This window comes from Acinetobacter zhairuonensis (assembly GCF_022601715.1).
GTDB lineage: Bacteria > Pseudomonadota > Gammaproteobacteria > Pseudomonadales > Moraxellaceae > Acinetobacter.
The window spans coordinates 1-115,343 of sequence record NZ_JAKVIM010000009.1 but is presented as its reverse complement, the minus strand read 5'-3'; the positions used below and the strand labels follow the sequence as shown (position 1 = coordinate 115,343).

The 115,343-nt window shown below is 41.6% G+C and carries 119 protein-coding genes and 1 pseudogene (1 of these 120 running past the window's edge); 56 read left to right on the top strand and 64 right to left on the bottom strand.

Translation table 11 applies throughout. From position 1 onward, the window contains the following. Together MKI85_RS09165 and MKI85_RS09160 are read left to right on the top strand one after the other, a co-directional pair. On the top strand, positions 1-8 hold the end of the coding sequence (locus MKI85_RS09165; protein ID WP_241627065.1) for an ExbD/TolR family protein. It extends 418 nt beyond the left edge of the window; only the last 8 of its 426 coding nucleotides appear in the window; the start codon falls outside the window, past its left edge; it ends in the stop codon at positions 6-8. Between the two features lie 21 nt (positions 9-29). Then, a complete protein-coding gene (locus tag MKI85_RS09160; protein ID WP_241627063.1) occupies positions 30-452 on the top strand; it encodes an ExbD/TolR family protein in 423 nt (140 codons plus the stop codon). Positions 453-519: 67 nt separating this feature from the next. Here MKI85_RS09160 and bioD read toward each other — a convergent pair whose 3' ends face one another. From bioD to MKI85_RS09135, 5 genes are all read right to left on the bottom strand, one after another. Continuing rightward, positions 520-1,161 (bottom strand): dethiobiotin synthase, encoded by a 642-nt coding sequence (gene bioD / locus MKI85_RS09155; protein WP_241627061.1) that lies wholly within the window; start codon positions 1,159-1,161, stop codon positions 520-522. Beyond that, entirely contained in the window at positions 1,158-1,937 is a 780-nt protein-coding gene (gene bioC, locus MKI85_RS09150; protein ID WP_241627059.1) for a malonyl-ACP O-methyltransferase BioC, read from the bottom strand. Before bioC ends, bioD begins: the two co-directional genes overlap by 4 nt. A gap of 9 nt (positions 1,938-1,946) precedes the next feature. Next, positions 1,947-3,104 carry an 8-amino-7-oxononanoate synthase gene (locus tag MKI85_RS09145; RefSeq protein WP_241627057.1) on the bottom strand — a complete coding sequence of 386 codons (1,158 nt, stop codon included), beginning with the start codon at positions 3,102-3,104 and terminating at the stop codon, positions 1,947-1,949. Continuing rightward, positions 3,101-4,384 carry an adenosylmethionine--8-amino-7-oxononanoate transaminase gene (gene bioA / locus MKI85_RS09140; protein ID WP_241627055.1) on the bottom strand — a complete coding sequence of 428 codons (1,284 nt, stop codon included), beginning with the start codon at positions 4,382-4,384 and terminating at the stop codon, positions 3,101-3,103. The genes MKI85_RS09145 and bioA overlap by 4 nt, the downstream gene beginning before the upstream one ends. Before the next feature lie 87 nt (positions 4,385-4,471). Beyond that, positions 4,472-5,203, bottom strand: coding sequence for an alpha/beta hydrolase family protein (locus MKI85_RS09135; protein WP_241627052.1), 732 nt, complete (start codon positions 5,201-5,203; stop codon positions 4,472-4,474). Positions 5,204-5,451: 248 nt separating this feature from the next. Between MKI85_RS09135 and MKI85_RS09130 the strand changes: the two genes are divergently transcribed. Beyond that, complete coding sequence (locus tag MKI85_RS09130; protein WP_241627050.1) at positions 5,452-6,024, top strand: peroxiredoxin; 573 nt, start codon at positions 5,452-5,454, stop codon at positions 6,022-6,024. A gap of 68 nt (positions 6,025-6,092) precedes the next feature. Here MKI85_RS09130 and ftn read toward each other — a convergent pair whose 3' ends face one another. Next, entirely contained in the window at positions 6,093-6,557 is a 465-nt protein-coding gene (gene ftn, locus MKI85_RS09125) for a heteropolymeric bacterioferritin subunit Ftn (RefSeq protein ID WP_151505293.1), read from the bottom strand. 573 nt (positions 6,558-7,130) lie between these two features. Here ftn and MKI85_RS09120 point away from each other — a divergent pair. Beyond that, on the top strand, positions 7,131-8,198 hold the full coding sequence (locus MKI85_RS09120; protein WP_241627048.1) for an SDR family oxidoreductase: 1,068 nt from the start codon (positions 7,131-7,133) through the stop codon (positions 8,196-8,198). Positions 8,199-8,259: 61 nt separating this feature from the next. On the opposite strand, the gene ligA is transcribed toward MKI85_RS09120, so the two are convergent. From ligA to MKI85_RS09095, 5 genes are all read right to left on the bottom strand, one after another. Then, positions 8,260-10,299, bottom strand: coding sequence for an NAD-dependent DNA ligase LigA (gene ligA / locus MKI85_RS09115; protein WP_241627046.1), 2,040 nt, complete (start codon positions 10,297-10,299; stop codon positions 8,260-8,262). A 90-nt stretch (positions 10,300-10,389) separates the two neighbouring features. Next, positions 10,390-11,349, bottom strand: coding sequence for a cell division protein ZipA C-terminal FtsZ-binding domain-containing protein (locus MKI85_RS09110; RefSeq protein ID WP_241627045.1), 960 nt, complete (start codon positions 11,347-11,349; stop codon positions 10,390-10,392). A 1-nt stretch (position 11,350) separates the two neighbouring features. After that, positions 11,351-14,803 (bottom strand): chromosome segregation protein SMC, encoded by a 3,453-nt coding sequence (gene smc / locus MKI85_RS09105; protein ID WP_241627043.1) that lies wholly within the window; start codon positions 14,801-14,803, stop codon positions 11,351-11,353. A gap of 10 nt (positions 14,804-14,813) precedes the next feature. Beyond that, complete coding sequence (locus MKI85_RS09100) at positions 14,814-15,509, bottom strand: GntR family transcriptional regulator (protein WP_241627041.1); 696 nt, start codon at positions 15,507-15,509, stop codon at positions 14,814-14,816. A gap of 155 nt (positions 15,510-15,664) precedes the next feature. Continuing rightward, positions 15,665-16,474, bottom strand: coding sequence for a sulfite exporter TauE/SafE family protein (locus MKI85_RS09095; RefSeq protein ID WP_241627039.1), 810 nt, complete (start codon positions 16,472-16,474; stop codon positions 15,665-15,667). 28 nt (positions 16,475-16,502) lie between these two features. Here MKI85_RS09095 and MKI85_RS09090 point away from each other — a divergent pair, with 28 nt between their 5' ends. Both MKI85_RS09090 and MKI85_RS09085 read left to right on the top strand, forming a co-directional pair. Beyond that, entirely contained in the window at positions 16,503-17,261 is a 759-nt protein-coding gene (locus MKI85_RS09090; protein ID WP_241627114.1) for a biotin--[acetyl-CoA-carboxylase] ligase, read from the top strand. Between the two features lie 9 nt (positions 17,262-17,270). Then, positions 17,271-18,017: a pantothenate kinase gene (locus MKI85_RS09085; protein ID WP_241627037.1), complete on the top strand. Its 747-nt coding sequence runs from the start codon at positions 17,271-17,273 to the stop codon at positions 18,015-18,017. A gap of 64 nt (positions 18,018-18,081) precedes the next feature. On the opposite strand, the gene ffh is transcribed toward MKI85_RS09085, so the two are convergent. Then, a complete protein-coding gene (ffh, locus tag MKI85_RS09080; protein WP_241627035.1) occupies positions 18,082-19,491 on the bottom strand; it encodes a signal recognition particle protein in 1,410 nt (469 codons plus the stop codon). A 138-nt stretch (positions 19,492-19,629) separates the two neighbouring features. Here ffh and MKI85_RS09075 point away from each other — a divergent pair, with 138 nt between their 5' ends. Further along, a complete protein-coding gene (locus MKI85_RS09075; protein ID WP_241627033.1) occupies positions 19,630-20,439 on the top strand; it encodes a cytochrome C assembly family protein in 810 nt (269 codons plus the stop codon). Between the two features lie 191 nt (positions 20,440-20,630). Here MKI85_RS09075 and MKI85_RS09070 read toward each other — a convergent pair whose 3' ends face one another. The 3 genes from MKI85_RS09070 to MKI85_RS09060 form a co-directional block, all read right to left on the bottom strand. After that, entirely contained in the window at positions 20,631-21,332 is a 702-nt protein-coding gene (locus MKI85_RS09070; RefSeq protein ID WP_241627031.1) for a GAD-like domain-containing protein, read from the bottom strand. Then, positions 21,332-21,811, bottom strand: a complete 480-nt coding sequence (locus tag MKI85_RS09065) for a polymorphic toxin type 15 domain-containing protein (protein WP_281070031.1) — start codon at positions 21,809-21,811, stop codon at positions 21,332-21,334. The genes MKI85_RS09070 and MKI85_RS09065 overlap by 1 nt, the downstream gene beginning before the upstream one ends. 210 nt (positions 21,812-22,021) lie before the next feature. Beyond that, positions 22,022-22,225 carry a hypothetical protein gene (locus MKI85_RS09060; RefSeq protein ID WP_241627027.1) on the bottom strand — a complete coding sequence of 68 codons (204 nt, stop codon included), beginning with the start codon at positions 22,223-22,225 and terminating at the stop codon, positions 22,022-22,024. A 463-nt stretch (positions 22,226-22,688) separates the two neighbouring features. On the opposite strand from MKI85_RS09060, the gene MKI85_RS09055 reads away from it, so the two are divergent. Both MKI85_RS09055 and MKI85_RS09050 read left to right on the top strand, forming a co-directional pair. Next, complete coding sequence (locus tag MKI85_RS09055; RefSeq protein ID WP_241627024.1) at positions 22,689-24,275, top strand: ATP-binding cassette domain-containing protein; 1,587 nt, start codon at positions 22,689-22,691, stop codon at positions 24,273-24,275. A gap of 64 nt (positions 24,276-24,339) precedes the next feature. Then, positions 24,340-25,275: a tRNA dihydrouridine synthase gene (locus MKI85_RS09050; protein ID WP_241627022.1), complete on the top strand. Its 936-nt coding sequence runs from the start codon at positions 24,340-24,342 to the stop codon at positions 25,273-25,275. A gap of 58 nt (positions 25,276-25,333) precedes the next feature. On the opposite strand, the gene MKI85_RS09045 is transcribed toward MKI85_RS09050, so the two are convergent. The 13 genes from MKI85_RS09045 to MKI85_RS08985 all read right to left on the bottom strand — a co-directional run bounded on the left by MKI85_RS09045 (position 25,334) and on the right by MKI85_RS08985 (position 33,279). After that, positions 25,334-25,780, bottom strand: coding sequence for a YybH family protein (locus tag MKI85_RS09045; RefSeq protein ID WP_241627020.1), 447 nt, complete (start codon positions 25,778-25,780; stop codon positions 25,334-25,336). 335 nt (positions 25,781-26,115) lie between these two features. Then, entirely contained in the window at positions 26,116-26,451 is a 336-nt protein-coding gene (locus tag MKI85_RS09040) for a YegP family protein (RefSeq protein ID WP_241627019.1), read from the bottom strand. 202 nt (positions 26,452-26,653) lie between these two features. Then, positions 26,654-27,028, bottom strand: a complete 375-nt coding sequence (locus MKI85_RS09035; RefSeq protein ID WP_241627017.1) for a 5-carboxymethyl-2-hydroxymuconate Delta-isomerase — start codon at positions 27,026-27,028, stop codon at positions 26,654-26,656. A 115-nt stretch (positions 27,029-27,143) separates the two neighbouring features. After that, the gene (locus MKI85_RS09030; protein WP_241627015.1) at positions 27,144-27,488 is read right to left on the bottom strand and encodes a zinc ribbon domain-containing protein YjdM; all 345 of its coding nucleotides are present in this window, start codon (positions 27,486-27,488) and stop codon (positions 27,144-27,146) included. A 114-nt stretch (positions 27,489-27,602) separates the two neighbouring features. Then, positions 27,603-27,953, bottom strand: a complete 351-nt coding sequence (locus MKI85_RS09025) for a DUF488 domain-containing protein (protein WP_241627013.1) — start codon at positions 27,951-27,953, stop codon at positions 27,603-27,605. A gap of 35 nt (positions 27,954-27,988) precedes the next feature. Next, positions 27,989-28,333 (bottom strand): DUF2004 domain-containing protein, encoded by a 345-nt coding sequence (locus MKI85_RS09020; RefSeq protein ID WP_241627011.1) that lies wholly within the window; start codon positions 28,331-28,333, stop codon positions 27,989-27,991. A 9-nt stretch (positions 28,334-28,342) separates the two neighbouring features. After that, the gene (locus tag MKI85_RS09015; RefSeq protein ID WP_241627008.1) at positions 28,343-28,792 is read right to left on the bottom strand and encodes an SRPBCC family protein; all 450 of its coding nucleotides are present in this window, start codon (positions 28,790-28,792) and stop codon (positions 28,343-28,345) included. 109 nt (positions 28,793-28,901) lie between these two features. Further along, a complete protein-coding gene (locus tag MKI85_RS09010; RefSeq protein ID WP_100242196.1) occupies positions 28,902-29,270 on the bottom strand; it encodes a ribonuclease E inhibitor RraB in 369 nt (122 codons plus the stop codon). 82 nt (positions 29,271-29,352) lie between these two features. Beyond that, a complete protein-coding gene (locus MKI85_RS09005) occupies positions 29,353-30,018 on the bottom strand; it encodes an RluA family pseudouridine synthase (RefSeq protein ID WP_241627006.1) in 666 nt (221 codons plus the stop codon). A 137-nt stretch (positions 30,019-30,155) separates the two neighbouring features. Further along, positions 30,156-30,857 carry a DUF1003 domain-containing protein gene (locus tag MKI85_RS09000; protein WP_241627113.1) on the bottom strand — a complete coding sequence of 234 codons (702 nt, stop codon included), beginning with the start codon at positions 30,855-30,857 and terminating at the stop codon, positions 30,156-30,158. A gap of 99 nt (positions 30,858-30,956) precedes the next feature. Beyond that, a complete protein-coding gene (locus MKI85_RS08995; RefSeq protein WP_241627005.1) occupies positions 30,957-31,196 on the bottom strand; it encodes a DUF6868 family protein in 240 nt (79 codons plus the stop codon). A 44-nt stretch (positions 31,197-31,240) separates the two neighbouring features. Next, positions 31,241-31,798 (bottom strand): DUF4256 domain-containing protein, encoded by a 558-nt coding sequence (locus MKI85_RS08990; RefSeq protein WP_241627003.1) that lies wholly within the window; start codon positions 31,796-31,798, stop codon positions 31,241-31,243. Positions 31,799-32,391: 593 nt separating this feature from the next. Beyond that, on the bottom strand, positions 32,392-33,279 hold the full coding sequence (locus MKI85_RS08985) for a DMT family transporter (RefSeq protein ID WP_241627001.1): 888 nt from the start codon (positions 33,277-33,279) through the stop codon (positions 32,392-32,394). Positions 33,280-34,138: 859 nt separating this feature from the next. Here MKI85_RS08985 and ygfZ point away from each other — a divergent pair. The 3 genes from ygfZ to MKI85_RS08970 all read left to right on the top strand — a co-directional run bounded on the left by ygfZ (position 34,139) and on the right by MKI85_RS08970 (position 38,297). Continuing rightward, the gene (ygfZ, locus tag MKI85_RS08980; protein ID WP_241626999.1) at positions 34,139-34,864 is read left to right on the top strand and encodes a CAF17-like 4Fe-4S cluster assembly/insertion protein YgfZ; all 726 of its coding nucleotides are present in this window, start codon (positions 34,139-34,141) and stop codon (positions 34,862-34,864) included. Positions 34,865-35,314: 450 nt separating this feature from the next. Then, the gene (locus MKI85_RS08975; RefSeq protein ID WP_241626997.1) at positions 35,315-36,742 is read left to right on the top strand and encodes an outer membrane protein transport protein; all 1,428 of its coding nucleotides are present in this window, start codon (positions 35,315-35,317) and stop codon (positions 36,740-36,742) included. A gap of 337 nt (positions 36,743-37,079) precedes the next feature. Then, on the top strand, positions 37,080-38,297 hold the full coding sequence (locus tag MKI85_RS08970) for an OmpP1/FadL family transporter (RefSeq protein WP_241626995.1): 1,218 nt from the start codon (positions 37,080-37,082) through the stop codon (positions 38,295-38,297). A gap of 66 nt (positions 38,298-38,363) precedes the next feature. Here the strand turns inward: MKI85_RS08970 and thrH are convergent, their stop codons facing one another. Continuing rightward, a complete protein-coding gene (gene thrH, locus MKI85_RS08965; protein WP_241626993.1) occupies positions 38,364-38,981 on the bottom strand; it encodes a bifunctional phosphoserine phosphatase/homoserine phosphotransferase ThrH in 618 nt (205 codons plus the stop codon). A 201-nt stretch (positions 38,982-39,182) separates the two neighbouring features. Here thrH and MKI85_RS08960 point away from each other — a divergent pair, with 201 nt between their 5' ends. Then, entirely contained in the window at positions 39,183-39,914 is a 732-nt protein-coding gene (locus MKI85_RS08960; RefSeq protein ID WP_241626991.1) for a phosphoadenylyl-sulfate reductase, read from the top strand. A 176-nt stretch (positions 39,915-40,090) separates the two neighbouring features. Continuing rightward, positions 40,091-41,470 (top strand): WS/DGAT/MGAT family O-acyltransferase, encoded by a 1,380-nt coding sequence (locus MKI85_RS08955; RefSeq protein WP_241626989.1) that lies wholly within the window; start codon positions 40,091-40,093, stop codon positions 41,468-41,470. A 59-nt stretch (positions 41,471-41,529) separates the two neighbouring features. On the opposite strand, the gene MKI85_RS08950 is transcribed toward MKI85_RS08955, so the two are convergent. From MKI85_RS08950 to MKI85_RS08925, 6 genes are all read right to left on the bottom strand, one after another. Continuing rightward, on the bottom strand, positions 41,530-41,703 hold the full coding sequence (locus tag MKI85_RS08950; RefSeq protein WP_348637237.1) for a PA1571 family protein: 174 nt from the start codon (positions 41,701-41,703) through the stop codon (positions 41,530-41,532). Between the two features lie 140 nt (positions 41,704-41,843). After that, entirely contained in the window at positions 41,844-43,298 is a 1,455-nt protein-coding gene (rng, locus tag MKI85_RS08945) for a ribonuclease G (protein WP_241626987.1), read from the bottom strand. 39 nt (positions 43,299-43,337) lie between these two features. After that, positions 43,338-43,904, bottom strand: a complete 567-nt coding sequence (locus MKI85_RS08940; protein ID WP_241626985.1) for a Maf family nucleotide pyrophosphatase — start codon at positions 43,902-43,904, stop codon at positions 43,338-43,340. Further along, complete coding sequence (mreD, locus tag MKI85_RS08935) at positions 43,892-44,383, bottom strand: rod shape-determining protein MreD (protein WP_241626983.1); 492 nt, start codon at positions 44,381-44,383, stop codon at positions 43,892-43,894. Before mreD ends, MKI85_RS08940 begins: the two co-directional genes overlap by 13 nt. Then, positions 44,370-45,227, bottom strand: coding sequence for a rod shape-determining protein MreC (mreC, locus tag MKI85_RS08930; protein WP_241626982.1), 858 nt, complete (start codon positions 45,225-45,227; stop codon positions 44,370-44,372). The genes mreD and mreC overlap by 14 nt, the downstream gene beginning before the upstream one ends. A gap of 14 nt (positions 45,228-45,241) precedes the next feature. Then, the gene (locus MKI85_RS08925) at positions 45,242-46,288 is read right to left on the bottom strand and encodes a rod shape-determining protein (protein WP_016165348.1); all 1,047 of its coding nucleotides are present in this window, start codon (positions 46,286-46,288) and stop codon (positions 45,242-45,244) included. Between the two features lie 133 nt (positions 46,289-46,421). On the opposite strand from MKI85_RS08925, the gene gatC reads away from it, so the two are divergent. The 3 genes from gatC to gatB are packed head-to-tail and all read left to right on the top strand — an operon-like array spanning position 46,422 to position 49,733. After that, complete coding sequence (gene gatC, locus MKI85_RS08920) at positions 46,422-46,736, top strand: Asp-tRNA(Asn)/Glu-tRNA(Gln) amidotransferase subunit GatC (protein ID WP_241626980.1); 315 nt, start codon at positions 46,422-46,424, stop codon at positions 46,734-46,736. A 52-nt stretch (positions 46,737-46,788) separates the two neighbouring features. Further along, entirely contained in the window at positions 46,789-48,267 is a 1,479-nt protein-coding gene (gene gatA, locus MKI85_RS08915) for an Asp-tRNA(Asn)/Glu-tRNA(Gln) amidotransferase subunit GatA (RefSeq protein WP_241626978.1), read from the top strand. Continuing rightward, positions 48,267-49,733, top strand: a complete 1,467-nt coding sequence (gene gatB, locus MKI85_RS08910; RefSeq protein ID WP_241626975.1) for an Asp-tRNA(Asn)/Glu-tRNA(Gln) amidotransferase subunit GatB — start codon at positions 48,267-48,269, stop codon at positions 49,731-49,733. Before gatA ends, gatB begins: the two co-directional genes overlap by 1 nt. A gap of 46 nt (positions 49,734-49,779) precedes the next feature. Here gatB and MKI85_RS08905 read toward each other — a convergent pair whose 3' ends face one another. Both MKI85_RS08905 and MKI85_RS08900 read right to left on the bottom strand, forming a co-directional pair. After that, on the bottom strand, positions 49,780-50,259 hold the full coding sequence (locus tag MKI85_RS08905) for a hypothetical protein (RefSeq protein ID WP_241626973.1): 480 nt from the start codon (positions 50,257-50,259) through the stop codon (positions 49,780-49,782). Beyond that, positions 50,246-50,560, bottom strand: coding sequence for a hypothetical protein (locus MKI85_RS08900; RefSeq protein ID WP_241626971.1), 315 nt, complete (start codon positions 50,558-50,560; stop codon positions 50,246-50,248). The genes MKI85_RS08905 and MKI85_RS08900 overlap by 14 nt, the downstream gene beginning before the upstream one ends. 538 nt (positions 50,561-51,098) lie before the next feature. Here MKI85_RS08900 and MKI85_RS08895 point away from each other — a divergent pair. After that, on the top strand, positions 51,099-51,704 hold the full coding sequence (locus MKI85_RS08895) for a hypothetical protein (protein WP_348637236.1): 606 nt from the start codon (positions 51,099-51,101) through the stop codon (positions 51,702-51,704). A gap of 153 nt (positions 51,705-51,857) precedes the next feature. Here MKI85_RS08895 and MKI85_RS08890 read toward each other — a convergent pair whose 3' ends face one another. Together MKI85_RS08890 and MKI85_RS08885 are read right to left on the bottom strand one after the other, a co-directional pair. Continuing rightward, positions 51,858-52,373 carry a hypothetical protein gene (locus MKI85_RS08890; protein WP_241626967.1) on the bottom strand — a complete coding sequence of 172 codons (516 nt, stop codon included), beginning with the start codon at positions 52,371-52,373 and terminating at the stop codon, positions 51,858-51,860. Between the two features lie 81 nt (positions 52,374-52,454). Beyond that, entirely contained in the window at positions 52,455-53,339 is an 885-nt protein-coding gene (locus MKI85_RS08885; protein WP_241626965.1) for a LysR family transcriptional regulator, read from the bottom strand. Between the two features lie 113 nt (positions 53,340-53,452). Between MKI85_RS08885 and MKI85_RS08880 the strand changes: the two genes are divergently transcribed. Beyond that, entirely contained in the window at positions 53,453-54,028 is a 576-nt protein-coding gene (locus MKI85_RS08880; RefSeq protein WP_241626963.1) for a chromate transporter, read from the top strand. Beyond that, a complete protein-coding gene (locus MKI85_RS08875; RefSeq protein WP_241626960.1) occupies positions 54,025-54,540 on the top strand; it encodes a chromate transporter in 516 nt (171 codons plus the stop codon). Before MKI85_RS08880 ends, MKI85_RS08875 begins: the two co-directional genes overlap by 4 nt. 109 nt (positions 54,541-54,649) lie before the next feature. Here MKI85_RS08875 and MKI85_RS08870 read toward each other — a convergent pair whose 3' ends face one another. Further along, positions 54,650-55,087: a hypothetical protein gene (locus MKI85_RS08870; RefSeq protein ID WP_241626958.1), complete on the bottom strand. Its 438-nt coding sequence runs from the start codon at positions 55,085-55,087 to the stop codon at positions 54,650-54,652. A 269-nt stretch (positions 55,088-55,356) separates the two neighbouring features. Here MKI85_RS08870 and MKI85_RS08865 point away from each other — a divergent pair, with 269 nt between their 5' ends. Next, positions 55,357-55,935, top strand: coding sequence for a DJ-1/PfpI family protein (locus tag MKI85_RS08865; RefSeq protein ID WP_241626956.1), 579 nt, complete (start codon positions 55,357-55,359; stop codon positions 55,933-55,935). A 66-nt stretch (positions 55,936-56,001) separates the two neighbouring features. On the opposite strand, the gene MKI85_RS08860 is transcribed toward MKI85_RS08865, so the two are convergent. From MKI85_RS08860 to sbmA, 4 genes are all read right to left on the bottom strand, one after another. Then, complete coding sequence (locus tag MKI85_RS08860) at positions 56,002-56,838, bottom strand: hypothetical protein (protein WP_241626952.1); 837 nt, start codon at positions 56,836-56,838, stop codon at positions 56,002-56,004. 74 nt (positions 56,839-56,912) lie between these two features. Beyond that, complete coding sequence (locus tag MKI85_RS08855; RefSeq protein WP_241626950.1) at positions 56,913-57,884, bottom strand: hypothetical protein; 972 nt, start codon at positions 57,882-57,884, stop codon at positions 56,913-56,915. A gap of 238 nt (positions 57,885-58,122) precedes the next feature. Then, the gene (locus tag MKI85_RS08850) at positions 58,123-59,196 is read right to left on the bottom strand and encodes a DUF1176 domain-containing protein (RefSeq protein WP_413351710.1); all 1,074 of its coding nucleotides are present in this window, start codon (positions 59,194-59,196) and stop codon (positions 58,123-58,125) included. Positions 59,197-59,342: 146 nt separating this feature from the next. Further along, entirely contained in the window at positions 59,343-60,536 is a 1,194-nt protein-coding gene (sbmA, locus tag MKI85_RS08845; RefSeq protein ID WP_241626946.1) for a peptide antibiotic transporter SbmA, read from the bottom strand. Positions 60,537-61,010: 474 nt separating this feature from the next. Between sbmA and MKI85_RS08840 the strand changes: the two genes are divergently transcribed. After that, a complete protein-coding gene (locus MKI85_RS08840; protein WP_241626944.1) occupies positions 61,011-61,205 on the top strand; it encodes a hypothetical protein in 195 nt (64 codons plus the stop codon). A 263-nt stretch (positions 61,206-61,468) separates the two neighbouring features. Then, positions 61,469-62,287, top strand: a complete 819-nt coding sequence (locus MKI85_RS08835) for a tetratricopeptide repeat protein (protein ID WP_241626942.1) — start codon at positions 61,469-61,471, stop codon at positions 62,285-62,287. A gap of 79 nt (positions 62,288-62,366) precedes the next feature. Here the strand turns inward: MKI85_RS08835 and MKI85_RS08830 are convergent, their stop codons facing one another. Further along, positions 62,367-63,290, bottom strand: a complete 924-nt coding sequence (locus MKI85_RS08830) for an AEC family transporter (RefSeq protein WP_241626940.1) — start codon at positions 63,288-63,290, stop codon at positions 62,367-62,369. A gap of 108 nt (positions 63,291-63,398) precedes the next feature. Next, positions 63,399-64,508, bottom strand: a complete 1,110-nt coding sequence (locus MKI85_RS08825) for an NADH:flavin oxidoreductase/NADH oxidase (RefSeq protein WP_241626937.1) — start codon at positions 64,506-64,508, stop codon at positions 63,399-63,401. 191 nt (positions 64,509-64,699) lie between these two features. Between MKI85_RS08825 and mutM the strand changes: the two genes are divergently transcribed. Together mutM and MKI85_RS08815 are read left to right on the top strand one after the other, a co-directional pair. Beyond that, on the top strand, positions 64,700-65,551 hold the full coding sequence (gene mutM, locus MKI85_RS08820; protein ID WP_241627111.1) for a bifunctional DNA-formamidopyrimidine glycosylase/DNA-(apurinic or apyrimidinic site) lyase: 852 nt from the start codon (positions 64,700-64,702) through the stop codon (positions 65,549-65,551). Then, positions 65,548-65,832: a peptidylprolyl isomerase gene (locus tag MKI85_RS08815; RefSeq protein ID WP_241626935.1), complete on the top strand. Its 285-nt coding sequence runs from the start codon at positions 65,548-65,550 to the stop codon at positions 65,830-65,832. Before mutM ends, MKI85_RS08815 begins: the two co-directional genes overlap by 4 nt. Positions 65,833-65,889: 57 nt before the next feature. On the opposite strand, the gene MKI85_RS08810 is transcribed toward MKI85_RS08815, so the two are convergent. The 3 genes from MKI85_RS08810 to typA all read right to left on the bottom strand — a co-directional run bounded on the left by MKI85_RS08810 (position 65,890) and on the right by typA (position 68,796). After that, positions 65,890-66,219: a gamma-glutamylcyclotransferase family protein gene (locus MKI85_RS08810; RefSeq protein ID WP_241626933.1), complete on the bottom strand. Its 330-nt coding sequence runs from the start codon at positions 66,217-66,219 to the stop codon at positions 65,890-65,892. Positions 66,220-66,350: 131 nt separating this feature from the next. Further along, on the bottom strand, positions 66,351-66,785 hold the full coding sequence (mscL, locus tag MKI85_RS08805) for a large conductance mechanosensitive channel protein MscL (protein WP_241626931.1): 435 nt from the start codon (positions 66,783-66,785) through the stop codon (positions 66,351-66,353). A 181-nt stretch (positions 66,786-66,966) separates the two neighbouring features. After that, positions 66,967-68,796 (bottom strand): translational GTPase TypA, encoded by a 1,830-nt coding sequence (gene typA / locus MKI85_RS08800; protein ID WP_241626929.1) that lies wholly within the window; start codon positions 68,794-68,796, stop codon positions 66,967-66,969. 171 nt (positions 68,797-68,967) lie between these two features. Between typA and MKI85_RS08795 the strand changes: the two genes are divergently transcribed. The 3 genes from MKI85_RS08795 (at position 68,968) to MKI85_RS08785 (ending at position 72,904) form a co-directional block, all read left to right on the top strand. After that, on the top strand, positions 68,968-70,338 hold the full coding sequence (locus MKI85_RS08795; protein ID WP_241626927.1) for a uracil-xanthine permease family protein: 1,371 nt from the start codon (positions 68,968-68,970) through the stop codon (positions 70,336-70,338). 67 nt (positions 70,339-70,405) lie between these two features. Further along, positions 70,406-71,431, top strand: a complete 1,026-nt coding sequence (locus MKI85_RS08790; protein WP_241626925.1) for a class I SAM-dependent methyltransferase — start codon at positions 70,406-70,408, stop codon at positions 71,429-71,431. A gap of 9 nt (positions 71,432-71,440) precedes the next feature. Continuing rightward, on the top strand, positions 71,441-72,904 hold the full coding sequence (locus MKI85_RS08785; protein WP_241626923.1) for an amino acid permease: 1,464 nt from the start codon (positions 71,441-71,443) through the stop codon (positions 72,902-72,904). Between the two features lie 379 nt (positions 72,905-73,283). Here the strand turns inward: MKI85_RS08785 and MKI85_RS08780 are convergent, their stop codons facing one another. Further along, the gene (locus MKI85_RS08780) at positions 73,284-73,970 is read right to left on the bottom strand and encodes a YggS family pyridoxal phosphate-dependent enzyme (protein WP_241626921.1); all 687 of its coding nucleotides are present in this window, start codon (positions 73,968-73,970) and stop codon (positions 73,284-73,286) included. Positions 73,971-74,093: 123 nt separating this feature from the next. Between MKI85_RS08780 and MKI85_RS08775 the strand changes: the two genes are divergently transcribed. Further along, on the top strand, positions 74,094-75,131 hold the full coding sequence (locus MKI85_RS08775; RefSeq protein WP_100242154.1) for a type IV pilus twitching motility protein PilT: 1,038 nt from the start codon (positions 74,094-74,096) through the stop codon (positions 75,129-75,131). Between the two features lie 29 nt (positions 75,132-75,160). After that, entirely contained in the window at positions 75,161-76,279 is a 1,119-nt protein-coding gene (locus MKI85_RS08770; protein WP_241626919.1) for a PilT/PilU family type 4a pilus ATPase, read from the top strand. Between the two features lie 140 nt (positions 76,280-76,419). Here MKI85_RS08770 and omp38 read toward each other — a convergent pair whose 3' ends face one another. Beyond that, positions 76,420-77,439 carry an outer membrane protein Omp38 gene (gene omp38, locus MKI85_RS08765; RefSeq protein ID WP_241626917.1) on the bottom strand — a complete coding sequence of 340 codons (1,020 nt, stop codon included), beginning with the start codon at positions 77,437-77,439 and terminating at the stop codon, positions 76,420-76,422. A gap of 376 nt (positions 77,440-77,815) precedes the next feature. Here omp38 and MKI85_RS08760 point away from each other — a divergent pair, with 376 nt between their 5' ends. From MKI85_RS08760 to MKI85_RS08750, 3 genes are all read left to right on the top strand, one after another. Continuing rightward, complete coding sequence (locus tag MKI85_RS08760; protein WP_241626916.1) at positions 77,816-78,334, top strand: GspH/FimT family pseudopilin; 519 nt, start codon at positions 77,816-77,818, stop codon at positions 78,332-78,334. A gap of 101 nt (positions 78,335-78,435) precedes the next feature. Next, entirely contained in the window at positions 78,436-79,611 is a 1,176-nt protein-coding gene (locus MKI85_RS08755; protein ID WP_241626914.1) for a thiolase family protein, read from the top strand. A gap of 146 nt (positions 79,612-79,757) precedes the next feature. Next, positions 79,758-80,204 carry a VOC family protein gene (locus MKI85_RS08750; RefSeq protein ID WP_241626912.1) on the top strand — a complete coding sequence of 149 codons (447 nt, stop codon included), beginning with the start codon at positions 79,758-79,760 and terminating at the stop codon, positions 80,202-80,204. Between the two features lie 89 nt (positions 80,205-80,293). Here the strand turns inward: MKI85_RS08750 and MKI85_RS08745 are convergent, their stop codons facing one another. From MKI85_RS08745 to MKI85_RS08725, 5 genes are all read right to left on the bottom strand, one after another. Next, positions 80,294-80,779: a DUF934 domain-containing protein gene (locus MKI85_RS08745; RefSeq protein WP_241626910.1), complete on the bottom strand. Its 486-nt coding sequence runs from the start codon at positions 80,777-80,779 to the stop codon at positions 80,294-80,296. Further along, positions 80,772-82,415 carry a nitrite/sulfite reductase gene (locus MKI85_RS08740; RefSeq protein ID WP_241626908.1) on the bottom strand — a complete coding sequence of 548 codons (1,644 nt, stop codon included), beginning with the start codon at positions 82,413-82,415 and terminating at the stop codon, positions 80,772-80,774. Before MKI85_RS08740 ends, MKI85_RS08745 begins: the two co-directional genes overlap by 8 nt. Before the next feature lie 282 nt (positions 82,416-82,697). After that, positions 82,698-85,088, bottom strand: a complete 2,391-nt coding sequence (locus MKI85_RS08735; protein WP_241626906.1) for a glucose/quinate/shikimate family membrane-bound PQQ-dependent dehydrogenase — start codon at positions 85,086-85,088, stop codon at positions 82,698-82,700. A 144-nt stretch (positions 85,089-85,232) separates the two neighbouring features. Then, the gene (locus MKI85_RS08730) at positions 85,233-86,441 is read right to left on the bottom strand and encodes a carbohydrate porin (RefSeq protein WP_241626904.1); all 1,209 of its coding nucleotides are present in this window, start codon (positions 86,439-86,441) and stop codon (positions 85,233-85,235) included. A gap of 160 nt (positions 86,442-86,601) precedes the next feature. Then, positions 86,602-87,720 carry a CaiB/BaiF CoA transferase family protein gene (locus MKI85_RS08725; protein ID WP_241626902.1) on the bottom strand — a complete coding sequence of 373 codons (1,119 nt, stop codon included), beginning with the start codon at positions 87,718-87,720 and terminating at the stop codon, positions 86,602-86,604. 210 nt (positions 87,721-87,930) lie between these two features. On the opposite strand from MKI85_RS08725, the gene MKI85_RS08720 reads away from it, so the two are divergent. The 5 genes from MKI85_RS08720 (at position 87,931) to MKI85_RS08700 (ending at position 92,997) form a co-directional block, all read left to right on the top strand. Continuing rightward, on the top strand, positions 87,931-88,941 hold the full coding sequence (locus tag MKI85_RS08720) for an AraC family transcriptional regulator (protein WP_241626900.1): 1,011 nt from the start codon (positions 87,931-87,933) through the stop codon (positions 88,939-88,941). Positions 88,942-88,991: 50 nt separating this feature from the next. Next, complete coding sequence (locus tag MKI85_RS08715) at positions 88,992-89,195, top strand: hypothetical protein (protein WP_241626898.1); 204 nt, start codon at positions 88,992-88,994, stop codon at positions 89,193-89,195. After that, entirely contained in the window at positions 89,173-90,378 is a 1,206-nt protein-coding gene (locus MKI85_RS08710; protein WP_241626896.1) for an acetyl-CoA C-acetyltransferase, read from the top strand. The genes MKI85_RS08715 and MKI85_RS08710 overlap by 23 nt, the downstream gene beginning before the upstream one ends. Positions 90,379-90,393: 15 nt before the next feature. Continuing rightward, positions 90,394-92,529, top strand: coding sequence for a 3-hydroxyacyl-CoA dehydrogenase NAD-binding domain-containing protein (locus tag MKI85_RS08705; protein WP_241626894.1), 2,136 nt, complete (start codon positions 90,394-90,396; stop codon positions 92,527-92,529). 174 nt (positions 92,530-92,703) lie between these two features. Then, complete coding sequence (locus MKI85_RS08700) at positions 92,704-92,997, top strand: hypothetical protein (RefSeq protein ID WP_241626892.1); 294 nt, start codon at positions 92,704-92,706, stop codon at positions 92,995-92,997. A 54-nt stretch (positions 92,998-93,051) separates the two neighbouring features. Here MKI85_RS08700 and MKI85_RS08695 read toward each other — a convergent pair whose 3' ends face one another. Together MKI85_RS08695 and MKI85_RS08690 are read right to left on the bottom strand one after the other, a co-directional pair. Beyond that, positions 93,052-93,483 carry a GNAT family N-acetyltransferase gene (locus tag MKI85_RS08695; RefSeq protein ID WP_241626890.1) on the bottom strand — a complete coding sequence of 144 codons (432 nt, stop codon included), beginning with the start codon at positions 93,481-93,483 and terminating at the stop codon, positions 93,052-93,054. A gap of 25 nt (positions 93,484-93,508) precedes the next feature. Beyond that, positions 93,509-94,732, bottom strand: coding sequence for a class I SAM-dependent methyltransferase (locus tag MKI85_RS08690; protein ID WP_241626888.1), 1,224 nt, complete (start codon positions 94,730-94,732; stop codon positions 93,509-93,511). A 102-nt stretch (positions 94,733-94,834) separates the two neighbouring features. On the opposite strand from MKI85_RS08690, the gene trhA reads away from it, so the two are divergent. Continuing rightward, on the top strand, positions 94,835-95,476 hold the full coding sequence (gene trhA, locus MKI85_RS08685) for a PAQR family membrane homeostasis protein TrhA (protein WP_241626886.1): 642 nt from the start codon (positions 94,835-94,837) through the stop codon (positions 95,474-95,476). Positions 95,477-95,620: 144 nt separating this feature from the next. Next, positions 95,621-96,931, top strand: coding sequence for an MFS transporter (locus tag MKI85_RS08680; RefSeq protein WP_241626884.1), 1,311 nt, complete (start codon positions 95,621-95,623; stop codon positions 96,929-96,931). A gap of 94 nt (positions 96,932-97,025) precedes the next feature. Here the strand turns inward: MKI85_RS08680 and MKI85_RS08675 are convergent, their stop codons facing one another. Next, positions 97,026-98,039, bottom strand: coding sequence for a metallophosphoesterase (locus MKI85_RS08675; RefSeq protein WP_413351301.1), 1,014 nt, complete (start codon positions 98,037-98,039; stop codon positions 97,026-97,028). 100 nt (positions 98,040-98,139) lie between these two features. Between MKI85_RS08675 and MKI85_RS08670 the strand changes: the two genes are divergently transcribed. Further along, positions 98,140-99,771 (top strand): phospholipase D family protein, encoded by a 1,632-nt coding sequence (locus tag MKI85_RS08670; protein ID WP_241626882.1) that lies wholly within the window; start codon positions 98,140-98,142, stop codon positions 99,769-99,771. Positions 99,772-99,790: 19 nt separating this feature from the next. On the opposite strand, the gene MKI85_RS08665 is transcribed toward MKI85_RS08670, so the two are convergent. Continuing rightward, entirely contained in the window at positions 99,791-100,624 is an 834-nt protein-coding gene (locus MKI85_RS08665) for a lysophospholipid acyltransferase family protein (RefSeq protein ID WP_241626880.1), read from the bottom strand. A 389-nt stretch (positions 100,625-101,013) separates the two neighbouring features. On the opposite strand from MKI85_RS08665, the gene hflX reads away from it, so the two are divergent. From hflX to MKI85_RS08635, 6 genes are all read left to right on the top strand, one after another. After that, positions 101,014-102,345 (top strand): ribosome rescue GTPase HflX, encoded by a 1,332-nt coding sequence (hflX, locus tag MKI85_RS08660; protein ID WP_241626878.1) that lies wholly within the window; start codon positions 101,014-101,016, stop codon positions 102,343-102,345. 48 nt (positions 102,346-102,393) lie between these two features. Beyond that, on the top strand, positions 102,394-102,765 hold the full coding sequence (locus MKI85_RS08655) for a hypothetical protein (RefSeq protein ID WP_241626877.1): 372 nt from the start codon (positions 102,394-102,396) through the stop codon (positions 102,763-102,765). Positions 102,766-102,776: 11 nt separating this feature from the next. Continuing rightward, positions 102,777-103,451, top strand: a complete 675-nt coding sequence (locus MKI85_RS08650; protein WP_241626874.1) for an LrgB family protein — start codon at positions 102,777-102,779, stop codon at positions 103,449-103,451. A 90-nt stretch (positions 103,452-103,541) separates the two neighbouring features. Next, the gene (locus tag MKI85_RS08645; protein WP_241626872.1) at positions 103,542-103,988 is read left to right on the top strand and encodes a DUF2147 domain-containing protein; all 447 of its coding nucleotides are present in this window, start codon (positions 103,542-103,544) and stop codon (positions 103,986-103,988) included. A 190-nt stretch (positions 103,989-104,178) separates the two neighbouring features. Next, entirely contained in the window at positions 104,179-104,631 is a 453-nt protein-coding gene (locus tag MKI85_RS08640; protein ID WP_241626870.1) for a DUF2147 domain-containing protein, read from the top strand. 210 nt (positions 104,632-104,841) lie between these two features. Beyond that, positions 104,842-105,285: a DUF2147 domain-containing protein gene (locus MKI85_RS08635; RefSeq protein WP_413351713.1), complete on the top strand. Its 444-nt coding sequence runs from the start codon at positions 104,842-104,844 to the stop codon at positions 105,283-105,285. A 32-nt stretch (positions 105,286-105,317) separates the two neighbouring features. Here the strand turns inward: MKI85_RS08635 and MKI85_RS08630 are convergent, their stop codons facing one another. The 3 genes from MKI85_RS08630 to pdxA are packed head-to-tail and all read right to left on the bottom strand — an operon-like array spanning position 105,318 to position 107,968. Beyond that, the gene (locus MKI85_RS08630) at positions 105,318-106,157 is read right to left on the bottom strand and encodes a symmetrical bis(5'-nucleosyl)-tetraphosphatase (RefSeq protein WP_241626867.1); all 840 of its coding nucleotides are present in this window, start codon (positions 106,155-106,157) and stop codon (positions 105,318-105,320) included. A 2-nt stretch (positions 106,158-106,159) separates the two neighbouring features. Then, positions 106,160-106,969, bottom strand: coding sequence for a 16S rRNA (adenine(1518)-N(6)/adenine(1519)-N(6))-dimethyltransferase RsmA (gene rsmA / locus MKI85_RS08625; RefSeq protein ID WP_241626865.1), 810 nt, complete (start codon positions 106,967-106,969; stop codon positions 106,160-106,162). Between the two features lie 33 nt (positions 106,970-107,002). Beyond that, positions 107,003-107,968: a 4-hydroxythreonine-4-phosphate dehydrogenase PdxA gene (pdxA, locus tag MKI85_RS08620; protein WP_241626863.1), complete on the bottom strand. Its 966-nt coding sequence runs from the start codon at positions 107,966-107,968 to the stop codon at positions 107,003-107,005. A 523-nt stretch (positions 107,969-108,491) separates the two neighbouring features. Here pdxA and rplM point away from each other — a divergent pair. The 9 genes from rplM to MKI85_RS08575 all read left to right on the top strand — a co-directional run bounded on the left by rplM (position 108,492) and on the right by MKI85_RS08575 (position 114,060). Continuing rightward, positions 108,492-108,920, top strand: a complete 429-nt coding sequence (gene rplM / locus MKI85_RS08615; RefSeq protein ID WP_004695096.1) for a 50S ribosomal protein L13 — start codon at positions 108,492-108,494, stop codon at positions 108,918-108,920. Between the two features lie 13 nt (positions 108,921-108,933). Continuing rightward, positions 108,934-109,320 (top strand): 30S ribosomal protein S9, encoded by a 387-nt coding sequence (gene rpsI / locus MKI85_RS08610; protein ID WP_068974925.1) that lies wholly within the window; start codon positions 108,934-108,936, stop codon positions 109,318-109,320. Between the two features lie 193 nt (positions 109,321-109,513). Then, a complete protein-coding gene (locus MKI85_RS08605) occupies positions 109,514-110,164 on the top strand; it encodes a glutathione S-transferase N-terminal domain-containing protein (RefSeq protein WP_100242123.1) in 651 nt (216 codons plus the stop codon). A gap of 14 nt (positions 110,165-110,178) precedes the next feature. After that, on the top strand, positions 110,179-110,607 hold the full coding sequence (locus tag MKI85_RS08600; protein ID WP_241626861.1) for a ClpXP protease specificity-enhancing factor: 429 nt from the start codon (positions 110,179-110,181) through the stop codon (positions 110,605-110,607). Between the two features lie 17 nt (positions 110,608-110,624). Beyond that, on the top strand, positions 110,625-111,278 hold the full coding sequence (locus MKI85_RS08595) for a hypothetical protein (protein WP_241626859.1): 654 nt from the start codon (positions 110,625-110,627) through the stop codon (positions 111,276-111,278). A 384-nt stretch (positions 111,279-111,662) separates the two neighbouring features. Next, entirely contained in the window at positions 111,663-112,022 is a 360-nt protein-coding gene (locus MKI85_RS08590) for a roadblock/LC7 domain-containing protein (protein WP_100242120.1), read from the top strand. Between the two features lie 88 nt (positions 112,023-112,110). Continuing rightward, positions 112,111-113,076 carry a hypothetical protein gene (locus MKI85_RS08585; RefSeq protein WP_241626856.1) on the top strand — a complete coding sequence of 322 codons (966 nt, stop codon included), beginning with the start codon at positions 112,111-112,113 and terminating at the stop codon, positions 113,074-113,076. Between the two features lie 9 nt (positions 113,077-113,085). Further along, positions 113,086-113,634, top strand: a complete 549-nt coding sequence (locus MKI85_RS08580; protein ID WP_241626854.1) for a GTP-binding protein — start codon at positions 113,086-113,088, stop codon at positions 113,632-113,634. A gap of 18 nt (positions 113,635-113,652) precedes the next feature. Continuing rightward, entirely contained in the window at positions 113,653-114,060 is a 408-nt protein-coding gene (locus tag MKI85_RS08575) for a roadblock/LC7 domain-containing protein (protein WP_241626852.1), read from the top strand. Positions 114,061-114,250: 190 nt separating this feature from the next. On the opposite strand, the pseudogene MKI85_RS08570 reads toward MKI85_RS08575, so the two are convergent. Further along, positions 114,251-114,394, bottom strand: a pseudogene (locus MKI85_RS08570) (ankyrin repeat domain-containing protein); the annotation flags it as partial. Positions 114,395-115,343: the final 949 nt, after the last annotated feature.

Sequence of the window (115,343 nt, the reverse complement as noted above, 5' to 3'; positions counted from 1 at the left end):
CACCATAATCGGGTCAGAAGGAGCAAGTTATGGGTATGAATGTTGGCTCAAATGATGACGATGATGTACTGCTCGATGTCAACATGACACCGTTAATTGATGTGATGTTGGTGTTGATCATTATGTTTATTATCACCATCCCTATTCCCAATAATGCCATCAACATTAATTTGCCGAATGGTGCTCCACCACCACAAAGCAATGAACACCCACCTGAGATCATCAATCTCAAATTAGATGCACAAGGTAAAATTTTCTGGAATGATCAGCCTGTAGAAAATAAGCAAGCCTTGGAAAGTTTATTACTGACGGTGGCGAAAAAGGCAGAACCAGATCAGATTAAACTGCAGCCTGACCGCATGACCGAGTACAAACAAGTCGCGATGGTTATGGCGATGGCACAGCGTCTGAATATCACAAAAATCGGGATTGAAAGTAACACTTCACTTTAATCTTATCGAAAAAAAATCCGCATTTCGTGTTATGTGAAATGCGGATTTTTTTCCCTTCTGCTGCGGATTACAGCACTGGAATATCAATCCATAACGCCTCTGGGAAATGCTTGGCCAAATATGCTTTGAGATATTCAGACGTATCTTTGGAAATTAATGGATCTTGTGATTCATCATTTAAATTATACGCCAAAGCATATAAAGATAAACCTCGCGCTTTTAGTGCTTCCAAGCTGAGTAAAGTATGGTTAATACTGCCCAAACGCCCAGAGCTCACCAAAATCACTGGAAACTTTTTCTGTTCCAGATAGTCAATCGTGAGTAATTCTGTGGTGAGCGGCACCATTAAACCACCCGCGCCTTCCAGTAACACCACTTCAAATTTTTCTGCCAACCGCTGTGTTGCAGCTTCAATCTTGGCAAAATCAATCTCACGACCATCAAGCTTGGTAGCTAAATGCGGTGATGCAGGATAGCTAAAAATTTCAGGCATGGTCAGTTTGCTTTCATCTTCTGGCAACCAACCTGTCCCCATAATTTCACGATGTTGCTGAATATCTTCAGAGACATCGACATTACCCGTTTGAATCAATTTTTGCGTGATCACCTGCTGACCTTGCTCATTCCATAACTTCGCCAAATATCCTGTGGTATAGGTCTTACCAATACCTGTATCAATCCCACTGATAAAATAGATGTCTGCTGTCATGTTGTTCTCCGTGCAATACAATAAATCGGGTGATAGCTGAGTAGGTATTGTGTTTGCCCTTGCTGATCCGTCTCCGAAAATTGCTGATAATCATGATAAAACTGTTGTAGCGAATGCTTGGTCCAACGATGTGAAGTACTGGTTGCTGTCACACCCGTGGCTTTTAAATGTTGTAATACTTGCTTGGGATGTGAAAAATGCAAGGTCTTGATCTGTTCACTCAGATGTAACACGTCAAAACCTGATTGCCTTAACACATGCTCAAGTTCTGGCAAGGTATGATATTCAAGTCCCTGCCCCGTTAAGGCTTTAATTTCTTTTAAGTTCTGCTGCCCAAAAATAGAAAAACAGAAAAAGCCATCTTGCACCAAAGCGCATGCTATTTTATTAAAAACGGCCCGTAAATCGGTCATCCACTGCAAGGCGGAACTTGATGTGACCAAGTTCAATTGTGCGGGAAGTTCAAGCTGTTCGATGTCGCCAATTCGCCAATCAATCTGTTGCAGCTGCGCAAAATGACGCTGCACATCGGCATAAATGTCATTTAGAATCAGCTGATCAATTTGCAAATTTTGCAATAACAGATGACTTAAATTGCCAGAACCACAGCCAATTTCAAAAACTCGCGCTTGATGCTGTATCGGCAGATGCTCCAGCATCAATTGCATCAGATACTGACAAATTTGCTTTTGTGCGATGGCATGTTCGGTATAGCTTTGTCCCGCTTGTGCAAAACGCAGCGCCACGCGAGACTTATCTATTTGAGATGGATTCAACGCTAAAACTCATAACAAAGCGATAAACTGATCTAGTTCATCTTGCTGAAATTGGGTATTTAAACAGATACGTAAACGCGAACTTTGCACAGGCACCGTAGGTGGACGCACAGGCATAATATAGAAACCTGCCTGCTGTAACTGTGCCGCAGTATCGACCGTTTTTTTCGACTCACCAATAATGACAGGCACAATATGGCTGGTCGACGGACAAGCATACCCTTTTGCTTGTACGGCTTGTTGTAAATAAGCGCTTAATTGTTGTAAATGCTGACGATTGGCGTGCATCGTAAGCTGTTTTTTGAGGATAAAATTGGTCCATGCCATACAGATTGGAGGCTGTGCGGTACTGAAAATCAGGGAACGCATACGATTAATCAAAAATTCACGGATAATCGGATGGCAAATTAAATAACCACCGACAGATGCCATCGCCTTGCCAAACGTCCCGACCAAGAAGTCGATCTGCTCGATCACTTGATATTGCTCGGCACAACCTAAGCCCTGTTCCCCACGTACGCCAATGGCATGTGCTTCATCGACATACAGCATGACTTTGGCAAATTGCGATTTAATCCGAACTAGCTCAGCCAAGTCTGTTTCATCACCATCCATACTAAAAATGGATTCAGTCACCACAATAATCCGATCAAAAGCATCATCTGAATGATATTTTTGTAGCAACTGCGACAGATGCTGTAAGTCATTATGGCGATAACGCACATACTTGGCAGAAGAAAGACGAATGCCGTCAATCATACTGGCATGCACCAGCTTATCCGCCAAAATCAGGGTTTTGGCATCGCTGACCGCAGGTAAAATCCCAATATTCATGTGATAGCCACTGTTAAATAACAGCGCAGCACGACCTGCAAAAGCCTGACTTAAACTGGCTTCCAACTGTTCATATTCAGGGAAATTCCCTGTCAGCAACCGCGAAGAAGATGAACTCATGACGCGATGCGCATTCGGTGTTTCATCAAAGAACTGTTCACGTAAGCTCAGATCCGATGCCAAGCCTAAATAGTCATTGGAAGCCAAATTCAACATACGGCGGTTCTGAATTTCAATCCATTTGCCCTGCTGAGTGTTTGAAGTGAATTGACGCAAATTGCCCTGCTGTTTCAATTCATCCAACTGTACAGCATAGTGATCTAACAAATTCATGCGGCTTCCTCTTGCATATGACGAACCACATCCACCAATTCAGTCAACAAGGTGTCGAGCTGAACTTCTGAAATCACATATGGTGGCATCACATAAACCAACTTACCAAATGGACGAATCCAGATACCGCGTTTTACAAATTCTTGCTGTAGCGTTTTCATATCAACATTAAAGTTCAGCTCAACCACACCTATCGCACCCAATATACGCACATCCTGCACATAATTGAGTTGTGCCAATGGTGCGAGATGTTGCTGTAGCTGGTTACGAATACGTTGGATGGTACTTTGCCAGTCTTGAGAGACCAATAACTGCGTACTGCGTAACGCCACTGCACAAGCCAGTGGATTTGCCATAAAGGTTGGACCATGCATAAACACGCCTGCTTCACCTTTAGAAATGGTTTCCGCCACATGCTTCGAAGTTAAAGTCGCAGACAGAGTCATATAGCCACCTGTTAAACCTTTACCGATACACATAATATCGGGTTCAACTTGGGCATGTTCCCAAGCAAAGAGTTTGCCTGTACGTCCAAAACCGGTCGCGATTTCATCAAAAATCAGCAGGATTTTATATTTTTCACAGAGTAATTTGGCTTGACGCAAATACTCAGGATGATAGAAGCGCATGCCTCCTGCACCTTGCACAATCGGCTCAATAATCAAACCTGCAATACTGTGGTGATGCTGTTCCAAGGTCTGCGCCAGCTCTGTAATATCCGCAGGATCCCAAGTCTGGTCGAAACCGACCTGTGGTGCAGGAACAAAAATACGATTCGGCAAACTACTGCCAAAAATCTGATGCATGCCCGTCACAGGATCACACACCGACATGGCATTCCATGTATCCCCGTGATAACCAGAACGTGGCGTAACAAAATTGGTTTTTTCGGTATTGCCTTGTGATGTCCAATATTGCACTGCCATTTTCAGCGCAACTTCAACCGCAACCGAACCTGAATCGGCATAGAAAATTTTATCTAAACTAGGCGGGGTAATCTCTAATAACAATTTACCCAGTTCAATCGCTGGATCATGGGTAAAACCCCCAAACATAATATGCGAAATATTTTGCAGTTGGTCGGTCACCGCTTGATTCAAATCAGGGTGGTTATACCCATGAATCGCACACCACCATGAAGACATACCATCAATCAGTTGACGTCCATCATCCAGTTCAATCACTGCCCCATAGGCTTTTTTAACCTTGAAGGTTGGCAGTGGATTGGTCATAGAGGTGTACGGATGCCAGATATGTTCAAGGTCAAATAAATCGGTCATCCATAACTCCTGTGGTGTCCTGTTTTTTTCAATGAGGGCTATCTTAAACCTGCAAGTTTTCAAAAAACATTGCGAGAATGGTCATTCCTAGACAGCCTGAACGGGTTGCTTTAAAAAATCTTGAATTATTTGCACAGTTTGTTCAACTTCAAAACATGGGAAGCCATGCGAAACCTGTTCAATCGCGACAATTTTTGCTTTTCCTGCAAGTAACTGCTGGGTATTTGGAATAATTTCGCAAGGAACCAGTGCATCCTGCTGCGCAAATACATGCATTTGCTGTCCCGTATAATGCGCTAAAGTTTCAGTCAAATTCAACTGCTCTAACAACACTAAACCTTGTTCTAATAGTGAAACTGATTGTGGTTTAATCAGTTTTTGCATTTGAATAAAATCTTTCTTGGCAGAATCTGTACCTTGGCACACCAAAAATCCAAAACGTTTTAAAGTTGCCACAGCATCCTGTTGAAAGGACTGCTTAAACTGAATAAAGGTTTGCTCTGGCATGGCAGTTGACCAACTCGCTTGCGCTACAAAGCAAGGATTTGATGCCAAGTTAATCAAGATTTTCTGTTCTGAAAATTGTTGTTCGAGTTGCTGCACCAAAAGCGTGGCAAGTTGTCCACCCAACGACCAGCCCATAATCACATCAAAGCGACGCGCCAGTTCCACATGTTGTTGCAAAATATCGGCATCAAAAGCATTAAAAATATTAATCAACTCAACAGCATGTCCTTGTTGTTGCAGTTGCTGCTGTAAAGGCTCTAGCAGTTGTGTACCGCCACCCCAACCCGTAATCAGTAAAATACTTGCGTTCAACGTTTTGCTCTAAGAATGAAACTTTGCACAGCAGTATAACCACTTTTATTTTTTTACTGAGCTGCATTTCCTATCATTCTGCAACTGGGAAGTCATGCTTTGGAACACGTGATTTCTATGCGAAAAACCAGCTCGATTAGAGCTGGATCTGCTGTATCGCACTCATCGCAGCATCGAATTTTCACTCACAGACCATTACGATAGTCTGCTAAGATAATGTTTCCATCGTATCGAAAAATCAGAAGAAAATGACTTTGAATACCTTGCTCCGTGTCAGTTTGCTTGGCATAACCTGTACCTTCGGCACTTATAGTCTCAGTCATGCCGAAACTTCGGTTCTTTCCTCATCGGCGTCTAGCCAGAAACAATGGGTGGGGCAACCTGCACCTAGCTTTAAGTTACAAGATCAAAATGGCAAATGGCATGAAGCCAAACAATATCGTGGTCAGTGGGTGGTTTTGTATTTTTATCCAAAGGATGACTCTCCTGGTTGTACCCAAGAAGCCAATCAATTTAAAGCCTTGTATCCAAAGTTCTTAAAATCGAATGCCGTGGTGCTGGGTGTCAGTCTGGATGATGTGAAATCACATCAAAAATTTTCCACAAAATTGGGGTTACCTTTTCCGATCTTGGCAGACCAGAAACAGCAACTTGCAGGTCAGTTTGGAATTGTAAGGAATTTTGGCATTGCACAAATTGCCAAACGTGAAACCTTCTTAATCGATCCGCAAGGCACGATTGTCTATCACTACAGCAGCGTGAACACCCAGACCCATGCCAATCAGGTCTTGGCTGATATTCAAAAGTTTTCTAAAAAATAAAAACCATTGCTCATTAAAAAAGGTTTTCAAACTTACATCTGAAAACCTTTTTTCATTGCATACAGTGCTTACATTTGCGACTGAATATAATTTTGTAAGCCAATCAATTCAATTAAGCGCATTTGCTTTTCTAACCAGTAGGTATGGTCTTCTTCGGTATCAGACATTTGCTGGCGCAACATATCGCGCGTCACATAGTCACCCTTTTCTTCTGCCAGCTTCACACCTTGCGCCAACTTTTCACGTACATGGTATTCCAGTGCCAAGTCCGCTTTCAAACAAGTCACCACATCTTGACCTACATGAATATCATCACGGTTCATGTTTGGCGTACCTTCAAGGAACAGTACACGACGAATCAGGGCATCTGCATGCGAAGCTTCTTCTTGCATTTCATGATCAATACGCTCGAAGATTTTACTTAAACCCCAATCTTCATACATACGTGAATGAATGAGATACTGATCGCGAGCTGCAAGTTCCCCACCGATCAACATATTTAAATAGTCTACTACTTCTGGATTGCCACGCATCTCGTTATACCCCATACCTTTTTGAAATATTATGGCGACATTTAGCTAGGATTGCAAAAGTTTAATTTTGTAAGTTTATGATTTTTATAAAATTAAAATGAGAAACATACGCATTTGCAGTTTAAATTCGCTCATTTTCCACATATAAAATAAGCCTTTGCAGTATTTTGCATCTCATGGCAAAGGTTATTTCATTCAAATTTTGCTTATTTTAAAATTTGTAACTATTTAAAATAGTTCTTATTTCGCCACGTTTTTAAAACATCACGAAGTTAAAATTAACACATCATCATTTTTTATTATTAAAAATAAAAAGTTACTCTCAATTTAGAGCTATTATCCCTCCACTGTTGCATAGTCACAGTTAAACACATCTCCCAATATTTCTTATTGATGACGTTGTCTATATGGGCTAAGAAAATCGTATTTACCTCGACCAATTTGCTTTTATAACGTGCATCAACATCTACGTTGAAATGACGCATAAGTAAGATACCTGTGTCTCATAAGCAAAGACTTTCATCACATTCACGCTTACACTATGCCAATACCTAAAACAACAACGGTTGATCTATGACAAACTTAGCAACACACGCACCTGTACTGGTCACAGGTGCCTCAGGTTATATTGCCAGTTGGGTAATTCAAAAATTATTAACCCAAGGCTATACCGTACATGCCACTGTCCGTGACCTGAACAAAACTCAAAGCTTCGCGCATTTATCTAAAATTGCAGAAAGCAGCACAGGAACACTAAAACTATTTAAAGCGAATTTGCTCGAACCAAATTCTTTTAAAGAAGCCATGCAGGGCTGTGAAATTGTGTTTCATATGGCGTCGCCTTTCGTTGTCACCAACTATAAGAATGCCGTTAAAGACATCATTGAACCTGCTGTTTTAGGTACAGAAAATGTTTTAAATACTGTGAATGAAACTGAGTCAGTCAAACGCGTCATTGTCACTTCGAGCATCGCATCGACCTATGGCGATGCTGTGGATATTTTAAAAACTGACCATAATACTTTTGATGAAAGTCACTGGAATACCAGCAGCTCTGAGACCCATCAACCTTATCCATATTCTAAAGTGATGGCTGAGCGTAAAGCTTGGGAAATGGCGGATGCACAAGACCGTTGGCAATTGGTTTGCATTAACCCAGCATTGGTCTTTGGTCGTTCATTAACGCCAAATACGCAGTCAGGTTCAATTGAGGTCTTACAACAATTTACCAATGGCTTAACTCTCGCGGGTGTTCCACCCATGTGGAATGGTGTGGTCGATGTTCAAGATGTCGCCGAAGCACACCTACAGGCTGCATTTAATCCCAAAGCAACAGGTCGTTACATCGTCAGTGGCGATACTTTGAGTTTGCTTGAAATTGGTCAATTACTTAAAGCACATTTTGGTTGGAAGTTTCCTTTTCCACGTAATGAGCTACCAAAAACTGCCTTTAAAGTGATTGGTCCGCTGATTGGTTTTAGCCGTGAGTTTGTTGAACTGAATATGGGTTACCCTATTTATTTTGATGCGAGCAAGAGCCAAAAAGAATTAGGTTTACAGTATCGTGATGTCAAAGAAAGCTTGGTTGAGCACTTTCAACAATTGCTCAACGACGGTGTGATCAAACAATATATTCCTTAATGATCATCATAAAAAAAGACACCTGATCGGTGTCTTTTTTTATTTCATACCAAACAAAATTTTAAGCTTCTAACTGACCATAATCTTGCATCAGTTGAATAAACTCAGCTTCGTTGATCACAGCAATACCTAGCTTCTCCGCTTTATCCAGCTTGGAACCTGCTTTTTCACCCGCAACGACACACTTGGTTTTACTCGATACACTACCACTGACACGTGCGCCCAGTGCTTGCAGGAGTTGTGTTGCTTCATCACGCCCCATGCTACTCAGTGTTCCTGTCACCACCCAACTTTCACCATTTAAAGGTTGACGTGTTGGCGCCACAGGCGCATCCCAATGAATGCCAGCAGCAAATAAACGCTCTAATACTTCCAAATTATGCGGTGCTTGGAAAAAGTCATAAATCCATTCAGCGGTGATATTGCCCACATCAGGAGTTTTCTTGAGTGCTTCAATATCTGCTTGCTGCAGCGCTTCAAAAGTCTGAAAAGTATTGGCTAACATGCGTGCCGTGGTTTCACCGACACCGCGAATCCCCAGCGCATAAATAAAAGCAGCCAGCGTGGTTTTTTTGCTGTTTTCAATTGCATCAAACAGATTCTGAACCGACTTCTCGCCCATTTTTTCAATGGTGAGTAATTTTTCACGATGTTCATGCAGATGGTAAATATCAGCCACATCTTGGAGTAAATCCAGATACAACAGCGATTCAACCCAACGTTCTCCCAGACCTTCAATGTCCATGGCTTTACGTGAAACAAAGTGACGAATCGCTTCAATACGCTGTGCTGCACAATACAAACCACCCGAACAACGCGCTAAAGCTTCACCTTCAGGCATCACCACAGGAGAGGCGCATACAGGACACTGTTCTGGTAAATGTACATCCTGAGTATCATTCGGACGGAATTCAGGCCAAACTTTCTCAACTTTTGGAATCACATCACCACTACGATACACGCTGACCGTATCGCCGATACGCACATCTAAACGGTGAATTTCACCAATATTATGCAAGGTCACATTAGAAACCGTGACCCCACCAACGGCCACTGGATTTAACCGCGCCACAGGGGTTAAAGTTCCTGTACGCCCAACCTGCCAGTCAATATTTTCTACCGTGGTCAACGCCGCAACCGCTGGGAATTTGTAGGCGGTTGCCCAGCGTGGTTCACGACTTAAAAAGCCCAATTGCTGTTGCTGTTTTAAATCGTTGACCTTAACCACCATCCCGTCAATTTCAACGCTTAGGTCAGGGCGTTCCTGATTAATTTTTTCATAAGCTTGCTGCACGGCTTGAATGCTATCGCAAATGAAATGACGCTCACCCACTGCAAAGCCAAATTCTGTTAACCATTCCAGACTTGCAGACATAGTCGGCAAGCCATGACTCGGTTGACACTGCGCAATGCCATACGCATAAAACGCCAAAGGACGTGACACTGCAATTGCAGGATCAAGCTGTCTTAAACTACCCGCAGCGGCATTACGAGGATTGGCAAAGGTCTTTTCCCCTTTGGCTTCATTTTCTGCATTGAGTTTCTCGAAACCCAATTTAGGCATCAACACTTCGCCACGTACTTCTAACAGCTCAGGTACAATGCCTGAAACATGGCTGAGTACTTTGGGTAAATTACGAATGGTTTTCACATTTTGGGTAATATCTTCACCCGTTTCACCATCGCCACGAGTCACGCCACGAACCAGCACCCCATGTTCATACCACAATGAAATGGCTAAGCCGTCAAACTTCAATTCGACATCATATTCAATCTTTTGGTTTGGTAAACGCTCTTCAATGCGTCGTGCAAAAGCAAACAGTTCTTCCTGATTAAACACATTGCCCAAAGACAACATCGGTACTACATGAGTAACCGATTCAAATTTTGCTAAAGGCTTGCCGCCAACTTTATTGGTCGGAGTATCAGGTTGAGTCCACTCAGGATATTGTTGTTCGAGTGCCTTGAGCTGGTGAAATAGCTGATCATATTCACTGTCGGCAATGGTGGGCTGATCCATTACATAATAGGCATGATTATGCTGTGCCAGAATCTGAATCAGTTGACGCATTTGTGCGACAACAGTGTTTTGCTGAGTCATAGTTTCACCATAAAAAAGGGCGGTGTGCTCCGCCCTTCAACAATCTTGTCTGCCTATTATAAAAGTCAGACTCTCATTTTCAATTTGATATTATACCGTTGCCTGTTGACCTGAACGATAGTCAATTGCCTGATGGCGCCAGAATTCACGCGATTGCGCCGTCATTTCCTGCTGGTTCTGGTCGTAAATCGTGCCATCAATTTCACGGGCAATCAGGTTGGAAATACTGACCATGGTATCAAAGGCATTTTGTACATCGTTATGCGGTAATGCCAAGAAGAAAGCCAAGCCTTTAATTTGTTCATTGGCTAGCGTTTCCAAGTCAAAGCCTGCTGGTCCTTCTTCGGTAATCTGTAAAACCGAGAAAGAAAGGTGTTCATGTTCCTCATCATAACGATGGAAGCATGCCATTTCACCATAACGTAGACCGTATTTAAGCAATACTTTCATTGTCTTATCCCCGGTCAAAATACGACGTTCAGGATAAATATTGAAAACAATGAATTCTTCTGCCGTTTGTAAAACACTTTCTTCATCTACACGTTGTTGCTCGTGTAAGTGCTCATCTAAAATGCTGCTTTCTTCGTTAAATTCAATAATTTCAGCTTTTTCGACATGCGAGTGTAAATGTAAACCTTCTTCTACTTTTGCAGCAGTGTCAGTTTCTACTACTTTGGCTGTTGCAGTTACCTCAACCCCAGCTTCCGTTTGTACTGCTTCTGTCGAAGTTTTCTCATCCTTATTTACTGCAGTTTCTGCAGCTTGTTCTTTTTCAGTGGCAACCTTAGACTCATTTTTATCTGCTGTATCCGCAATCGCTTCTGCTTCATTTAAAGTCGGCTCAACACGTGCAGTCGTTTCTTCTGCCGTTGGGGTTTGCAACTGGTCACGAACGTGACGTGGGATAATCGGAAGCTGACTGTCCGAGTTTAGCTGCAATTCACTTTCAAGTGACGGGGTTGCATCTGCTGGTTTTTTCAACAGCATGCGTAACCCTACAAAAATTATGATAACGGCAATAACAATACCGACTATTGTTGTGACTTCCATATTATGACTCCGCGACTAAACCGTATTCTTTTGCCTGTTCCAAATCTACACTAACGAGTTTTGATGTACCTGGTTCTGGCATTGTAACCCCCAATAAATCGGTGGCCATCGTCATTGCTAACTTATTATGTGTAATGTAAATGAATTGCACCTGTTCAGAAAGCTCTTTTACCAAATTACAGAAGCGACCTACATTGGCATCATCTAAAGGCGCATCCACTTCATCTAGTACGCAGAACGGCGCTGGATTTAAACGGAAAATTGCAAAAACCAGTGCCAAAGCTGTCAGTGCTTTCTCACCACCAGACAATAATGCCAGTGAACTGTTGCGCTTCCCTGGCGGGCGGGCCATGAGTTTGACCCCAGACTGCCAGTCATCTTCCAAACTTAAGCTGGCTTCACCACCTTCAAAGACTTTCGGGAACAATTCCTGCAATTCAGCATTGACCTGATCAAATGTCGTCATAAACAGCTTACGTGTTTCCTGATCAATGCTCTTCATTGCGGCTTGCAATTGCGCCACGGTCTTTTCGAGGTCTTCAATCTGATGACTGAGTTCTTCAAAACGTTTGGAAACTTCTTCATATTCTTCTGAAGCAGCCAAGTTGACTGCCCCTAATTTGGCGAACTGTTGCTGGGCTTTTTCCAACTTTGCCTGATGCGCAGGTAAGTCAATTGCAAGACCTGTAATTAAGTCACTGTCCATGGCTTTCAGCTGCTCGGAATAGTGTTGAAAATCCGATTTGGCTGCCTGCCATGCCAAACGTTTTTCTTCCAGTTGCGTGCGTAACCGCTCATCTTGCTGTTGCTGATGATGACGCTGTTCGGTGACTCGTTGCTGCTTTTCTTGCACACTGTTCAGTTCCAGCTGCCACGCATTCCACGTTTTCTGCAATTTTTCAGTTTGCTGAAATTGCTCAGCAAATTGAGATTCCAAAGTTGGCAGTTCTAGCTGTACAGGATCGACAAATTTTTTCGCCTGTTCAATCTGCTGATTAATTTGCTGGTTCTGGGCTTTTAGGAAGGACCCATCCTTTTCCAGCAAGGCAGTCTGTTGCTGTATTTGTGTGCTTTGACGGCGTAACAGTTCCAGTTCTTGCTGTGACTGTATGCTTTGCTGCTGAGCAAACTCTAATTGCTCAGTCAATTCTTCCAGTTGAAATTGCGTGGTTTTAAAGTGAGGTAACACCTGTTCTAGCTTCAAAGTCAGTGCATGCAGATCAATTTCCAGATCATCTTTTTGCATGGCATCTTCTTCAATCTGCTCATCCAACTGTTGTAATTGGTCGCGTAATTGCTGCTGCTGAATCGCAAAAGCATGTGCACTACTTTGCAACTTGGCAATACTGACATCCAACTGCTGTAAGCTTTGTTGCTGCTGTTTGAGCAGTGCTTGCTGTTGTTTCAAATCTGTCTGATGCTGCTCAATCTGTTGTTGCGCACTCGGTAATTGCTGTTCAGCCTGCTCAAATTTCGCCTGTAGATTACTCAGTTCAATCTCAATACTTTCTAGACGTATACGATGACTCAGCGCACCTTGACCCGCTTGGCTGCTCTCATCATAGAGCAAGCCAATCACCCAGTCTGCCGCGACATGATAACCATCCAAACTTAAAATCGACTGCCCATGTTTGAGCTGAGCTTGATAAGACAATGCTTCGTTCAGCGTCGTCGCTATCGCAACCTGGTTCCACAGTGAATGCTGTGCAGAGGCAATCCAGTCTGCCAGACACGGTAATTGTGCCAATGCCAGCTTACTGCTGCCTGCACTCATTTTAAGCTGACGTGCGATACTGTCTTGGAATTCAGCATCCTCATCCAACACCTCTGCGGAAAGCCATTTGGCAAGGAACTTTTCAATCAATTGTGCGTGAGGTTTACCTTGCTCAGTCAATTTTAAAGTCTGCATCAATTGCACATTGGCATTGTGCGATGCAGGGCTTTGCTTGACCAACAGTTGAGTCAGATTTTTATGTTCAGATTGTAAAACCTGTATTTCAGATTTTAATTGCAAGACCTGTGTCTTTTGCTGAGCCGATTGCTCTTGCAATTGTTCCAACTGCTGACGCTGTTGCTGAATCGCTTGCTCGGACTGTTCCATCTGAGTTTGCAGCAAGTGCTTGTCTTGCTCCAACTGCTGAATATCTTCACTTTGGGCTTGGTTTTGAATCTGAGCGGCTTGCAGCTGTAAAGTCTGCTTCTGCTGTTCAATCCGCACCATATTTTTGCTGAGTTGCTCAGACTGCGCCAGCATTTGCATTTTTTGCTGTTGCTGCTTTTCGACCTGCGCTTTGACCTGTTCAAACTGCTGCTGGACTTGCTGTTGTTGCGCTTTTAAATCTTGATAACTTTGCGTCTGTTGCTGGCTCATCTGTTCTTGTTGCTGCAACTGTTCAGTTTGCTGTTCTTGCTGTTGCAACAAGGTTTCAAGCTGCAATTCAATCAACTGTAAACGCTCTTTGCTTTGTGCTTTTTGCTGTTCCAGTTGTGCCAGTGTCGAGGTGTTTTGCTGAAAGAGTGACTGCTTTTGTTCCAAGGTCATCTTGAGTTCAGCCAGTTTCTTCTCGGCTTGTTGCCATTCACTTTGTAATGGCGTCGATTGCTGAATCAGACGCTGAAATAATTCACTGGTTGAGCCTAAGTCATGCTCCAAAGTGGTTAATTCAGAACGTACCAATTTAAACTGATCACCTAGTTCATTCATCTGTACCGTATATTCCTGCTGCAAACGACTACTTTGTTCACACTGGAAAGACAGTACCTCCACTTTAATGGTCCGAATGGTTTTTTCTAATTCTTTGTATTGAATGGCCGTTTCAGACTGACGCTTTAAGGTTTTAAGCTGTGACTTTAATTCTTGTGCAATATCTTCTAAGCGAGATAAATTTTGCGCGGTATGATCCAAATGCAACAAGGTTTCACGACGACGTGCCTGATAACGGGACACCCCTGCCGCTTCTTCAATAAACACCCGCATTTCTTCAGGCTTGGCATCCACCAGACGGTTAATCATGCCTTGTTCAATAATGGCATAAGAACGCGGACCTAAACCTGTGCCCAAGAAAATATCGGTAATATCACGACGACGACATTTGGTGCCATTTAAGAAATATTCAGACTTACCCTCTCGGGTGACTTGACGACGCACCGCCAGCTCATTGTAGGCATTATAGGCCCCGCCTAACTTGCCATAGGTATTCTCAAAACGCAGTTCTACACTGGCCATCCCTACAGGTTTACGCTTAGCCGTCCCCGTGAAAATGACATCCTGCATGCTGCCGCCACGCAGTTGGCGCGCATTGGATTCACCCATAACCCAACGAATGGCATCAATGACATTGGATTTTCCACAGCCATTTGGTCCAACCACGGCAGATCGGTTGGCTTTGAACTGTAAAGTTGTGCTATCGGCAAAAGATTTGAAGCCTGAAAGTTTTAAACTGCTTAAACGCATAATGTCCTGATTAACGTCGTGAACGACGCGCCCATGCTAATTCGATTTGTTTCATGCGTGTTAGAGATTCCAACACCAAGTTACGCAAGTGTCGACAAAAATCATCCATAAATAAAGTGGCTTGTTGTGATTTTCGGATTAAAATTGCATCACTCACCAGTTTAAACAACTCGAACGACTCTTGTAACTCTCTTCTTGAGGTATTTAGGGTTAAGAAGTAACTACGACGCACCGAAGGCAACAGCTCCTGATAGAAATTCATTAAATAAGGATTTGCCACCATATCGTGCTGCTTGGCCAGATACTGAAAGATTAAATCATAGAATTTTTCAGTATGCCCGTGACGGCATTCTTCCTGAATTTGCTCCATCAAGCGCTGAAACTGCTCCACTTCATGCTGGCGCCAAGTGTCCGCAATGCGCTGCACAATCTGCCCAGACAGCATGGCACAACTGTCGAACAGTGCCCGCACCTGCTGCGCCGACATTTCTGAGACAATTGCCCCACGTCGTGGAAAAATCTGAATCAGATGCGTGCGCTCCAAGATCAATAAAGCTTCACGCACCGAGCCGCGACTGACATCCAGCTCTTTGGCGATTCTTAACTCCTGAATTCGCTCACCTTCGACCAGTTCGCCACTAATGATTTGCTCACTAATATGTTTGGCGATCTGCTCGGACAGGCTTTCTATTTCTTCTTGTTGCATACTCTTCCTATCTTGTTTTTATAAGATGCAATCCACAATACATCACACGACTGAAGCAATCGTTGTAACTGATTTCAGCAGTCCTGCACCATGTCCTTGTCAGACAATATTATGTCTAAAAAGCCAATTAAAACAGCAAAAGTCATCAATAATTTTCAGAAGAATTTTGCAAATCCTTGGTAAATAAAATAAGCACCTACAGTCGTCAGCAAGCCTGCGAAGCATCGCTTTAGCATTTCAGGTGACAATTGATGTGCAACTTTCGCACCAAGTTTAGCAGTGATAAAACTCATCAAGCTAATGCCTAAAAAAGCATAAACATGAATATAACCAATGGTATTCGGTACATTGACCTGCGCTTTGGCACCAAACCACATAAAGCCAAGTGCTCCCGCAAGCGCAATTGGCAGTCCACAAGCCGCGGAAGTCGCGACCGCTTTTTGCATCACCACGCCATGACGGTTCAAATATGGTACGGTGAGGCTACCACCACCAATCCCAAAAATCGCAGAGGCAACTCCAATCCCGCCACCTGCAAGCATTTGCTTGGCTGTCGGAGGTAAATGTTTAGAGGTATCCACTTGGGCTTTTGCACCTTTGAACATGCGAAAAGCCACCCAAATGGCAAAGAAGCCAATGATCAGCTGTAAACCTTGTCCTGGCAACAAATCAGCAATTCCTGCTCCTAGAAAAGAACCTAGCACTAAACCTGGGGCTAAATTGCGAAATACCGACCACAACACAGCCCCTTGCTTATGATGTGCTGACACAGAACTGAGCGAAGTCACAATAATGGTCGCCAATGAGGTCCCAAGCGCCATGTGCATAATCACGGATGGATCATATTGAAGCTGGATAAAAACAATATAGAGAATAGGCACAATAATTAAACCACCACCCACACCAAATAATCCTGCGGTAAATCCTGCGATTGCACCAATCAGTAAATATATGATTAACTCCATAAATATTTTCCACTATGCTCAGATTCAAATGGATGTAGAAACTCGACAACTACAACAACGACTTCAGGCTGCTCAACAACTCCCTGAAGTCCTGATGCTTAAACCGACCACAACATCAACCAATGATGATGTGCGGGAAATTGCACAAAAAGGAATACACAGTGCATTGGTCTGTAGCGCACAACAGACGCAAGGGAGAGGTCAGCGACAACGACAATGGGTGTCACCTGAAGGAAACGTGTATTTAAGCACATTGCTAAATACTCGAACAGCAATAGATGGGCGTTTAGCTTTAGAAGTTGCTTTGAATATTCTGCACATGCCCAGCCTTGAAGCCCTGAACTTGCAAATTAAATGGCCGAATGACCTGTACAGCGTACAAGGTAAATGGGGCGGTATTCTAATTGAACCGATTAGCCCGAACCAAGTGATTGTTGGGGTTGGGCTTAATCTTGCACCTGTGTCTGATAACAGCATTGATCAGCAAGTCACCTCGCTCACCGAATTAGGTCTGCAAGCGACTTCACGTATTGATCTGATTGCCGAACTGTATCTAGCGATCCATCGTGCAGGAGAGTGGTTTGATCACCAAAGCTATAACCTCGCCGCACGCTTTAATCGTTACGCAGCCTTTCAACAGCAAGCGGTAGAGTTTGAACACAGTACAGGCAGTTGCTCGGGCACTTTTGTTGGCATTCAGGATGATGGTGCGGTACTGCTAGAAACCGAAGCAGGTATCCAAAGTTTTTACCAAGGTCGTTTACGACTCAGTACAGCAACCGAATAGGATGATGTGATGAAAAGTTTATGGCTTGATATTGGGAATACCCGACTCAAATATTGGATAACCGAACACGAGCAAATTGTGGAGCATGCAGCTGAACTGCATTTGCAATCCCCTGCCGACTTACTGCTCGGTTTAATCCAGCACTTTCAAGGTTTGAACATTCAGCAAGTCGGAGTCTCATCGGTACTGGATCAAGAGAATAATCAACGTATTCAGTCCATTCTGAAACGTTTGGCCGTCCCCGTGATCTTTGCCAAAGTGCATACTGAATATGCAGGCTTAAAATGTGGCTATGATGACCCCAAACAGCTAGGAATTGACCGTTGGTTACAAGTCTTAGCGGTTGCGAATAACGCCAGCCAAAACTATTGTGTGATTAGTTGCGGTACTGCTCTGACCATTGACTTAGCAGATGGACTACAACACTTAGGTGGCTATATTCTGCCGAATCTGTACTTACAACGTGACTCGCTGATTCAAAACACCAAAGGCATTAAAATTCCTGATGCCGCCTTTGAAGAGCTCAGTCCAGGTCGCAATACCATCGATGCCGTGCATCATGGCATTTTATTAGGCTTACTGAGTACCATTGAACGAGTCATGCAGCACTCACCGCGTCAATTGGTCCTGACGGGTGGCGATGCGGAGCTGTTTGCTCAGCATTTACAGCAGTATCAGCCGATTGTAGAAGCGGATTTATTGTTAAAAGGGTTACAGCATTACATTCAGCATCAAGCTGAAGCAGTGAAAAGCTGAAATAGCAATTTTCAAATGTTAAAAAAGGTGCATCAAGCACCTTTTTTAACATGACATCAAACCATTATTTTTTCGGGTCATTATTGCCAAATAGTGGACCCATGCCACCACCGCCACCGAATTGCTTTTGCAAGCCACCCAATGAACGCATCATTTTTGCCATGCCCGATGGATTCGCAAACTTCTTCATCATTTTCGCCATTTGCGCATGTTGCTTGATGAGCTTGTTCACCTCTGCCACATCCATACCACAACCTGCTGCGATACGTTTTTTACGGCTTGGGTTCATCAAGTCTGGGTTACGGCGTTCTTTAATGGTCATCGATTGAATAATCGCTTCCATTTTTTTCACTTGCTTTTCAGGATTCGCTTGCGCAATTGCATCTTGAATGCCTGAATTGCTCATGCCAGGCAACTTGTCCAAGAAGCCCATCATGCCGCCCATTTTGTTCATTTGCTCAAATTGCATCAGCATATCTTCAAAGTTGAAGCTGCCGCCTTTTTGCAATTTTTTCGCCATTTTTTCGGCTTTCTCTTTGTCGATTTTACGTTCAACTTCTTCGACTAAAGAAAGTACATCACCCATACCCAAGATACGTTGTGCAACACGCTCAGGATGGAATGGCTCTAAGGCATCAAGCTTTTCGCCCATACCCAAGAATTTGATTGGCTTACCTGTAATGGCACGAACAGAAAGAGCTGCACCACCACGTGCATCACCATCAGTCTTGGTCAGGATTACACCCGTTAACGGTAATGCATCATTAAAGGCTTTAGCTGTATTTGCCGCATCCTGACCTGTCATGGCATCAACCACGAACAAGGTTTCAGTTGGCTTAATTGCAGCGTGTAGCTCTTTAATTTCGTCCATCATGTCATCATCGACATGTAAACGACCAGCGGTATCGACAATCAAGACATCCGCAAACTGGATTTTGGCTTGTTCAATCGCACGCTTAGCAATATCAATTGGCTTTTCATTGGCATTCGAGTCAAAGAAAATTGCGTCAACTTCACCCGCTACCGTTTGCAACTGTTTGATTGCAGCAGGACGGTAAACGTCGGCAGACACCATTGCTACTTTTTTCTTTTGGCGCTCTTGTAAGAAACGCGCTAATTTTGCCGCAGTGGTGGTTTTACCCGCACCTTGCAAACCAGCAAGAAGTACAACCACTGGCGGTTTCGCTGCGAGGTCAAGGCTTTCATTTGCCTCGCCCATCATCTTGGTTAATTCGTTATAAACAATTTTAACGAAGGCTTGCCCAGGGGATAACTGCGTCATCACTTCCTGGCCTAATGCTTCTTCCTTAACTTTCGCGATGAATTCACGAGTTACAGGTAACGCAACATCGGCTTCAAGAAGTGCCATACGTACTTCACGTAACGTATCTTTAATATTATCTTCGGTTAGCTGCCCTGAGCCAGTAACATTTCTTAAACTCTGCGTGAGTCGTTCTGTTAAGGTATCAAACATTGCAAAATCCGCTTAAAATAGCCATTAGCAAAAAAATCTTTCTTAAAATAGAAAATTTATGCATAAGATGCTATAGGATACTGTAGTTCGAGTCGAATTTATATAAATGAATATTCATCATCCTGAAAAAGGTTTGACATGATTAGTCTTCCCTTGGTTTATACCATTTTGGCTTTAATTGCCTATACCACCTCTTTTTGGTATTTATTCCTGCATTTAATGTCGAAACGTGAACCAAACCACTGGTTTATTGGCGTGATTTTAGGTTTAGGTCTGCTGCTACATGCAGGGGTGCTATACCACGATATGATTACACCACTAGGGGTAAATTACGATGTTTTTGTACTCATGTCTTTTACTTCAGGCTTGATGCTGCTGCTGAGTCTCATTTTTAGTACTTATCGTCCGATTCTGGCGTTAAATTTGATTGGTATTCCTGTCGCAGCAACAGGACTCATTTTAGGCTTTGCCTTGAGTAAGCCTGACCAGTTTATTGAACAGCATTCGGTCAGTTTAGATATTCATATTATTCTGTCTTTATCTGCTTACGCGGTTTTACTGATGGCAACCATTCAGGCCGTCATTTTATGGTTCCAAAACCGTGAACTCAAAAATAAACAAAAGAAGCGTATTTGGGTCAATCTACTGCCATCCTTTCAGGCGATGGAATCGTTATTATTTGATTTAATTCATACTGGCTTTATTCTTTTAACCGTGGCTTTACTGTTTGGCTTCTTCACCATTGAAGACTTTTTTGCTCAGCATTTAGCGCATAAAACGGCGTTCAGTATTATTTCGTGGTTTGTATATGGTTCACTGTTGATTGGTCATTATAAATTTGGCTGGCGTGGACAAAAGGCCATTCGCTTTACCCTGATCGGTTTCTTTCTTTTAGCGGTTGGTTTTATCGGTTCTAAGTTTGTCTTGGAAATGATTTTGGGGAAATAAAGTCTTTTTTGATTAGTTTGCCTTATTAAATATATGGCACATTCATCAATAAGCGAGCCTAGAACATGGAAATTCAACAGAAAAGCCCAGTTTATATAAATTAGGCCTTTCTTTAATCAGTAATCCATTGATTTCAAATGCACTAAATAGTTTATTTCGTATAAAGTATATTATGTTGATTTTAGGAAAACTTAACTCCCCTGTTTAATCCCTAAACGATCAACTTCTTTAGCAATATCCAACATGACTTGGAATTTATCTAGTTGGGCCACAAAAGGAATATATTGGAATAAATCCACTTTTCTTATGTTCTCAATAACTTGTGGTCCACCCAATACAGCTGGCGGCTCAAAAGCATAGATTTCATTTTCGTTGACTTCACCTAGGTTTGTTAGACATCGCTCAAAAAGTAGATTTTCATTTTTATCAAAGATATCAATAGCCTTTTTTGAACCTTCCATTGTTATTGAAGATAACAGAGATCTCAATAAAGCCAACTCAGTATTGTTTTCATCGTCTCGAAGAGTTGGGTAAATTCTTAAATTAACCATATCTATGGTTAATTTTGACCTCGTATTTTTTCCTACAGTATATAATTCACCGAAAGCACTTCGACCGATGACATAGAACTCATCATGTTCAGGAAAGTTAGTATCTTTTAAACAAAGCTCTAAAATATCTTCATAATCCACTGGATTAACAAGCCAAAACCCCCCATTTTCAAAGGATGCGAAACCGAGTTTATCCCAAATATAAAATAGATATTCAGGGAAAGTATGCTCATGTTGGGCTATAAATTCAGGCGTTGGTTTTTTATCGATTTCGATACTTGAAAAATGACTCTGAAAAAATACAAGAAATTCATCAACTAATTTTTTTGAATCTAATTCCATTACTTACATCTCTCTAATTTCACATTGAGTTTAGTCGTATCTTTTATACTTGGATCAACACCTTTCACCGCATCATCTATTGAATCGACGCGACTTATTGACTCTCCTGCCGCTTTATTGCCCCAACCACTGCCAATTGATGAATTGACATTCTTTAAGCCCATATCCATAGGCGCATCACTCATAGTTCCTGCTGATATCTGATCAGGATTATGGAGTGCAGCCATGGTTGACATGATATCTTTTGAATCTTGATCAGCCTTTTTACGTGCACTTATAGGATCTATTGTTTCTAAGTTTTCTTCAAATTTTGAAGCAGCTAATCTCGTTTCGTAATCACGCCTAGCCTGAACCTGATCCAGACCACTTCCCCGACCATTCTGTTTAAACAGCTCCCGACCTTTTTCATAATCTTTTGCAGTCATACCGTTTAATGCATTCTGCTGCATTTCTAACTGACGATCGGTTTCCCATTTCAGATATTGATCTTCTGACCATTTTTCACTTTTGGCTTATGGTGGATGTCCTAAATCAATATTTTTACGAGCATTGGCTCGGGCTTTAGGGGTATTTACTGGATCAAAACAACCGACCTTATGCTCTTTCATTTTAGCAAAAGCAATCTTATTCGATGGCTGCGTATGACTTACTTTTTTATTATCATTATTAGATTGAAGACCATAATAGTGTTAGTAGTTTTCTCCCTTATAGATGACGCCTATCGCCATTCCTGCCACACCATACTGTTCCATAAGTGGTTTAAATGACTGGTTAACAGCAGTTTCAATATCTTTTTGATTTGCTTCTATTTCATATGCATTTGAATGAATACTACATCCCACAGCTAAGGTAAAGAGACTAGTTTTAAATAGTTTTAGGATTTTAGATAACATTCCTGCTATTAGCCTCAATAATACAAATAACAATGTTCTCACTTATCTAATATATTTTCTGTAATAAATCCTTACCCCTTCTATTTAATGAAGTGGGCGTTATGCGAAATAACATTAAAACTCATCCACGCACTCACAAAAGCCTCACTTAACCAATCGTGCGGGTTGTATTCACATCTACAGGAAGATTCGACTAGTGTATGACAATATTCCCTAACCAATAGCACTGATCGATAAACCTTAAGTACATAAGAAAGATAATAAAATTGATCATTTTTTATCCACCTGTTATACTGGCTAAATATTTACTCCCCTTCTTCCAATTTAGAGTAACGCCAATGAAGTAAGTCTTATTTTCCGTCAAATCTATTTTATTTGTTTTCTGACGTGCAAAATAAACTTATTTACTACTCTATATCTCTATAAAAATTTATTTTGTATGTCCTGTATAAAGGAGTCTTCAATGACCCAACAGGCCTGTACTGTAAAAAATCTCAGCGTTCAATTTGCTCATGAACCACTTTTTCAGCATTTAAACTTTGAATTACCCGCTGCCCAATGTTCAGCTCTGATCGGACGCAATGGTCAAGGCAAATCAATATTAATGTCGCTACTCACTCAGACGCACATGCCCAATTATGCGAGTGGCGAAGTGATTTGGCATATGCCATTTTCCTACTTAAGTCAGCTCGCGCGTTTAAGCAACTGTACGCTTGCCGAAGCCCTTAATATTGCTGACTTACATGCAAGTTTTCAACGTATTGAACAATCGACTGCGAGCTTTGAAGACTATGACTGCGTCGAACATGCATGGCATCAACCCACTGAATGGTTGAAATTGCTAGAAAGTGCAAACTTACCTACAGATCTATCTAGCTCAGTTTCTCAACTGAGTGAAGGTCAGAAAACTAAACTGGCACTGTGTCGCCTTTTTTTACAAACTGAGCATTATTTACTTCTTGATGAGCCCAGTAATCACTTAGACCATGCAAGTCGTGCATGGTTAAGTCAAAAAATCCTTCAGCATCCTGCGGGCTGTTTAGTCATTAGCCACGACCGCACATTGTTAAATCAAATCTCCAATACGTATGTTTTAAATGATTTTGGTTTACAACACTTCCGTTGCAACTATGCCGAGTATCAGTCACAAGCAGAGCAACAACAGCAGGCACTACAACACAATATCTCGCAAGAGAAACGCGAACTAAAACAATTACAAGTCCAACAGCATGAGCAGCGCATGAAAGCTCAGAAAAGGCAAAAGTCTGGGAAGAAATTACGAAGCTCTGGTTCTCAAGCAAAAATCCTACTCGACTTTAAAAAAGAACGTGCGAGTCAAACCTTATCGGGAGTCGCGCAGCAACAACTTCGCCAAAAGGAACAAGCGCAAGATGAGCTCAAAAACAAACAGCAGCAACTAGAACAGATTAAGTCACAAAAGTTTGATTTCCATTTTCAACCTAAACAAACAGGTGAAATTCTTCGTTTGAAAGAAGTGGGTTTAGCAGCACTTTCTATCTCGCCTATTTCTTTCGCCTTACACAACAGAGAAAAAATCCAACTGCGCGGCCAAAATGGTTCAGGTAAGTCGACCCTACTTTGTGCCATTCAAAATCATAGTCATGTTCAATCGGGAGACATTTTTAAGCGTGGAGCATCGTTATATTTAGATCAAAACTTTAGCCTACTGAATCCAGAACTAAATGCGGTACACAATTTACAATTATTGAATCCGTCTTTGTCCGATGAGGAGTGTCGGAATCAATTGGGGCAACTTCGAATTCGACGAGATAAGGCTCTGCTTCCCATCTCACTACTCAGTGGCGGTGAACAACTCAAAGTCGCTTTACTGTGTATCAGTCTCGCAGCACAGCCTGTGGACTTACTGTTACTGGACGAACCCGAAAATCATCTCGACATCAACTCAAGACAACTGTTGGCACAGGCTATACGCGATTTTACAGGGGCGGTTATTTTAGTTTCGCATGATGATGCCTTTATCGAGGAGACACAGATTGAAAACTATTTCGATTTAACCCAAACACCTTAGACTAGACAGCGTGATCGGATTTGCGTATAACACCGTTTCTCAAATTTAACTGGTGACTCGAACCGTGAAACTCATCCTTGCACCCATGGAAGGCTTAACTGACCCGATTATGCGTGATGTCTTAACATCCGTCGGCAGCTTTGACTGGTGTGTAACCGAGTTTATTCGTGTCACCAACTCAGTTTTGCCTGATCATATTTTTCATCAGTTTTGCCCTGAATTACTGAACGGTGGAAAAACAGCTGCGGGTACACCCGTGCATGTACAATTTTTAGGTAATGATCCTGAAATGCTGGCTGCTAATGCCATTCGTGCCGTGAAACTGGGTGCACCTGCCATCGATATGAACTTTGGTTGCCCTGCAAAAACGGTAAACCGCCACCGCGGTGGTTCTGTATTGCTAGATGAACCTGAAGTGGTACACGAATTGGTCAAAGCCGTGCGTGATGCAGTACCAGAGCATATTCCTGTTTCCGCAAAAATGCGCTTGGGTTATATGGACCGTCATTTCATGCTCGACAATGCACATGCCATTGAAGATGCAGGCGCGGCTTGGGTGACTGTACATGCACGAACCAAAGCTGATGGCTATACCCCACCTGCATTTTGGGATCAGTTACAACCAATTCGTGAAGCCTTGAAAATTAACGTAATTGCCAATGGCGAGATATGGACCAATGCCGACGCCAAACAGTGTCGTCTTGAATCAGGCTGTGAAGATTTAATGATTGGTCGTGGTGCTGTAACCACTCCCGATTTAACCCTGTGTATTCGCCAAAATTCAGATACGCCTTTACTGAATTGGAACGACTTACTCACGTTGCAGATCCGCTTTATTAATGGACCTGCCAAAACTGAAATTGGCATGCTGGGGCGCTACAAGCAGTGGCTGGGTATGATGTCCAAACATTATCCTGAAGCAAAATTGCTCTGGGATGAAGTGAAACGAATTAAACAACTGCATGAAATTGTAGAAAAATTAGAACCGACCATACTCTAAGTATTATAAAAAAGTCATGAGGCATCTATTATGCCTCATGACTTGATCATCTATAACATTAACTCACTTCACTGAGTAAAATCGGCATTCCCGTTTCCAAATGCATCGGCATAGAAATATGTTGATGCGCGACTTTCCATGCTCCTTCGACTTTTTGAAAACAAATCGTGGTTCGACACCAAAAAACTTCTAAATTTGGGGTTGCATCAATTTGATCGACCTTGGAAAAACAGTGCAATACAGCAAGTTCAGGTTGCGCAATCATTTTAATGGCTTCACGATAAACCCGAATATTCCCGACTTTCACGGGTAAATAACGCTTCCATAATTGTTTGTAAGCTTGAATACCCGTTAAATGGGTACTGACATCGATTAAACTCACCTCTTCGACACACAGATCTGCTAAAGCTTGAATATCCATGTTTGCCACCGCTTCATCCCAATGTTTTAGCATCGCGAGGACTTCATGGGCGCTTTGCTCATCACCCGAAATTTCTATGCTCATCGTGTCATTCCTTTACAGTGTATCTACTTTTCTTCAACATAAGCCCTGAATTTGATGGCATCACGACTTGAGCGCATCTGCATACAAATTAAAAACAATCAGAGACATTTGCATTTTTATACACAGTCTTAGAAGGCGCACTCCCTACAGCCTTCACAAACCTACATCATGTGATTCCCATCACACTATAAAAACTATAGCTAAAATAATTTAGAGAATAAAGCTGTAATTTTATCGGACATCCAAGCCCTTCTTTCGCTATCAGTTTTCATAAATCTTAGCCAATAAAAAAGCATGTCGATGGACATGCTTCTCAAAATTTATCCTGCATTCAGCTAAACCGTTAAGTCTTTAATGGTCTCGACCGAGCCATTATTTTTGACCGACTCTATGCCCTTATCACGTGACTGTTCGGAAGAATAAAACTGACTTGTCCCAATCACCTGATGATTGGCAGCTTTTAAGTTGAAATACGGCTTGCCGTTACTGGCGGTCAAACGCTCATAACGGTTGTCATCAGCACTATTCTTATGGACAGATTCTATGCCCACATGCGCCGAGGCTTTGGCTTTATACAGCTCACTCGTTAAAATGACTTCCCCATTACCTGCTTTGAGTACAAAGCGATATTGACCATCTTTTGCCTGACTCAGCTCGAACCATCCAGACATATTCTCATTCCTCTTGTTGTTTTCACTTTATTTATTGTTGCTTGAAACTATTTAAGTTCTAAGAAATATAAATGACTTTTAGACAACAAAAAAGAGCATTTTTAATCAAACAGTCGCCCAGCAGGAATCATGAAGATTTAGGCTGCCCCAAAACCATGCAATTCAGGGGCAGTATTTAACAAATAAAAATAGATCAGAGCAATCAGACGACATCAGCCGCTACGATGGTTTTCCCATAACAGGCTTTTTCCATTTCTAAAATTTCCACACAAAGCTGCACAGTCAAATCGGTCTGCTTGGGAAGTAACTGTTGTAGCGTAAAAAGGAGTTGGTTCGAAATTTCTGTTTTGGTCTGTAAATCACGACCAGAAAGTAAGGAAACCTTAGCATGAACATAAGCTTGATTGGATTCACCCAAACCAATCAAATAATCACGTTGGCAAATCGCTCGGCTTTTAATGTCCGCGGCTGCCTTAACGTGACCTGTCGCGAACAAGGCTTGATTCAACCCCATTAATACAGGTTGAGCATGAAAGTCTTTTAAATTGTCAGAATATTCCAAATGAATATGTGGCATCTACGTGCAACCCAAACAGTGAAAACTGGGTTATAGCATGTTTTAACCCGTCACTGCTGCATGAAAGCTTGTTCATTAGAACTTCGACCATCAACAGTGACGTAGAACCATGTGATTACACTTTTTTCACATATTCTGATTTCAGTTTAATTGCACCAATCCCATCAATTTTGCAATCAATATCATGACCATCGCTGGCTTCAGGCAGTAAACGAATATTCTTTACTTTGGTTCCCACTTTCACAACCGAAGATGATCCTTTAATTTTCAGATCTTTAATCACAGTGACCGTATCACCATCAACCAGTAAATTACCGTTACTGTCTTTGATTTGGGTCACTTCCTCTGTTAAGTTCGCTTCACCCTCTCGCCACTCATGTGAGCATTCTGGGCAAATCAACAAGTCGCCATCTTGATAGGTATATTCTGATTGGCATTTTGGACATGGAGCTAAAGACATAAAAAACTCGAAAAAAATGAAAGAAGTTCAATGTGACCCAGTTTACTCGAAAGTGGGATAAAACCCTATACTTCATATGGTTATTCTGTCTTCACATTGTCTTATAACAATGACTTACTCTGTTTGCTGTAACAGTGCTTGTAGTATCACAGCATGATTCTGCGTTTCATTCTTTGCTGCGGTAATTAGACTCAGCTTGTGTTGTTGAGCCAAAGTTCGTAATTCAGTGAGTCTTTCTGGATACTGCTGCAATTCAAGCAAATACTTTTCTCGAAACTCTTCCCAGCCGATTAAATCTTGGTGATAAGCCTGCCTGAGTGCTGTGGAAGGTGTGATGTCTTTGGTCCACAAATCAATTTTGGCATCTTCCTTTTTCATGCCTCTTGGCCATAAACGATCGACTAACACTCTTAGTCCATCTTCTGCTACAACAGGACTATAGACACGCTTGATCTGAATCTGCATTGCTTTCCTTACCGATGCTGAAATGAATAATTCATTTAACTTTCCATACTGATGTCTTCAACATTTCCATCTTCATCAAATGAGACACACAACACATAGTTCGTGACATTTTCAGGCAAACTAAAATCAATTGAATCATCATTTTCTTCAACGGAATGAAAATCGAGGAAGCGCTGGGTTGATAACAACTCAATCACTTGTTTGGCATCGGGATGCGTCAACCCAGTATGATGTTGCCAATATTTTGGGGAAATTTCTTGCAAATGATGCTCAACATAGAGACGAACCTGATTATCCCGTGCAGTGTCTTGCAGATAGCTTTGCCAAATCGCATTTCTGGCTTTCTGCTCCCTTTCTTTGAAATTACTAAACGTGTGCATTGTCCTTGCCTATGATCCGTCAGGGATTTCAGGTGTAACCAGAAGAGCCAGCAATTGCAAAGACTCTTGCCATCCTAAATAACACGCCTCTACTGGAATCACATCGGGAATACCTGATTGGGTGATCTGTATTTCGGTACCTACTGATACCACCTTGAATTCAACCTTGACCTCAATCAAATCGGGCATGTTGGGGTCTTCAAATTGATCGGTATAGCGTAACAGCTCATTTGGAACTACTTCATGATAGGTTCCACCAAAACCAATCCGTGTGCCCGTCGAAAAGTTAGTGAAATACATGCGATATTTACCCTCAGGCTTTACTTCAAGCAACTCCACATGCGCGGTAAAACCATGTGGTGCCATCCATTTCACCAAGGCATCTGCTGTGGTAAATGCACGATAAACACGCTCAGGAGGTGCATTAAAAACGCGATGTAATTGAACCGTATTCGACATGGGACACCTATATTTTTATTATTTACTTCTGTTAGTGTACGGTAAGCAGTGGAGACTTATGTATAACTTGAGTACAAATTATACAGCAGCCATCCACTAAGACATCTTATTATTCGTCATCATAATCATAGAGATAGCTGAGACAACCCCAACCGTCATATTCACCTTGAAACATTTCAGCTATTTTAACAAACCACTCTTCCAAATCTTGAACATCCTGATATTCAGGAATCATATTGACATGAATATTCAGCACCCATAAATCACTGCCATCATTTTTAACTTCTTCTTGAAACAGCGAAACCTTTTGCTCTTCATGCAACAAATGCAAAGCACATTTATCCGCTTGTTCTTGAGTGGTGAACACAATTGAAAATTCAATTTCATGCAGATCGGTCAGGTCATTGCCGTCTTCATACATCTGCCAAAGTACATTACCGTTATCATCATCTGGAAATAATTCATAATTACGGCTCATTCTTATGTCCCTGCTTTTTGCTTATTAATTAAACGTAATTTAGCATGAATTTATGACAGTTTAAGCCCTAAAATTGATATTTTTAGAAGGCAGGCAAACTTTGAATATCCACCAGCTCACCGCTTAAGGGTTGCGTAAATTTGAGATGACTGGCATGTAAAGCCATACGCTTTAATGGGCTGCCAAATGGGTCAGGGTGATATAACTTATCCCCCGTAATTGGGTGTCCAATATATTGCATATGCACGCGTAATTGATGAGAACGTCCAGTAATCGGGGTGAGCAGTACGCGGCTAATATCCTGTTCTGCATCATATTCCATCACTTGAAATAAGGTTTTTGCCGCTTTACCTAATTCAAAATGTACTATTTGGCGTGGTCGGTTTTCCCAGTCCGTGATTAACGGCACTTCGACACTGCCTTCTTGTTGGATTTTTCCTTGCACCAAAGCTTGATAATGCTTGGTTACGGTACGTGCTTGAAACATTTTACTGACCGCAACCTCAGCATCACGGTGTTTGGCAAACATTAAAATTCCTGAAGTTGCCATGTCTAAACGATGGGTAATTTTCGCATCAGGAAACTGCGCTAAAACTCTGAAATAGGCACTGTCATGATGTTCTGGTAAGCGACCAGGTACAGACAACAATCCCGCTGGTTTATTAATGATCACCAAGTCCGCATCTTCATACACAATCTGCAACGGTTCTTGTGGCGGCGTATAAACAAAGTGGTCATTTAATGGCATAAGAAAACTTGGATTCCAACAAAGCGGGCAAAATATCAAGCTCGGACAGTACTGTCAATTCTGACTATTTCAAACAATTCCCTACCTACACAGACACACTGCATCGCCTTAAAAAACGAAAACATTAAATCCATGATTTAATGTCGCTTGTTCATTTCTGTCAGCAAGTCCAGTTGAATTTCCTGAATTTGTGTCAGCCGTTCCCATTGATGCGACAATAAATGATCCATTTTTTCGTGCAAATGCCGAATCTCTAATTCCGCTTTCAGGTTGATCTGATAGTCATGTTGTGAACGTAAGCGATCTTTGGATTCCTGTCGATTTTGGCTCATCATAATAATTGGTGCCTGAATGGCAGCTAAACAGGATAAGACCAAATTTAGTAAAATAAAAGGATAAGGATCTACTGGATGCACCAGTAACACCACGGTATTTAACAGAATCCAGAGCACTAAAAAGATGGCAAAAATAATGAGAAATGTCCAACTTCCCCCAAACGTGGCGATTTTATCTGCCAGCTTTTCACCAAGCGTCCAGTGTTGATCAAATTCAGTCTCAATATTTTTCGTAATGAGCTCTTGTTTTTGCATGCTGATCAACACTTCACGTTCCAAGTCTGTCAGTTCACCTTTTTCAGATTTAAGCAGTGCATGCACATATTGAATACGATAATGGGTCAGATCAGGTCGACAAATAAAACTGTCTGCCGACCAGTCGGGATAATCTTTTTTAATTTCATCGCCAATCACGTCTCGAATCACATAGCCAGAGACTAAGGCTTTATAAGGAAAAGTTTTTTTACACACTGCACAATGGTGCGTTTGGTTTTGTCTATCCATCATCATTTTAATTCTATTGGGTCTTTTACCCCCATCATAGCAACTTTTATCTTCTTCGCAGTCACCACAGTGACTCACATAAGCGGGAATAAAAATTCATCAAATAATATAGAGAACAATCAAAGGCACTAAATTAAATACGATGATCAAAATTTTATAGACCGCCATCGCACCATAATGCATGGCATCAAAGGTTTGCTCACTCAGATTAAACCAACGTCCATGCAAACTTCTCATCCAATCGCGGGCATAGATCAAAACAAAAAACCAAATCAATAAAATCAGATAATTAATGCCCAAAGACCAACACAATGCTTGACGTAATAATTCCATATTCATGGTCATCACCTCTATATGTTCAATTGAAATTTGATCTGGCTGAACTAAAGCTTTATCGCCACACGGAAACCACGTGCAGCATAGTAAGACTCAGCGCCATTATGATACGTGAATACCTGACCGTATCTGCGGTCACAAAACAAGGCGCCACCCAATGCCCGAATGGCTGTAGGTGTTTCAATCCAACTTGAAGTTTTAGTATCAAAGTTTCCCCATTGTTGTAATTCACGATATTGCTGCTCGGTCAGTAATACTGCACCCATCTGATTTGCCAAATGTACCGCACTATCTTGTGGAGGATTTTGTTTCCGAGCCGCCAAAGCTTCAGCGTCATAACAAAGACTACGGCGTCCCTGCGGGCTTTCTTCTGCGTAATCGACAAAAAAGTATTGATTTTGCTCAAACTGAATCAGATCGGGCTCGCCCCCTGTTTGCTCCATCCAGTGCAAGGTTTGAATTTTTTCAGGGTGTGCTTGCAGCTTAAGCAACACATCGCTCCAACTCAGATCAGGATGTCTTGCAGCATGTTGCTCAAAGCGTTGTTGTAATCGGTTAAATAGCTCTTGATCACTCAAGGGCTGATCTAGGCTTTTACTGCTCATTTTTACTCTTCTTTTTATGGCATAGTTTTAGTAGAGATATTCTTTTATGTTACTGAAAGTGAGAAATAGACTTCGTCTTGATTTGTAAATATAAGCAGAGAATTGCGGATAGAAAAGCATACTTTAAGAAATGACATTTGAACTGACAACTGAGAAATCTGGAAATTATTATTATGTTTTTATTAGATTTTATTCTTCAAAAATTTTTTAGGGTGTCAAGGGAAAACATCAGTGGTTTACTTCAACAACCATGACTTTGTAAATCATAACCTTGTGCCTATAAACTTTTGGTCTATAGCGTCCTAAGCCGAATCGAGACCTTTTGGGTAAGTACTACACTCACGTTGTACGCAACTGGTAGCAAACTACTCTTTCCGATCCCTATCACACCCTTGAGATATAGTGTAGGCAGTTTAGGCTGGGATTGTTTCCCTTAAAAATTGAATTTTTAATCATTTTCAAGGTTTTTTCCCATAAAATAAAATTTATTAAGAATTATTTTTCATTTAATAAAATTTAATCAGCTATTAATTTCATTTTTATGCATTATCTGCGTTTTTTTACCACCAACACATTCAAGTATCCATAAATGACTATGCCCAAATCACCATGATGGCTGCCAGAATCACCAAAAGTAACCCCAAATGATCTGAACGCGCTAATTTCTCTTTAAAGAAAAATGCCGAAATCAACAAACTAAACAAGATTTCAATTTGTCCCAGTGTTTTGACTAAAGCCACCGTCTGCATACTCATGGCACTAAACCAGCCTAATGAGGCCAAAAAGCTACACACACTGACTTTAAAAGTCAGCCCTAAGCGCTGCCCCATGTGATATAAGGTTTTTCGGCTAAATAAGCCCAAATACAACAGCATAATGATGCATTGAAAGCTGATTAAAATGCACAGTACCCAAGCTGCACGATGTAAAAACGGGAGCATTCCCAGTTCAAGACTGGCTTCACGAACCAATAAAGAAGTAACCGCAAAGCATAACCCACTGCCCAATCCGATCATTAAAGTTTTCATGGACAAGGCGGTCTGGCTACTTCCTTTACTGAGTAAGAACACGGCGATTGCACCAATCAAAACGCCTAACCAGCCCCAAGTGGTTAAATGCTCTTGTAAAAAAATTACCCCTATTAAAGCTGCCAAAATGGCTTCACTTTTTGCCAGCCCGATGCCAATCGCATAATTCTTTTGCTGGAACAACTTCACCATTAAGGCTGTCGCATAAATTTGGCTAATTCCTGCGATCACAATATACAGCCAAAACTGCGTGGAAAAACTGACCTCTGCCGTTACAGGACGTTGGCTATATAAAAATCCAAGATAGCTGAAAGCAAAGATGGGAGAAAACAGAAAACGAGCAAGGGTTGTTCCATAAACATCTACTGTTGTACTCAATTGCTTTTGAAAAGCATTGCGCCATGCCTGCATAAAAGCAGCCATAATGGTAAACAGTACCCATGCGATTGCCATAGCTTTTACTTCACATCCAAACCAGCCGCTAATTTACTCGCTTCAAGTTCACTTTTCGAGTTTTAGTTTGGTTTTTGCCTTCTCTTAGTTGGATGAGATACAGGCTACATGAATGAATCTCCAATAAATGCAATATCAGCTTTCTGAGTGGAAAGTGCAGAATCAACCCTACGTGTAATATTCATTAGTAATATGCTTAATTAGAAAACCAACCTCAAAGACAAGGTCAATTTAGCTATAGTCAGAAATCCATAATTGAAATGCAAAGCCTACTTTTCAGCACAACATGTATTAGCACTGCGAGCTTCTCAGTTACACTCAATAAATGCATAAACCGTAACTCCGATCACCTGACATCTAAAACAGTTGGGATGTGGCATAGGACTGGGTGCTTGATATAGCCATAAGCCTAAACAATAGGAATAATTCAGGGTCAACTTAGTGTTGTTTGTGGAAACAATAAGTTTTAAATGGCAAATTAATTTTGACTTTCCTTGTGAAGGTTATGATTTTACTTCGATGGATGAATTCTTTTTGAACACAAGAATGCTGTAAATTTTTAACATCCATTTTTCAGTCTGATCTATGACTTTAAAATATTTAACAACATTTATTAATATGCACATATGAATCAGACCTATATAAAGCTAACTGATTCAATGATCTGCTTAGTAAGTTCCAGCTTATTAAACTTTTCATGTATACAAAAATTAAGCTGCTACATGTTTCAGCATATTCATATATTTTCTCTCCCCCCTTTCTTTATATATATTCCGTAAAAGCAGATGTGCAATTTCGAGCAAAATAGTGGAAAATTAAGCGAATTAATTCTTCTATAAATTGTTGAAGTGAGCATTTCATGAGTACTGTTGCATTTACGGCTTTCACCCTTATTGGTGTAGACGCGCAAAAATTTCTACAAGGTCAAGTTACGGTTCACGTAGAACGTCTAATGGAAAACCAAACTCGCTATACCGCAATTTGTGATCTGAAAGGTCGAATTCATTTTGGCATGTGGCTCAAAAAAATTAATTCTGAAAGCTTTGAAATCATCACCACACAAGATCAAAGTGAAGAGTTCGCGAAGCATATCAAGAAATTTGGTGCATTTTCCAAAATGAAACTCGAAGCAGTTGGCACCGTGTTTCCAACAGTTGTCGATATTCATACTGAGTTTTCAGCGACAGAAACTGATATTCAAGCTTGGCAATTACAAGCCATTGAAACTGGTCAAGCCTGGATCTGCCAAGCGACCGAACACGAATTTCAGCCACAGGAATTACGTTTGCACCAACGTGAAGGCGTTCACTTTGATAAAGGCTGTTATTTAGGTCAGGAAATTGTGGCTCGTCTCTGGTTCAAAGCCAAACCAAAACATTGGTTACATCTGGTTCAAGGTCAAGGAGAGGTTCCAGCTCCTTCAAGCCAGCTCAATAATGATGTTGAAGTTGTGAATAGCATCCAAACAACTGAAGGATATACAGCATTAGTTGTTGCAAAGCCTGCCGCTATTGAAGAATTAGGCTTACAAATCTTAAACCTACCTGAAACATTAAATGGTGATGTTGCGAGACCAAGCAACTAATTTTTTGATCCAATATGACCCGAGATCGTATATAAAAACTATACGATCTCTTCACAATTAAATAAATTCTTATTAAAAATAAGTACTTATTATGAATTTTGTCTTATTTTTATAATTATTTGAGTGACATACATCATTTTTATCAAAAATAAATACCTAGTTTTGGTTATTTTTCAACCAATTAAATTGCGACTCATAATTTGGAATTTAATACCATAAATCATTATAATTCAGATAATTATAATAATTCACGCAGTAAAAAATAGGTTTTTTACTCTATTTAGATTGTTTTTTGAACTAACCAGTTTTCCTAGAGCATTTACTCTTATTTTAATTGTGATATTTTTGTCACATGGAGTAACAACATAATTTTGGTCGGACCTACCAAAAAATTCCAGATTTTACATAAACATACTTAAAAAATCGTGTACCTCAAGGGAAGATGAAAGAATGAAATTAAAAGCGCTAACTACCGCAATGATTCTCGCAGCATTACCAACAGCTGGAGCATTTGCAGCGGCACTTGACCGTTCAGGACAATCAATGTCTGCTTTCTTGCAGCCTGGTAACTATTTTGAAGCAGGTATATCTGTACTTGACCCAGATGTATCGGGTCAAGAAAGTGGGACTTCACCTACAACTCGCAATATTGACGATATGGCGAATGATTATTACTTTCCAAGTGCAGCATTAAAATTACAAGTTACTGATAAATTCTCCTTTGGTATTCTTTACGATCAGCCTTTTGGTGCAGATGCTGAATACACTGGCAATAACGTATTTGTATCAAATCCTGGCACAGATTCAGTACTTTCTGCATCAGCAGTCGATGGCATTGTAACTAAAACTGCAGTCGCCCAACTCCAAGCAAATAATATTCCTGTGAATGACACAACACTTGCGGCTGCAAAGCAACAAGTGATGGCTAGCCCACAATTCCAACAACTTTCTGCAGGTCTCAGTGCTGCTAACAATTATTTAGGTACTGGCGGTACTAATGTAGAAGTTGATACACAGAGTTTATCTTTAGTTCTTGGTTTCCAACCTATTAAAAACTTAAATTTATATGCTGGTGGTGTTTATCAAACGATAAAAGGACAGGTTTCACTACGTGGTCAAGCATATAGTTTATTTAATGGCTATGATGCTACGATTAAAGAAACATCAGGTACAGGTTGGTTAGCGGGTGTTGCATATCAAATTCCAGAAATTGCACTAAAAACTTCTTTAACCTACCGTTCTGAAATTGATCATGACACAAACGCAGCGGAGTCATTGTCTATTCTTGACTTCCCTGCATTAACAAACATTTTATCAGGTCTTGGTGTTAGTCAAGATACTTTAAGCGCAATTAAAGATGGTAAAACAACAATTACTACTCCTCAATCAGTTAACTTAGATTTCCAAACAGGAATCATGGCAAATACCGTTGCATTTGCTAATGTTCGTTGGGTGAACTGGAAAGACTTCTCGATTACACCATACAAATTTGGCAAAGTTGCAGAAGCTGTAGGTCCATTAGTTAATCGTCCAAATGGCTTTACACTTGTAGAGTATACAGATGACCAATGGTCTGCAAATGTGGGTGTAGGTCGTAAATTAAATGAACAATGGGCGGGTAACGTTTCCGTAGGTTGGGACTCTGGTGCAGGTAACCCTGTATCTACCCTTGGTCCAACAGAGGGTTACTGGAACCTTGGTCTAGGTGTTCAGTATAGCCCAACACCTGCAACCTTTATTGCTGGTGGTGTGAAATACTTCTGGTTAGGTGATGCCAAAGCACAGACTGGCGCTCAAGCTGGGGGCAGCGAATATGTCGCCGACTTCTCTGATAATGATGCGATCGCATACGGCTTGAAACTTGGTTATCGCTTCTAAGTTGAAAGCATGATTCAAAAAGACCATCTTATGAGATGGTCTTTTTTTGGCAAAAAATATCAAAATTCAATCAATCAATTTTAACAAATCGCGTAAGCGTCTCTAATTTAAACACTTAGTTCGGCTATAAATTATTTCTTAAATTTAATTAACTACTCTAATTTTTCATATAAAAATCATAAATATACAACCGAAACATTAGTACTTTTACTCTATTCAAGTACTTTCTGTGCATGACTTAGTTCAATGAATGAACAATGTAGTGCATTTACTCTTTTTTATTTTATGTTACCTTCCCTTAACTTTTAGTTACAAAGCGATATCAGGGAAAATATCCATGAAGCTTAGCGTGCTCAAAAAAGCAATTTTACTTAGTCTTATTCCTACTACATCAACATTTGCCGCGGGTCTTGACCGTTCTGGTCAATCTATTGCAGCTTTTCTGCAACCAGGAAACTACTTTGAAGCAGGTATTTCTGTATTAGATCCAGAAGTATCAGGCAAAGATAAAAATGGGAATCATACGGGTGACATGGCTGGTGACTATTACTTCCCTCATGCAGCTTTAAAAATTCAAGCAACTGATCATTTCTCTGTCGGTTTAATTTACGATCAGCCTTTTGGTGCTGATGCCGAATACTCAGGGGATAGTGGTTTTGTAGAGAATCGCCCTGTTCCATTTAACGGTGGTACATCAGTTGTTGTAGATACTCAAAACCTAAATTTATTAGTCGGTTACCAGCCAAATGAGAACTGGAACTTATATGCAGGTGCAGTTTATCAAACGGTAGATGGAACAGTTTTATTGCGTGGCCAAACCTATAGCGTTCTAAATGGTTATGATTTTAGAACAGGTGAAGATGAGTCTGTTGGCTGGTTGGCTGGCGTTGCTTATCAAATTCCTGAAATTGCCTTAAAAGCATCTGTAACTTATCGTGCTGAAATTAAGCATAAAATGAATGCTTATGAGCATTTTGGGCTTGCAGGTTTAACGGGAAATGCAACCCTTGATGGTGTGATGACCGCATTAAATGCCTCAAGTGGTGAAACTGAATTAACTACACCACAATCGGTCAATATCGATTTTCAAACAGGCATCATGGCAAATACTGTGGCATTTGCCAATGTACGCTGGGTAGACTGGTCAAACTTCAAAGTTCAACCTTATAACTTTGGCAAACTTTCGAATGAAGTTGGTAAACTTCCTAGTATTAATAAACCAAATGGCTTTAACCTGATTGATTATAAAGATGACCAAATTTCTGCAACTGTAGGTTTGGGGCGTAAATTCAGTGATCGTTGGAGTTCTAATGTGTCTGTAGGTTGGGACTCTGGTGCAGGCAATCCTGTGACTACACTGGGTCCAACAGAAGGCTTCTGGAGTGTGGGAACTGGTGTACGCTTCTCTCCTGCTGAAAATTACTTCATCGGTGCAGGCGTAAAATATTACTGGTTGGGTGATGCAGATGCCGTTACGGGAGCTCATTCTGAAGCAGGAACATTTACTGACAACAATGCTATCGCCTACGGTTTAAATGTCGGCTATAAATTCTAAAACATAGAATTTATATAAAAAAAAGACGGACTCATAAGTCCGTCTTTTTTTATTGAATATCTATGCTTAAGCAGGAATATCACGTACAGATGCGTTACGAATCGCTTCTTTTAACGCTGCATAGCCGTTGATGGGTGGAAATTGTGGAAATTCAGCAATTACATTTTCTGGCGCATCGAACAAGAAACCATGATCGGCTTCACCCAGCATTGTGGTGTCATTATAAGAATCGCCTGCCGCAATCACGCGGAAATTTAAGCCATGCAGTGCTTTTACAGCCTGACGTTTTTGATCTGGTTGACGTAATTTATACGCTGAAATCATACCTTGATCATCTGTCTCGAGCTTATGACAGAAAATGGTCGGCCAACCTAATTGCTGCATCAGGGGATGTGCAAACTCATAGAACGTATCTGAAAGAATAATCAATTGGAAATGCGTGCTCACCCATTCCACAAATTCTTTTGCACCTGGGAATGGACCCATTTCTGCAATTACTTCTTGGATATCATCCAAACCTAAATTATGTTGCTTTAACAGATTCAGACGTTGCGTCATCAACACATCGTAGTCAGGAATATCACGTGTTGTCGCTTCTAGCTCTTTAATCCCAGTTTTTTTTGCAAAGTTAATCCAAATTTCTGGAACTAACACACCTTCTAAATCAAGACATACGACTTCCATGATTACCCTCAACTGTCTATGAAAAAAATTTGGACTATAATAGCATCAACTTATGATTCTGTAGTTGCTGTTTTTTAAATCTATTTTTTTCATAAGCATTTATTTTTTAATGCTAAGTAGAAATATTCAATTCAATTAGAATATTTTTAAAATCTTTTAATATAGGTTTTGAAGTATCCAAGCCTATAGCCAGGAACTCTCATGACTGCTATCCCTACTGTCGATCATATTGATGCTCTTGCATCTGAATATGCAGATAAATCTCCAAGTGAAATCTTGGAACTTGCCCTGAATCAAGAAGGTGAAATTGCGATTTCTTTTTCAGGTGCAGAAGATGTTGTCCTTATTGATATGGCTGCTAATTTGGGTAAACCCTTCCGTGTTTTCAGCTTAGACACAGGGCGTTTACATCCAGAAACCTATCAATTCATCGAAACTGTGCGTAAACACTACAACATCACCATCGAAATTTGCTTTCCTGAATCAGAAGCCGTGCAAGCGCTTGTAAATGAAAAAGGCTTGTTTAGTTTTTATCAAGATGACCACAAAGAATGTTGTGGAATTCGTAAAGTCCAACCTTTACGTAAAAAACTGGCGACTTTAGATGGCTGGATTACGGGACAACGAAAAGACCAAAGCCCAGGTACACGTACTGAAATCCCTGTAATTCAATCTGATGTCGGTTTTTCAGGCCCAGGTAAACAGTTGATTAAATACAATCCGTTGGCCAACTGGTCAAGTGCAGATGTATGGAATTATATTCGTATGATGGAAATTCCATACAATCCATTACACGAACGTGGTTTTATCTCAATTGGTTGTGAACCATGTACCCGTCCTGTATTGCCGAATCAGCATGAACGTGAAGGCCGCTGGTGGTGGGAAGAAGCCACTCATAAAGAATGTGGTTTACATGCGGGCAATTTAAAATAATTATTTGTCAAGAAAAAGTCACTGAATCTCCAGTGACTTTTTTTTCGGAAGATTAAGCCAATAAACCCATAACTTTTGTAAATAAAAGACGCTATACTCAAATCAAGTTTGATAATTCTAACAAGGTAACTCAGATAAGAGTTACCCAAAGAAATTGCAGTGAGGCAATCAAAATTATGCGCCCATTACATCCGATAGATTTTATTTTTCTGTCTTTAGAGAAACGGCAACAACCGATGCATGTTGGGGGACTATTCCTCTTTCAAATTCCCGACAATGCCCCAGAGACCTTCATTCAAGACCTCGTCACCGATATCCGTAATTGTAAATGTAATCCAATTCCCCCATTCAATAACAAACTCAATGGGTTATTGTGGGATGAAGATGAAGAGTTTGATCTTGATCATCACTTCCGCCATATTGCACTACCACATCCGGGTCGGATTCGTGAATTACTCACCTATATTTCACAAGAACATAGCGCCTTGATTGACCGTGCGAAACCACTCTGGACCTGCCATATTATTGAAGGGATTGAAGGTAATCGCTTTGCTATGTACTTTAAAATCCATCATGCCATGGTGGATGGTATTGCAGGCATGCGTCTGGTTGAAAAATCACTGTCGCATGATCCGAATGCAAAAAGCATAGTACCACCATGGTGTGTAGAAGGACCGCGTGCCAAACGACTAAAAGAACCAAAAGCCAGCCGCATGAAAAAAATATTCGGTGGTTTGATGCAGCAAGTCGAAGCAACACCAATTGTGATGCGTGAGCTCTCCAAAACTGTGATGAATGACATGGGACGTAATCCCGATTATGTTTCAAGTTTTCAAGCACCAAGCAGTATTTTGAATCAACGTGTCAGCTCTTCACGCCGTTTTGCTGCACAATCGTTTGAGTTTGATCGTCTGCGTCATATCGCATCTGCACTCAGTGTCACCATTAATGATGTGGTACTTGCCATCTGCTCGGGTGCATTACGCGAGTATTTACTCAGTCAAAATGCCTTACCGAAGAAACCACTCATTGCGATGGTTCCTGCTTCGATTCGTGATGATGATTCGGAAGTGTCTAACCGTATTACCATGATTCTGGCAAATTTAGGCACACATAAAGAAGACCCGCTTGAGCGTTTACAGATTATTCGCCGTAGTGTTTTAAATGCAAAAGAACGCTTTAAACGCATGAATTCAAGTCAGATTATGAATTACAGTGCTTTTGTTTATACCGCAGCAGGTTTAAACATTGCCTCTGGCTTAATGCCGAAACGTCAAGCTTTTAACTTGGTCATTTCCAATGTACCTGGACCTCGTGAGCCATTGTATTGGAATGGTGCGAAGTTAGATGCGCTTTATCCAGCCTCTATTGTATTAGATGGACAAGCTTTAAATATTACCATGACCAGTTATTTAGATAAGCTTGAAGTCGGTTTGACTGCGTGTCGTGTTGCCCTGCCGAAAATGCAGAACTTATTGACACATTTAGAAGAAGAAATTCAACGCTTTGAAAGTATTGTTGGGGTGAAAAACCCAAAGTTGAAAGCGGTAAGTTAACCGCCGAAACGAATGACAAAAATTAAGTAGAATAAATTAAGGGGCTTCAGATGAGCCCCTTAAGCTTTAATAGTGCGACACTGTTTCAGTAACTGATGGCACACTGAACGAATCATGGCTGTTGTAATTTGGGTTTCTTTACCCTGTTCGTCAACGATATAACCTGTATGCACGGTTTTGTTATCTAGTACGTGCTTAATACCTTGTTTGATAATTTTTTCACTCATGCTCATATCACACCTCTTCTTGCTAAGACTAAACACCAGATAAATGGAAATTTAGTTTGGCTACTTGGTATGACTAGTATTGAAAAAACCAGCACGAAAGTAAAATCTCAGTTGTAACAAGTGTTTAACGACATCCTGTTACAATTTCAGCTCAGAATGATATCGTATTGCTCTTGCGTATATAAATTTTCCACCTGAAATTTAATCACACGATTAATAAAATGCTCCAAATCCGCCACAGCTGGGGCCTCTGCCGTCAGTAGTCGATCTATCACTGATGGATGGGCAACGACAGTAAAGCCACTCTGTGACTCGAAAGCTCGGGTATATCGCAAGATTTCTCGAAAGATTTCGTAACATACCGTCTCTGCAGTTTTCACATAACCGCGCCCCTGACAGGTCGGGCAAGATTCACATAATAAGTGTTCTAATGACTCTCGTGTGCGCTTACGAGTCATTTCGACCAAACCAAGCTCAGAAACCTGAGTAATCTTGGTCTTGGCATGGTCGCGTTCCAGCATACGATCAAACTGACTCATCACTTCTTCACGATGCTGTGCTTCCTGCATGTCAATGAAATCAATAATGATGATGCCACCCAAGTTACGTAGACGTAGCTGACGTGCAATCACCTGTGTCGCCTCCATATTGGTTTTGAACACGGTATCTTCCAGTGTTCTTCCACCAACATAGGAGCCTGTATTGACATCAATGGTGGTCATGGCTTCGGTCTGGTCAATCATTAGATAACCACCAGACTTCAAAGCAACACGAGTTTGTAATGCTTTTTGAATATCTTCTTCAACATTGTACAGATCGAAAATCGGACGTTCACCAGGGTAATGAATCAAGCGATTTTGAATATTCGGAACAAATTCAGCGACAAACTCCTGCAACTTGGCATGGATTTCACGTGAATCGACATAAATTTTTGAAGTATTTTCATTCGCCAAATCACGAATGATACGTTGCGGTAATGGAAGTTCTTCAAAAATTAATGAAGGAACTGCAATGCTTTTTTGTTTGCGCTGAATGTATTCCCATAACTTCGCTAGATAAGCCATATCCTGCGCAATTGAAGCTTCATCAATCCCTTCCGCAGCAGTACGTACGATCACAGAACCCGGTAATTCGTGTTCGGCTTGAATTTTCTCAATAATGGAGCGTAAACGGTCACGTTCTGCTTCAGATTCAATCCTTTGTGATACGCCAATATGGTTACCAAAAGGCATCAGCACCAAATAGCGCGAAGGAATAGAAAGATCCGTACTTAAACGAGCACCTTTGGTCCCGAGCATATCTTTCATGACTTGAACCGTCAGAATCTGCCCAGGCTGTAGCAGCTCAAACACATTTGGAATCGGCTGGTTACGCGGCCAGACCATATCATTAATATGTAAAAATGCAGTCCGAGATAGCCCAATATCAACAAAAGCGGCCTGCATACCTGGCAAGACGCGAACCACTTTGCCTTTATAAATATTGCCTACTAAACCCCGCTTCACCGTGCGTTCAACGTATAATTCGTTGACCGTACCGTTTTCAATTAACGCCACACGACACTCCATAGGTGTGACATTAATCAGTAATTCGTCAGACATAATAAGACTCAAAACATTATAAAAATTTTTGTTTCACCATTAATTTAGCACCTTAATGGCTTTGAATAATTCGACGGTCTCATGTAACGGCAAACCAACCACGTTGGTATAACTGCCTTCAATTCGGGGGATATAACGCGAAGCAAGCCCTTGAATGGCGTAGGCTCCCGCTTTCCCTTCGGGTTCCCCTGTTGCCCAGTAGTCTTCCATATCTTTCAGGCTCAATACTTGAAATTCGACTTGGGTACGAACCACTATACTTGAAATTTGCTCAGATGTGCGTACACAAACACCAGAAAATACATCATGCTTTCTGCCTGATATTTTTACCCACATTTCAAAGGCATGTGCTTTAGATTCTGGCTTGCCCAAAATTGCACCATCGACACTTAAACTGGTATCTGCGGCAATAATTACGGCATCAGGAAAATATTGTTGAACTGCTGCCGCTTTTTCACAAGCCAAACGCTGCACATAATCTGCGGCGGACTCACCTTCACACACAGTTTCATCAATATCGGGACTATAAATTGAAAAGTCTAGACCGAGCTGCTGAAGCAGCTCGCGTCGACGAGGAGAACTTGAAGCGAGAACTATATGCGCCATTTTTTCAGCACAAAATAAACCAATGGCCAGGTTAGAATACTGGTCAATAAAGGCTGCCAATGTCGAGCAAAAGGAAACTGAATACCGCCCATAATTTGCCCAAGCCACATCATAAACAGATACGCCAAAATTGCCAGTGCAGCAATCACCCATAAATTGGCAAAGGTCAGCACACGTCGCTCACGAATCAGAAAGCGTGCCACAAAGCTAATCACCACAAAACAAAAAGCATTTAGTCCCAGTGGTGCATCCATGAGTAAATCGACAAAAATACCCGTACCGAAAGCAAACCAGACGCCACACCATGTCGGCTGACAGAGTACCCAGAACAGCACCACCATCATCATGAACAATGGACGCCAGCCTGAAACCCCATAAGACAATGGATAGACCATCAACACGGATGCAATAATGACTGAAAAGATGATCGGAAATAGCGGATCTTGACGTTTTTCTTGACGAAGTTTAGCGATTGGCATGCGGTTGCTCCATCGCTAATGAATCGGAAAACAACACCACAACATGATGACCGCTGGCTAACTGTGCTGCGGGCACCACATCAATCTTTGCAAATTCACCTGTGGTATGTCGGCTAACTTTAGACACGGTACCCACCAAATATCCTGCAGGGAAATGTGCGCCTAAACCTGAGCTATACACTTTTTCACCCACTTTAATATTGGCGCTAGTTGGCACATATTCCATCTTCAGATGACCTAAATCACCTGTACCAGAAACAATGGCACGCATACCCGTATATTCTAGACGTACTGATAAAGAATGGTCTTTATCGGACAGCAACATCACACGGCTACTGTGCGGATAGACATTGATGATTTGCCCCATAATGCCTTTGTCGTCTAGAACTGTTTGTCCAACTTTTAAATTATTGGTCGAACCGCGGTTAATGACAATAATGTGGCGTAATGGGTCTGCATCGGTGCCAATCACTTCAGCAATTTCCATACGACCATCAATGATTAATGGCGTATCGAGTAAACCACGTAAACGGGTATTTTCAGCAGAAAGTTCTGAAAGCTTTTGCAAACGGACTTGTGCTTGTAAAAGCTCCGCTTGCATTGCTGTATTTTCACGGCGCAATTGCGCTTCAGACTTGGTTTGCTGACTCAGCCATTCGCTAGACAAGACAGGATAGCTCGCCAGTGCATAAATCGGGTTATATGCCGCGTACAAGACATCTCTTGCAGGTTGTATCACATGAGGTAAGCGCCAGTTTAAAAAAAGCACCACCAAACATGTTACAACCGCAATGAAAAATGAGCGAAATGATGGGGGCTGCCTAGAAAACAAATTTGTTTGCACAGCCAAATCCTTAATTAACCAACAAATAACATGTCGTGATTTGGATTATCAAAGAATTCTAAAACTTTACCGCCACCACGAGTGACGCAAGTTAAAGGATCTTCAGCAACAACCACTGGTAAACCTGTTTCCTGAGCCAAAAGTTTGTCTAAGTTGCGAAGCAATGCACCACCACCTGTCAACACAATACCGCGCTCTGCAATATCAGAAGATAATTCTGGTGGCGTTTGTTCCAATGCAGATTTTACTGCTGAAACAATGCTTTGTAGTGGATCAGAAATCGCTTGGGTAATTTCGTCTGAAGTTACCGTAATTGCGCGAGGGACACCCTCAGCCAAGTTACGACCACGAACTTCAATCTCTAAAGTTTTACCATTTTCGTCTGGTAAAGCCATACCCACTTCTTTCTTAATGTTTTCAGCAGTGGTTTCACCAATCACGCAGCCGTGAGCTTTACGAACATAATTAATGATTTGTTCATCAAATACATCGCCACCCACACGTAATGAGTCAGCATAGACACAACCTTGCAACGAAATAATTGCAATTTCAGTGGTACCACCACCAACATCGACCACCATCGAGCCACAAGCTTGCTCTACAGGTAAGCCTGCACCAATTGCAGCGGCCATCGGTTCTTCAATTAAACGTACATCACGCGCACCGGCATTAAATACAGCTTCACGAATCGCACGACGCTCAACCAAAGTTGATTTGCATGGAACACACACCACAACACGTGGTGCAGGTGGGAATAAACGCTTTTCATGCACTTTACCAATAAATTGGTTCAGCATGGTTTCAGTTACTTCAAAATCAGCAATGACACCGTCTTTCATTGGGCGAATTGCAGAGATGTTCGCCGGAGTACGACCAAGCATTTGCTTCGCATCAAGACCAACAGCGGCAACAATTTTTTGTGAACCACTGTGACGAATCGCCACAACTGTTGGTTCATTTAATATAATGCCTCGTCCTGGTGCATAAATAAGTGTATTTGCTGTACCTAAATCAATGGCGAGATCTGGCGAAAACAAGCCAATTAGTCGTTTTAGAATCACGGGGTCGTTCTCAGTTTTACTATATGTGGACGCAAGGTGGCAACTTTAACTAAATGTGATGCTTTGAACAAGTCAATCGCTTATTATAACGCACGATATTTTGAAATTTTTTGATACTGAATTAGGTGATGTTATGTCTACATCGGATGCACAGCATTCAGCAGATTTAAATGCACAAACCGTTTCAGCAATTGCCAATCTTGCTCGATTGTCGCTTGATGATACGCAATCTGCTGAATATGCTCAAAGTTTAAATAAAATTTTAGGCATGATGGAAACCCTAAAAGGCATCGACACCGACGGTGTTGAGCCATTGAAGAGCCCTTTTGATAATCCACAGCCGTTACGTGAAGACGTGGTAACTGAACAGAATCATCGTGAAGAATATCAAGCTGTTGCACCTGCAACTGAAGCAGGCTTGTACCTTGTACCTCGCGTAATTGAATAATTTCCGCTCAGTTAAGCATTTTTTTTAAATTAAACGTAAAGAATTATTTCTCATGACCGATTTACATCGCTTATCGATTCGTGAACTTGCTGAGGGTTTGGCACAAGCTCAATTCTCTTCTCGCGAACTGACTGCACATTATTTAAAACGTATTGAAAAAATCGATGCTCAAGTCCAATCGTATGTGACTGTGACGGCTGAACAAGCACTGGCTCAGGCAGATGCTGCCGATGCTTTGCGTCAAGCTGGTCACGCGACTGCCCTGACGGGTGTGCCGATTGCGCATAAAGATATTTTCTGTACCCAAGGCATCCGTACCTCTGCGGGTTCTAAAATGTTGGACAACTTTATCTCTCCTTATGACGCAACTGTGGTTGCCAAAGGTAAAGCTGCGGGTCTGGTGACTTTAGGTAAAGTGAACATGGACGAATTTGCCATGGGTTCAACTTCCGAGTCTTCTTATTACGGCGCGACCAAAAACCCGTGGGCACTCGATCACGTCCCGGGTGGTTCTTCTGGTGGTTCTGCGGCTGTGGTTGCTGCTGACCTTGCTCCGTTTGCGACTGGTACAGATACAGGTGGTTCAATCCGTCAGCCTGCATCGTTCTGTGGTTTAACCGGTTTAAAACCAACCTATGGTCGCGTATCGCGTTTCGGGATGATTGCCTATGCATCATCACTCGATCAAGGCGGTCCAATGGCGCGTTCGGCAGAAGACTGTGCCTACCTCATGAACGTGATGGCAGGTCATGACGCCAAAGATTCAACTTCGGTAGACAAAGACGCTGATGACTATGTGGCGAACCTAAATAGCACATCGGTTAAAGGCTTACGCATTGGTATTCCAAAACAATACTTTAATGTGGCAGGTTTAGACGCAGCAGTTAAAGCGCGCGTTGAAGAATCTTTGAAGAAGCTAGAGGAAATGGGCGCGACCTTGGTTGAGATTGATCTCAACATGACTGAAGCTTATGTTCCAACTTATTATTTGATTGCCCCAGCTGAAGCATCTTCTAACTTGTCTCGTTTTGATGGCGTGCGTTATGGCTACCGCTGTGAAAACCCAACCGACATCTTAGACCTGTATAAGCGTTCACGTTCTGAAGGTTTTGGTTCTGAAGTGCAACGTCGTATCCTGATTGGTACATATGCGTTGTCTGCGGGTTACTACGATGCTTACTATGTAAAAGCACAGAAAGTACGTCGTTTAATCCAACAAGACTTCTTAAAAGCTTTTGAAACGGTTGATGTGATTGCTGCACCTTCTGCGCCAACCACAGCTTATCGCATTGGTGCATCGTTAGACCCAGTAGAAATGTACTTGGGTGACATCTACACCATCGCAGTGAACTTGGCAGGTTTACCAGCCATCAACGCGCCTGTGGGCTTTGACCAAGACAACTTACCTGTGGGCTTACAGTTGATTGGTAACTACTGGTCTGAATCACAATTATTGTCTGTGGTGCATCAGTACCAACAAGTAACAGACTTCCACACCCAACGTGCGGCAATTGCTGAGGAGAATGCATAATGGCTGAAGCTCAAAAGTTGAAATTAATTGACGGTTGGGAAGTCGTTATCGGGATTGAGATTCACACTCAGCTTGCAACCAAATCTAAAATTTTCTCGGGTTCTTCGACTGAATTTGGTCAAGACCCAAACACCCAAGCGAGTTTGGTTGATTTGGCAATGCCGGGTGTGCTGCCTGTTTTAAACAAACAAGTCGTAGATTTGGCGATTCGTTTTGGTTTGGGTGTTGATGCCTACATCGACCAAGCCTCAGTATTTGCGCGTAAAAACTACTTCTACCCAGACTCACCTAAAGGCTACCAAATTAGCCAGATGGACAACCCGATTGTGGGCTTGGGTCATATCGACATTCAGCTTGAAGATGGCACGACCAAACGTATTGATATCACCCGTGCCCATCTTGAAGAAGATGCAGGTAAATCGATTCACGACCAGTTTGAAGGCATGTCGGGCATCGACTTGAACCGTGCAGGTACACCTTTACTTGAAATCGTGTCTGAACCAGACATGCGTTCGGTTGAAGAAGCAGTTGCCTACATTAAAGCGATTCACACACTGGTACGTTGGTTAGGTATTTCTGACGGTAACATGGCAGAAGGTTCGTTCCGTGCCGACTGTAACGTGTCTTTACGTCGTCCGGGTCAGCCTTTTGGTACACGTTGTGAATTGAAAAACCTCAACTCATTCCGTTTCATTGAGCAAGCGATTAATGTTGAAATTGAACGCCAAATGGAAATTTTGGAATGGGACGGCACCATTGATCAGGAAACACGTTTGTTTGACCCTGTGAAAATGGAAACCCGTTCAATGCGTTCTAAAGAAGAAGCGAACGATTACCGCTACTTCCCAGACCCTGACTTGTTGCCTGTGATTATTGCAGATGCGCAAATCGAAGCTGCACGTGCGGAATTGCCTGAGTTACCTGCGGCACGTCGTGAACGCTTTGTGGCTGACTTTGGTGTGACTGAATACGATGCACACGTATTAACGCTAACGCGTGAAATGTCTGAGTTTTATGAAGCCGTGGTTCAAGCTGCTGGTGGTGCTGCACAAGGTAAAGTGTCTGCTAACTGGGTGATGGGCGAATTCTCGGGTGCTTTAAACAAAGCAGGCTTAGAGTTGGCGGATTCCCCTGTTTCGGCTGAACAATTGGGCGGCATGATTGCACGTATTGTGGACAACACCATTAACGGCAAAATCGCGAAGCAAGTATTTGGCTTTATGTGGGAAGAAGGCAAAACTGCCGATGCCATTATTGCTGAAAAAGGCTTGAAGCAAGAAACTGATACAGGCGCGATTGAAGCGATCATCAAAGATGTGCTTGCAGCCAACGAGAAGATGGTTGAGGAATACAAGTCTGGTAAAGAGAAAGCCTTTAACGGTCTTGTCGGTCAAGTGATGAAAGCTGCAAAAGGTAAAGCCAACCCTGCGCAAGTAAATGAATTGATGAAGAAATTGATTGGTTGATTTGATCTAATTTCAAAAGAAAACCCGCTTTAGAGCGGGTTTTCTTTTAGTCATTTACTGGTTCAATATTTTCACAATTTGAATTATAAAAAATATTTATATAAATATTAAACACATCTAGAAAAAATTTAATAAACAAATAACCAGATACTAAGCCAATTACGCCCAAGTCAACTATTCCTAGATCCTTAAAAAAATCCTGTCCGAAAAAAAGCTGACCACAAACTCCTTTAATTAAAGTTAAACTCGATGTTACAACTGCTACATAAGTAGCAATTTGAAATACAAGCTGACTAACCATATTAAAGTCAAAATCCCTATTGATTATTTTACTTATTAGAACAGCTTCTAGAAAAATAGCTATCCCTGTTGCCCAACCGAAAAAATGTTTCGTACTTTCTGAAGCTAAAATCATATAGATAGTATTAAGATCAACAAATTTAGCAATTATTAAAGCTATGATTAATACGCATGCAAGTATACCAAATCCCTTGATATCAAATTTTTTTTTATTAATTGCTTGCATTAAAACTCTCTACATTTTTCTTTTCAGTTTCTAGTTGTGCTCCACCAACTACTCCACCAATTAGTGCTCCTGCAAGAACACCTGGAACACCACCTAATACCCCAATCAAACTGCCAATCCCTGCAGCAACCTTAAATGAATTGTTATCCATTTCAGCCCTTACAGCATTAACTTTATAAACATTACCATTTAATTTAAATTTTTCAGATCCAACTATTCTCTGTAACTCCCCCCTATTTCGAACTTTATAATTCAGATATATTTTTTTCCCATCTTTTTCATCTTGCACATATAAACGCATATCTTTGTCTCAAAAATGTAGTGCTTTTATAATTTAAACATATTTTCATATTTTCCTAATAGTTTTTTAATAATCAACTACTAATATCATATTATAACCACACTTATTACTATTCTTTATGCATCGCTTCTACCCTCCTAGATCTCTCTTTTCAAAGGAGGATATACTTGCCACGCAATTCATTTGATACACGCAGTGCCCTCTCTTTTCTTAAAAGAGAGGGCTAGAAAGGGAATTATTATTTAAATTTCAAACATACAATTAATCAAACACTTCTCATCAAAAATTACATAACCATCAAAAAAACTATCATCCAACACCAAACTTGAAGACTTAGGACGTATTCAACTGTCAAAGTCCTTCTTTATGCGCGACTTCTAATCACCTTCATCCCCAGCCTTCATTACCAATTAATTAAAATCATAAATTCAGTATTAGAAGCTCCCTCTCCTTCTAGGAGAGGATTAGGGAGAGGTAAATATTTAATTTTCAAAATTTTAAACATACAATCAATCAAACACTTCACATCCAAAACAATATGACTATCAAAAAAATATCCTCTATCTCCAAACTTGAAGACTTTGGACGTGTCCAACTTTCAAAGTCCTTTTTTATGCGTGACTTCCTCTACAGTGAAATCGCGAATTGGTACGGTATACCCAACTTTCCTGACCATCCTGATATTGCTATCCGTACAGGCACAGAACTATGCCAACAATTACTTGAACCGCTACAAGAAAAATTCGGACGTATCACCATTCGTTCCGCTTATCGCTCACCAAGCGTCAATCAAATGGGAAATGAACAAGGACATAACTGCGCAACTAACGAGAAAAATTTTGCCAGCCATATTTGGGACTATCCCGATGCAAAAGGCTATGGTGCAACAGCCTGTATTGTCATTCCATCATTTTTAGAACTTTATGAGAAAGACCAAGCCAATTGGCAGCAACTTGCTTATTGGATTCACAACCACTTGAACTATAGCCATTTACAATTTTTCCCTAAACTGTGCGCTTTCAATATTGGCTGGCATGAACAACCAGCACGGGAAATTTATAGTTATATTCAACCGAAAGGCTACTTACTGCGTGGTGAAGCAGCACATGAAAAATTTGAAAAGTTTTATCCTAATTTATTGTAATGTCCCCTCATCCCCCGCCTTCTCCCACAAGGAGAAGGAGCTTTCATTACAAGTCTAATTCTTTCTCAAATTTGATATTGAAAATTCCCTCTCCTGAGCAAGTTTTAAAGCACTGCTTTAAAACGAAGCGCTGAGGGTTAGGGAGAGATAAAACTACCTCACCACACCCAACTTATTCCAAATATCAGGTGTCAAAAAGGTCGTCACCATCTTATTTAAATCCACATAACGCAACAAACCATTCAACTGCTGCTTCACTTCAGTATTCTTTACAATTTCCTCGCCCGTAATGCGCCCCAACTGCTGAAAACTTTCCCCAACCGCTTGAATGCCATCTGCCTGAATCACGGCTTTGGTCTGCGTAGAACATTGCTCAACCAAAATGCGCTGCAACACCTGTGCAACGTTTTTATCCAGTGCTGTTTTCTGATCTTCCGTGACCTGACTAAACTGCTTTAACTCTGGATGGGTAGATAACGCCACAAAGGTCCATTGCAACACCGCAGATTTATCGGTAGCCGTAGTCGATTTCACCAAACAGTCACTCAGTTGATCCACTGTGCTACTCGCCATGCTCATCTGCGTTGCACCCAAAACTGTGGCTGCCAATAACGCTGCACGACCAAGACCCGACCATTTCCCCTGAGTTTTCACAAGCTGAACCGACATATACCAAACTCCAATCAATCATTGGCTACTTTGTAGCATAGGCATTCAGGTTCAGTTGTTATGACTCTGTATCTCGTAAGGCTATTTGCCTAACAATTGCAACACATGCTGCAAACGTACATTTTCAGGATTGTGCTTATACACCGCATAAATTGGGGCAATACAGGGTAAATCTGCCTTTAAAGGCTTATACACAATCTGTTTATTCCAGAAGTCTCGAATTGCTTCGGGCACAATCGATAAGCCAATCCCTGCTGCAATCAAATTTAAACTGGAGGTTAAGCGCGGGGCTTCTTGCACAATTTTCGGACTAAAGCCTGCCTGATAACAACTTGCCATAATATTGTCGAATAAGTCCTGCCCCGCTAAACGACGGTACAACACAAAATCATAAGGTTCCAAAGCTAGCAATTGAATGGCATCAGGATGTTCTGCCAGTGGATGATTATTCGGCATTGCCACAATCAAGGGCTCATCCAATACATGCAGACTATTCAGTCCTAAACCAATTGGCGCGGGTTTACGTAAAAATACGATGTCATTTTTATCATTACTAATGGAATCAATCAGCGAGTTACTGCCTTCTTCTTCCAAATGAATTGACACCGCAGGAAAAGCTTCACGGAAATTACGCAGTAAGGCAGGTAAAAAAGGATGTAAGCCAACTGAATTGGTCAAACCAATATTCAACTGCCCTTCCAAACCTTGGGTAATGTTCTGCACCCGCTGCGAAATGGCTTGTGCATGTGCCAATATGGTCAGCGCTTCCTGATACAGCACTTTGCCCGCTTCAGTCGCCTCGACACCACGTGGCAAGCGCTTCAGTAACTGCGCATTCAGTTCATCTTCCAACCCTTTAATAATGCGGGTCAACGGTGGTTGCTGCATATTCAGACGTACCGCCGCACGTGAAATATTGCTTTCTTCCACTACCGCGACAAAGGCTTTCAGCTTGTGAATATCCATCCGACTCCCCAATTTAAAACATACTTTTTAGGTATGGATCGAACCATAAATAGCATTTTTCATTATAACGCAATAAGCGCATACTTTTGATATTCAAGAGCGCGAGGTTGATCATGAAAACTGAAGTAATTCCATTAGAGCAAGAGATTCACCCCAATTCTCAGGAGTTATTTATGGGATTTATGAAGCTCGGTCTGATGGGCTTTGGCGGGGTACTACCACTGGCACATCGTATGATTGTGGATGAGCGAAAATGGCTGACAATTGAGGAATTCACGCACTTACTGGGGGTGTGCCAACTACTGCCAGGCGGCAATATCATTAATATGTCTGTGGCAATTGGCTATCAATTTCAAGGGGTCAAAGGTGCTATCAGTGCCGCAGTAGGTTTAATTTCGGCACCGACCTTCATCGTGATTATGCTCTATGAACTGTATGCCAGATTTCAATCTGTTCCAATGGTCAAACACATGCTTGAAGGTCTGGCTGCGGCCGCCGCAGGCTTGCTTTTAGCCATGGGGCTGAAAATGTTACGCCCAATCATGCACCGCTATTTAACTTGGTTCACTATCGCCATGACCTTTCTGTTCATGCTGATCATCAAAATTCCGCTGTTGCTGACTTTAATCATGTTAGTTGCCATCAACATTAGCGTGTTGAGCCTCAATAAAGGAGTAAAAAACCGATGATTTTAATTACTCTAGCCATCCTTTTTACTCAACTGTCTTTATTGGCTTTTGGTGGCGGTCCTGCAATATTGCCCGAAATGCAACATCAGGTGGTCGAAGTGCATCACTGGCTCACCGCAGCTGAATTTAACACCATGTTTGCCATGGCTCAGGCGGCTCCAGGACCGAATATGATGATTGTGCCCTTAGTCGGTTGGCATGTGGCAGGTCCCGCAGGACTCTTAGTGACTTCGTTTGCCAAATTTGGACCATCATCCGTCATTACCATTTTTGCGCTCAAATTCTGGAATCAGTTTAAAGATCATCCTCTACGTGAACGATTCGAAAAAGCGTTAAAACCGATTACCGTAGGTTTGGTGCTGGTGAGTTCTTGGATTATTGCCGATGCTTCGGCTCAGAATACCTTGCTGATGACCATTATTGTCATTGCGACGGTACTAAGCATGTTTAAAAAAGTACATCCGCTATGGGTGATGCTGTTTGGTGCGGTAATGGGAGCTTGTTTTCTATAAAAATTATAAAGGTCAATCAACCCGCATGCTGCGGGTTTCATCATTTTATTGATTAAGTCACGAGTACATCCAGCTCATTGAGAACATCTACTGCCTAACACGACATAATTTAATATTGCGCTAAATCTCGTTCCGGACAAGAGAGTTCATAATATTCAGCTTGCGGACGGCTTGTGAGACTACGGTCATAATAGTCAGTCGTTGCTTTATCTCTCGCTTGTGAAGAACACTGATTCTTTTGAGCAAATTGTTGTAATGCTGCTATGTCTGCAGTTTTTCGAAATACAGCACCCCATCCTTCACTGACACAACAACCTACATATTCAGACATATATTCATCTGACACCGCGACCACACTTTGCCCCATAAACTTGAGTGGTTTCTTGATGCTAAACACATCGTTGTAGTCATAACGGGAAACTTCTGGTTTCTTGGCGATAAAACCGCCCGCCTGTAATGCCTTAAAAGTAGGAAAATCCTGCTTTGCTGCACTCATTCCATGATAAGTAGTCAATTCCGCTGTCATAGTCACTGAAAAAGAACTCATGGCGAACACAGTAAAATTTTTAAAACCGCATACTTTAGCTCCATCTTTATATCCATGGTTATTGCTGTATGACTGCCCCGCATTTTAATGCAGAACAGCGTGAATGAACCAATAAGCACGATCTCAACATTGAATCACTGTGAATTGCCATAGCGCTTATGCATCATGATTACTTACGACTAAAGACAACAAAGCACAACTTAAATCGGTCATCTGGCTATGCTAAGGTGATGTCAAACCACTTCATCAATAACAACAGAGAGAACAACATGTCTAAACAAATTCTCATGCTGGTCGGTGACTATGCCGAAGATTACGAAACCATGGTGCCATTCCAATTTCTAACCGGACTCGGCTATAGCGTACACGCGGTTTGCCCTGATAAAAAAGCGGGGGACAGCATTGCCACAGCCATTCACGATTTTGAAGGTGAGCAAACCTATAGCGAAAAGCGCGGACATAACTTTGCCATTAACTATGATTTTAATGCCGTGAATAGCGCTGACTATATTGGTCTGGTGATTCCTGGCGGACGTGCACCTGAATATTTACGCATGAATGCCCGTGTGCTTGAGATTGTGCAGGAGTTTGATGCGGCGAAGAAACCAATTGCAGCTGTATGTCACGGCGCACAAATTTTAGCTGCGGCAAATGTACTCCAAGGTCGTACTTGTTCAGCCTATCCTGCTTGTGCGGCAGAAGTAAAACTGGCGGGCGGTCACTATGCCGAAATTGCTGTGACTGAAGCCGTGACCGATGGACACTTGGTGACTGCCCCTGCTTGGCCTGCACACCCTGCTTGGATGGCACAGTATGTCAAAGCCCTTGGTGCAAGCATTCAAATTTAAGACAATTTCTTTAGTCATTATCGTTGCGTTCCAGACACAGTCTAAGGAACGCAACCAAGTGTTGATCTATTTCATTAAGGGCAACTGATGGTGGATGGTTGGAGATTTGTTCCAGTACCAATAAAAATAGCCGCCTTGATTTTGCAATAAGGTATGCGTTTTCAGGATAGTTTGCTGAGCACTCCCCCAACAGGCATGTGCCGAGTTACGGTTGTTATGCAGGTTAATGTATTCTCGCTCCGAATGTGCAGGTTGCGGGGGTAAATACAAGGCTGAACCTACAGGAATCCACAAATCAGCCAGATAGATTTTCTTGCGCTTCGGCCAATAACGCGCCACGCTAATTACCAAAGGTAAGCTTTCATCCGTTGAAGCAAAGATATGCGGAAAATCATGATGTTCCAGATCGGTACAAATAAAAGGAAATAAGGTTTTACCACTCCCTGCGGGTTTGCCTGCATCTAAATAGGGACACCAGTAACTTGCCCACATGCCGTAGTCATATTCAATTTGGGAAAGTATGGTCACGGGGCTTTGAATTTGAATGGCTTGACCTGCTTCTAGCAAAGTGAAGCCAAAAGCAGCGGCATTTTCTCGGGTTGCCCATAAGGGTTCAAATTCAAACTCAGCACCTTCAAACTCCAATTGGGTTTCTAAGCCATAAGGCGCCGTGTCTTTGCTGCCTAAAGAACGTGGTACGCGGTATTCTTTACCTTTATTTTTCTGGCTTTCAACTGCCAAAGCTAGTGGTTTCACCTTGTCTGGCAATATACTTAAATAGCTGGGTCGACCTGCATCATTATAAAAATAAGGGGTGAGCTGAATATTAACCTCATATTCTCTCACCTCCCGATCCAATAAAGGGGCTTCAAAGTAAGCGCCATTATCTGAACTGTTACACATCCCATGTTCCTATTGATTGGTTATCATTCCGTGACCACGCCAGTTTCATCGCCTTTAACTTCTCAAAGCATTGTTTATTGCACCTGTTTTAACATGCGTTTTGCACCAGCATGGTTATAGTTGCTGGCAAGGTTCTGCAAAATTTTATTGGCTTGTCCTTTGGGATTGGAAAAACGGCTACTGTATGCGGGCACACTGGTCAAACAGCGTGCAACGAGCATGCCTGAATCGGTATACACATTGGCATTCGTCCCCGTCAATTTCCCGAAGTTATAGGCACGTTGAGCATTGTTACAGGCGTTTAATTTGTTGGTGCCTTTACTCAGATCGCGTCGCGCTGCTACATAGGCTTTTAATTGTTGCTGCTGAGGCGTTTCTACAGCAGATGCTGAAGCAGTTTGTACGCCTTCCGCGGGCTTGGAGTCTTTCTTCTTCTCGGCTTCTTTTTTATTGTCTGTGTCTTTGCTGCTTTCTGCTTTGTTCGACTTGGCTGAAGTCGCAGTCTTCGTCGACTTTTTCTCCGAAGCTGCAAATCCACCATTTTTATAGAATTGCTTGGCTTCATCTGCACTCAAAACACGAGTCTGTAAACTCACCGTACGTGCCTTTGCATTTGAATCCAATTTACCTTCTGCCGTTGGTTCAATCGAAACAATCCATCGTTCATCAGCCAACACACACTGATATGCTCCGACACCCTGCTTCACTTGACTGTTCGCATTCAGACGTTTTTTCTGAGCCTGATCTTTTACCAAATGCAGATGACTTTTATACAACAAGGAAAATTTTCCGCCTTTGGCATGACAATAATTGCCTAAATACTTGCGCGGATATAACGCTTGAATTTCATTTGAACTTTGTTGTTGTCCCCAATCATAGACATATTCTTTCGCGCCCCCATTCGCAGCATTCAAGTTCTTCTGGTCAATTAACGCTTGTGCAGAGGCATAATTATTCTTGGAATCTGAACCAAAACCACTCAAATGGTTACAGCCCTGCAAAGTTAATCCCAGTGCCCCAATAAAAATGAATTTTTTTAAATTCACGTCGTCGTTCTCATTAATTATTTTATTGTTTAAAAATATCGCATATTACATAAAATAACAAATCATAGATTATTGATTTTATTATTCATTTTTATATTTTTATTGAAAACCCGATCAAATTCACCCAATTTAATGCCAATCATTTTTTCTTTTTATACTTTTATTTGTATCAATTAACAAAAACAAGGAATGAGGATGAGCTCCTCATTCTCAAGATCGAATATGGATTTCCATAACACTACTTTACGATGGCTTCAATTTTATCTAAATTCCAGACACCGCCTGCGGCCAAACCTCGGCACATGCCTGTCCAGCGATCGATAGTTTGCACAAACTGCTGACCATTCCACACCCATTCGGCAACTGCCCAGCAATCTCCGATACCACGCCCTTTTTGTCCACTATGAATCCGCCCTTCGGAAAAGTCTGAAGCCGTTTCCGTGACAAAAGTTGCAGGACCTTTCAATGCAGTATCTAAAACCCACATGCCATAGCCTTCATTATAGGCAGCACGCCAGCACAGCGTTGTAGCTAAAATCTTCTGATTGCTCAATTTATAAAGTTGAATCGCTTGTGGCTCTTGCCCATCTCCCGTATAAATTCCCTCGCAAAAGCCTTCTGCAACCTCTTCCCCTTTGGGTTGTGCCGAAATCAAGGTCTTATACAACGCTTGATATTGGCGATGCTGAGGCTCTAAAGATAGGTAAGGTGAATTTGCTGATTTAACCTGTTTCACCTGCAATTTCGGTGCTGCTGTACGTACTCGAGCTTCACTGTTCTGCCCTTTTTTAATTATGGCACCGACCGTGTTTAACCGCTTTTGAAAATCATCCATTTTTAACAATGTCGCAGTCATGCCTTGGTCTGAGATTTGCCAATGGAAATCCTGATTTTTAAACTCAATTTTGGCATTTTGTGCAGCAACTTGTAATAAAGCATTCACTTGCAAATGAGACAGCGTTCCCATCAAAGGAAGCTGATTGCTATCCACATTGACTACCCCTAAATCTCTATCATTTACAAAAAAATGAATATTCTTAACTTTGGACTCAGGCAAGACTTCTTCTTCAAAGCTGGCTAATGCAAATTCTGCCCGAACAGGTTGCTTTGCACCTGCATGACGTGTCAAAAGAATGGAAGCGGGCTCTAACGCACTAGCTTCATCATTTTGATAACCTGCTGCACGACAAGTCCCTGTATTACTACAATAGATTTCCCAGTCTTGATGGGAAAAGGACATGCCTTGAATGTCTTGTGCCAGTGCTGCGAGACTGATTGATATCAAACAGCTTGCTGAAAGAAAAGAAGGGATAAATTTCATGATGAATTCACTATTATTTATTGTCATGATCGTATTTTAGTTTAACGCGTTTCTGCCGATCTCACAGATTCCATTTATGTTCAGCATAAAAAAACCTGCCAATTGCAGGTTTTTAGAAGCGAGACTAATCTTTCAAATTAATCATCCAAAATCGATTCAAAGGCTTTTAAACGCTTATAAATCGACAACAGTTCAATAATGGTTTTCCATGACATAATCAGATATTGAAATGATTCGCGAACTTTATCAAATACATTCCCAATTTGATTGACCAGACCTAAAGTCATTTTTCCCGCTGCAATAGATGGAAACAGCACCACCAAGCTATAGAGAATATCCAGTTGGCGATACCACGTAGCAACCAAATTAAAATAAGCATAATGGAAATACAGTCGGAAATAGTTCTTGCGTACTCGACTAAAAAGCTCCGTTAAAGTTGCTGGCTGCGCACGATCTGCATGATCTTCGCCATAGACCAGTTCTTTACGATAGGCGGCTTCCACTTTCTGATTGTTAAATTCCAAACCCGGTAATTTACTGCCGACCACCATCAACAACACGGTTCCAAAAATTGCCCAGATAATAGATGCCCAGACCAGTGAATGCTGAATTTCACCAACAATAGGCAACACAGGAACATGTTTGGACAAGTCAAATAGAATAGGCAAGAACGCCACCAACACCATAATGGCTTTAATCAGTTCAACACCAAGATCTTCCATAATGGTTGCAAAGCGCATGGTATCTTCCTGTACACGCTGTGATGCCCCTTCAACACGACGTAATTGCTCCCAACGCTCGGTATAGTATTCATTCATTGCCGTCCGCCAACGAAACACGTAATGGCTGGTAAAAAATGCATTGACCACCGCAAAAGTCACGGCAACCATGGCAATGTAAAGGAAAGTTAAAGTTCCCGTATACAGGTCTTTAATATCCCCGCCTTTACCCAACATATTTTGGATTAAGTCCCAGAACGGTCCATACCACGCATTAATCGCAACACTGACCTGCACCCCAAACCAGATGTTAAATAAAATGAAGGCAGAGCCCCAAATCGACCAGCGCTGCCACTTACTGTCAGAAAAAAATCGCCAAAAAGCAGCAAACAATGCGGTCGATATAAAAAACCAGAGATAAAACCATAAGAATGAAGCTGACCAGAAACGGCTTACCCCAATCGGCAATTCAGCACTCGCATATCCTTCTGGCCATCCAATGGCACTTCCCCATGTATTTCCACCCGTATACCACAGCGCGACATTGATCACCGACCAGATCAATACAGAAATAAAAAACCATTTGGGATTTGGAAAAAATGATTTAAACATCGAACCCGAAAATCCTTGAGTTATTGGAATGAATACCCTTCGAATACTAATCCTAAATGTGTAATTTCTGGTACGAAGTTTTACAGATATTTGTACTTTTTTCTTTTTGAATCACTCACTTATGAAAACAATTCTCATTTACCTAGCCAATTAGTGGATCAATCTCATAATTTATAGGTGTTTTGTCTTTTCCCCATTCAGAGCTAGATTTGCCCCTCTCGCGCCAGCGTGCTTTACATAATTATTATTTTTCTTGCTTCTATCTCACCTTATATTTCTGGTTTATTGCAATTTTTCTAAAAGATTCGCTTTAATGAGACAATATCTAGGTCTTTTGGAGAACAGAGCTTACCCTCTCCCATGACACACAATTACGTGATTAATTTCACTCTTCAAACAAAGAGTGATAAATATTAAAGATGAGGAATGCTACACTATTGCCATAAATTTAACCCCATTCATAAGGAGAATAAAATGGAATCATTTGTCATCGAACTGATCAAACCGATTACCCTCGAAAAAGAAAATTTTGCACCGAAAGTCTTTGAAGAAGGCACTGTACTCAAAGTCTTACTTAAAACACCAAATTCATTATTGGTCAGTGATGATGCCAAATTTAGTTTTACCGTAGAGCTGAATGATGAAGATATAACTTGGCGCAAGCTTTAAGGTTCCTAATGCCCAAGTTTGCTGTTTACCAATCTCGCAAATACACACTCCATATCTTTGATATGGAGTTATTCTTCAAGTCACTCATTGACTTCGCTTAAATACACAACGCCTTAAAACTCCGCATACATCAATACAAATAATTATTTTGAGCAAAACTGCTTTGCGATATTTACATTCAGACAATTCAACTTATGATGTAAAAGTTCCTCTACTCTACGCACAGATGGAATTGTGTGGATACCCCCATAAGGTTTTAAATGATGAAAAAAATAATTCTTGCCAGCCTAATCGCGATTTCAACTCAATTTGCTTTCGCTGAAAACAAAGCGCCGACCACTGATCCCGCCTTTGCCGAAGTCGAAGCCATGGTAAAAGCCAATAACATGACTGGTGCCTATCAAGCACTGGAAAAACTGGGTAAAGCAGGCAATGCTCAAGCACTCTATAATTTGGGCTATTTGACCCAGACAGGACAAGGTGCACCAAAAAACGAAAAGAAAGCCATTCAATTGTATGAACAATCTGCCAGCAAAGGCTATCCAGTCGCAGACTATGTATTAGCTAAAAACTATCTCGCAGGATCGCTCGGGGTAAAACAGGATACCGCCAAAGCAAAACAATATTTTGAAAAAGCATCTGCCAAAGGCTTCAGTGATGCGACGGTCGATCTTGCCGTGTTACTGTTTTCGGAAAACAATCCAGCATCCGACAAATTGGCGCTACAAAAGCTAGACCCTTTAATCAAAAAAGGCAATTTCCAAGCCATTCATGCCAAAGCTTTATATGACATCAGCACTGGCTTTAAAAATGAAGATGAAGCTCCTATCAAGCAAGGTCTGGCAAACATTCAAGACTTAGCTCAAAAAGGTTATATTCCAGCCTTAATGGCAGTCGGTAATATGTTTACCAATGGCAATATCGTGCCGCAAAACTTACCTGAAGCGAAAAAAATCTTTTCTGCTCTTGCCAAAGAAAATGTTCCTCAAGCCCAAGAATCCTTAGCCGTGGTTGAAAAAATGATGGCAGAACAAGCCAAAGCTCCCGCAACTGCACCAACGAAAGCGGCGAAAAAGAGCTAAAATTTACATCGCTGAGCAAAAGAATGCCCATCAATGGATGGGCTTTTTGATATTTCATGTAAAGCTGTTTTTGCAGTACTTAGCCCCACCATATGGCAATCAGTCCACTAATCACAGCAAAACCTAAAACAGTACTCAACATCAACGGGGTTAAAGCTTTTTCATTGAGACCATAGGTTTGACCAAAAATTCCAAAGGCAATCGGCATGGGTAAAGCTGCCAGTAAAGTACCCGCATAGAGCATTTCTTGACTGACATCTGGCAATACTGAAAACAGTAGAAAGATGGTCAACGGCATGAATACAATTTTAAACGACACCAAAATCAGACTTTGCATATCGACCGCTTTTAAGCCAATGCCCACCAGACTGCCACCAATCACAAATAATGCCAGTGGTGATGCCGTTTTACCCAGCATCGCTAGAATCTGATCAATCACGCTTGGTAATTTTAAACCCAACAACACACAGCTCATGCCTAGTATAATTGCAAGAATTACAGGATTTTTCAGGAGATTCTTTAAGGTGGATAAAACTACCTGTTTCAGACTGCCCTGTTGTAATCCGGCTTCCGCAATCATCAGCACCAATGCCACAATTAATAGATTTTCAATAATTAAGGTCAGTGAAATATAAATTGCCGCGTGTTGCCCAATTAACATGGTCAAAATCGCAGTACCAATAAAGCCTGTATTCGACATCGATGCCCCCATCGCCATAACCGCAGATGCAGTTAAGCGATGTTGAAAATATTGCCGATACAAAACAAAGGCACAAACGAACAGCAGCAAGGAACCACCACCATAGGCAATGAAATAGCTGGGATGCCAAATCTCATCTAGGTTACGGCTCGCCAAGGCATGTAATAAAAAGGCTGGTAACGCAATCTTAATTACAAAGGCACTCAAGGCTTTGATTTGCTCTGGCAGCATTAATCCACCTTTGACACAAGCAAAACCCAACAGCACCAATAAGATGATGGGCAAAATCGTACTTAAGACCACGTTTTCGCTCCACGCCAATGCTTGTTCAAAACAACTCCTATCTATTCATTAGAATCAATCGATGAGGGCAATACTCCATTTAAAATTTAAATGCAGTGTGCCAAGAGCTCAATCCGAAAAGGGCTTAAACAATTGCTTGATCCCATGCGGTTGGCAACGCAAATATTGGGGTGCAATTTCCATGCTTTCCCCCAGTTCAGCCGCTGCATGCCAAGGCCAGCGCGGATCATATAACATCGCGCGGGCCAAACCAATTGCATCCGCTTGTTCTTGTTGCAACACTTGCTCTGCTTGTTGAGCTTCGGTAATTAAGCCTACTGCAATCACTGGTATATCAAGGGCTTGTTTCACTGTTTGTGCAAATGGCACTTGGTAATTGGCGCCAATCTGAATGGCTTGTTCTACATGCAAGCCACCACTCGACACATGAATATAGGTAGCCCCCAATTGTTGCAATCGTTTCGACAATTCGACCGATTCCTCAACCGTCCAGCCGCCATCAAACCAGTCTTGAGCCGAAAGACGCACCCCAATTGGATAACCGTCTGGAACAGCAGACTGCATTGCTTGGAAGGTTTCTAAAGTCATCCGAATCCGATTTTCAAAGTTACCACCATATTCATCCTGACGTTGATTCGCGAGTGGCGACAAAAACTGATGCAGCAAATAGCCATGCGCTGCATGTAACTCAATCAAATCGAAGCCTGCCTCTACCGCACGTACGGCTGCCTGAGCAAAATCTTGCTGAACCTGTTTGAGCTCTTCGATGGACAGTGCATGAGGAGGCAGATCTTTAGGATTAAAAGAAATATTACTGGCAGAAACCGTTTGCCAACCATGCTGATCTTCAGGTGGAATTTGCCCTCTGCCTAGCCAAGGTTTATCAGTAGAGGCTTTACGACCAGCATGTGCCAATTGAATGGCAAAAGGCATCGGTGAAATAGAGCGAACTTTTTCTAATAACTGTCGCATCTGATCACGTTGCCGATCATTCCAAAGCCCTAAATCTGCAAAGCTAATCCGCCCTTCTGGCTGCACTGCAGTGGCTTCCACAATGCACAAACCTGCCCCCGAGAGTGCATAGTTCGCCCATTGTTGTTCATGCCAATAGCTTAATTCGCCCTGATCATTGGCTGAATATTGGCACATCGGCGCAATAACGATGCGATTTTTCACTTGAAGTGATCCATACTGAATGGGCTGAAATAAGCGTGACATGCAAGGCCTCATCATTCTAATTTTCGTGACTTATCACGTTATACAGATTCTGCCGAGGCTGCAAATACTCTTTTCATCTATTGTTTGAGTTTCATACTCAATAGAAACTGACCAAACTTGGAAAAAACTTGCATTCCCGCGCATTCAGCCCGATATTAGCCTTGTTGTTTCCAACCGATCATTTAAAACCTATGCCTGAATTACCCGAAGTTGAAACCACCAAAACCAGTCTACTGCCTTTGATTGGGCAACAGGTAAAATCCGTAACTGTGCATGAATCACGCTTACGTTGGCCGATTCCAGAGGATCTACAACGCCTTCAGGGACAAAAACTGCTAAAACTTACACGTCGCTCCAAGTATATTTTGGCTGAGTTTGAACAAGATCGCATGCTCTGGCATCTAGGTATGTCGGGAAGCTTTAGATTATGTGAAACCCATGAAGAGAAACGTAAACATGATCATTTGATCATTCAGTTTGATGACATGCAATTACGCTACCATGATCCACGCCGATTCGGCTGTATCCTGTGGTGGGATGCTGAGACAGAGTCTAAACTGCTTTCATCGCTGGGACCTGAACCCTTAAGCGAAGCCTTTAATGCTGAATATTTAACTCAAAAGCTGAATAATAAGCATGTCGGCATAAAAGTTGCAGTAATGGATAATCATGTTGTGGTTGGTGTGGGGAATATCTACGCAACGGAAAGTTTGTTTAATCTGGGGATACATCCAGCACAACCAGCGTCCAGTTTGACGACCAGTCAAATTGAAAAACTGGTGCTGGAAATCAAACGCATTTTAAAACAAGCCATTGATCTGGGTGGATCAACCTTACGTGACTATAGTAATGCCATGGGAGAAAATGGTTATTTCCAGCAAACCCTGTTGGCTTATGGACGTGCAGGAGAGATGTGTGTGAACTGTGAAACAACTCTGGAAAATTTAAAACTGGGACAACGTGCCAGCGTCTTTTGCCCTCAATGCCAACCCTTGAAAAAAGTCTCTACAACTGCATCGATCAAGCGAGGTAAGATCAAATGAAAACAGCCATTGTTCGACATATTCTGGTCAAAGATAAAGATTTAGCCGACCAATTGAAAAAAAAGATACTCGATGGTGCCGATTTTGCCAAAGTTGCGAAACAATATTCGACCTGTAATTCGGGTAAACGCGGCGGAGAACTCGGTGAAGTGAAAAAAGGACAACTGGTGCCTGTGATTGATAAGCTGGTATTTACTGCTGCTGAAGGGGTTTTGCATGGTCCAATTAAAAGCCAGTTTGGTTTTCATCTGGTTGAAATTAAATTTCGCATGGCTTTTTAACTGCTATAAGCTGAGAAGTACCTAAACCTTTTAGGTACTTCCCTGTCGGATTTGACTTTAATCGACCTTCATTTGGTAAACCCAGGCTTCACTTTGCTCACCAGATTCTAATTCGACTGGCACCGAAACGCGCTCATATTGCATACCTTCGAATTCATCCAAAGCATCCCAATGATCAGATAATCTCTCCGAAATAAACAGATAGCCTTCCACTTTCGGTGCATGCTGATCAAGCACAATGGCAAACAACCCTTTATCTGGTCCCCAGTCCAAAATATACACCACACCATTTACATAAGCTTTCTGCCAAGTGCCACCAATACGCTCCAGAAGATGTGCATTTTCATGATTGGGACGTAAGGTTCCATAGACAAACAATTGATTCATCAGACAAACATCTTCAATTTAATAATCTAAGCAAATCTTAATGGGGATAAATTATAAAAACTAGCTCCCGACATCCAATTCTAGGCGAAAAAAAACGGCAACTTGAATTGCCGATTTTGGACATCAACCCATTATGATTTATTCTTTAACTCATCACGGATTTCACGTAACAATTGAATATCTTCAGGTGTTGGTGCTGGTTCAGCTGCAGCTTCTTCTTGTTTACGGCGCATACGATTCAACATTTTCACCATTAAAAACACTACCCACGCCAGAATAATGAAGTTAATCGCAACTGTTAAAAAATTTCCGTAGGTCAGAATATTGACTCCAGCTTTGGTTAATTCATCTAAAGATTGCAGGTTATTCGGATTATCACCCAACACGATAAATTTTTGCGTGAAATCTACCCCACCACCTGTAATGACCGTAATGAGTGGCATGATGATGTCTTTTACCAATGAATCTACAATCTTACCAAATGCACCACCAATGATTACACCGACGGCGAGGTCAATCATATTCCCTTTAACTGCGAATTCGCGAAATTCTTGAATAATGCTCATTTAAATCTCCAGTTCTTTTTTGACTTTAATTTATGTGATGAAGTATACATTATTGAAATCTATATATTTCCATCTAATTTACTTGGTTTTGTAAATTCTCTACAACGCTTTGTTGAACAACTTATACAAAAAAACCGCTGATCGAAATCAGCGGTTTTTATCATCCGAAGATAAGAATAACTTATTTGTTACGCTTACGTTCGTTTTCAGTCAACCAGCGCTTACGGATACGGATTGATTTAGGAGTTACTTCAACTAATTCATCATCTTCAATGAACTCAAGCGCTTGTTCAAGCGTGTATTCAACTGCTGGAACAAGAGTCAACGCATCATCAGTACCAGAAGCACGTACGTTAGTTAACTGTTTCGCTTTAGTTGGGTTAACCACCATATCGTCTGAACGTGAGTTAATACCTACGATCATACCTTCGTAAACTTCTAACTGCGGCTTAGCGAATAAACGACCACGGTCTTGTAAGCTGAACAGTGCATAGCCCAAGCAAGTACCTTGAACCATAGAAATCAACACACCATTTTGACGCTTCGCAACAGTACCTTGTTTCATCGGACCGTAGTGAGAGAAGCTTGATGTCATGATCCCTGTACCAGAAGTCATGGTCAAGAATTCAGAACGGAAACCAATTAAGCCACGTGAAGGTACAGTTGCTTCAATACGGATACGGCCTTTACCGTCAACTTCCATATTGGTCATTTCACCTTTACGGCTACCCATTTGTTCCATTACAGAACCTTGGTGCTGTTCTTCAACGTCAAATGTAACGTTTTCGTATGGTTCTTGCTTTTCACCGTCAACTTCTTTCAAGATTACTTGTGGACGAGATACGCCCATTTCGAAACCTTCACGACGCATATTTTCAATTAAAACTGAAAGGTGAAGTTCACCACGACCAGAAACTTTGAAACGGTCTGGACTGTCAGTGTCTTCTACACGTAATGCTACGTTATGAATTAATTCGCGGTCTAAACGTTCACGGATGTTACGTGAAGTAACGAATTTACCTTCTTTACCTGCAAACGGTGAGTTGTTTACTTGGAAAGTCATTGTCACTGTAGGTTCATCTACAGACAATGGTGGTAAAGCTTCAACATTTTTCGGATCACAAATGGTGTCAGAAATATGAAGTTCATCAATACCTGTAATACATACGATGTCGCCAGCAGATGCTGAATCAACATCAACGCGATCTAAACCATGGTAACCCATAATTTTTAAGATACGGCCGTTACGCGTCTTACCGTCTTTATCAATGACAGTTACAGGTGTATTTAAACCAATTGAACCACGTTGAATACGACCAACACCAATAACACCTACGAAGCTGTTATAGTCAAGTGAAGAAATCTGCATTTGGAATGGACCATCAACATCAACTGCTGGTGGTTCAACAATGTCAACGATTGTTTGGAACAATGGCGTCATGTCGTCAGCCAACTCTTCTGGAGAAGGACCAGCAACACCGCGTAGACCAGATGCATAAACAACTGGGAAGTCTAGCTGTTCGTCAGTACCACCAAGGTTGTCGAACAAGTCAAATACTTGATCAATAACCCAGTCTGGACGCGCGCTTGGCTTGTCTACTTTGTTAATAATTACGATTGGCTTCAAACCACGCGCGAACGCTTTTTGCGTTACGAAACGAGTTTGTGGCATTGGACCTTCTTGAGAATCAACAAGAAGAAGTACGCAGTCAACCATCGACATTACACGTTCCACTTCACCACCGAAATCGGCGTGTCCTGGGGTGTCGACGATGTTAATACGGTACTCAGTATTCGTACGAGCATCCATCCATTTAATTGCAGTGTTCTTTGCAAGAATGGTAATACCACGTTCACTTTCAATAGCGCCCGAATCCATGACACGCTCAATCTCACCTGCGCGATCACCGAGTGCACCTGATTGTTGAAGTAATTTGTCGACAAGAGTCGTCTTACCATGATCGACGTGCGCAATAATGGCAATGTTACGGAGAGTTTTGATATCTGACATGTAAATTCGATACGCTTTAAATTTGAGGGCAAATTATACAGAAAAATAATAGATTTTAGTAGTGACAGTTTATTGACAAGCTCATTTTTTTTCACAAGTGCTCGGCATTTTGTTTTGTAAAGCTGTGTATCTCGATTAGAATAGCGCCATCTTGCTAACACCTTTTGACATATGTCTGATCAAAATCTCTCTCCCAATCAACCAGATCAGCTTGATTTGGTTTATGGTTTAAATGACCGCCCTCAACCCTTCATAGCTTTCCTTGCAGCCTTCCAACATTTACTTGCGATTATTGTTCCAATTGTTACTCCTGGTTTACTGATCTGTTTAGCATTGGGTGTTTCCAAACAAGACACCAACATGATTTTATCCATGTCTTTGGTGATCTCAGGCATTGCAACCTTTTTACAATGTAAAAAAGTCGGACCATTTGGCGCAGGCTTACTGATTGTTCAAGGCACCAGCTTTAACTTTATTGGTCCAATCATCGGGATTGGCTCTGCCATGGTCGCTGCGGGTACACCAGTAGAGTCCGTCATGGCCGCTATTTTTGGTGTGGTAATTGCGGGTTCATTCATTGAAATGGGGGTGTCACGAATTTTACCGTGGGTTAAAATGCTGATTACACCTTTGGTAACAGGCATTGTGGTGCTGTTGATTGGTCTGACTTTAATTAAGGAAGGCTTAATTAGCATGGGTGGTGGCTATCAAGCCATGTCCAACAACACCTTCGCCAATACAGACAACTTGATTATGTCATGTACGGTTTTAGGCTTAATTATCTTGCTGAATCGCATCCGTATTACATGGGTAAAAAGTTCTGCAATCTTAATTGCCTTAGTTGCGGGATATACTCTTGCAGGCTTTATGGGGCATCTGGATTTTTCAGGTTTAAAAGATGCGCCTTTAGTACAAGTTCCGACGCCAATGCATTTTGGACTCAGCTTCTCTTGGAGCTTGTTTATTCCAATGGCCTTCATCTATTTAGTGACGTCTTTGGAAGCCATTGGTGATATCACCGCGACCTCAAAACTTTCCAACCAGCCTGTGGATGGTGCCACTTGGATGGAACGTATTAAAGGCGGTGTCTTGGTGAATGGTGCGAACTCTTTCCTTGCTGGTATTTTTAATACTTTCCCAAGCTCGGTGTTTGCACAAAACAATGGAGTAATTCAGCTGACGGGTGTTGCAAGCCGTTATGTCGGAATCTGGATTGCAGCCATGTTGGTCATTTTAGGTTTATTACCAGCAGTGGCAGGCGTAATTCAAGCTGTGCCTCAAGCAGTACTCGGTGGTGCAGTCATGGTGATGTTCGGTGCAGTAGCTGCATCGGGGATTAACATTCTTGCTGGGGTTCATTTAGACCGTCGTGCACTGCTTATTATTGCCATCTCATTGGCACTGGGGCTAGGTGTTGCACAAGTTCCACAAATCTTGGAACATTTACCTGAATTGTTCCGTAACATTTTTAGTTCGGGTGTTGCGACAGGTGGTATTGCCGCACTGATTTTAAATATTGTGCTTCCTGAAACGAAGAAATAAGTTTTCATTTCTGTATGCACCTTGCCCAGCATTGTCTGGGCATCGTTTTTACTATGGAGTAAATAAGATGGATCCACGAAGTGAAGTTGTTCTTCGTCAACAGGAATTTCTCTCTGGCTCAGTTTTACTGGTCAATGCACCGTGTGACGAATTAAATACACAGCTGATTGGTGCTGTAGAGCCTCATTTTTGGACATGGAATTTTAACGAATTACAATATTTTGAGACTCAACAAAGCTCTGTACATTTTGGCACAGATTTGCCAGAAGTCAGCTTTGAACAAGCCATTGTTTTTGTTCCAAAATCAAAAGAACTACTTAACTATGTGCTACACCAACTGGTCAGTCGTTTGGCCGTAGGCGCATCGATCTTTTTAGTTGGTGAAAAGAAAGGTGGTGTAGAACGTGCTTCTAAACAGCTACAACCTTTTGGTAAAACCCTCAAATTAGACAGCGCTCGACATTGTCAAATGTGGCAACTGGTCACCGAAAAAACCGTAACGGCAAAACCTTTGGCCGATTGGGCACAACACTACACTGTACCAACCCCGAAAGGTGAATTACAGATTTGCGCATTACCAGGTGTATTTAGCCAAAACCGTCTAGACGTGGGTACAGCCGTGTTATTACCTCATCTTTCACACGTCACTTCTGGAAAAATTGCAGACTTTGGCTGTGGTGCAGGTGTGATCAGCGCCTATTTGGCCAAGTTAAATCCGAAAAATCGCATTTTTGCACTGGATGTCGATGCCTTTGCATTAGCTTCAACAAAAATGACTTTTGAGAAAAATAACCTTTTACCAGAACAACTTGAGATTAAAGCGGTACACGGCATTGAGGATGCACCACTATTCTTACACGCTATCGTCAGCAATCCCCCATTCCATCAAGGCATTCATACAGATTACAATGCCAGCGAAAATTTATGCAAAACATCCCGTCGCCATCTTAAATCGGATGGCGAGTTGTGGATTGTTGCCAACCGCTTTCTGAATTATCCATTATTAATTGAGCAAAGTTTTGGCCAATGTACAACCAAAGCCGATCAACAAGGCTTTAAAGTGCTGTTTGCCAGCACACAAAAGAAATCTTAAGGAACAATGATGAGCGAAACGACTCAACCAGCTCAACTCAAGCGAAAGCTTGGAGCTCGCCATCTGAATATGATCGCCATTGGTGGTTCAATTGGTACAGGTTTATTCCTTGCCTCAGGTGCAACCATTGCAAATGCTGGTCCAGGCGGGGCGTTATTGGCCTACTGCTTAATTGGTGTGATGATTTACTTTCTCATGACCAGTTTGGGTGAGTTAGCAACACATAACCCAACATCGGGTGCATTTTTCACCTATGGCACCAAGTATGTTGAAGGTGGTTTTGGTTTCGCCCTTGGCTGGAACTATTGGTATAACTGGGCCATTACGGTTGCATTTGAATTGGTTGCAGTCCAATTCATCATGAAATTCTGGTTTCCCGACCTGCCCGGCTTCTACTGGAGTGCTCTCTTCTTAGCTGTTGTCTTTGGGATCAATGCACTGACAGTCAAAGGCTTTGGTGAAAGTGAATTCTTCTTCTCCTTAGTCAAAGTCCTTGCCATTATTGTGTTTATCATCATTGGTATTTTCATGATTGGTAAAATCATGATGACGCCAGATGTCGCAACTTTTGCCAACTGGAGCAAGGGTGAAGCACCCTTCGTTGGTGGCTTATCTGCACTGATTGGTGTAGCAATGATTGCAGGATTCTCGTTTCAGGGTACCGAGATGGTCGGTGTTGCTGCTGGTGAATCGAAAGATCCTCAAAAGACTATCCCAATTGCCATCAAACAGATTTTTTGGCGTATTCTACTGTTTTATGTGGTGTGTATTTTCATTATCGGCACACTCATTTCATATGATGATCCACTCCTGTTACAAGCGGCTTCATCTGAGAATATTGCACTCTCTCCGTTTACCTTACTCTATGAAAAAGCTGGTTTTGCCTTTGCTGCCAGTGTGATGAATGCCGTGATTTTAACTGCGATTCTATCGGCAGGTAACTCGGGGATGTATTCATCGACGCGCATGCTGTTCAATATGGCTCAAAATGGCAGTGCACCTAAAGTGTTTGCCAAATTAGACCCTCGCGGCGTACCCATGAATGCGCTTTATGCGACAACAGCAATTGCTGCACTTTGCTTCTTAACTACTTTCATTGGAGAAGAACAGGTCTTTAATTGGCTGCTCAACATGTCAGGTATGTGTGGCTTTATTGTTTGGTTAGGGATTGCTGTCTCACACTATCGTTTCCGTAAAGGCTATGTTACCCAAGGTCATAAGGTTGAAGACTTAGCTTATCGTGCGAAATTCTTCCCATTTGCACCGTGGTTTGCCTTTATTCTATGTGCCATTGTTGTTTTAGGTCAAAACTACCAAGCTGTACTTGATGGTGAATGGCTCTCTGTTTTATCGACCTATATTGGTATTTTCTTATTCTTGGCGATTTGGCTTGGTTATAAATGGAAATACAAAACCAAGTTGATTTCCTACCAAGAAATGGATGTTAACCCAATGAATCTAGACCGCGAATAATTTTCCTATTAAAAAACAGCCTTCGGGCTGTTTTTTTTATTACTTGAAATGACATGCATTATTTATAAATTCTAAGTGAATGCATGATTAAAACTATCTCTATTAAAATTAAAAGTACTGCCTTTTTTAAAAATTTAGCATCAATCAAAATATTGCTAATTTCAAAACTAAAAAGCCCCGACTTCCTGTCGAGGCTTTTTTAGATCTTGCTACGGCATAACTCCTGTCGTGCCTTTTGCATCCATTCATCACTTTTATTGTTATTGTAAAGAAACATCCTGTTCCTGATGGTTTCATTATAGAAAGAATAAATTTTTTCACCTAGACGTTAAAAGGCTCAAATCCTGTCAGCCAAAACCTACAAAACCGACTGATAACTTTATTTCGAATAATCTCGAGCACCAAATAATGCCGTCCCAATTCGCACCATGGTCGAACCTGCTGCAATCGCAGCATCCAGATCAGCCGACATCCCCATACTTAAAGTATCCCAATCCTGAGGATGTGCGTGACATGCTTTGACTTGATCAAACAACTTTCTGGCATCCATCAAAGCGGCTGTATTGTTGGGTGCTGGAATCACCATAATGCCACGCAATCTTAAATGAGGAAGCTGACTAATTTCACCAACCAACTGAGCAACTTCTTCTGGCTGACATCCATCTTTGGTATCTTGTCCATCAATATTCACTTGTAGACAAATATTCAAAGGTGACTGCGTAGCCAATCGCTGACCTGATAAACGTTCTGCAATAATCAAACGATCTACTCCATGCACCCAAGCAAATTTTTCCGCCAAATGCTTGGTTTTATTCCGTTGCACATGCCCAATAAAGTGCCACTCAATCTCTAAATCAGACAAGGCCTCAATCTTTTCCAGTGCCTCTTGCAGATAATTTTCTCCAAATGCACGCTGCCCTATTGCATACATGTCACGCAATGCCTCACTTGGATGAGTTTTTGAAACCGCAAGCAATTGCACCGTTTCAGCTTCACGCCCAGTACGTGAACAAGCAGCCTCTATTTGCTTTAAAACCTGATTTCGCGACTCTTTCAAACTATTCATTGACGATCTTCTCATTTCATTCATCTTTTTTTACGTTCCAGCAACTCTAACTGTTGGTTAAGCAGCAGGAAAGCCTTATTATTCTATCAAAATAATTAAGATTTATATGATCTCGGGGAATTCATGGATATTACAGAATTATTGGCTTTTTCGGCAAAAAACGGGGCTTCCGACTTACACTTATCTGCGGGTATGCCTCCAATGATTCGCGTAGACGGTGAAGTAAGACGTATCAACCTACCTGCATTAGAACATAAAGAAGTACACAAACTGGTGTACGACATTATGAATGACAAACAGCGTCGCGATTATGAAGAACAACTGGAAACCGACTTCTCTTTTGAAGTTCCTGGGGTTGCCCGTTTCCGTGTCAACGCATTTAACCAGAACCGCGGTGCAGGTGCTGTATTCCGTACCATTCCATCTAAAGTTTTGACCATGGACGACCTTGGTCTGGGCAATATTTTTAAAGAGATCTGTGATTACCCTCGTGGCATCGTATTGGTCACAGGACCAACGGGTTCTGGTAAATCAACAACCCTAGCCGCAATGCTGGACTACATTAATGATCGACGTTATGACCATATTTTAACGGTCGAAGATCCAATCGAATTTGTACACCAATCCAAAAAATGTCTGATTAACCAGCGTGAAGTACACCGTGATACTCATGGCTTCAACGAAGCACTCCGCTCAGCATTACGTGAAGACCCTGACATTATTCTAGTCGGTGAGATGCGTGACCTTGAAACCATTCGTCTGGCTTTAACTGCTGCTGAAACGGGTCACTTGGTTTTCGGTACACTGCATACTACCTCCGCAGCGAAAACCATTGACCGTGTCATTGACGTATTCCCTGCCGAAGAAAAAGATATGGTTCGCGCGATGCTCTCAGAATCACTACAGGCCGTCATTTCACAAACACTCTTAAAGAAAAATGGTGGAGGTCGTGTGGCAGCCCATGAAATCATGATTGGTATTCCAGCGATTCGTAACTTAATTCGTGAAAACAAAGTTGCACAAATGTACTCTGCCATTCAAACAGGTGCCAACTATGGTATGACCACCCTAGATCAGAGCCTTAAAACTCTAGTATCGAAAGGTGTGATTAGTCCTCAAACAGCACGTACTGTTGCCAAACAACCAGAATCATTCTTATAAGAATACAGAAACGGAATTAGGATAAGGTTATGGACTTTAACGACTTACTCAATTTAATGATTCAACAAAAAGCTTCGGATCTTTTTGTCACGGCTGAAGTTGAACCATCGATGAAAATTAATGGTCAAATTGTACCCGTTGCAAAGACCAAGCTGACTGGTGAGATTGTTGGTCAACTGATTAATTCAATCATGAGCGACAAACAGCGTAAAGAATTTACTGAGACTCGTGAATGTAACTTTGCGATTATGAATCGCGAAAAAACAGCGCGTTTTCGTGTTAGTGCTTTTCAACAACGTGATCAACCCGGCATGGTTCTTCGTCGCATTGAAACCAAAATTCCAACCATGGATGAGCTTAAACTTCCTCCTGTATTGAAAGATTTAGCCATGACCAAACGTGGCATCATTATCTTTGTAGGTGCAACAGGGACAGGTAAATCGACTTCTTTGGCATCGATCATTGGTTATCGCAACCAAAATTCCAAAGGTCATATTATTACCATTGAAGACCCGATTGAATTTATTCACGAACATGCAGGCTGTATTATTACCCAACGTGAAGTGGGTATTGATACAGACTCTTTTGAAATCGCATTAAAAAATACTTTACGTCAGGCACCGGATGTCATTCTGATTGGTGAGATTCGATCACGTGAGACTATGGACTATGCGATTGCCTTTGCCGAAACAGGACATTTAGTTTTCGCAACACTACATGCCAACAACGCTAACCAAGCCATTGACCGTATTATCCACTTCTTTGAAGCTGATCGTCATAGTCAATTATTTATGGACTTGTCTTTAAATCTAAAAGCGATGGTGGCTCAACAACTGATTCCAACTATTGATGGCAATTCACGTCGAGCTGCGATTGAAATTCTGATTAACTCCCCTTTAATTTCCGACTTGATCCGTAAAGGTGATGTTCATGAAATTAAAGACCTTATGAAGCGTTCACGTGAACTCGGCATGCAGACCTTTGACCAAGCACTCTACGATCTATATAAAGCCAAGCAAATCACCTATAAAGATGCGCTGAAACATGCTGATTCGCCAAACGACTTACGTTTACAAATCAAACTTTCAGAAGAAGGGGCGGATCGTTTAATGAATGCCAGCTCACATATTACCTTTGATGGTCAATAAATAGAGTCTCTCACTAGGTTTAAAAACGAGCCAATTGGCTCGTTTTTTAATTTGAGATTAATTCTTTATCATTTTATAATTCAAACATCAAAGAAAAAGCAGCCTTAAGGCTGCTTTTTCAAATCAAAATCAATAATGAATTATTGAGCTTGACCAGGTTGTACTGTAACAGTACGGCTACCAGTGATTGTCGCGAATACACGACGGTTCATAGCACGACCTTCTTTAGTTTTGTTGTCAGCAATCGGTTGATCCCAAGCGAAACCTTGAGTAGACAAACGAGCTGCATCTACATTGTATTCATTTACAAGAGCAGATTTAACAGAGTTAGCACGAGCTAAAGATAAACGTTCGTTTAATGCACGTGGACCTGTGTTGTCTGTGTGACCTTCGATGCGAGCAGTAGCGTTTGGATATTCAACTAACTTCTCAGCAACTTTAGCAATTTCTGGCTTGTATTGGTCTTTGATGTTTGATTTGTTCGTATCAAAGAACACACGAAGTTCCATGTTAAGATCTTCAGTCAATTGCTCAGGAACTGGCTCAACTGGAGCAACTGGCTCAACTTCTACTACTGGTGCAGCAGGTTTCAAGTGACCACCAAGAACCACATTAAGACCAGCTAAAGCTGTATAGTTCCAGAAGTCTTCGTCGATGTTATAAGTAGCACGAGCCTCAGTACGTAGAGATAAAGCATCATTTAAGCGCCAGAAAGCACCAAGACCAGCATTACCTAAAGTACCTTCTTCACCATCACGATAAGCTAAAGCAGGAGCATCAAAATCGTATTCATAGTGACCAGCACCTAATAATACGTATGGCTTGATTTTGCTGTCATAGTTTTTAGTAAACAAATCTGAAGTAGCATAGAAATTACCATTGATTTGTTTTTGCTTATATTCACCAGCACTTGGATCAACATCACCTTTTACTTGGTTATATTCAGCTTCAAAACCTAACCAAGGAGTAAGCTCGATACCCAAAGCAGCACCAACCATCAAGTCATCTTGTAATTCGTGACTATTCGTTAAGTTACGATTGTTATGGTCGGTACCAAACATTGTATAACCAAGCATTAACGGCGTAATGGTTACACCTGCGTTAGCAGCAGCCAAAGGTGCAGCAACGAGCATCGCTAAAGCAATACGACTCATTTTCATGGATTTATCCTCCAGAGATAAACAATTGTTGTTCAAGCTAAGCTTAAAATTTTTGCTATCCTGAGATAGGCTTTTTTAAATACCCCAGTTTTATTTTTAAGCTACTCACCTTGAATAATACAAACACTCAATTGGTTTGTCCAAGTGTTTGATAATTTTAATCAAGTAAATTATTGACAAAATTACTTACAATTTCAGTTGTAGTTCAGTAAATTTATGGTCTCTTTCTTTTTAAGAATAGCTTATTGTCACTTGCGTTTCACTATAGCATTTTCTTATTAGTAGAGAAACACATTTTTCATTATAAAATGAATAAAAAACAAGACATTATTATTCATTATTAAATTAAAAAATACAGGTACTTAGGTTGTTATTTATGCACCTCAACAAATATATGGCTTTCACATTATTAGAACTTGCCATCACAGCATTAGTTTTGTCAATACTAATTACGTTAGCCCTGCCTTATTATCATCAATTAAAAGCAAATCAAGAACGTAACTTCGTTTTAAGACAAATTAATAGCAATGTACAACTTGCTAAACAGCATGCTGTTATTCATCACACAAACGTCGTCATCTGTCCATCAATTGACATGCTTGCTTGCAAAGATTCAATGTGGGAGCATGGCTTTATTGTATTTCTCGATTTAAATAAAAATAGACAAGTAGACTCCAATGAATCCTTAATTGCTAAAGAACAAACCAACCTCAATTACGGCACATTAAATTGGCGAGGCACCCTACATTTTTCTAGTTTGAGTTTTATGGCTGAACATGGTCTACCCATAGGTTCCAATGGCAGCTTTTATTATTGCTCATCAATAACAAAACATTTAAAGATCATTCTCAATAAAATGGGAAATTCACGTAGTGAAGATCTAACCCGCTGTTGAAAACCAATGAGTCTACGGCAAAAACAACATCTAAATTCCAGTTTTCAATATACTGCTGTGGATTAAACAAAAACTGATTATTTTGATTTGGAGTTATATCAATGACTGATATAGTGATTGTAAATGGTGCTCGTACTGCCATGGGTGGTTTTCAAGGGAGTTTATCCGGCTTAACAGCACCAGAGCTTGGCGCAACAACAATTAAAGAAGCCATTGCTCGTGCCGGCCTACAACCTACTGATGTAGAAGAAGTCATTATGGGCTGTGTTTTACCTGCTGGCCTTAAGCAAGGTCCTGCGCGTCAAGCCATGCGTCAAGCGGGTTTACCTGATTCAACAGGTGCAGTCACGATCAACAAACTTTGTGGTTCTGGCATGAAAGCAGTCATGCAAGCTGCTGATATGATTAAAGCAGGTTCCGCTGAAATCGTGGTTGCAGGTGGTATGGAATCTATGACCAATGCACCTTATGTATTGACCAAAGCACGTGCTGGTTACCGTATGGGTCATGGTGAAGTCAAAGATCACATGTTCCTTGATGGCTTAGAGGATGCTGAAACGGGCCGTCTAATGGGTTCATTTGCACAAGACATGGCCAATACGCGTGGCTACACACGTGAACAAATGGATGCGTTTGCCATCCGTTCTTTACTGCGTGCACAAAATGCGGTTCAAGAAGGTTATTTTAAAGACGAAATCGTTCCTGTTACCGTTTCAACGCGTAAAGGCGATGTTGTTATCGATAAAGATGAACAACCGTTCAATGCCCATATCGAAAAGATTCCTTCTTTACGCCCTGCGTTTGCAAAAGACGGTACGATCACTGCTGCGAATGCCAGCTCAATTTCTGATGGTGCTTCAGCTTTAGTTCTAACTTCTGCAGACAATGCATCTGCAAAAGGTTTACAGCCATTGGCTAAAATCATGGCTTATGCGTCAAACTCACAGCACCCTTCTGAGTTCACGATTGCTCCTGTTGGCGCCATTGAAAAAGTTTTGAAGAAAACAGGTTGGGATGCGCAGGACGTTGATCTTTGGGAAATTAATGAAGCATTTGCTATGGTAACTATGTGCCCAATGGATGACTTTAAACTCGATCCTGCGAAAGTCAACATTAATGGTGGTGCATGTGCACTGGGACACCCTGTCGGTTCAACAGGTTCACGCATCATTTTGACGCTTATTCATGCTTTAAAACGTACAGGCGGCAAAAAAGGCATTGCAGCCCTCTGTATCGGTGGTGGTGAAGCAACTGCGGTTGCTATTGAATTGCTTTAAGCTTCAATGCAACACCTCCACTCAATTCATGAGTGAATAAAAAATCCTCCTTTTATGGAGGTTTTTTTATGCTTACATTTTTGCATTATTTTTTTTAATTAAGGCTGATAGATTAAACACTCAAAACAACAATGGAAAATAGAACAATGCAACTCAACCATTATCTCAATTTCCAAGGTGAAGCCGAAACTGCGTTCAATTTTTATAAGTCGGTGTTTGGCGGTGAGTTTGCCATGCTGAGTCGTTATGGGGATATGCCACCAAGCGAAGACATCACTTTATCCGATGTAGATAAAAATCTGATCCTGCATGTTTCATTACCAATCAATGAATTTACAGTCTTGATGGCTTCTGATACTTCAGAGCAGTTTTGCGCTCCAAATGCCGTATTTATTAAAGGCAGCAATCACTATATTTCAATTAATCTGGATAAACACGAACAAGCTGAGGCTCAACGTTTATTTGATGCACTCTCTGTCAATGGTCAAATTGAGATGCCTTTAGAAAAAACTTTTTGGGGTGCTCTGTACGGTGCATTTACCGATCAGTTTGGGGTGAAATGGATGATCAACTGCCAATTGATAGAAATATAAGACTATAAAATTAAACTTATTGTTTTATTTGCATTGTTCCATAAATAAAAAAGCCAGAGTTCATCTGGCTTTTTTTCAACTAGAGCAAATTAAGCCCCAGTTTGATAGCTTGCTTGAGCAACCGCAGTTGATGCTTGGTACGGGTTGGTAAAATCACCTAAACCAGCCGCAGCTTCCTGAACATCTTTACCTTCTTTAATCACGAAAGTATCGAAACCGGAACGCTTCATATAGTTTAAGACATCCTTAAACACATCACCTGTCGCACGCAATTCACCTTGGAAACCTTGTCGACGCAACAATGCTGCAAATGAATAACCACGACCATCGTTAAAGCCAGCAAAATCAATAAAGATCGCATCTAACTGATCTAAAGGAAATTCGTTCACTTCTGGAGAAGCATCAACAGTAATCAGCAATGCTTTTTTACCTGTAATGTTGGCAAGCTGATCCAACTGATCAACAGTGAGCACGACATCACCTTGCGGTAATACAGCATCGTCACCGATCAACTGGTAGCTATTGTCTGTCACTGTGCCATCTTTAGAGAGCACTTGTAGTGCGGTATTAAGCATAAGCACGCTCCTTGAATGGTTGAATGCCAACACGACGGTAAGTTTCAATAAACTCTTCACCTTCTTGACGTAAATCAAGATAAGTATTCAGAATTTCTTCAATGATGTCAGGTACAGCATCTGCTGCAAATGATGGTCCTAAGATGTCACCAATTGAAGCATCATGGTCTGCATTACCACCTAAAGTAATTTGGTAGAATTCAGCGCCTTTTTTATCGACACCTAAAATGCCAATATTACCGACGTGGTGATGACCACAAGCATTCATACAACCTGAGATGTTCAAGTCGATATGACCCAAATTGTAAACCGTATCTAAGTCATCAAAACGACGTGAAATCGCTTCAGAAATAGGAATCGATTTCGCATTCGCCAATGAACAGAAGTCACCGCCTGGGCAGCAGATAATATCGGTAATGAAACCAATATGCGCACGCGCCAAATCGTGTTGTTCTAGGGTTTGCCACAATTCAAACAAATCTTTTTGCGGTACATCCACCAACGAAATGTTTTGTTCATGCGTGGTACGTAATTCACCGAACGTATATTTGTCTGCAAGGTCTGCAATCAAATTCATTTCTTCAGTGGTCACGTCACCTGGTGCAATACCCGCACGTTTTAGAGAAATGGTGACAACGCGGTAACCAGCGACTTTATGTGCATTGGTATTGATGTTAAACCACTGTTTGAACTTAGGATATTCAGCAAACAATGCCGTGAAGTCTTCATCCGCCAATTGTTGATAAGCAAATGGGGTAAATTCTTCATCCAGTTTCGCTAAAGTTTCAGCATCGACTTTCAATGTTTTGATAGTGTGAGCAAATTCTGCTTCCACTTTTTCAGCAAACACTGCAGGCGTTAATGCTTTGACTAAAATTTTGATACGTGCTTTATATTTGTTGTCACGGCGACCGTGTAAGTTATACACACGAAGTACCGCTTCAAGATAAGCAATCAAATCTTCACGCGGCAACCATTCTTTGATAATTGAACCAATGATTGGTGTACGACCTAAACCACCACCCACTTTGATTTTATAACCGATCTCACCCGCTGCATTTTTCACGATATAGACACCGATATCATGGAATGAAGTTGCAGCACGATCTACTTCTTCTAAAGCAGACACGGCAATTTTGAATTTACGTGGCAAGAACGCAAATTCAGGGTGGAAAGTGGACCATTGACGAATCAATTCACAAGTCGGACGTGGGTCAGCAATTTCACCTGCCACAACGCCTGCGTATTGGTCAGTCGTGGTATTACGAATACAGTTACCTGAAGTTTGAATCGCATGCATCTGCACAGTTGCCAACTCGGCAAGCATGTCAGGCACGTTTTCAAGTGCTGGCCAGTTAAACTGAATGTTTTGACGTGTTGACACGTGTGCATAACCACGGTCATATTCTTTCGCTAATTCCGCAACCTTGCGTAACTGCGTTGAGCTCATCAAACCATAAGGAACGGCAATACGTAACATTGGCGCATAGCGTTGTACGTATAAACCATTTTGGAGACGTAGCGGACGATATTCATCTTCAGTGAGTTTACCCGCTAAATAACGTTCCGTTTGGTCACGGAACTGTGCAACACGTTCATTGATCAGTTGCTGATCAAAATCAGTATATAAATACATGGCGTACAGCTAGTAGTTTCATTATAACGACTGACAGCATAACGAGATTTAAACTATCAACAAAATGCGTTTTTTACATATTTCATAGCGGTTTTATTGATAAGTCATTTTTATTTTCTCAAAGCCTGTATTTATAAGGCTTCTCCCTTCTTTTTCACTGTTTCGGCTTTGTTCTTCTATCTTTATTTATTTTTGTGATATTCAGCTCAATAACACCTTAATATGGCTTTCACATAAGAAAAAAGCCCGATGAATCAGGCTTTTTCTTTTAGATAAGTTCACTTACTGCAAAGCATAGGCCACCAAGTAATCTCCCATCTTGGTACCAAAGGAACCATGTCCGCCAGCCATGATCACTACATATTGCTTACCATTGATTTCATAGGTCATAGGTGTTGCCTGTCCCCCAGCGGGTAAACGTCCTTCCCACAACTGTTCGCCATTGCTGACATTAAATGCGCGAAGATAATTATCCTGCGTACCAGCGACAAACATGACATTACCTGCGGTTGAGATTGGTCCGCCCAAACCAGGTACCCCAATTTTTAACGGTGGCAGCTGGAACAACTGCGGCAGACTGTCACGAATGGTCCCAATCCGTTTTTTCCAGACCACTTGATGGGTTTTCAAATCTACCCCTGCTACATAGCCCCAAGCGGGTTGTTTACACGGCAAACCCAGTGGCGATAAGAACGCACTAATTTCTACGCCATAAGGCACACCATACATCGGTTGTATCCCCTGTTCAGTTCCCGCTCCTTTAGCCGTTTCTTGACGATTCGGATCTGCTGGAATTAAGCGGCTGACAAAAGGCAATCCGATGGGATTCATCACAGCGACCTGACGATCAGCATTCACCGACATACCGCCCCATTCAAATACGCCTAAATTACCAGGGAAGACCAAAGTACCATTTTCTGAAGGTGGGGTATAAATTCCGTCATAATTTAAGCGATGGAAAGATACACGACAAATCAACTGATCAAACATGGTCGCGCCCCACATGTCTTTATCTTTTAACTTTTCTTGGGGGGCAAGATTCAAATTAGAGAATGGTTGGGTTGCTGAATAATGCTCGCCTTGAGTTTGTGGTCCACGCTTTACAGTTTGAGGAACGGCGCGCTCCGTAATCGGCACAATGGCTTTCCCTGTTCGTCGATCTAATACAAAGACATTGCCTGTTTTGGTTAAGACATAAATGGCTGGAACTGTTTGACCTGTTGCATCCTGCACATCTGCCAATGACGGTTGGGCGGGTACATCCATATCCCATAAATCATGGTGTGTCGTTTGGAAATGCCAAACCAACTTACCTGTACTGGCATTAATCGCCAGCATGGAATTGGCATAACGCTCTTTTAACTCGGTACGATCTCCACCCCAAATATCGGGTGTTCCCACGCCTGTTGGTACATACACGATATCCAGCTTGGAATCGTAAGCTAGAGGAGCCCAAGCATTCGGCGAATTATGCACGAAAGTGGTATTTTCATTTGGCATGGCATTCGGATTTTGTGCCCCTGTATCAAAGACCCAGAGCAATTTACCCGTATTCACATCATAGCCACGAATTACCCCTGAAGGTTCTTTAGAGGAATAATTGTCTGTGACTGAACCTGCAATCACGATGGTCGTGCCTGAAATAATCCCAGGTGAGGTTGGGTTATATCCCCCTGGATAGGCATAAGGCATAAACTTTTGTAAATTCACTTCGCCTTGCTCACCAAAATCGGTACAGACTTTTCCTGTGTCTGCATTCACAGCCACCAAGCGTCCATCATTGACGGGAACAATCACCTTGCGAGGACATTCAGCAGAGGTCGATTTTCGAGTTTGCAAACTGGTTGCAAACTCGGCTGTATTATTGGCATCGTAGTACATCACCCCACGACAAGTCAGATGCTGAAAAGTATGATCAGCTTTGAGTTTAGGATCAAAACGCCATTTCTCTTGACCGCTGGCAGGGTCCAAGGCTATCAACCATTGATGGGTGGTACACATAAATAGGTTGTCGCCCACTTTAATTGGGGTCACCTGATTGGTTGTTTCCCCAGAATCTTTATCGGTTTTGACATCTCCTGTACGGAATGTCCACGCGACCTTGAGGTCTTTGACATTTTTATCATTAATTTGTGTCAGCGGAGAATAACGCACTCCTGCTTGGGTACGCCCATAGGCAGGCCAGTCCTCTTCAGCGATGCCTTCAATCGCCTTAGCTGACTCAGGCTGTGGTTGTTGAATGACACCATTGATTTCCTGTGGATCATTAAAAATCGCATAGACCATCACTGCAATTGCAATCAGCAATGTCCCTGAAAGTGCAATTTTACTGCCCTGCGCCATACTCATGTTTCGGGTCACTGCAGGAATGAGCAGCCATAAGCCAAGTATTCCCAGAATATCCAAACGGGGTGCAAGAGCCCAAAAATCTGTTCCAACTTCCCATAGACTCCACAATATGGTTGCCAGCATCAGAAAGCTAAAGATCCATAATGAAGAGGATTGCCCCTTTTTAAGTAAAAATGCTGATGCCAGAAGCAACACCGCGGCAATCACATAGTAGATGGATCCTCCCAATAAAGTGAGCCAAACGCCGCCAATTAGTAAATAAGCAGCAATCACGAGCATCACAATAACTGTAAAGGTTCGCATGGCATTCGATGGGTTACTCATTCTATTCACCTCATTGATTTTATTATCGATGGCGCTACTGCAATGTCCTACACGACAGAGAGCCTATTGTTGTGGTTTCTTATCTGATTTAGTTCAAGTCGGAGTTCATTAGATCAATTCGTTCAGAGTCGATGCTTAAGACATTTAAAATGCGGTTTGAAACTTAATCCCCCCAACCCAGACATTTTCCCCATTTTTATAGGCGCCTACATGTCGGATATATTGCAGATTTGGGCGGATCATTAACCAATTGGTCGCATGTAACCCATAATACAGTTCAGTATTGTATTCTTCGTCTTGTCCAGTGTTTAAATCATCATTCAGATGGATGCGGGCAAATCCTAATGCAATTTCATCTCTCGGGCGCATATCCAACAGACCAGTATAAATCAGACCGATATTTTGCATATTATCCACACTATTGGTCTTGTCATCATGCACGGTCAGGTTGATGAATCCCGTCATCCCGCGATGAGAATCTTGCGCATGTTGCAGTAATTGTTGTTTAGCCACAATCCACATGCCTTGCTTATGCGATGTTGCATTGGGATTCTGAATTTCTACAGCATCTGCACTGCTATAGTAATAGCCCAGTCGATATTCACCTGTTTTGCCTTGCATGCCCATTTTCGGTTGCCAGACCAACTCGACTGGAACAATGACACCATCTGAACCCGAAGTACTTAAATTAAAGCCTTGACTACGTTTTAAGTTTTCGGGGTTATATTCATATACCCCAATTTGACTAAATAGTTCTGGTGATATTTGATATTTCAGTCTGGCTGCCCATTGGCTAACGGGCCAGTTAAACCACTGATCCCCGACCCAGTTCCCGACCTGAGAACCACACAAAGCCAAATTCTGAAAATCACAATCGAAACTATTAAAATCTTCACCTTCACCAAAACGCCCGACTTTAATATCCAACTTTTGATTCAAAAACTGTTTTTTAATCCAGAGATTGGTCAAGCGCCATGTTTGCCCACGCCCCCAAACCTCTTGAGTTGAACTTAAATGTCCTGCTAGCGCATCTGATGTTTGTGACAAAGAATGCCCATTCCGCTCTGTCACAATGATTTGTGCTTCGGTATCTTGCCAGCCCAATATTTTATCTAAATCAAAATGGCTTCCCAACACGAACTGATCAGCATATTCAGTACCATCATTTGAATGTTTTTTTGCATCCAGTAAAGATGCCATTTCGCCTGTATACCCCAGATTGAAGCTATATCCCTTGGCTTGCAATTCAGTTCGGGTACCATTCCAGTCCCCAAACATCCACGGGCTATCTACAGCAAAGGCAGATTGCGCATAAGCCCCAGCATTTATACTCAAGCCTATCAAACCCCACATGAGGCAGTTCCTTGTGATACGGAGCTTTTGCATACCTGCAACCTTTTATAATTATGTTATTGCTGTTTAGGTTACCCCTGTTTTTTGTGGTTAAAATACAACCATTTTGTCGTTTTTTGTTAAGCTATTGATATAGAATGAATTGCATAAAAAATACAACTTACCAACTGCCTGTACCTAATGCCTGCCCAATAAAATCATAACGCATCTCTGATCTGGAGAATTTAATCGGACATGCCAGCTGCGCTTGGGTTTCAGAGGAATGTTGATGCAATGGCACCTGTACCACCCAATGTCGTTGTTGTGCCAAATCCGAATGCAGCGCCTCATCTAACTGTAACACTGGCTCAACACAAACATCTTGAGTCGAAAAGAGTTGCTGCCACGCTTCTAAAGATTGAGTTTTAATTTTTTGTTGTAAAGCATGTCTCACCGCAAGACGATCTTCCGCAAGGAGTGACGCACCTTTCTCTAACAGTAGCGGAAGCTCCAACAACGTTGCCAAACCTGACATAAATTGTGGTTCTAAACTGCCAATTGAAAGATAGCGTCCATCTTGCGTTTCATAGTAATCGTAGAAGCTGGCACCATTCAGTATTCCCGATTCTGGCTGTTGCGTGATATTTCCTGCCAATGCAGCGGCAGCAGCCATACTGTTCAACGCCACCACACAATCAGTCATCGAGATATCAATATACTGCCCTTGACCACTCTGAGCACGTTCAATCACCGCAGTTAAAATTCCAATCACGGCATGTAGCGAACCGCCCGCAATATCTGCAACCTGAATACCTAAAGGTGGTGGTCCACTCTGCTGTCTTCCACTGTGCCCTGCAATACCAGACAAGGCTAGATAATTAATGTCATGCCCCGCTTTATCTTTATAATCCCCCGTTTGCCCATAGCCTGTAATGGAACAATAAATCAGTCGCGGGTTAATTTTCGCTAAAGTGGCATAGTCCAATCCCAGTCGCTGCATGACCCCAGGGCGGAATTGCTCTACTACAATATCGTATTCAGCAATCTTCTCTTTAATTGTAGTAATGTTTTGGGGATCTTTTAAATCTAAGGTAATCGACTGTTTATTCCGGTTTAAATAAAGATGGGCTGTAGCCTGCCCATGCGCATAGGGTGGAAAAAGACGAATCAGGTCAGGTCGGGTCGGTGATTCCACATGAATTACTTCAGCCCCCATATCCGCCAAATATAAAGTGGCAAATGGTCCAGGTAACAGTGTTGAAAAATCCAGGACTTTCAGTCCTTTTAAAGCATGCTGCATGTTCTTTTTATCCTTAAACTATTGTATTTTTATGTATCTTAGAAATATAAAATCAACAAAACAATGTCATGTTCAGCCATTTACCTTGATCATTTCGGCAATTTACCATGTAGAAAGGCAAATTTTATTATTGTAAATTGCCTATAAAAACTTTTTTAGCGTCATTTAGGTCATACGCAAGTGAATACAAAAGAGACTGAAGGATTTAACATGAGCCGCGATACAATTAGTATCCACTTTGTCAATGCGGCTTTGACTGGCGTAAAACGCCTTGGCATGGATGTCGAAACCTTACTTTCGCACGTCGGAATTGAAGCCGAACTGCTACGTCAGCCTAAAGCTCGAATTTCTCCAGAACAATACACACGTTTTGTGAAAATGTTATGGATGGTGACTCAGGACGAACATATTGGTTTTGATACTCAGCCGCGTCGCTTGGGTACCTTTGCCATCATGTGCCAACTGATCATCCATGCAAAAACCTTGGGTGATGCACTCGAATTATCGACTCAATTCTATAAATTATTTGGCGATGAATGGTGTGTTGCGCTTGAACGCGATAAGCATGAAGCCCGCCTTGTCCCGCTTATTCCAACTGAGATGGATCCGAATCATTTCATCACTGAAAGTATGTTGATGATTTGGCATGGCTTGGCATCTTGGTTGATTGAACGCCGTTTGCCTTTAGAGCGCGTACATTTTGGCTACCCGCGTCCTGCCCATGCAGATGAATATGATGCCCTGTTTTTCGCACCCGTGATGCAATTTGACATGCCACGTACCGAAATCACCTTTGCCGCAGATTATTTAGATTTACCCATTCGTCAAAACGAAGAAACGCTGGAAGAATTCTTAAAAGCAGCGCCAGCACAGCTCTTGGTCAAATTCAAAAACACCAACTCGCTCACTTCTCGTATCCGTGAAGTACTCAAGAGTCAAATTGGTGAAGAAATGCCAACGCTGAATGATGTTGCATCTATGCTATATCTTTCACCGCAAACTTTACGTCGTCGTCTGGCTGCGGAAGGCAAAAGCTATCAAGGCGTGAAAGATGCATTGCGTCGTGATGCCGCGATTCACTTACTCCTCAATCCAAATCTGACTTTAGAAGACGTGGCACAGCAAGTTGGTTTCAGTGAAACCAGTACCTTCCACCGTGCTTTCAAGAAATGGACAGGTGTGACCCCAGGTTTATACCGTCAATTACATGGTTATTTATAAGCTTTACAACTGATTTTCAAAAACCCAGATTCAAGAATCTGGGTTTTTTTATGACTAAAACAACCGAATCCAATCGCTTCCCTCTATTTTCCAAGCTTCAATTTTATCGAGCAGCTCCAGCGATTGACCAAAATGATCATACTACCCATACATCTCTTGTCATTGCGCTTCCTCAATTTATCATTACACTCGAAAAACAGAAAATCATGAAAATACACAAGGAATCAGAAGATGAGCGAGGCTTACATCATTGATGCGATACGCACGCCACGCGGAAAAGGGAAAAAGGATGGCTCACTCTATGAAGTGAAACCAATTAGCTTGGTCGTTGGCTTATTAAAAGAATTACAACAGCGTCACCAGCTGGATACTGCCAAAGTTGACGATATTGTACTGGGCTGCGTAACCCCAATTGGTGATCAAGGTGCAGATATTGCCAAAACTGCAGCCATAGCGGCAGGTTGGCATGATGATGTGGCAGGCGTACAAATTAATCGTTTCTGTGCCTCAGGTTTAGAAGCCGTCAATTTAGCTGCGCAAAAAGTCCGTTCAGGTTGGGAAGATGTCGTGGTTGCAGGCGGTGTCGAGTCTATGTCACGCGTACCCATGGGTTCAGATGGCGGCGCTTGGGCACTCGACCCTGAAACCAACTTAAATTCCGCTTTTGTGCCACAAGGCATTGGTGCCGATTTAATTGCCACTTTAGATGGCTATAGCCGTGCAGATGTCGATGCTTTTGCCGTCGCTTCACAACAAAAAGCCGCTGCTGCACAAGCCAACGGTTATTTTGATCAATCCGTTGTCCCTGTCAAAGATCATTCAGGGATAATGATTTTGGAAAAAGATGAATTTATTAAAGCGCATACCACGACTGAAGGCTTAGCCAAACTCAACCCAAGCTTTGAAATGATGGGGCAAATGGGCTTCGATGCCGTGGCCTTACAAAAGTATCCAGAAGCCCAAAAAATTCAGCATGTGCATCATGCAGGCAACTCCTCAGGCATTGTGGATGGCGCTGCTGTAGTTTTACTCGCTTCAGAAAAAGCTGTCCAAGAACAAGGCTTAAAACCACGAGCCAAAGTGCTAGCCACAGCATTGGTCGGCACTGACCCAACCATCATGCTCACAGGTCCTGCTCCTGCTGCACGCAAAGCCTTAGCCAAAGCTGGCTTAAGCATAGATGATATTGACCTGTTTGAAGTGAATGAAGCCTTTGCTGCCGTGGTGATGCGCTTTATTAAAGAACTGAATGTGCCTGCGGAAAAAGTCAATGTCAATGGTGGAGCGATTGCCATGGGACATCCGCTTGGTGCAACAGGTGCCATGATTCTGGGAACGCTATTAGATGAACTGGAACGCCAAGGCAAAAAACGTGGCTTAGCCACCTTATGTGTCGGTGGTGGAATGGGCATCGCTACCATTATTGAGTTGGTCTAAGGAAGGAAAATACAAATGAGCGCGATTAAATACGAAAAAAACGCAGAGAATATCGTCATTCTTACCCTCGACTCATCGGGTCAATCTGCCAATACCATGAATTCAGAATTCCGTGATTCGCTGGATGCGGTCAATCAACAGCTGCAAGCGGAAATGGATTTGAGCGGCATTATTTTCCGTTCTGCCAAAAAGACTTTCTTTGCAGGCGGTGACTTGGATGAACTGATTCAAGTCCAGCCCGAACATGCCACTGATTTTTTTAATATGGTGGAAAAACTGAAAGGCAACCTGCGCAGTATTGAAACCCTTGGTGTACCTGTAGTCGCGGCTTTAAATGGCACAGCACTCGGTGGTGGCTGGGAAATTGCTCTCGGCTGTCATTATCGCATTGCCATCAATGACCCTAAAACTCAATTTGGTTTACCTGAAGTGACCTTAGGTTTATTGCCTGGTGGTGGTGGCATCGTACGCATGGTCCGTCTGCTCGGTTTGCAAAATGCCTTACCCTTCCTGATGGAAGGTAAACCATTTGGCGTTGAAAAAGCCAAAGCACTCGGCTTGGTGCAGGATACCGCAGAGAATGAACAAGAGTTGCTAGAAAAAGCCTTGGCATGGATTAAAACCAATCCAAAAAGTCAGCAACCCTTTGACGTTAAAGGCTACAAGATTCCAGGGGGCGATCCGAAAAGCCCTGCCGTGGCGCAAATGCTTGCCATTGCCCCAGCAATGCTGCGAGACAAAACCAAAGGCTGTTACCCTGCTCCTGAAGCAATTCTGGCAGCAGCAGTTGAAGGCGCTCAGGTCGATGTCGATACTGCATTAAGGATTGAATCTCGCTACTTTACCAAACTCACTGTAGGGCAAGTCTCTAAAAACATGATTGGTACGTTCTGGCATGGACTGAATGCAATCAAATCAGGTGCCAGCCGTCCTGCGAATGTTGCCAAATGGCAAGCGACAAAAGTCGGTGTATTGGGTGCAGGTATGATGGGTGCGGGCATTGCTTATGCCACCGCCAGCAAAGGCATTCCTGTCATCTTAAAAGATGTTTCCATCGAAAATGCAGAAAAAGGCAAAGCCTATACGCAAAAGCTCTTAGAAAAACGCGTTGCCCAAGGTCGCTTATCGGAAGAAAAGCGAGATCAGATTTTATCCCTGATCACACCAACCGCTGAAGTTGCTGATTTACAAGGCTGTGACTTGATCATTGAAGCCGTGTTTGAAAATCAGGAACTCAAAGCCCAAGTCACGCAAGAAACTGAACCGTATTTGGCTGAAAACGGCGTAATGGCATCTAACACGTCAACCTTACCTATTACGGGATTGGCGCAAGCCAGCAAGAATGATCAGGCATTTATTGGGCTGCATTTCTTTAGCCCTGTGGATAAAATGCAATTGGTTGAAATAATCAAAGGCAAAAACACCTCTGCGGAAACCTTAGCCAAAGCCTATGACTTTGTACAACAAATAGGTAAAACACCCATTGTCGTAAATGACCGTCGTGGTTTCTTTACCAGTCGCGTGTTTGGTACCTTTATTCAGGAAGGCATGCGCATACTGGCTGAAGGTGTACACCCTGCCAGAATTGAAATGGCAGCCCTCAAAGCAGGTATGCCTGTAGGGCCGTTGGCTATTCAAGATGAAGTGTCCTTAACTTTGAGTGAACATGTGGCGAATGAAGCACGTAAATCGCTACTAGCCGAAGGTAAAACCCCAGCGCAAACGCCTGTGGATGAAGTATTACACAGTATGATTCACGAGCTAAACCGTAAAGGCAAAGCCGCGGGTGCAGGGTTCTATGACTATCCTGAACAGGGCAAAAAACATTTGTGGGATGGACTCAGCCGCTGGTCGAAAGCTCATGATATTTCTGAACAGGACATGATTGATCGTTTCCTGTTTGTGCAAGCTCTAGAAACTTTACGCTGTTATGAAGAAGGTGTTTTGGAGTCGGTCATTGATGCCAATGTTGGCTCAATTTTCGGAATTGGTTATGCCCCTTGGACAGGCGGTGCAATTCAGTTCCTGAATCAATATGGACTGGACGCCGCACTGCAACGCACAGAACAATTGGCTGACCGTTTTGGCGAACGCTTTAATCCGCCGCAACTTTTAAGAGAAAAAGCGCAACGTAACGAGCGCATCCAATAATCTCTATCGATACATACTGATTTGGGTGGAGCCTCCTTCCAAATCAGCTATGCGTCATCAGCTAAAATAACAACAATTAAGCTTTTTATAAAATTTGGTCTGCATCCATCACATTTTATGTTATAAAGTTACATAATTATTAGAAGTTTCTTTTTATCCATTGGGTTATTTGTTATGTCAGACAATACTTCTCCTGAAAAATCCCCATGGGGTTGGAAGGCCCTGATCATTGCCACAATTCTGAGTATTATTTTTCTCGTGGTGTTCTATTTAGCAATGAAGAACGAACCTGATTATATGCCAGGTAAACAAAGAGAAGCTCGTGAAGCTCAAGCGAACAGTTCAATGCAGGCGCAGCAAACTGGTTCTACGGAACACAATATGAGTGCTGAAGAACATCAAATGAGTGCTGATGAGCATGCTGCCATGAATGACTCTTCGGCTTCGACTGCGCATCAAGGACATTAAATATTAAAAAAGCCATCTTTTAACAGATGGCTTTTTTACATGGGTCACGTGGCTTCAATCATTTTCAAGCAAAGACATCTGCATATCGATATGTGGAATACCACAATCCAAATACTCTTCTCCACGCACTTGAAAGCCTAACTGTTGGTAAAAGGCAATTGCATGCACTTGAGACGACAGTTGCAGTAAAGGACGTTGTTGTTGCTGTGCTTGCTGAATAATATCGAGCATTAATTGCTTACCAATGCCTTGTCCACGATGTGATGCCAAAACAGCTACCCGACCAATACTGTGATTCGGCAATAAGCGCGCAGTCGCGATGGCATGCTCACCTTCATACACCACAAAATGCTGCGATACCGCATCCTGCGCATCCCACTCATCTTTAACCGCAATGTGCTGTTCCTGAATAAATACCTGCTCACGAATCGGTTTGGCATCAGTCTGTAATTCAGTCCAAGTCCCCGTACGAATCTGTAATGCCATCTTTAGTTCCTTTGATTGATTAGACTTAGCACTTCGCACCAATATCACGTTGATCCCATTGATCATTTAACAGCAATTCCAACGAGTGCTTTTGAATGCCATACATCTGCTTTAAAGCCTCAATTTGTGCCAATACCGTAACATCAGGTGCAACATAATCAGCGCGCTTGGTGGCTAAAATCATTTTATTTTTGCTGGTATGCTCTAAAGACACAAATTCAAACACCTTGGTTTCATAGCCATAGGCTTTTAACAGTAAGGCACGGATGGTATCGGTCAACATTTCCGCCTGCTGCCCTGCATGAATACCAAAGTGCAGCATCGGTTTCAGTACCTCGGGGCTTTTCAGTTGTGGACGTAACTCTTTATGACAACACGGCGCACACATGATCATCTGTGCATTTAAGCGAATACCAGTATGAATGGCAAAATCGGTAGCCACATCGCAGGCATGCAATGCAATCATCACATCTAGGCGTTCAGGTTGATATGTTCGAACATCGCCTTGGAAAAAGTCGAGTTGGGTAAAGCCAGAAGCCGCTGCCACCTGTTGACAGAATTGCACCATCTTTTCATTCAGTTCCACGCCCGTGACAAACGGGACTTGCTGATGTTTCGCCAAATAATCGTACAAAGCAAAGGTTAAATAGCCTTTGCCAGAACCAAAATCAACCACACGTAATGCCTGATCTTGATTTGGAAGTTGGGTCAAAGCTCCCGAAAAAATTTCGACAAATTTATTAATCTGTTTCCATTTACGCGCCATGCTCGGAATGATCTGTGCCTGCGCATCTGTAATGCCCAGATGCTGCAAGAATGCACTTTCTTGTTCTACAAAACGATGTTTAGTCCGATCATGGGCTTGGGCTAGTCGAATATCTGCTTTTGTCTCAACACTTTTTTGACTGAGTGTCAGTAAATCTTTTTTCTTATTACGTTTCAGTTGAAGATCTTGGGTGGTTGTAAAGAGATTGCCTTGCTTACAACAGCTCAGATACTCAGTAATCAGCTGCATGGCTTGATTTATTGGGTAATTTTTAGTGACATCTTGGGTTTTATGTCGATATAGAACATTCAACATGGGTTGCTGTTGTAATTCAATCACCCGAAATGTCATTTTTTCTAACTGCTGAATTTCTCCCTTGTATTGGCTCAGAATTAAACGCTCAAAGCTTTGTGTTTCAAGTGCTTGTTGTACAGCATCGAGAAACTGTTGTTCCTGAGCCGAGGGGGAAGTCATATCAGACATAAAATAAACCTAATTTAATTTGCGACTAAATTTTAAAGCGTCTTACGTGAAAAGCAAAATTCAATTACTATACACTTGTATTTTTAATAAAAAGCATAATTTATGACGCTTCCCATAGTCCAAGACTATCATCATATGGAAGAACAGTTAAATGTCTGGAGCCATGCGCTAGGGGCAATACTGGCTTGCATTGCAACGGTACTGCTGATCATCAAAGGTGCGGATTTACACACTGGACAGTGGATAGGACTCTGGGTGTATGGCTTCAGCATGATCCTGTTATTTACAGGTTCAACCTTATACCACATGGCGAAAACACCCGATAAACGCTTCTGGTATAAAAAACTGGATCACACAGCCATTTATTACCTGATTGCAGGAACCTACACTCCATTCCTTTCTATTGCTATCCCGACCGAGAAAGCACACAACCTATTGATTGCGCTATGGGTGATTGCACTGATTGGAACACTATTCAAATTAATTTTCATTCATCGCTTTCAGAAGGTTTCCCTGATTGCATATTTAGTCATGGGTTGGCTGGCTGTATTATTAATGGATGATATGCAACATTATTTATCTGCCGATGCACTCTTTTGGCTAGTTTTTGGTGGTCTGGCTTATACCGTTGGAGCATTGTTTTATGCTCTAAAACGGGTAAGATATACCCATGCCATCTGGCATGTATTTGTACTAATAGGCGCAGGATCACATTTCCTCGCGATCTATTTGTACGTGATTTAATCTTCTCCTCTCGAGTTTTAGTGACCCTAAAAGAGTAGATGCGAGCTAGATTTTTCGTTGTTTTTTTAAGAAATTACGCCTTTTTTAAAAAGATTACGCTTTTAAAACTAAGTTTTTTTAATTTTAGTAAGTGTAAGGTTATCCATGGCGTCATCAACTACAGCTACATTAGAAGTAGCAACTAATTCAAAATTTCGTGTACTCACGGCAAGTCTTGTGGGTACCACTATCGAATTCTTCGATTTCTATATTTATGCCACTGCTGCGGTCATTATTTTTCCGCATCTGTTCTTCCCTGCAAGTACAGACCCTATGGCAGCCACCATTCAGTCACTGGCGACCTTTGCAATTGCCTTTATTGCACGTCCAATTGGTGCCGCACTGTTTGGACATCTCGGTGATCGGATTGGGCGGAAAGCCACTCTAGTCGCAGCCCTACTCACCATGGGCATTTCTACCGTCTGCATCGGCTTATTACCTACTTATGCCCAAATTGGTATTGTTGCACCTTTACTGCTAGCCCTTTGCCGTCTAGGTCAAGGTCTTGGTTTAGGCGGTGAATGGTCAGGTGCGGTGTTATTGGCAACTGAAAATGCGCCAGAAGGTAAACGTGCGTGGTATGGCATGTTCCCGCAACTCGGGGCTCCAATCGGCTTTATCTTGGCGACAGGTTCCTTCTTGACCCTTGGTGCATTCATGTCTGAACAGGACTTTATGCAATGGGGCTGGCGTATTCCATTTATTGCCAGTGCGGTTTTGGTGATTGTAGGACTTTGGATTCGTTTAAAACTGCATGAAACTCCTGCTTTCCAGAAAGTTCTGGATAAGCAAAAAGAAGTGAATGTACCTTTTAAAGAAGTCATGACCAAACATTTACCGATGTTGGTTTTAGGCACAATTGCAGCGATTTGTACCTTTGTGGTGTTCTATCTGACCACCGTATTTGCACTGAATTGGGGAACGACTCAACTCGGTTATTCACGTGCTGAATTTTTAGAAATGCAGCTGGTTGCAACACTCTGTTTCGCTGCCTTCATTCCCCTTTCTGCGGTATTGGCAGAAAAATTTGGTCGTAAAACAACCTCTATTGCTGTCTGTGTTCTGTCTGCATTATTTGGTTTAGTGTTCTCCAGTATGTTGGAATCTGGCAACAGCTTTGTGGTGTTCTTATTCTTATGTACAGGCTTAGCCATTATGGGCTTAACCTATGGACCGATCGGAACTGTATTGTCTGAAATTTTCCCAACCTCAGTACGCTATACAGGCTCTGCCCTTACCTTTAACTTGGCGGGTATTTTTGGTGCCTCATTTGCACCTTTGATTGCCACCAAACTGGCAACTACGTACGGTTTATATGCAGTGGGTTATTATCTAACTGCGGCATCGATCTTGTCACTATTGGCATTCCTTGCCATCCGTGAAACTAAAAATGATGATGTAAACAATCAAGTTTAATTTCTATCACACCCGATAATAACTACACACAACGGAAAGCCCTCAAGCATCGCTTGAGGGCTTTTTTTAGCACTTCATTTTGAACAAGAGTGGATTAAACCAACTCAATAATATCAATGGTCGGTGGCACTCGAAAACGGAATGGTACACCGACCATGCCTGTACCGACGGTGACAAACACATCCGCATGCTCGTGGTTATACAGTCCTTTTTTATGTCCAAGAATAGACACTTTTTTCATCACATAATCAGTTAACCACGGCAATTCCACTTGCCCACCATGCGTGTGTCCAGACAACATTAACGGGCGATTCGGTAGTTTTGGCACCATATCCACCGTATCGGGGTTATGTGACAAAATCACCCAAGGTTTGTCCTGTGGCAAATCCGGCATATAGCGCATATCCGCCTTGCCTGCCCACAAATCACCCACCCCAATCAGGCGAAATTCTTCAAACTCCACAATCTGACCTTCAATATCAATCACATCATTTACACTTAAAGCATGGCGGAGTAAGTCCTGAATTGGTGGCCCAGGATATTGCTCATCATGATTACCATAAACTGAATACACAGGTGCCTGAATGTTTTTTAACGGCGCCAATTCATCGGCTAAGGTATCTTCTGGTTCGTAGGTCCAATCCCCTGCTACAACCACCAAGTCAGGTTGCTGTTGATTGATTTTCTCGACAATAATTTTCAGTTGACGCTCATGCCCTGAAAATAAACCAATATGTAAATCGGCAACCAAGGCAATTTTCACGGGTTTCTGAATACGAGTACCAGCATCCAACTGATATTGTGTTGTTTTGATTAGTACACAATGTGGTTCGACAAAACGAGCATACAGCAGCAACAAACTCAGCAAGAACACAAAGCCCGCTTCATGTAGGGAATAGTAACCACTCCAGCCCGCATATACACTAAAGAGTGCCAAAGGCCACAATAGATAAGACAAATAAAAGGCAAGCAAATGTACAAAAGCTTTAAAGGGATGGATGGTTTCTGTATGCGACTGGCTATGCCAAGCCTGCGCAATCGCCCACAGTGCAATCAGCACGAAACTTGCATAAAAAATGTAAATCATTGAGTCATTCGTCAATATCATTACTCGCTCTACCAGTTACTAATTATCTATTTATATTTATCTTTTCATAGCTGACTATTATACTCAAACCAAATCTAGCGATTATAGTGCAATGAGTATAATGGGCCCGAGCAATCACGTTGTGCAACGTCAGTTGACTGTAATAAATAAGAAGACTTCAGCTAAAGCTGCCATTTTACTGTGTAGCAGTTTACTTTTAGGCTTGCCTGCATGCTCGACTCTTCCTCAATATACGCCACAACCTGTGGTCAATTCATTTGATATTGACACTTCTCATACATCTTTAGCCCAAATCATTGAACCCCTACGGGATCAAAATCCAGACTTAACAGGCTTTCATGTATTAAATGATCCACTAGAAGCACTGGCAGCACGGATTCACCTGATTGAACGTGCCGAAAAAACACTAGATTTACAATACTATATTTGGGATAACGACAAAATTGGCGCCATCGCCTTACATGCGATTATCAAAGCTGCAGACCGTGGTGTTAAAGTCCGCATGCTGATTGATGACAATAATGCTGGCAAGATGGAAGGCGTATATTTGGCATTGGCACAACATCGTAATATTGATGTCAAACTGTATAATCCTTACGGTTTTCGCGATTTTCGTGCCATGGATATTTTGCTCGATTTAAAACGCGTGAATCGGCGCATGCATAACAAGAGCTTTATTGCAGATAATCAGATTGCCCTGATTGGCGGACGCAATATGAGTAATCAATACTATAACGTCAGTGATCATTATCAGTTTTCTGATGTTGATGTGATGCTGGTCGGGACAGCTTCCGATCAAATCGCCTCCTCCTTCAATGATTACTGGAATGATAGTTATGCCTATCCTGTCGACCAAATTGTTGATCCGAAAAGATATACCTTGCGTTATGACGGCTTAAAGCAACAAGTCAACGATCACTATGCAGATGTCACAGTGCAAAACTACCTCGATTTGGCGAATCGCTCACATACTTTTGAAGAGTGGCTAAATCACAGCATTCAATTTGATTGGGTCAAAGCCGAAGTGGTCAAAGACTCTCCGAACAAGACCCGAGACCAAGCCAAGCCTGAAGATTATCTCAATCATCAATTGATCTCTCGCTTAGAAGCGCCGAATGAGAGTCTGGATATTGTGTCTGCTTATTTTGTGCCTGAAAAGAAAGGCGCAGATGTACTGGAAAAAATCTCGCAAAAAGGCGTACAAGTTCGTGTGCTGACCAACTCTTTCATCGCGAACGATGTGGCTTTAGTGCATGCCTTCTATGGCAAATATCGCCAAGATTTATTAGAAAATGGGGTGCAATTATATGAATTTCTTGCTGCACCTGAACAAGAAAACTGGTATCGCAATACTGAAGAACTTTCGCAAAAAGCAAAAATCAGCTTAAGAGGCTTAAGTCATTCCAGCTTACATGCCAAAATGCTGGCGATTGATGAAAACCAAGTCTTTATTGGTTCGTTTAATTTCGATCCGCGCTCTGCTTATCTGAACACCGAAATTGGGGTGATTCTCAATAGCCCACCTCTGGCAAAAGCTGTGCATGAAACCATGGACAAAAATCTATCCAAGTATGCCTATAAACTGGTTTTAGATGCCAACAATAATATTAACTGGCAGCTCACCCATCCAAATGGTGAAGTCAAAACCTTCACCAAAGAACCGAAAATGAAATGGTGGCACAAAGCAGGAATTAAGTTTATTTCATGGTTACCAGTAGAAGGCTTTATGTGATCCCTGAAAAAAGCAGCACTTAGACCAAAGCGCTGTTAGAAGAGGATTGAACGGTATGGAGTACACGCTGATGTAGCTGAACCAAGCCTGCATTCATTTCACGCTGTACCAGTGCCGTCAAACTATCGACTGTATGCCCTTCAGTATGAATCATCGGTAAAGTAAGAAGATGTGCGGTCACTTTCGGCATTTCCAACACATTTTTAATATGATCAATAAAGGTAATATTGCCAATAAACGGCGCAATCATGTCCAGCTCGCCTTGTTGATTCACATAACAAATGATACAGATCTGCACTGGGCGTTGCGCTTCAATCGCAGCCCCTAAAATACGCCCATGTACTTTTTTAATGCGTGTACCATCAGATGTGGTTGCTTCAGGAAAAAACAATACTGGAATATCTTGCTTGAGAAATGCAGTAATTTGTTCACGAATCTTAATTGAATCCCCTGAACCACGCTTAATAAACAAAGTTCCGCCCGCTTTCGCCAGCTTGCCAAAGACTGGCCATTTTTCAATTTCAGCTTTTGCCAAAAAGAAAACCCGCGCACCCGAGCCTAATACTGCAATATCTAGCCAAGAAATGTGATTACTCACCCACAGCGCAGGATCATACGGAATAGTACCGTGCACTTCTACGTCGATATTGAAAACCTTGCACAACTGGCGGCAAAAATACTGCACGTAGCGAGTATTGTTGGCATTGTTCGGATCTTTATATAGACCATGTCGGGCAACCAGATAAAAGCCTTCCGAAACTACACCAAAACCCGCACTGAGCTTACGACCATACAAAAACAGCTTAGAAATTGGATTCAATGAAGACGTTTGAGCAGCTGAATTTTCTTTCATAAATTTTTTACTAACCAGCAAAACGATTAATGTCTGTTGATGAACTTTGCTCCATTCTATACTGTTCAATCTGCATGTGCATTGATTATAAAAACCGAATATTAGCATTACAAAATCCAATTTTAATTCATCTCTCAACGCGCTTATGATGATTCTGTAAGCATCAAAATTGATAGGTGAACCAGATGCATACTCATACACCACATCGAAAATCAAAACATCATCACTGGCTGCATATGCTGCAATTGATCGTTGGCTTTAGCATCTTGTATTTCGCGGTCATCATTCTGTTTGCAAAATTGTTCGCAGCCACTCGATAACTCGACTAATCTCAAGCATCTCTGCCCTTTTTCCACTAGAATAGAATTTTAAAGTGGAGAAATGGCTGAGTGGCAAATTTACAACGACATCAAGGTGGTGAACGCATTATTCTGGTCAGTGTTTCTGTGCAAATGCTGGAAAATCTTGATGCCGAAGAATTCAATTTGCTGGCTCAATCTGCGGGCGCCGAAATTTTGGCACATCTGCAAGCACAACGTGTTAAACCAGATGCCAAACTCTTTATCGGTTCAGGCAAGGCTGAAGAAATTGCCGAACTGGTTTCCGAGCATGAAGCCGAGCTGGTAATTTTCGATCATGCGCTGACGCCTGCCCAAGCACGTAATCTGGAACAGATCTTGAAATGCCGTGTAGTGGATCGCAACGAACTGATTCTGGATATTTTTGCGCAACGTGCGCGTACCTTTGAAGGTAAATTGCAAGTCGAATTGGCCCAGTTACAGCATTTAGCCTCTCGTTTAATTCGAAGCCGCGGTACCTTAGACAGTCAAAAAGGCGGGATCGGCTTACGTGGTCCAGGTGAAACCCTGCTTGAAACTGACCGTCGTTTACTCAAAATCCGTATGGGCCAACTTAAAGCCAAACTGGATAAAGTTCGACAAACCCGTCTGCAAGGTCGTGTTGCCCGTCAAAAAGCAGCAGTTCCAACTGTATCCTTAGTGGGTTATACCAATGCTGGAAAATCCACGCTGTTTAATGTCCTCGCCAATAGCGATGTCTATGCTGCCGACCAGCTGTTTGCTACCCTAGACCCTACTTTACGCCGCCTGTCTTGGGAAGGTATCGGTACAGTTGTGTTAGCCGATACTGTTGGTTTTGTCCGAAATCTCTCTCATTCTTTAGTCGAATCTTTTAAAGCTACCTTAGAAGAAACAGTGGAAGCCACCCTGCTCTTGCATGTGATTGATTCTAGTAGTCCAGACATGCTGGAACAGATTGAAGCCGTTGAAAAAGTTTTAAAAGAAATTGGGGCAGATGTACCTGTACTTCGGGTCTATAACAAAATTGACCAGAGTGGTGAAGAAGCCAAAATCATGTATAGCCAGCCGAATTGCCCTGAACGTGTTTACGTCTCTGCCCATACGGGACAAGGCATAGCGCTGTTACAACAAGCGGTACATGAATGCCTGATGGGACAGATTCAAAACTTTGAATTAACGCTGCTACCTGCTTATGGCAAATTACGCACTCAACTGTATGCACTCAATGTTATTCAATCCGAACATTATGATGATCAAGGTCATTTACATCTCACTGTGAAAATTGCACCAGCCAAATTAGAACAACTCATTCGACAAGCACATTTACCACTCGATCAAATTCTTGGTGAGAAAGCAAGCATGTTTGAGAGAACTCTTGAGGAGTTTGAAATCAAGCCCTAAATCGGTTAAAACGTGATGAGTAAAATTTATTAATGTAATGACTAAATCATGGATTGGATAAAAAATACGGATTGGCCAGCATGGGTTGGCACACTGGGCTTAATTGTCGGATTTCGAGAGTGTGCCGTATGGATGATGACTCAGTTCAATCATCCTGAACTCGGCAACCTGATGGGCTTAATCAGTTTACTAATCCTGCTGTTAATCTGGCGTAAGTTCCGCAAAGTACCTGCTCGTCTGGTCGATACCAATAATAAAATCATGAAAGAAAGTGCCTTTGCTTTTTTGCCGATTAGTGCTGGCTCTTTGTTGATGCTGGTGCATATGGGCAGCGAGATTCCTTTATTTCTAGTAGTTCTGGTGGTCAGTACACTCCTTCCGCTCTGGATTTACGCCAAAATGGCAAAGCACTGGCTATAAGGAATCATTACATGTTTGCAGTTCTATCTGGATTTCTCATTACGCTGGTTGCCTATCTTTGTGCCAAGCCGATTAATAAAAAAATCCCGCAGGTGCCTGTCATCGTGATCGGCATGTTTTTCGTGATTGGCTTGCTGTTTTTATTCGGTGTGCCTTATGAGTCCTATATGACTCAAACCAATACTATTTTCAGTCATTTATTGGGCTATGTCACGGTTGCTCTGGCCATTCCTTTGGCTGCCATGCGCTATGATGATTTACCGCCTAAGGCGATTGTCGGTATCTTGGTGTTCGCCAGTATCAGTGCTGTTGCCTTGCCGATGGGTTTGGCCTATCTATTACATATGGCTGATTCGACCATCATGGCATTTGCCACCCGTGCCGTCACCACCCCCATTGCGATTAATATTGCCACTTTATTGCACGCACCAGTCACGTTAGTCATTCTGATTGTCATTTTATCTGGGGTGATTGGCGCTGCTTTTTCTCCGCTTATTTTACGTCACATAAATGATGAACGTGCCTCGGGACTTGCGCTAGGTCTTGCTGCTCATGCAATTGGCACGGCGCAAGCTTGGCAACGTGGAAGTGTGGCAGGACGATATGCTGCATTTGGCATGGCAGTAAATGCTGTTTTCACTGCAATTTGGCTGCCAACTTTCATACTTTACCTGCAAAATATGTGACCAACAAAACATTCTAAAGGTTGTTTTGTACAGCAAACATGCCTAAGATAGTTTTGGTTTAGTCAATAAGTCAGTAAAAAGGAATTTATGATGGGGAAAGCTAAATTAGTTGGCGCACTTGTTTTTTCTGCTTTGAGTAGCATGGCTTTTGCAGAAGATATTTCAGGGACATGGAAAAATATTGATGATAAAACAGGCTCATCAAAAGCCGTTCTAGAAATTCGTCAGGAAACCAATGGCACTTATACCGCCAAAGTGGTGAAGGTGACACCGCGCCCAGGTTATACACCGAAAGATACTTGTATCGCCTGCCCTGCACCTTATACCAACAAGCCAATTTTAGGCATGGATGTCCTGAAAGGTTTAAAGCATGAAGATGGCTTAAATTATACAGGTGGCAAAATTATTGACCCGCTTTCAGGGAAAATTTATAGCACCAAAGCCAAGATGAGTGCCAACGGCAAGCGTTTAACTTTACGCGGATATGTCGGTGTTTCTGCGCTAGGACGTAGCCAGACCTGGATTCGCCAAGAATAAGAAATTCAATCCATTTAAACCGCCGAAGAGGCGGTTTTTTTTATGGCTAAACTTCCCATCTTCAGCTTTCAAGAAAATTGACTCTATAGTTTACTAAATCTTAACCTTTTCATTGAGATACACGATAAAGTGAATGTACATATCCCAGCGATATAACAATGTATAAGGTTTTTACATCAACAGGGAATACATGAAAAAAATCATCTCTTTCAGCTTTTTCACAGGTTTAGTCATCGCAAGCACAGCCGCTCTAGCGCAAGATATTTCGGGGACTTGGCAACAAATTGACGATAAAACAGGTTCACCCAAGGCCGTGATTGAAATTCGTAAAGAATCTAACAATACCTTTACCGGCAAAATTGTCAAAATTACCCCACGCCCAGGCTATACCCCGCGTGAACGTTGTAATAATTGTCCCGCTCCTTACACCAATCAACCAATTTTAGGCATGGAAATTCTAAAAGGGCTGAAACAGGTAGAAGGTACCTCAAGCTATGAAAAAGGGCGCGTGATCGACCCACTTTCAGGTAAATTCTATGATGCCAAAATGAAATTAAATGCATCAGGCAAACGTCTGTCGTTAAGAGCCTATATGGGCGTTTCTGCGCTAGGACGCAATCAGACTTGGTTAAGAATCGACTAGCACTTCAGCTTATACGGCATTGGGCTGATCTGGCTCAATCCGTATGCAAAAAACTCTAAAAGATACTAAAAATAAAAGTAAAACCCAATAAACTCAACAGTTTCCAATTGAGCAGTTTTCTCATTGCTGTACCGCTAAAACTTACATAGCATATTTTTTATAAGGATATAACAACTTCAATTATTTCTAATGGATAGAAAAATGAGAAAAATGCTCTCTTGCATGTTTATTTTCGGTTCAATGCTGACTGCAAACCCTGTTTTTGCCAAAGACATTGCAGGCATTTGGCAGCATATTGATGATAAGTCAGGTAGTCCTCAAGCCACCATCGAAATTAAGAAAGAAGCCAATAATACCTATTCAGGTACGGTCATTAACTTGATTAAACGCCCGGGTCATACCCCCTCAGCAAATTGCGTAAATTGCCCTGCCCCCTATACCAATCAACCGATTTTAGGGATGATGGTCTTAAAGGGTTTAAAAAATATTGAAGGCACTTCTAGCTATAATGGCGGGCGCGTAATCGACCCACTAAATGGTCAAATTTATGATGCCAAAATGAAACTCAATCCTTCAGGAAAACGTTTATCACTACGCGCCTATATGGGCGCCTCCATATTGGGACGTAACCAGACTTGGGTAAGAATCCAGTAAGATTAAAAAAGCCACGTAACCGTGGCTTTTTTTCAGTGCATCATGGGATTGTCGACTGCAAACAATTGCCGATCTTCTAAACGATACGCCATTAATTGATTACCCCAAACACAGCCACCATCTACATTTTGAATCTGTGGATGTACACTCTTACCTTGTAGTGCCGCCCAATGCCCAAAAATCACTTGGTGGGTTTGTGCCGCTTGCGATTCAAACTCAAACCAAGGCTGAAAACCTTCAGGCATAGGATCATCTAACGAATCTTTAAAGCTAAATTCCAAGCGCCCTTCAGCATTGGTTAAACGCATACGGGTCAAATAATTGGTAATACAGCGTAAGCGATCATGTCCTGTCAGATCATCCGACCACAGATCAGGTTGCGTGCCATACATCTCTTGTAAAAATGCATCCATCACAGCAAAATCTTCATGACCAATGACTGCTTCAACTTCTTTGGCAAGTGCAGCGGTCTGCTCAGCCGACCAAATACATGGGATACCCGCATGGGTCAAAATGGTCTGTTCATTTGGAAATAAACATAAAGGCTGCTTACGTAACCAGTCAATTAAATCATCACTATCAATGGCATCAATCACATCACGGGTGTGATCTTTATCTTTAATTTTTTTGAGACCACGTGCACCAGCCAATAGGGTTAAATCATGATTCCCTAAGACTGTCGCGGCTGCGCCACGTTCCACCAATTTCTTGATGAAACGCAATGCACCAATCGAGTTCTCACCACGCGCCACTAAGTCACCCGCAAACCAGATAAAATCTTGGTCGGGATCAAACTGAATCGACTTGAGTAATGCCTTCAAGGCTTCAAAACATCCTTGAACATCACCAATCACATAATTGTAGCGCGCCATGCTTACACCATTTGATCTGCTAAAGCGACAAACTGAGCTAGACTCAGCGTTTCAGGACGTGCCATTGGGTCGATACCTGCTTGCTCAAAACCATCTTCACGTAACATGCCTTTTAAGCTGTTGCGTAAGGTTTTACGACGTTGGGTAAACACGTGAGCCACTAAACGAGCCAAAGCTTTTTCATCTTTTGCAATAATTGGCTTGGTTGCATACGGCTCTAAACGGAATACAGCTGAGGTCACTTTCGGTGGTGGATTAAATGAGCCTGGTGGCACTTCAAACAAAAAAGTGGGTTTACAGTAATACTGAATCATCACCGATAAACGCCCATATTCTTTAGTATTTGGTGATGCAGTAATACGGTCTACCACTTCTTTTTGCAGCATAAAATGCATGTCTTTAATTTTGTCGCCAAATTCCAAGAGATGAAATAACAATGGTGTTGAAATATTATATGGCAGGTTACCTACTACACGGAGCGGGCGACCTTCTACAAACAGTTCAGTAAAGTCGTATTTCAAAGCATCAGTTTCAACAATAGTCAAACGTTCTGGATGAGGCACACGCCCTGGTAAACCTGCAGCCAAATCTCGGTCCAACTCTACCACCGTCAATGCATCACACTCACCAATTAAAGGTGATGTCAGTGCCGCTAATCCAGGTCCAATTTCAACAATATTATCCCCAGAACGCGGATTGACTGAACGTACAATTTTCGCAATCACACGTTGGTCATGTAAAAAGTTTTGACCGAAACGCTTACGCGTGTGATGCCCTTCATCTTTAGGGTTTAAGGCATTAATCTGATACATAGACATTTCCAACGTGTAAATAAGACAAGATCATTAACGCGCTAAATCTAGCGCCAAGTCCACAGCAACATGTAAGCTTGAGCTTTTTGCAAGCCCTGTGCCTGCAAGGGAGAGTGCTGTGCCATGATCTACAGAAGTACGAATAAAAGGTAAGCCCAAAGTAATATTGATGGCTTCACCAAAGCCTTGTGATTTTAACACAGGTAAGCCTTGATCGTGATACATCGCTAAAACCGCATCGGCATCTTTTAGGTTTTCTGGGGTAAATAAGGTATCGGCAGGTAGGCTTAAACTCAGATTAATCCCTTGAGCACGATAGCTTTCCAGTACAGGATTTATCACCTCAATTTCTTCCATTCCCAAATAACCGCCCTCGCCTGCATGCGGGTTTAAACCACAGACCAGTACCTTCGGCTGACTGATCTTAAATTTAGTCTTTAAATCATGCAGCAGAATATCAATCACTTGATGCAAGCGTTGAGCCGTAATCGCATCAGCGACTGCTCTCAAAGGTAGATGTGTAGTTGCCAAAGCCACTCGCAAGGTTTTAGTCGCCAGCATCATCACGACCCGCTCGACACCCGCAAACTCTTGGTAATATTCAGTATGTCCACTGAACGCAATACCTGCATCATTAATCACTGACTTTTGTACTGGTGCAGTCGCCACCCCGACACTTTGACCCGACATGGCATAATCTGCTGAGCGTCTTAACTGTTCGAGCACATAAGCAGAATTATTCGGATTCAACACACCGTCTATCACAGGCTCATGTAGGGCGACATGTTCAACAAAGAGTTGCCCTAAAGCAGAGGATTGCGCTTGCCCTGTATAAGCAATCAACTCCACTTCTAGCTTTAACAGGACTGCACGTTGCTGCAGTAAGTTCAGATCCGCCAGAACAACAATAGGGCGTTCATCCACACGGTTTGCCAGACTTAAACAGATATCTGGACCAATTCCAGCTGGTTCACCACTTGTGACATATAGCGGAAGCATGATTCACCTAAACCACATTATTTTGAATAAGGGTATTTTACTGAATTTATAACTGGAATACCGTTACTTCTTCTATTTATTCAGGTAATTCCTGTTGCAGATCACATTGATTTGATTGTGACTATCCTTTTGAAAGCCTAAAATCCAACAAATCTCACACTTAAAATTTATGTAAAAAACGGACTGGATGGATAGAAACAAGGTTTACTGAGCGATAAATGCTGATCTGCATCACTCATTGCGGAAATTACACGAAGCAATCTCTATAAAAGAGATAACATATCCATCTGTTTTTATTATTTTTAAATCAATTCATTTTTCTTTGATTGAATGTCTACATAAATACAAGAAAATGATCGAATTACTGAGAAAACACTGGTCAAAAATAAACACTTCCTCTATAATACAGCGCTTGAAATTCATATTTTCATTTGTGATTCTGGGCGACTTCGTTTAGAATCGCGTCTCCTTTTGTTTGGACAGATTCCATAGTCCAAACCAACTATAATAGGTAGTGGTTTAAATGAAAACTCTCAGCGCTAAGCCTGCTGAAGTTCAACACGACTGGTACGTTGTTGACGCTTCTGGCAAAACTTTAGGTCGCCTTGCGACTGAAATCGCTCGTCGTTTACGCGGTAAGCACAAGACTTCTTATACTCCTCACGTTGACACTGGCGACTACATCGTTGTTATCAATGCTGAAGAAATTCAAGTGACTGGTAAAAAAGCACTTGATAAAAAATACTATCGCCACACTGGCTTCCCTGGTGGTATCCGTGAGACTAACTTTGAAAAGTTAATCGCTCACAAACCAGAAGCAGTTTTAGAAAAAGCTGTTAAAGGTATGTTACCAAAAGGTCCTCTTGGTTATGCAATGATCAAGAAAATGAAAGTGTATGCAGGTACTGAGCATCCACACGCTGCTCAACAGCCACAAGTTTTGGACATCTAAGGGATAACAGCACATGGCTACTAATTATGGTACAGGTCGCCGTAAGACCGCAACTGCACGTGTTTTCCTATCTGCTGGTACTGGCAAACTCGTAATCAACAATCGTACTCTTGAGCAATATTTCGGTCGTGAAACTGCTCGTATGGTTGTTCGTCAACCTTTAGAGCTTCTTGAAGCTACTGAGAAATATGACCTTTACATCACTGTTGCTGGTGGTGGTATCGGTGGTCAAGCTGGCGCAATCCGTCACGGTATTACTCGTGCACTGATCGCTGCTGACGAAACTTTAAAACCTGCTCTTCGTCAAGCTGGTTTCGTTACTCGTGATGCTCGTGAAGTTGAACGTAAGAAACTTGGTTTACGTAAAGCTCGTAAACGTCCTCAATTCTCTAAACGTTAATTCGTTTACCGAATCGGACAAAAAGCCTTGGTTTATCCAAGGCTTTTTTATTGGCGTAGTATTTATAATCGATGACAACTACATAGTTTCCATCGCTTGCTACACAACAAAAATGTTATCATCACTTCTAAGCCAAATAACTTGCGCTTATAACACGCTCATTTTCTAATTATTCACTCGGCTTTGTGGGATTATGTCTGTCGAAAATACGCCACTCCAAGGAATTACCCTCTATAGTCATGCAGATGACTTCCGTTCCCATTGGATTCGTTACGTCCTTGCCGAAAAACAAATCAAATTTAATCTGATCTTGCTTGATTATGAGGATGAGGATCTTGCGAGCTTAAATCCCTATCATCAGCTTCCAATGTTGATCGAAAATGATCTAAAATTATTCAATACCAATATTATTTCTGAATATTTAGACGATCGCTACCGTCAAAATAAACTCTATGCCGATGCACCTGCACCGCGTGCAGAACAGCGCCAATATATCTGGCGCTTTGAACAAGACTGGCTCAAACTTGCCGATATTATGCTGCGCCATCCCGATACCCTAAATAAGAATGAACAGCATAAAGCTCAGAAAAAACTCAGAGATACCCTGATCTCTTTGACCCCTCTCTTCCAGCACTATCCGTATTTTATGTCGGATAACTTTACAATTTTAGATTGTATGTTGGCACCAATTTTCTTACGGTTAGATTCTATGGGTATCGAGCTACCCCATAAGTTGTGCCGTCCGATCTTGTTGTATTGCCAACGTATCTTCCAACGTCCTGCATTCATCAAATCCCTGACCCTGCAGGAAAAAAATCGCTATAGCAAATTTTTATCGATATAACCGAGTAATGGATAATGTCTGAACAGGAAATTAAATTAAGCCCAACACGCCCTTATTTGGCACGTGCCATTTATGAATGGATCTGTGATAACAACTTAACCCCTTATTTACTGGTCGATGCAACTCAGCCAAATACTCGGGTGCCTGAACAATTCATTCAAGATGGTCAGATTGTATTGAATATAGTGCCGCATGCGGTCCACCAGCTGCATATGAGTAACGATGCGATTACCTTCTCTGCACGTTTTGGTGGTGTATCTCGTGATATTTATGTGCCACTATATGCAGTATTAGGCATCTATGCACGTGAAAATGGGCAAGGCTTATTTTTTGACCCGAATGAATATGAAAATATTCAAATTCAGCAAGATGATTTAAAATCTGAACCTGAACAAAACGAAGAACAACCCAAGAAAAAGCCAAGCTTGAGGTTATTAGACTAGAACAAGAGGAAGTAATAATGGCTTTTGACTTAGTACAATATTTTGCAGAGCAAATTCACATTCAAAAGCCTGAGCTTCTGAATCAGTATGATCCAAGTGAGCGTAAATCTCATTTGCTTGAAATCAACACGCTGAGTCTGGGTAAGCTAATCACCTTATGGCGTACCGATGAAAATAAACTCTACCAAGAAATTCAATCGCAAGATCAACTCTATGTAGTCGATATTGCGCGCCACCTCACAACGTCTGACCAAAATCACTCTAAACTGACCAAGCCTGAATTTGAACACACCATGACTGAGGTATTGTCTCTACAATTGGCAGAGCTTAAACAATTGGATGATACAGGTAATTATGGCATCAAAGGCTTACGTGAATTGATCACAGGTCAAGTTGAACATTTATCTGGACAAGCTGAGGACTGGATCTGGTCAACAAATGAACTAACAGAACTCAAAGGCTCTAAACCGATCCCTGAAGAAGAGATATCATTAGAGGAGACTATGAAGGAGTTTAATCAAATGGTTCATCAAAATGCAGTAGAACACCATGAACAAGTAGCTGAAGTTGAAAAAACAGCAGTGCCGACTTGGGCAAAAGTTTTAGAGCCAGTGGTGGCTTTGGCAATTCTATGGGTACTTTATTCAGCAGCGACCCAAATGTTTGCTTAATCCCTAATACATGAAGATGATTCACTCGCAATCATCTTCATTTCTACCTAAAAATAAGAATTAACGCTCAAATATTCATCAACAATTCTAATTTACACACAGTTTAATTTTGATTACACGATAAAATTTACACAATGTTACATTTTCCTTACCCTCAGATTCTGACCATCAGATTTATATGCTTATTCATATTTCCATCTTCAATACGAGAATAGGGTCACATTAAAGTTGAGTGAAACCATCTGATTTTTACAAAAACTGTCCCCTCACTTTAACAGCAAAAATAATTTAGATTGATAATATTTTGCAGCCATTCATATAATCAAATTGACTTGATACCAAGTTAAAACAATCAAAATTTTAAAAAAACATAAGAGAATCAATATGGCTAGAGTATCATTAGAGGCATTATCGAATATCGATGGTTTCCATGCAGCAGCATTAGTTGATGGAGAAAGCGGTTTAGCATTGGCAACACAAGGTGGAGGAGATATTGACCTTGAGTTGGCTGCTGCAGGCAATACAGAGGTTGTGCGTTCAAAACGTCGAGTGGCAAATGCCCTGAATTTGAATGACAGCATTGAAGACATATTGATCACTCTGGGTAAGCAGTACCATTTGATCCGTCCACTGGAAGGGAATGAAAAACTGTTCTTGTATCTTGTTCTAGAACGTTCAAAGGCGAATTTAGCCATGGCGCGTCATGAACTGAAAAGCTATGAAAAAGGGTTAGATTTTGCATAATTGACCCTCCCCTTTGACTGGTTTATCTAGCCAAGGGGGAACCTGGCCTGATTTATGATTTTTAACTTGTAAGACGTGTAGAGATAGTATGACTGAGCAATATCTTAATATTGCGATAACTGGCTTAAGTATTCATCATTCAGAGGAGCTTAAAACCCAGCTACGTAATCTCATTCCACAACAGTATGAAATTAAATGGAGTACAGCAGCTGATCCCACCATTGACTGCTTATTCATCCATGAAAATTTCTACGACACTGACGGCATTCAAAAAATTATCCAAAGCCGAAACTTTCCTTGGCTTAAAATCACAAAAAATACAGCCAATGAAAATTTAATAAAGGAAAACACTTTATCTCTACCTATCGTTAATCCTCAGAGTTTTTCTGACTGGATATTACAGCATCTGCTGAACGCCAATATTACAGAACATCATGAACAATTCTTTGAAGTGAACCCAAAGAAAACACCCTATAAACTCGAATACTTTAACAAGATGCTCGACAAAGAGCGTCATTCCAAACTCCATTTGTTTGATACCCTCGGCACGATTGCCATTATTGATGTGCAAAACAATATTGCATGGTTAAACACTGAAAGAGAACAAGCTTTTACTGATTCAGGTTTTGACTATGACATTGCCAGTACCAGTAGCTTTATGAAAGTATCACGCAAACAAGCCTATATTCTCAGTGACTGGCTCTGGCAATTTTTTTGGGATTCCCCATTATTCTTAAAAGAAATGGCACCTGAAGATGGGCATTTCAAAATACATATGTGGCCAAAACCTCCGCTTGATGCAGATCGAAAGATTATCTTCCAACTTTCAAGCTGCTTTATTCAAGGAGGGAAAGTTTCAAAAATAGCCACTCAACTCAACATTCCATTAGAAACAGTGCAGCGATTTATTGCTGCGAATATTGCGACCAATAATATTTCCAAAATCAATATTTGGGATAAGCACTTTAATCCACCAGAAGCTCCAGCAGCGACCGAAGATACAGGATTGATTAAAAGTTTCTTTGGAAAATTAAGAAAAAAATTGGGGATATAGGAAAATATTATGATTTTACAACGGTTTAAAATTGTATTTGCAGGGGGTATGGGAGCTGGTAAAACTGAAGCCATAAAATCATTATCAGAAATTCCAGTACTACATACAGAAGCATTTAACACCGACTCAGAACGCCATAGTAAGATGGAGACAACTGTTGGTATTGATTATGGCGAAATCACTATAGAGGATAATGTCACCATTGGACTCTATGGGACCCCAGGACAAAGTCGTTTTGACTTTATTTGGTCAGCGATTACCAAAGGGGCGATTGGCGCTGTCATCTTAATTGATCATCATTCCGATCATCCTATTCAAGAACTAGAAAGCTACTTGGAGAGCTTTCAGAACTTCACCGACAACATTGCCATTGGGATTACACATACTGATCTGATCTCGGAGTCCGCAAAATCTACTGGTATTTATAAAGACTGGTTGTTGCAGCATGAATTATTTGCCCCACTGTTCTTTATTGATGCACGTAAAAAAGATGATGTTTTGCTGTTGTTAGAAGCACTCATTACTTCAATTGAAGTTAACTCCAATATTGCCAATTAACCATCATAAAGGTTTTATATGTTTACTTTAGAGCAAAGCCGCACCGCACCCAAAGAGTTAATTCAATTTGCCAAAGAGGAAATGCAAGACCTGCTCATGAATGTTCGTGGTGTTAATTACGTCATGCTCTGTAGCACAGATGGTTTTGAATTAGAGCACGTGCATAAAAAGGATAGTTATAATAGCACTAAACTTGCAGCAGTCAGCAGTTCAATCTTGGCAATGGTTGCAGCATTTATGAATGAAATTCACTTAGAAGGCTGTCAGTCCATCACTTTAGATGCAGATAATGGTAAAGCCATCCTCACCTCGATTCCTTCAAGTAAACACCCATTGATTATTGTGACCTTAACTGAGAAAGATGTTTTACTTGGTCAGCTACTCTACTCGCTCAAGACAGCCAGTAGCCGCATTTCTAATTTCTGATATATGTTAAAGAGAATTAAAAGCTGAATTTAAAGAAGCCTCATCTAAATGATAGGGCTTCTTTGTATTAGTAATTTTTGCAGATTATTAAAGACATTTAAAATTTAAAACCACATTAATATATGCTGCCTTTTATGCTTACTATAGTGCAGTCAGTTGTCCTTGTTAGGAGTTAGTCCCATTTATCAAATAACTTCATTGTTGCCAAATCATCGCCCTCAGCCGCACACTCCAACATGCTATAACCTTCATCATCAGCTTGGTTTAGATCCGCATGCTCTAATAATAATTGCTCAACTTATTCAACATCAACAAGAGATGCTAAATAGACCAGCTCAGGAAATGAGGAGAAAGATTTAAGTCACAAATAAGTAGCTCAAGTTTTAAGAATCACACTGTAATTAAAAAAATAATGTTTTTATTGTTCCAGCAAATGTTATAGAACCTAAAATTAACGTTACAACCCAATGTTCTTTAGCTAATTCTATTAAAACTATAGGATGGATACCATTTTTATCCATTCAATTAGCTTCAGTTTTCAGAGAACCATCTAAAGTCCTCTCAAGTAAGTTAGACATGATATCTACTTATCGCAAAGTAGATGGATGAAGTTTTATATATTCTTGATTTTGAGATGCTAAAACCTCCTCTTTACCGTTTAGCATATCTTTAGCCTTAATAGAGTTAATTTGACAAATCGTATGTAACCACCCATGTTTACCATGAGATAAATATTAAATATTATATATTTATCAATAATTTAGCCAAATCTATTTTTCTATCGTCTTCTACGATATAAAGCTTCCCACCTAATACTTTATAACGGTGTTCAATAGCTTGAAATCCAAAATTAATATTTCTCATATTCCAATGAATATAATTATTTACTCAATGGGCTTCTAAATACTCAAAAAATTCTTTTAGCATCCCTATTTCTAAATCATTATAAGTGTCAGCAATCATTTCAAATTTTATTTTCTTTTGCTCAGCTATTTTATGAATTGAAAAAGAATGTGTTTGATTTGTTGTTCAATTAGCAATTGAAGTAATTCTAGGAGTACGAGCATCTTGAATGTCATAAAAGACTCACAAGAATAATGGATTACAAAATAGTTTTATCTTTTCTCACTTATCTCTTTTAATGTTTTCTTAGCATCATTACGTCTTTAAACGAGAGTGAAGCGTGGGGATTTTTTGATAGGCAATAAAAAACACCCCCTTCTTAGTAGAAGGGGGTGTTTTTAGAATTAATGAGCTGGCGATGACTTACTCTCACATGGGTA

Coding starts and splice junctions, on each gene's coding strand:
- MKI85_RS08975 (WP_241626997.1), top strand. CDS start 35,315: ATGAAATTAAAAGCGCTAACTACCGCAATGATTCTCGCAGCATTACCA.
- MKI85_RS08755 (WP_241626914.1), top strand. CDS start 78,436: ATGACTGATATAGTGATTGTAAATGGTGCTCGTACTGCCATGGGTGGT.
- gatA (WP_241626978.1), top strand. CDS start 46,789: ATGACCGATTTACATCGCTTATCGATTCGTGAACTTGCTGAGGGTTTG.
- thrH (WP_241626993.1), bottom strand. CDS start 38,981: ATGGAAGTCGTATGTCTTGATTTAGAAGGTGTGTTAGTTCCAGAAATT.
- MKI85_RS09055 (WP_241627024.1), top strand. CDS start 22,689: ATGACCCAACAGGCCTGTACTGTAAAAAATCTCAGCGTTCAATTTGCT.
- rsmA (WP_241626865.1), bottom strand. CDS start 106,969: ATGTATCAGATTAATGCCTTAAACCCTAAAGATGAAGGGCATCACACG.
- MKI85_RS09085 (WP_241627037.1), top strand. CDS start 17,271: ATGAAAAGTTTATGGCTTGATATTGGGAATACCCGACTCAAATATTGG.
- MKI85_RS09025 (WP_241627013.1), bottom strand. CDS start 27,953: ATGCAGATTCAGATCAAGCGTGTCTATAGTCCTGTTGTAGCAGAAGAT.
- MKI85_RS08725 (WP_241626902.1), bottom strand. CDS start 87,720: ATGCAGCATGCTTTAAAAGGACTGAAAGTCCTGGATTTTTCAACACTG.
- MKI85_RS08870 (WP_241626958.1), bottom strand. CDS start 55,087: ATGAGTTCTTTTTCAGTGACTATGACAGCGGAATTGACTACTTATCAT.
- MKI85_RS09160 (WP_241627063.1), top strand. CDS start 30: ATGGGTATGAATGTTGGCTCAAATGATGACGATGATGTACTGCTCGAT.
- MKI85_RS08890 (WP_241626967.1), bottom strand. CDS start 52,373: ATGTCGGTTCAGCTTGTGAAAACTCAGGGGAAATGGTCGGGTCTTGGT.
- MKI85_RS08760 (WP_241626916.1), top strand. CDS start 77,816: ATGCACCTCAACAAATATATGGCTTTCACATTATTAGAACTTGCCATC.
- MKI85_RS08635 (WP_413351713.1), top strand. CDS start 104,842: ATGCTCTCTTGCATGTTTATTTTCGGTTCAATGCTGACTGCAAACCCT.
- MKI85_RS08960 (WP_241626991.1), top strand. CDS start 39,183: ATGACTGCTATCCCTACTGTCGATCATATTGATGCTCTTGCATCTGAA.
- gatC (WP_241626980.1), top strand. CDS start 46,422: ATGTCTACATCGGATGCACAGCATTCAGCAGATTTAAATGCACAAACC.
- MKI85_RS09075 (WP_241627033.1), top strand. CDS start 19,630: ATGATTAGTCTTCCCTTGGTTTATACCATTTTGGCTTTAATTGCCTAT.
- MKI85_RS08905 (WP_241626973.1), bottom strand. CDS start 50,259: ATGCAAGCAATTAATAAAAAAAAATTTGATATCAAGGGATTTGGTATA.
- MKI85_RS08860 (WP_241626952.1), bottom strand. CDS start 56,838: ATGTGTAACAGTTCAGATAATGGCGCTTACTTTGAAGCCCCTTTATTG.
- MKI85_RS08970 (WP_241626995.1), top strand. CDS start 37,080: ATGAAGCTTAGCGTGCTCAAAAAAGCAATTTTACTTAGTCTTATTCCT.
- MKI85_RS08795 (WP_241626927.1), top strand. CDS start 68,968: ATGTCTGATCAAAATCTCTCTCCCAATCAACCAGATCAGCTTGATTTG.
- MKI85_RS08865 (WP_241626956.1), top strand. CDS start 55,357: ATGTCTAAACAAATTCTCATGCTGGTCGGTGACTATGCCGAAGATTAC.
- MKI85_RS08740 (WP_241626908.1), bottom strand. CDS start 82,415: ATGTATTTATATACTGATTTTGATCAGCAACTGATCAATGAACGTGTT.
- ftn (WP_151505293.1), bottom strand. CDS start 6,557: ATGCGTGGCAATCCAGAAGTAGTAGACTATTTAAATATGTTGATCGGT.
- MKI85_RS08715 (WP_241626898.1), top strand. CDS start 88,992: ATGACTAAAACAACCGAATCCAATCGCTTCCCTCTATTTTCCAAGCTT.
- MKI85_RS09070 (WP_241627031.1), bottom strand. CDS start 21,332: ATGGAATTAGATTCAAAAAAATTAGTTGATGAATTTCTTGTATTTTTT.
- MKI85_RS08630 (WP_241626867.1), bottom strand. CDS start 106,157: ATGGCGCGCTACAATTATGTGATTGGTGATGTTCAAGGATGTTTTGAA.
- trhA (WP_241626886.1), top strand. CDS start 94,835: ATGACGCTTCCCATAGTCCAAGACTATCATCATATGGAAGAACAGTTA.
- smc (WP_241627043.1), bottom strand. CDS start 14,803: ATGCGTTTAAGCAGTTTAAAACTTTCAGGCTTCAAATCTTTTGCCGAT.
- MKI85_RS08700 (WP_241626892.1), top strand. CDS start 92,704: ATGTCAGACAATACTTCTCCTGAAAAATCCCCATGGGGTTGGAAGGCC.
- MKI85_RS08775 (WP_100242154.1), top strand. CDS start 74,094: ATGGATATTACAGAATTATTGGCTTTTTCGGCAAAAAACGGGGCTTCC.
- MKI85_RS08705 (WP_241626894.1), top strand. CDS start 90,394: ATGAGCGCGATTAAATACGAAAAAAACGCAGAGAATATCGTCATTCTT.
- MKI85_RS09045 (WP_241627020.1), bottom strand. CDS start 25,780: ATGAGCATAGAAATTTCGGGTGATGAGCAAAGCGCCCATGAAGTCCTC.
- MKI85_RS08770 (WP_241626919.1), top strand. CDS start 75,161: ATGGACTTTAACGACTTACTCAATTTAATGATTCAACAAAAAGCTTCG.
- ygfZ (WP_241626999.1), top strand. CDS start 34,139: ATGAGTACTGTTGCATTTACGGCTTTCACCCTTATTGGTGTAGACGCG.
- MKI85_RS08880 (WP_241626963.1), top strand. CDS start 53,453: ATGAAAACTGAAGTAATTCCATTAGAGCAAGAGATTCACCCCAATTCT.
- MKI85_RS08825 (WP_241626937.1), bottom strand. CDS start 64,508: ATGTCACGCTTATTTCAGCCCATTCAGTATGGATCACTTCAAGTGAAA.
- gatB (WP_241626975.1), top strand. CDS start 48,267: ATGGCTGAAGCTCAAAAGTTGAAATTAATTGACGGTTGGGAAGTCGTT.
- MKI85_RS08875 (WP_241626960.1), top strand. CDS start 54,025: ATGATTTTAATTACTCTAGCCATCCTTTTTACTCAACTGTCTTTATTG.
- MKI85_RS08645 (WP_241626872.1), top strand. CDS start 103,542: ATGGGGAAAGCTAAATTAGTTGGCGCACTTGTTTTTTCTGCTTTGAGT.
- MKI85_RS09005 (WP_241627006.1), bottom strand. CDS start 30,018: ATGCCATTAAATGACCACTTTGTTTATACGCCGCCACAAGAACCGTTG.
- MKI85_RS08690 (WP_241626888.1), bottom strand. CDS start 94,732: ATGTCTGATATGACTTCCCCCTCGGCTCAGGAACAACAGTTTCTCGAT.
- MKI85_RS08670 (WP_241626882.1), top strand. CDS start 98,140: ATGGGCCCGAGCAATCACGTTGTGCAACGTCAGTTGACTGTAATAAAT.
- pdxA (WP_241626863.1), bottom strand. CDS start 107,968: ATGCTTCCGCTATATGTCACAAGTGGTGAACCAGCTGGAATTGGTCCA.
- MKI85_RS08995 (WP_241627005.1), bottom strand. CDS start 31,196: ATGAATATGGAATTATTACGTCAAGCATTGTGTTGGTCTTTGGGCATT.
- MKI85_RS08785 (WP_241626923.1), top strand. CDS start 71,441: ATGAGCGAAACGACTCAACCAGCTCAACTCAAGCGAAAGCTTGGAGCT.
- MKI85_RS09100 (WP_241627041.1), bottom strand. CDS start 15,509: ATGCAACAAGAAGAAATAGAAAGCCTGTCCGAGCAGATCGCCAAACAT.
- rplM (WP_004695096.1), top strand. CDS start 108,492: ATGAAAACTCTCAGCGCTAAGCCTGCTGAAGTTCAACACGACTGGTAC.
- MKI85_RS08650 (WP_241626874.1), top strand. CDS start 102,777: ATGTTTGCAGTTCTATCTGGATTTCTCATTACGCTGGTTGCCTATCTT.
- MKI85_RS08735 (WP_241626906.1), bottom strand. CDS start 85,088: ATGAGTAACCCATCGAATGCCATGCGAACCTTTACAGTTATTGTGATG.
- MKI85_RS08895 (WP_348637236.1), top strand. CDS start 51,099: ATGACTATCAAAAAAATATCCTCTATCTCCAAACTTGAAGACTTTGGA.
- MKI85_RS08665 (WP_241626880.1), bottom strand. CDS start 100,624: ATGAAAGAAAATTCAGCTGCTCAAACGTCTTCATTGAATCCAATTTCT.
- typA (WP_241626929.1), bottom strand. CDS start 68,796: ATGTCAGATATCAAAACTCTCCGTAACATTGCCATTATTGCGCACGTC.
- MKI85_RS09000 (WP_241627113.1), bottom strand. CDS start 30,857: ATGGATAGACAAAACCAAACGCACCATTGTGCAGTGTGTAAAAAAACT.
- MKI85_RS08595 (WP_241626859.1), top strand. CDS start 110,625: ATGGCTTTTGACTTAGTACAATATTTTGCAGAGCAAATTCACATTCAA.
- MKI85_RS09130 (WP_241627050.1), top strand. CDS start 5,452: ATGACTTTGAATACCTTGCTCCGTGTCAGTTTGCTTGGCATAACCTGT.
- MKI85_RS08815 (WP_241626935.1), top strand. CDS start 65,548: ATGAAAACAGCCATTGTTCGACATATTCTGGTCAAAGATAAAGATTTA.
- MKI85_RS08985 (WP_241627001.1), bottom strand. CDS start 33,279: ATGGCAATCGCATGGGTACTGTTTACCATTATGGCTGCTTTTATGCAG.
- MKI85_RS08710 (WP_241626896.1), top strand. CDS start 89,173: ATGAGCGAGGCTTACATCATTGATGCGATACGCACGCCACGCGGAAAA.
- MKI85_RS08950 (WP_348637237.1), bottom strand. CDS start 41,703: ATGAGCATGAGTGAAAAAATTATCAAACAAGGTATTAAGCACGTACTA.
- MKI85_RS09020 (WP_241627011.1), bottom strand. CDS start 28,333: ATGCACACGTTTAGTAATTTCAAAGAAAGGGAGCAGAAAGCCAGAAAT.
- bioA (WP_241627055.1), bottom strand. CDS start 4,384: ATGACCGATTTATTTGACCTTGAACATATCTGGCATCCGTACACCTCT.
- MKI85_RS08695 (WP_241626890.1), bottom strand. CDS start 93,483: ATGGCATTACAGATTCGTACGGGGACTTGGACTGAATTACAGACTGAT.
- mutM (WP_241627111.1), top strand. CDS start 64,700: ATGCCTGAATTACCCGAAGTTGAAACCACCAAAACCAGTCTACTGCCT.
- MKI85_RS08750 (WP_241626912.1), top strand. CDS start 79,758: ATGCAACTCAACCATTATCTCAATTTCCAAGGTGAAGCCGAAACTGCG.
- MKI85_RS09060 (WP_241627027.1), bottom strand. CDS start 22,225: ATGTTATCTAAAATCCTAAAACTATTTAAAACTAGTCTCTTTACCTTA.
- rng (WP_241626987.1), bottom strand. CDS start 43,298: ATGTCTGACGAATTACTGATTAATGTCACACCTATGGAGTGTCGTGTG.
- MKI85_RS09040 (WP_241627019.1), bottom strand. CDS start 26,451: ATGTCTGGATGGTTCGAGCTGAGTCAGGCAAAAGATGGTCAATATCGC.
- MKI85_RS08605 (WP_100242123.1), top strand. CDS start 109,514: ATGTCTGTCGAAAATACGCCACTCCAAGGAATTACCCTCTATAGTCAT.
- MKI85_RS08835 (WP_241626942.1), top strand. CDS start 61,469: ATGAAAAAAATAATTCTTGCCAGCCTAATCGCGATTTCAACTCAATTT.
- MKI85_RS08585 (WP_241626856.1), top strand. CDS start 112,111: ATGACTGAGCAATATCTTAATATTGCGATAACTGGCTTAAGTATTCAT.
- sbmA (WP_241626946.1), bottom strand. CDS start 60,536: ATGTTTAAATCATTTTTTCCAAATCCCAAATGGTTTTTTATTTCTGTA.
- MKI85_RS09030 (WP_241627015.1), bottom strand. CDS start 27,488: ATGTCTTTAGCTCCATGTCCAAAATGCCAATCAGAATATACCTATCAA.
- MKI85_RS08900 (WP_241626971.1), bottom strand. CDS start 50,560: ATGCGTTTATATGTGCAAGATGAAAAAGATGGGAAAAAAATATATCTG.
- MKI85_RS08790 (WP_241626925.1), top strand. CDS start 70,406: ATGGATCCACGAAGTGAAGTTGTTCTTCGTCAACAGGAATTTCTCTCT.
- ffh (WP_241627035.1), bottom strand. CDS start 19,491: ATGTTTGATACCTTAACAGAACGACTCACGCAGAGTTTAAGAAATGTT.
- MKI85_RS09015 (WP_241627008.1), bottom strand. CDS start 28,792: ATGTCGAATACGGTTCAATTACATCGCGTTTTTAATGCACCTCCTGAG.
- MKI85_RS08575 (WP_241626852.1), top strand. CDS start 113,653: ATGTTTACTTTAGAGCAAAGCCGCACCGCACCCAAAGAGTTAATTCAA.
- MKI85_RS08590 (WP_100242120.1), top strand. CDS start 111,663: ATGGCTAGAGTATCATTAGAGGCATTATCGAATATCGATGGTTTCCAT.
- MKI85_RS09120 (WP_241627048.1), top strand. CDS start 7,131: ATGACAAACTTAGCAACACACGCACCTGTACTGGTCACAGGTGCCTCA.
- MKI85_RS08675 (WP_413351301.1), bottom strand. CDS start 98,039: ATGATATTGACGAATGACTCAATGATTTACATTTTTTATGCAAGTTTC.
- MKI85_RS08580 (WP_241626854.1), top strand. CDS start 113,086: ATGATTTTACAACGGTTTAAAATTGTATTTGCAGGGGGTATGGGAGCT.
- MKI85_RS08730 (WP_241626904.1), bottom strand. CDS start 86,441: ATGTGGGGTTTGATAGGCTTGAGTATAAATGCTGGGGCTTATGCGCAA.
- MKI85_RS08655 (WP_241626877.1), top strand. CDS start 102,394: ATGGATTGGATAAAAAATACGGATTGGCCAGCATGGGTTGGCACACTG.
- MKI85_RS08990 (WP_241627003.1), bottom strand. CDS start 31,798: ATGAGCAGTAAAAGCCTAGATCAGCCCTTGAGTGATCAAGAGCTATTT.
- MKI85_RS08840 (WP_241626944.1), top strand. CDS start 61,011: ATGGAATCATTTGTCATCGAACTGATCAAACCGATTACCCTCGAAAAA.
- omp38 (WP_241626917.1), bottom strand. CDS start 77,439: ATGAAAATGAGTCGTATTGCTTTAGCGATGCTCGTTGCTGCACCTTTG.
- MKI85_RS08810 (WP_241626933.1), bottom strand. CDS start 66,219: ATGAATCAATTGTTTGTCTATGGAACCTTACGTCCCAATCATGAAAAT.
- bioD (WP_241627061.1), bottom strand. CDS start 1,161: ATGACAGCAGACATCTATTTTATCAGTGGGATTGATACAGGTATTGGT.
- MKI85_RS08745 (WP_241626910.1), bottom strand. CDS start 80,779: ATGCTTAATACCGCACTACAAGTGCTCTCTAAAGATGGCACAGTGACA.
- MKI85_RS09095 (WP_241627039.1), bottom strand. CDS start 16,474: ATGGAGTTAATCATATATTTACTGATTGGTGCAATCGCAGGATTTACC.
- MKI85_RS08955 (WP_241626989.1), top strand. CDS start 40,091: ATGCGCCCATTACATCCGATAGATTTTATTTTTCTGTCTTTAGAGAAA.
- MKI85_RS08680 (WP_241626884.1), top strand. CDS start 95,621: ATGGCGTCATCAACTACAGCTACATTAGAAGTAGCAACTAATTCAAAA.
- MKI85_RS08640 (WP_241626870.1), top strand. CDS start 104,179: ATGAAAAAAATCATCTCTTTCAGCTTTTTCACAGGTTTAGTCATCGCA.
- MKI85_RS09110 (WP_241627045.1), bottom strand. CDS start 11,349: ATGGAAGTCACAACAATAGTCGGTATTGTTATTGCCGTTATCATAATT.
- MKI85_RS08940 (WP_241626985.1), bottom strand. CDS start 43,904: ATGGCGCATATAGTTCTCGCTTCAAGTTCTCCTCGTCGACGCGAGCTG.
- MKI85_RS09010 (WP_100242196.1), bottom strand. CDS start 29,270: ATGAGCCGTAATTATGAATTATTTCCAGATGATGATAACGGTAATGTA.
- MKI85_RS08885 (WP_241626965.1), bottom strand. CDS start 53,339: ATGGATATTCACAAGCTGAAAGCCTTTGTCGCGGTAGTGGAAGAAAGC.
- MKI85_RS08600 (WP_241626861.1), top strand. CDS start 110,179: ATGTCTGAACAGGAAATTAAATTAAGCCCAACACGCCCTTATTTGGCA.
- MKI85_RS08780 (WP_241626921.1), bottom strand. CDS start 73,970: ATGAATAGTTTGAAAGAGTCGCGAAATCAGGTTTTAAAGCAAATAGAG.
- rpsI (WP_068974925.1), top strand. CDS start 108,934: ATGGCTACTAATTATGGTACAGGTCGCCGTAAGACCGCAACTGCACGT.
- ligA (WP_241627046.1), bottom strand. CDS start 10,299: ATGACTCAGCAAAACACTGTTGTCGCACAAATGCGTCAACTGATTCAG.
- MKI85_RS09035 (WP_241627017.1), bottom strand. CDS start 27,028: ATGCCACATATTCATTTGGAATATTCTGACAATTTAAAAGACTTTCAT.
- mreD (WP_241626983.1), bottom strand. CDS start 44,383: ATGCCAATCGCTAAACTTCGTCAAGAAAAACGTCAAGATCCGCTATTT.
- mscL (WP_241626931.1), bottom strand. CDS start 66,785: ATGAGCATTATTCAAGAATTTCGCGAATTCGCAGTTAAAGGGAATATG.
- MKI85_RS09145 (WP_241627057.1), bottom strand. CDS start 3,104: ATGAATTTGTTAGATCACTATGCTGTACAGTTGGATGAATTGAAACAG.
- MKI85_RS08720 (WP_241626900.1), top strand. CDS start 87,931: ATGAGCCGCGATACAATTAGTATCCACTTTGTCAATGCGGCTTTGACT.
- MKI85_RS09090 (WP_241627114.1), top strand. CDS start 16,503: ATGGATGTAGAAACTCGACAACTACAACAACGACTTCAGGCTGCTCAA.